The organism is Streptomyces sp. CB02923, assembly GCF_001905005.1.
Taxonomy (GTDB): domain Bacteria; phylum Actinomycetota; class Actinomycetes; order Streptomycetales; family Streptomycetaceae; genus Streptomyces.
Genome location: NZ_LWKZ01000027.1, coordinates 57,672 through 169,544 on the forward strand (window position 1 = coordinate 57,672; position 111,873 = coordinate 169,544).

The following is a 111,873-nucleotide window of genomic DNA, read 5'->3' on the forward strand; positions in this document are numbered from 1 at the left end:
CGCCCTCGCGCGCCGCGTGGGCGGCGATGACGAAGTACTTCTGGGCGGTGGGCTCCAGCCCCACGTCGTGGGACATCCAGCCCGCCAGGACGGCGAGGTTGGCCGCCACCCCCCACAGCCTGCGCTGGAGGTGCTCCGGGTGGCGGTAGGCGAGCATGCCGCCCACCTCGTTGAGCTGGCCCACCACGGCCTTGCGCTGCAGTCCGCCGCCGCGGGCCGCGTCCCAGGCGCGGAAGACCTCGACCGAGCGCTCCAGGGCGTCGATCTCCTGCGACCCCACGGGGGCCGCCTCGTAGCGGTCGAATCCGATCTGATCGAAGGTGTTGTCGGCGAACGGGTCATCGAATCGGGGGGCGTCGGCTGCCAGCGCCGGGTCGGTGTGCAGCCAGTCGTGCATGGCGCTGCTGAGTGCGGAGCCCGCGGCGAGCGCCGCGCCCGCGCCCACCAGGCCGCGTCGGTTGAGCATGAGGTCCATTCCCGTGAATTCCGTGAGGACCGCCGCCGTTCGCTCGGGCGGCCACGGGAGACCGTCCGCGGCCTGTTTCCTCCCCGCGCGCCCGGAACGACCGAACCCGAGGTCCTCGATGGTTACGACACGGCCGAGACGCTCGGTGAACAGGGCGGCGAGCACCTTGGGCACCGGGTCGCGCGGGGTCTCCCCCGTGTCGATCCAGCGCCGGACCCGCGAGGTGTCGGTCGCCAGCTGCGGATGCCCCATGGCGGCCGCCTGCCGGTTGACCAGTCTCGCCAGCTCGCCCTTGGACCAGCCGGCCAGGCCGAAAAGATCCGCGAGACGGGTGTTCGGCTCCCTGTCCACGTCAAGCCCCCAGGTTCCTCGACTGACTTGACAGTAACGGGCCGTCCCGGACGCTTGCGAGCATTCGCCAGGGTTCGCCAGGGTCCGCCAGATGGTCTGCCACCCGCGCCCGCGTGTTCTGTTAGGAGAGCAGCCCCCGGCCCGGTGTCGGTACCGCATTCCCCAGGGTGCGGACACCGGAATCGGGGCCTTCGGGCCCCGTTCGTCGGGCCGGGAGCGGCACTGCAACTCGTCGGCGCACGAAGGGATCTGTCTCACCCATGTACGCAGCATCGTCCGCCGTGAGCGCCCCGAACCGGCCGTACCGCCCGCAGCCTCCGGGAAGCGGACCGTATCTCGACCCTTCCCAGTCTCCGGGGGCGGTCTCCGGCCTCAGCGGCGGCCGCAACCGGCGGGTGCAAGGGGGAGGTGCCCAACCGCTCAGCGGGAGACTCGACTTGTCCGGCCCCCAGGGCGCCCAGCTGCGCGCCGCGGTCGCCTCCGTGCACCGCATCTGTCCCGAGTTCCATCCGGTCCAGGTGCTGCGCCGGAGCGGCAAGTCCGTCCTCCTGGTGGGCACCACCGGCCGCACGACCGCGGTCGCCAAGTGTTTACTGGATCACTCCCCCGCGTGGGCCGAGCGGTTCCGGCACGAAATAGCTGCTTATCGGGCCTTCGTACGCCACCGTCCGCCGGTGCGCGTACCGAGGCTCGTCGCGGCGGATCCCGACAACTGCACCCTGGTCGTCGAGCGGATGCCCGGCCGGGTCGCCTCCCTTCAACGGCATCCGACCGAAGCGCCACCGCGCGCGGACGTCCGGGCCGCGCTCGGCGCGATCTGCCGGGTCAACCTCTGGCGGCCGCCGGCCGGGATGTTCGACGCGCCGCTGGACTACGCGGGCCGCATCGGGCGCTTCCACGACCTCGGCCTGCTGACCGACCGGGACCTGGGCGACCTCCAGAAGCTGCTGCACGGCCTGGCCCACACCCAGGGGCAGTTCTGTCACGGCGACGCGCTGCTGAACAACGTCCTGCTCTCCCCCGCCGGCCCGGTGCTGCTCGACTGGGACCACGCCGGCTGGTACCTGCCGGGCTACGACCTCGCGACGCTGTGGTCGGTGCTCGGTGACGCCCCCGTGGCGCGCCGTCAGATCAGCCAGCTCGCGCAGGCCGCCGGACCGGCCGCGCGGGACGCCTTCCTGGTCAATCTGATGCTGGTGCTGACCCGCGAAATACGGCGTTACGAGACCGCCGTACAGCGCACCATGCGCGAGCCCACGCCGACCGGCACGCCGGGGCCGGGACACCCCGGTGCGCTCGCGGCGGGCGAGGAGCAGCGGCTGCTGCTGCGCCGGCTGCACGACGACTGCCAGATGGCGCGGCGTGCGGTACGGGCGGCGGTCGGCACCCGCTGATCTGCCAAGGGGGGTATGTGAGCGGCACGCCGTACGAGGCGTGCCGCTCACGTGTGTCCGGGGGCCGGAAGACCATGGCGGCACCCCGCTCTCGTACGGGGTTGCGGAAGGCGTGCTGACATACGAAACCCTTGGGGCGCACGGTGATTGACGGATCGTCGGCCAGGCGATAGCTGTAGGAATCACGTTCCGCGCACGGCCGTATGCACACCATCCGCCAGACGCCCCGGCTCGTTCCGGTCGGCCACAGGAGGCTGCGTTGCGAGGATCCGACGAGAAGAGAACCCCCCGTTCCAGAGCGCGCAGGGCCGCCACCGCCGTCGCGGCGGCGGCCTTGCTGCTGCCCCTGGTCTCCGCCGCGCCGTCCGGCACCGCCGGGCAGCCCCGCGCCACGGCGGCGCTGCCCGCCGCCGACGCCCTCCAGCAGGCGTTCGCCGACGCCGCCGCGCGGTACGGCGTCCCGCAGTCCGTACTGCTGGGCGTCGCGTACATGGAGTCGCGCTGGGACGGGCACGACGGCGCGCCCAGCGTGTCCGGCGGCTACGGCCCGATGCACCTGACCGACGCCCGGACGGCACTGGCCGAACGGCCGCACCACGGTGACGGCGACGAGGACCCGCGCGGCGACGACTCCCGTGCCCGCAAGCGGGTCCGCGCGCAGCTTCCGACGGCCACCGAGGTGCCCGCCCGGCTGCGCACCCTGGAGCGGGCGGCGCGGCTGACCGGGCTGCCCGCCGAGCGGCTGCGGCGGGACGCGGCGGCGAACATCCGCGGCGGCGCGGCGCTGCTGGCCGACGCGCAGCGCCGTCTCGGCGTGCGCTCCGCCGACCCGGCCCGGTGGTACGGAGCCGTCGCCCGCTATTCGGGTGCCGACGACGCCCGGACGGCGGCGGGCTTCGCCGACGACGTGTACGACGTCCTGCGGCGGGGCCAGTCCCGTACGACCGGTTCGGGCCAGCGGGTGACGCTGGGCGCCGCGCCGGGGCTGGCGGCGGACCGGGCGCAGCTCGGGCGGCTGGGGCTGCGGTCCGCCGCGGCGCCGGCGGGCGGGTCCCGCCTGGAGTGCCCGCGTACGGTCTCCTGTGTGTCCGTCCCCGCGCCGTACGAGGAGTTCGGCGACGGCGACTACGGCAACCACGACAAGGCGGACCGCCCGCGGGACCAGCGGATCGACGCCATCGTCATCCATGACACCGAGGGGTCGTGGGAGACGACGCTCAAGCTCATCAAGGACCCGACGTATGTGTCCTGGCACTACACGATCCGGTCCGCCGACGGGCTGATCGCCCAGCACGTGCCGACGAAGGACGTCGCCTGGCACGCGGGGAACTGGTACGTCAACGCGCACTCCGTGGGCATCGAGCACGAAGGTTTCCTCGCGGCTCCGGACGCCTGGTACACCGAGGCGATGTACCGGGCCTCGGCGCGGCTGGTGCGCTATCTGGCGCACCGGTACGACCTGCCGCTGGACCGGCAGCACATCATCGGCCACGACAACGTGCCGGGCACGACGCCCGCCACGATCAAGGGCATGCACACCGACCCGGGCCCGTACTGGGACTGGGCGCACTACTTCCGGCTGCTGGGCCAGCCGTTCGTCCCCACGGCGGGCCCCGGGGGCGGCCTGGTCACCGTCCGGCCCGACTACGACCGGCACCGGCCGGTCTACACCGACTGCGTCAAGCCCGGCCAGCCGTGCGCGCCGCACGGCTCGACCGCGGTGCGGCTGTACACGGAGCCGAGCGAGAGCGCGCCGCTGGTCAAGGACATCGGGCTGCGGCCGGACGGCAGCCCCTCGACGACCGGCGTGAACGACACCGGCGCCCGCGCCACCACCGGCCAGCGGTACGCGGTCGCCGAGCGCCGGGGCGAGTGGACCGCCATCTGGTACCTCGGCCAGAAGGCGTGGTTCCACAACCCGGCGGAGCGGCCCACCGCCGTCGACGCGAAGGGGCTGGTGATCACGCCGAAGGCGGGCCGGGCGGACATCCCCGTCTACGGCCGGGCGTATCCGGAGCAGGCGGCCTATCCGGCGGGCGTGCCCGTACAGGCCGTCACCCCGCTTCCGTACAAGCTGCTGTCCGGCCAGCGCTACACGGTCGGCAACCGGGTCCACGGCGAGTACTTCTACGCCCCGACGTACGACCTCTCCCGGCACGCGGTCGTACGCGGCAAGGACGTCTACTACGAGATCCAGGTGGGGCACCGGGTGGGCTACGTACGGGCGGCGGACGTCGACGTACGGCCTTCGGGCAAGTAGCGCGCGGGCGGCGCCGTGCCCGGTGGACGGCCGGGTACGGCGCTCGGCCGGTGCGCGCTCCCGGCCGGGCCGCCCTCAGGACAGGGCGGTGTACTTCGCGAAGGCTTCCCGGCAGTCGGGGACGAAGTCCCACTGCCGCATGGCCTCCCGGAGGGCGGGCGCGGGCAGCCAGGTGTGCCAGGCGATCTCCGCCGGGTCCGGTACCACGTCGTCCTCGATGACGGCTTCGTGCACGCCGAGCCAGTACGGGCTGATCGCTCCACGGCACAGGAACCTGACGGCGGGCCGGACCGCGGCTCGTACGCCGAGTTCTTCCGCCAGTTCCCGGGCGGCGGCGTCCTCGTACGATTCCCCCGCGTTCACCGCGCCGCCGATCAGCCAGTTGTATCGGCCCGGGAACCGCGAGACGTCCGCCGGCCGCCGGTGGACCAGTATCCGGCCCGCCCGGTCATGGCAGACGACGGTCGCCACCCGGTGGAGCCACCCTTCGCGGATGGCCTGCCCTCGGTCGACGACGCCCACCACCCGGTCCCGCTCGTCCACCCGGTCCACCGGCTCGCCCGTCGCGTCCGCGCTGCCGGGAGCCCGGTACGCGGGAGCGTGCACGCGCGGCTCAGCCCTGATGGAACATCTCCGCGGGCAGCGGCTTCAGGAGGGCGTACAGGTCGTCGGTGATCGGCCGGTCCCAGCTGGCGATGGTGACCAGCACGCCGTCGCTGCGGTCGAACTGCGCGCAGGAGATCCGGCCCTCCGAGCACTTGACGCGCTTGACGATCAGCAGGTTGTCGTCGTGCATGACCGGGGTGTCCTCGGTCTCGACGACGGTGACCGGCTCGTCGTTGCCGAGCGCCGCGAGCAGCTGCGCCACCTCGAACGGCACCTGGTCGTCGGCCAGGTCACGCGCCGGGGAGCCCTCCGGGAGGTTGCCGATGATCATCGCGGGGCCGCGGCCGCCGAACAGGTCGTAGCGCAGGAAGACCCCCTGGCAGCTGCCGTCGGGAGCGGGCAGCAGCCCCGCTCCGAGATTGCCGGGCCAGTCCCCGGGGTCCATGGCGAGGACGTCGAAGTCAGGCCCGGCGGGCGTGGCTGCGCTGCGGCGGCGGAGGAAGGACATACCGCCATCGTACGTGGCCGCCGACGGCCCGCGGGCCCGGCGTCAACGCAGCGGCGGCCCGTCCGGCACGGTGGCGGCGGCGGACGTCTCCAGCAGCCGCGGCAGGCCCGCGTAGTCCGTGCCCATCTTGCGGCAGACGCTGGACAGCAGGCGGGTCACGACCGTCTCCGGGGTGGCCAGCTCCTCGGCGATACGGCTGGTGGCCCAGCCCAGCGCGAGCCGTTCGGCGGCCGCCCTCTCCTGGGCGGTGAGTACCTCGGTACCGGTGCTGTGGAGCTGGAGCGGGCGCAGTCCGGCCGCGGACAGCTCGTCGCGGGCGCGTTCCGCGAGGCCGTCGGCTCCGCAGTGGACCGCGCCCTCCAGCCCGCGGTAGAGGCGTTCGGCGGCGTCCTGGGGCAGTCCGGCACGGCGCAGCGCCGCTCCGTGGTCGACCAGGGCCTCGGCCAGCGCGTATCCGGCGGGTGAGTGCTCCAGCTCCCGTACGGCTTCGGCGAGCAGCTTGAGGGCCCGGCCGCCGCCGATCACGGTGGCGGCGCAGTGCAGGGCCTCGCCGACCGCCGTCGCGGTGCCGAACCTGCGGGCCCGCCGTACGCCTTCCTCGGCCAGCTCGACGGCGCGCGGGCTGTCGGTGAGCGCCGTGGCACGGGCGAGGTGCAGCTGCCAGGGGCACCAGGCGGGGTTGCGCATACCGCGGGCCTCCAGCCGCCTGCCGACCGCCTTGAGGTGGTGTTCGGCGTGCCGGTGCAGTCCGCGGGCCAGCAGCAGTTCGCTGTAGACGGTGCGGGAGTCGGGATAGACGACGGCGTTGGGCACGACATCGCCGTAGCTGAAGTGGTCGGCGAGCTCCTGGGCGTCCTGGACGCGGCCGCGGGCGAGCAGGATCTCGACGAGGATGCCGATGGCGTACCACTGGGCGGGCACCGCGCCGCCGACGCGCTCGGCGATCCGCAGTCCCTCGCGGACCAGGGTCTCGGCCTCGGCCAGCGCGCCGCGGCGGTAGCGGATGTAGCCGAGCAGGGCGTGGCCGAAGGCGAGGTGGGCGCCGCGCCAGCCCTTGCGTTCGCACTCGGCCATGCCCCGGGTGAACAGTTCCTCGGCGCGGCCGGGCTGGTCGCAGTACATGAACGTCATGGCGACGGCGACCGGGACCTCGAACCCGCGGTTGTCCTCGGTCCAGCTCAGCCCGCCGACCAGGGCCGCCTCGGCGTAGCGCAGGGCGGTGGCGGCGGGTTCGCCGAGCACCACGCAGTCCCAGGCGCGCAGGCCGAGGATGTAGCGCTCGGCGAGGCCGTCGCCGGTGAGGTCGTCGGCGAGCTGGGTCAGCCTGCGGGAACGGGCCGCGGAGTCCGGCTCGTCGGCGCGGAAGGCGCTCCAGACGAAGTTCTCGGCCTGCATCCGCAGCCGGGTGTCGGGGAGGCTGGTGCGGCGGGCCTCGTCGGCGGCGAGCGCCGCGGCCTCGGCGACCTTGTCGGTGTGGGCGAGTGCCTGGGCGAGCCGGTAGATGATGGCTTCGCGCAGCTCGGGGTCGACGTCCGGTTCCTCCAGTGCCTCGCGCAGGTAGTTGACGGTGACCTCGGGAGCGGAGAGGAAGGTGGCGGCGCCCACTTCGAACAGGACGGCGGCGCGGTTCTCGGGCGAGGGCGGCTCCCGCAGGGCGCGGGCCAGGAAGCGGCGGGCGGCGTCGGGGGCGCCGGCCCGTACGTACTCGCGGGCGGCCTGGCGCAGCCGGAGGACGACCCAGTCGTCCCCCTGGCAGGGCACCTCCAGCAGGTGCCGCGCGGCGACCGTCGGGCCCAGTCCGGCTTCCACGACCGCTTCGGCGGCCATGTTGTGCATGCCGACGCGCAGCGCGGCCGGGATCGCCCGGTGGACGGCGGTGGCGATCAGCGGGTGGGCGAACTGCAGGACGCCGTCCGGGGCCTCGTCCCGGGCCAGGATGCGCGCCTCGCGCAGCTGGGCGACGGCCTCCACCGCCGATCCGGAGTCCAGCGCGGCGACGCCGGCGGTGATGTCGGACGTGGCCGAGGTGCCCAGTACGGCGACGGCCCAGGCGAGCCGGACGGCGGCGCCGCCGAGCCGGTCCAGCCGGTCGGTCAGGCCCTTCCCCTTGACCGCCGAGGCGAGTTCGCGCAGGGCGGGCAGGTCGGCCCGGACGCCCTTGAGGCCGCGTTCGCGGAGTCCGGCGGCGAGTTCCACCGCTTCGAAGGGGTTGCCGTCGGTGACCGCCCAGCATTCGGTGCAGAACTTGTCCTCGGCCGTCTCGCCGACCGCGTCGCGGATGATGTGGGCGACCGCGTCGCAGGTGAGCGGGGTGAGGACGAAGGGGCGGGTGGCGTGGCGTTCGGCGAGTTTGCGGAAGGGGGCCGCGTCGCGCGGCAGTTCCTCGGGCCGGTAGGCGACCACCACGAGCATGGGCAGGTTCTCGGCCCGTGGCGCGAACGCGGTGAGCCAGCTCAGGGACTCCTGGTCGGCCCAGTGCGCGTCGTCCAGGACCAGCACGGTGGGCGCCTGCTGCACGGCCAGGCGGGTCACCAGCCAGTCGAGGCCGTCGCGGACGCCGGTCGGGTCGGGCACGCTGGTTCCCGCGTCGGCCACGAGGCCGATGGCCGGGGCGACGATGTCGTACCAGCTGCCCAGGACGGTGCGGGAGGCGGACTCGTCGTACATGGCCAGGACGGGCTGCACGAGCTGGCGTACGACGTGGAAGGCCATGCCGTGTTCCTGCTCGCCGCCGCGCGCGGAGAGCACGGTGCAGCCGTGGGCCGCGGCGCGGGCGCGGACCTCGGCGAGCAGCGCGGTCTTGCCCATTCCGGCCGGTGCGGCGAAGGAGAGCAGGCCGCCGCGCTGAACGGTGGCGGGCCCGCCACCAGGCCCGCAGAGCCGGTCCAACGCCGATTCCAGGGCTTCGAGTTCGGCGTTCCGTTCGAGCAGGGCACGCCGTGCGTTGCGCACCTGCTCCCATCCGTTGGCCATGGCTGAATCCGTTCGCCGCGTTGGGTGCTCCCGCCCGCCGCGAGTGCGGGCCCGTCCGGCCGCACTCTGCCTGCGATAGCGCAGAGCGTACGCCCATATGGACCCGCGGTAACCAGGACGAGTGACATGCTGCGCACCGGCGGCAGGGCCGTGCTATAAACGCCCGCGCGTAGCCGTTCCGGCCTGTGTGCGACACCTGTAAGCAGCCACTCTTACGGGTGAAACGGTTGTGCGCGGGGGCAGTTGCGCCGCCCGGTGCGCGGTTCAGCCGGGTACCGGCGCGAGCGCCCCCTCGGTGCGCAGCCGGGCCAGGAGGTTGCGGGCGGCCCGCTCCCCGGAACACACACTGCTGTTGGTGGTGGAGTGGCCCAGGATGTCGCCGCCGGCGAGCTGGACGCGGCCGCGTGCGTCGAATCCGGCCGCGAAGCGGGCGATGGCGCGGTAGTCCCCCGGCCGCCGGCCGATCAGGCACGGCGAGACGCGCCAGATGTGCGTCATGGTGGTGTGACGTTCCAGCTCGGGCAGGACGCCCAGCCGCCGGACACCCGCCAGGACGTGGTCCACCACCTTGTCGTCCCCCAGGTCCCAGTTGCGGTCCGACCACGCGCCGCGCAGGTGCGTCATGACCAGCCCGGTCCCGGGCGGTACGCGCTGCGGGGAGAGGTTGTGCTCCAGCACGAACGCGCAGAGGTCCGGGTGTTCGACGCGGGACGCCTGCACCAGCATCGCCCGCTCCGCCGTCGGGCGGTCCAGCCCGAAGGCGACGTGGATGCTGCGGGCGTACGGCGCGTCGTCCAGGAACTCACGCTGGTCGGCCGTGAGTTGCCCGTACAGCTGGGGTACCTGCGGCGGTGGTACGGCCAGGACGCAAGCGGCGGCGGTCTCCAGGTGCTCCGCCTCGCCCGGCCGGTGCCAGGTGACCGCCACCTCGTCCCCGCGGTCCTCGACCGAGGTGACCCGGGCCCGGTATTCGACGGTGAGCTGCCGGGCCAGCCCCTTGGGCAGGAAGCCGACGCCTTCCTTGGAGGTGAAGAAGCCGCCGCCGCACAGGATGACGTCGATGAAGACGAACGGCATCGCGGCGGAGACCGCTTCCGGCTCGCCCAGGCACAGACCCGATACGAGCGGGTCGAGCAGGTACTCCAGCGTCTCGGGCCGCAGCCCGCGGCGGGTGGCGTACTGGGCGACGGACTCGAAGTCGGCCGCGGCCATCGGGGACATGTCGTGCGGGGTCAGCCTGGGCCGTACCCGGCGGTAGTCGCGCAGCAGCCTGGCGACGTCGCCGAGCGGGAAGCTGGTCAGCAGTCCGCCGGTGGCGAGCTGCCGGCGGGAGCCGAGGCGGACGCGGTCGACGCGGCCGCCGCGGACCAGGCCGAACAGGTCGCCGCCCGGCACGACCTCGTCGGCCAGCCCGGCCGCGGCGATCAGGCGTATCAGTTCGCGGTAGCTGTGGATGAGGATGGTCGCCGCCCGGTTGACGGCGAATCCGGAGACGTCGACGGTGGCCATCCGGCCGCCGACCGCTTCCGGTCCGGCGCTCTCCAGGACGACGGTCTCGCATCCGGCCTGCTGGAGCCGGAAGGCCGCGGACAGGCCGGCGATGCCGCCGCCCACCACGACGACACGGGGCTTTGCACTCACAGCGGTTCACCCTTCCTGCCGGTGCCCGGCCGCGCCCGCCGGGGCGTCGGCACGGGTACCGGAACGTTGTGACAAGGCCGAAAGGTCCGAGGGGGCCGCCGGGGTCGGGCCGGCCCCCGTGGACCGCGGAGCCGGGGGGGCGTCCCCCGGGCCTCACACCGCGGGGCTCAGCTGGTCCCACCACCATGCGACCGGGCGCAGCGGCAGCGGTTCGAGACTCCCATCACTGGGCGAGTCCGCCCAGACGCCGAACGCGGGCGCCGGATCGGGGGCGGCGCTCGGGTCGGACCGGTAACGCGGGGACACGGCGCTGTAGTCCAGGTTGCCCCGGATGAAATGGTCCAGCTGTCCGAGGTAGCAGTGCACCTCGGAAGTGGCCCGTGCGGCGGTCTGGTCCCGCAGGGTGACGTAGAGGCACATCAGGCGGTCGTGCAGCGCGGCCGCCCTGATCATGGCTTCCTGGGGCGGCACGCGCAGTTCGTGCTCCAGGACGCCGACGAGGTTGGACTCCAGGGACTGCTCCTTGACCTCGCGGTGGTACGAGTAGACGTCGTTGGCGAAGGTCACCAGCGCCGAAGCGATCTGCGTCAGGGCTCGTATTCGCGGTACCTCGGCCACCTCGTTGGGCAGCGAGGTGCCCTCCGCCATCTCGATGACGGCGATGGACGCCCGGGTGCCGCGGTCCCGGGGCCCGATGACGAGGTACTCCTCCAGGCTCGGTACGGTCCCCGCGGCACGCTGGCCCATGCCGACGCACGCGGCGAGAAACCATTCGGCAACGCCGTCGACCCACCGTCGTACGACCGTGCCGGAGGCATGGCGCCGGTAGCGGTGCGAGACCTCGCCGAAGGCCGCGGTGTAGGGATCGGCCTCCGGGCCGTCGGTGGTCTCGGGGTGGTCGGCTCCGTGGATCACCTGGACGGCCATCGGGAGGAAACGTTCCGGGTTCCGGCTGAAGATCCCGCCGTCCAGGTAGACGTCGTCCAGCAGCAGGCCCAGGCAGGACCAGTCGGCCCCGATCTGCAGCGGGCCGGTGTCGCCGTCGGGCGCGATCCGGCACGCCCACTCGGCGGTGCGGTTGGCCAGGACCTGTGCGTGGTGGAAGTCGTTGTCGCAGAACCCGAATTGCGCCATCCAGTCCACCACCCGCTGTTCGATGCCGGCGGTCTCGTGGTGCGGCGCCGCCGGTATGGGGCAGAACAGCCGGGGGACGACGACGGCGGAGTGCGTCGCCGTCACGTCCGGGTCGCGGTCCGGACCGGTATCCGCTGCCGGGGCCGTGGCCGACCGGGCGGCGGGAAGCCCGTGTCGGGGGGCGTCGTAGCCTGTTGCCTGCATGGTTCTCTCTCCATGTTCACGGTGCTTGAGACGGCACTGCCGGCGCTGCGCCGTCCGGCCTGCTGCGGAGCTCGCAGACCATGGGCAGCGGGCCCGGGCTCAGCACGGCCGCCGGGACCGGTCGTACGGTCCTGGCGGACGGCGGGCGCAGGCGCCAGCGCGCGGCGATGGCGGCAAGGGCGAGCACGGCTTCGGTCATCGCGAAGTGGTCGCCGATGCACTTGCGGTTGCCGGCGGCGAACGGGAGCATCGCACCGCTCGGAACGCTCCCTGCGCGTTCCGGCAACCATCGGTCGGGGTCGAACCGTTGGGGGTCGGGGAAGGCCACCGGGTCCTGGTGCAGCACGTACGCGCTGTACAGGACGGTGCTTCCCGGTGCCAGCCGGTGGCCGGCCAGTGTGGTCTCGGTGGTGGTGACGCGGGTGAGGGCCCAGCCGGGCGGATACATGCGCAGGGCTTCGGTGACCACGCGCCGGGCGCGGCCGAGCCGGGGCAGGTCCGCGGGTACCGGCGGGCGGCCGGCGAGCACGGCGTCCAGTTCGGCGTGCAGCCGGCGCTCCTCCTCGGGGTGGGCCGCCAGGAGGTGGAAGGTCCAGGCGAGCGCCAGCGCGGTGGTCTCGATCCCGGCCACCAGGAAGGTCATCAGCTGGTCGTGGGCCTCTTGGTCGGTGAGCGGTTCCTTGGCGTGGGGTGCCTCCTGATGTGCGGGCGGGGCGGTGGGGCGGTCCGGTCCGCGGCCGGTCGCGCAGGCGTCCGGTGCGGGCTCGTCGTCGGTGGCCTCCAGGAGTGTGGCCAGCAGGTCGTCGTGTCCGGCGGTGCTGGCGCGGCGTTCGGCGATGATGCCGTCGATGATGTGGTGCAGCCGGGACAGGGCACGGTCGAAGCGGCGGTTGCCGCGGGTCGGCAGCTTGTAGAAGGGGCCGAGCGGGACGACCGCGCGCAGCAGGACACCGCGCATGACGGTCGCCAGGCACCCGCGTACCTCGGCCGCGACGCCCGGGGCGAGGGAGGTGGACATCAGGACGCCGGTGGTCACCCGGGCCGAGAGGTCCAGCATCGCGTCGGTGACGTCCAGGGTCCGGCCGGGCCGCCACTGCCCGACGGCGGCGCCGATCTCGTCGCTCATCACCGTGGCGTAGTCGGCGATCCGGGAGGGCCGGAAGCAGGGCTGGGCCAGCCGGCGCTGCCGTCGGTGCACGTTCTGGGGGCAGGTGACCAGGCCGTTGCCGAGCACCATGCGCATCGTGTCGTACAGCGGCCCGCCCTTGTCGTACGTACGCGGGTCCATGAGGATCTGCTGCACCAGGGCCGGGTCGCAGGCCAGCCACACGCGCTGCGGTCCGAGGCGGATCGCGACCAGGTCGCCGTGGGCGGGCAGGGCGGCGAGGAACGCGAGCGGGCGCCGCCACAGCGCGAGGGCGTGCCCCAGCAGCGGTATGCCGCCGGGCGCCGTCGCGACGGTCCAGGCGTCCGGTGCGGCGGCCGCGGGGCCGTGCGGTGCGCGTACGCCCGTCTCTCCACGTATTCCCATCGGGGACCACCTCGTTGGGCCGGTGTTCCGGGCTGCCGCGGAGCGGGGCCCGGGACGGAAGGGGACAGGTAGGTGTGACGCACCATTACCTACCCGGGCGGCCCTGCCGGTCCCATGGACATACCTTCTTGAGGGGGCGCGTCGGAGTGGGGGTCAGCTCACCGGAGCGGCATACGCTGAAACGGTACGGCGCGCGCCGGAGCCGCTCCGACGTCGGAAGTAACGTTTCGCTGCCGAGGTGGGCGCCATGGGGCGCACAACCGTTCGCGCGGGCGCGGCGGTGCGCCGGGGCCGTCTGCCCAAACGCGCCGTCCGGGGCCGTGGTGACGGGCCACGGTGTTCGGTGGTATAGGGCCCCGCTCCGGCGGGCGGCGGCCGGACCTGGCGCGCGCCCCGCCGCACCGGCGGTCCGGAAGCGAATCATCCACCTTTCCGATCACCTCCTCTTCGTACCCTCTACGTCTTCTTGAGTTCATTAGGACCGGGTACCCGTCCCTTACTGTCGGGCCCTTTCGTTCCGCATGTATGCCTGACACTCCTGTGGAACAGCCGGTACGACGACTCGGCCGCCGCTTCTTCAAGCCCGTTGGCATCTCCGACTCCCCCGCGACCGACCGGCCGAAGGCCGAGGCGGAATGCGAAAGGGAATACTTCCGCCCGGAACTCTCCGCCGATCTGCTGGACCGTCTCGGCGCGGAACTCGACCGGATCAAGGCCACTTTGTGGTCGCAGCACAGCGAAGCCGAGTACGGCACCGGGCCCCGGCGGTGCTGAGGGCGGCCCGCGCCGCCTGACAGTCCGGGCCCCGACGCCGCCGCCCAGCCCGCAGGGAAGTTGCCGTGTACGATCCCCCCACCCTCCACCTGCTGATGCCGTCCACCGCCGACGGGTACCGGATCCCCGCTCAAGTCACCTCCGAGCCCGATCTGACGGCCGCCTTCGGCCTCGCCGACGGCCCGCTCTTCCGCGACCAGCCGGCCCACGAGAGCCTGGCCGACGCCTACGACGCGTACGCCGCGGCACCGATGGTCGTCCCGGACGACCTCGACGCCGAACTGGCGCAGCTGCTGGACACCACCGAACAGCCCGTCGTGGCCGACGAGATGCCCGTGTCCGAGCGGCACAGCCACCGCAAGCCGACCTTCCTGCACACCGCCCGCGGCGGCGGGGAGGGCCGCACCCGGTCGTGGCGGCGCACCCTGAGCCTGGTCACCGTCGCCCTGACGTCGGTGATCGTGATGGCGGTCGCCCTGCTCGCCGCGGTGGCGTCCTACCCGCCGCTGCGGGCCCTGGCCGGTGAGGCCACGTCGCCGCGCATCGCGCAGCTGTGGCCGCTGCTGGTCTACGGGCCGTGGATGGCCGCCATCCTGTCCATCCTGCGGGCCCGCACCCACCGGCGCCGCACCGCCCACTCGTGGTGCGTCGTGATCTTCTTCGCGGCCGTGGCCACGGTGCTGTGCATCGCCAAGGCCCCCACCACCCCGGCGGGGATCACCGTGGCGGGGCTGCCGCCGGTCACCGTGCTGCTCTGCTTCCACCAGCTCATCCGCCAGCTCGATCCCGGGCCCACGGCGGCGCCCTCCACCCGGCACGCTTACACCAGCCGCGGCTCCCACCGCCACCGCTCCGCCCGCTGAGACCCGGCAGCCGTCCGTGGTCCCGGTGGCTCCCGCCAGGGGGTGCCGGGCGCGGCGGTCATCGGCTTTTGTTTTGCCGGTCCTTGTTCTTTCACCGCGCCGCAGCTCCGCGGAAATGACGGGAGGAAATACCGCGCTGTTTGTGGTGGCGTTGCCGAATTTCCGTGTCCGGCGGTCGGCTGATCCTTCGATCGGCCTGCCGACCGGGCACGTTCGGACTTCTCCCGGAAGTCCGGCGGTATTCGGGGCGGCGCCATCGGGGCATCCGGGCCGACGCCGGCCGCCTACGCCCCCCATGCGCCCGGCTGTCCGGAGGAAACTCCGCAGCAGAAACGTTGTTTGACCCAAGCGAGCGTATCCGGGAATTCCGTTATTCGTTGGTTCAGGCGTGAACCCGTGCGTCAGTGCCCGACGAAGGAGTGTGCAGCGATGGCCGTGAGTTGGGCGAAGAGGATCGCTGTCACGGAACCCGCCCCGAAACCCGTCCGCTACGCCCGTTATCTGGCGCCGCACTGGCAGGGTCTGCTCCGGGTGGACAGCGAGAACGGGATCGGCATCGTGCCGGCCGTCGCGTTCTTCGGTGTGCTCGCCTCGGTCCTTTTCGGCGCGGGCGGCGCGGGGGTGGCGCTGCTGGTCGACGTGGCCATGGACCGCGACCACATGGCGCGCGCCTGGGTGGCGTTCGACCTCGTGATGGCCGTGGCACTCTCCTTCTCGTACTGGCTCGTGGGCCGGTACGGCCTGCGGTTCTACGACACCGACCCCGCCACCAACGACCTGTGGCGGCTGATCACCGTCGCCAACACCGCCTGGCGGTCGCTGCCCCGGGCGCACCGTACGGCCCAGAGGCCGCGGCTGCGTGCCGTGAACACCGCCGCCCGCATCCTGCTGGCCGACCCCGCGGACACCCGTACGCACCAGATGCTGCACGCGCACGCGGACGTCCTGCGGCACCTGGCCACCACGGTTCTCGCGGACACCCAGCAGGAGCAGCCGCCGGAGCTGCCCACCGCGTACGCGTCGCGCACCGCCGATCCGCTTCCCCTCGCCGAGCCCGGCGCCGCGCAGGCGACCTCGCTGGAGCGGGCCCCCTCCATCCCCGGCCAGCAGTGAGTCCGGCGCTCCGGCCGCGCCGCGCGGGTGCCGGACGCCTTTCCTGCGTGCTGTTCCGGTCGTTGCTGGTGCGCGCAGCCGGAACGGCGGAGTGCGGCCGCCGGGGATCCGGCCTCGTGGGCGGTGCGTACCCGGACCGGGGCCGGGACCTGACCTTGGCCGGGTCTGGTGGCCGTACCGTCGCGCCCCGGGGAGCGGGCTCCTAGGGTGGGACGCCGGAACCGGAACTCTTTCCGTCCGCTCCCCAGGAGGTTCCCGTGAGCGTCAGCGCCAAGGGCACGTACCTGATCAAGAACGTGAGCAGCGGCCTGTACCTGACCGTCAAGGGTCACACCAAACAGTCCCCCGCGGGCATCGTCCAGGAGCGGCTGCACGACTGGCCGCAGCGGGCCGCCCAGGCGTGGCGGCTGGAGTCCGCGCCGGGCGGCGAACTCACCTTCCGGCTGCAGAATCAGCACAGCGGCGGGTACCTCCAGGTCCGCAGGTGTGCGAAGGACCAGGGCGCTCCCCTGGTCCAGGAACACCTGGAGGAGAACACCCCGGCGTACCGGAGCCAGACGTGGCAGTTCGTCGAGGAGGACCCGTACCGGATCTCCAACCTGCACAGCGGCCTGTGGATGAACGTGCGCGACGGCTCCGCCGCCGCCGGTACGGTCGTCGACCAGTCGACGGAGAACACCGGCGCCTACCGCCCCGCCGAGCAGTGGACCTTCGAGCCGGTCGAGGCGCGCGGCGGTGACCCGGTCTTCGACGCGCTGTCCGGGCTGCTGGTGGAGCCGGGCGGCGGCATCATCTCGACCGTCACGCACGTCTTCAAGGCGTCGCTGGAGGCCGCCGGGGGTGTCTTCGGCACCGTCGCCAAGTACGTGCCGGGCGACACCACTCCGTTCGTACGGTTCGACGGCTTCCGCGGCGACGAGGTCATCCGGTTCTCCTCGCGCAACCGCGTCGAGGCGGGGCCGCGGAAGATCAGTACGCAGTTCCCGCACCTGCCCAAGGAGTTCCACGGCGGCTTCGACTTCGTCACCCGGGCGCCGCGGCACAGCGACCGGACCTGGCTCGGGGTCAAGGGTGACCTGACGGTCGCCTTCTCGGACAAGGACAACGACGGCATCGACCGGACCGAGGAGTACTTCCCGTCCCGGGAGCTGGAGCCGTACGGCAAGGTGCTGGAGGCGACGCCCGCGCGGCCCGACGACTCGCAGTACCTGCTGTTCTGCGAGCAGGCCACGGTGCTGATCGACGGCCGGTTCCGGGCGCCGGACCTGCGCGAGGTGCAGCCGATGCCGATGGGCCAGCTGCCCAAGGGCTGGCAGAGCCCGGACGCGGTCGCCTCCGCCACCGTGGGCGACGAGGTGCACTTCTTCGCCACCAAGGGCGGCGAGTACACCGTCTTCACCCTGCGCGACCTCATCCAGGGGCCCGCGCCGGTCCTGAACGCCTATCCGTTCCTGCTGGGGCTGTGGGCGTAGCGGCAGCACCGCGCGCGGCCGGGTGGCCGGCTGTCTCCGTCCGGTCACCCGGCACTGCCCGCAGTCGTCGTGCCGCGGGCGGGCCGCGGTAACTGCGCGACGGCGGCTGTGCCCAGCCGGCCCGACGCGCCCGGTCCCGCGCCCGCGGACCGTCAGGTGAGGTCGAACTCGCCCTCGCGGGCGCCGAGGACGAATCCGCGCCACTCGGCCGGTGTGAAGACCAGCGCGGGCACTTCCGGAGTACGCCGGTTGCGCATCGCGATCCAGCCCTCGACGAAGGCGACCTGGACGTCGCCCATCCCCTGGCTGCTCGACTGCCACGCGGCGCCGGCCAGGTCCGGCTCCGGCCTCGTCCCGTCCGCGAGCCGCTGTTCGATGATGCCCTCGGCCACGTCGCTGCTCCTCCCGGTTAGGCGTCGCGGTCAGCCTAGTCACCGCGTCCGGTGTCGGACAGGGTGCGCCTCAGGTGGCGGGCGGTTCGTCGCCCACGAGCCACATCGAGAAGAACTGGGAGCCGCCGCCGTAGGCGTGCCCCAGTGCCCGGCGCGCGCCGGGGACCTGGTGTTCTCCCGCCTGCCCCCGCACCTGGAGGGCCGCCTCGGCGAAGCGGATCATGCCGGAGGCGCCGATGGGATTGGCGGAGAGCACCCCTCCGGAAGGGTTGACGGGCAGGTCGCCGTCGAGTTCCGTCACGCCGGATTCGGTGAGCTTCCAGCCCTCGCCCGGCGCGGCGAAGCCCAGGTTCTCCAGCCACATCGGCTCGTACCAGCTGAAGGGCACGTACATCTCCACCGCGTCGATCTCCCGGCGCGGGTCCGTGATCCCGGCCCGCCGGTACACCGCCGCGGCGCAGTCCCGGCCCGCCTGCGGGGAGACGAAGTCCTTGCCCGCGAAGAGCGTCGGTTCGCTGCGCATCGCCCCGCCGTGCACCCAGGCGGCGGGCCGGGGCGCCCGGCGCGCGCCCGCGCGGCCGGTCAGGACCATCGCGCAGGCGCCGTCGGAGGACGGGCAGGTCTCGGAGTAGCGGACCGGGTCCCAGAGCATCGGGGACGCCTGGACCTTCTCCAGGGTGATGTCGTGCTCGTGGAGGTGGGCGTACGGGTTCTTCAGCGCGTTGCGGCGGTCCTTGTACGCGACCAGGGAGCCGACCGCGGCGGGCGCGCCCGTACGCCGCATGTACGCGCGGACGTGCGGGGCGAAGAAGCCGCCCGCACCGGCCAGCAGCGGCTGCTGGAAGGGGACCGGGAGCGACAGTCCCCACATCGCGTTGGACTCGGACTGCTTCTCGAAGGCCAGGGTCAGGACGGTGCGGTGCACGCGGGCGGCCACGAGGTCGGCCGCGACCAGGGCGGTGGAGCCGCCGACGGAGCCCGCGGTGTGCACCCGCAGCATGGGTTTGCCGACCGCGCCGAGCGCGTCGGCGAGGTACAGCTCGGGCATCATCACGCCCTCGAAGAAGTCGGGGGCCTTGCCGATGACGACGGCGTCGATGTCCTGCCAGGTCAGCTCGGCGTCATCGAGGGCCCGCAGCGCGGCCTCGCGGACGAGCCCGGCCAGCGAGACGTCGCGGCGGGCGGCGACGTGCCGGGTCTGGCCGATGCCGACGACGGCGACGGGTTCCTTGGCCACCGCGGCTTCTCGGGACACCGCGGTCCCGGGCACTCCGGCCTTGCTCATCGCGGCTCTCCTTCGAGTACGGCGACCAGGTTCTGCTGGAGGCAGGGCCCTGAAGTGGCGTGGGCCAGCGCCCGCGTCGACTCGCCGCGCCGGACGCGGAGCGCGGCCTCGCCGATCCGGATCAGGCCGGTGGCCATCATGGGGTTCGCGGCGAGCGCGCCGCCGGACGGGGTGACGCGCACCCCGTCGTCGAGCCGCAGCGCCTTGCGGAGCACGACTTCCTGCGAGGTGAAGGGCGCGTGCAGTTCGGCGGTGTCCACGGGCCGTTCGAAGGCTCCGGCGCGCTCGGCGGCCAGCCGGGCGGACGGCGAGTCGGTGAGGTCCCGTACGCCGAGTGCGTGGGCTTCGATGCGGTGGTCCATGCCGCGGATCCAGGCGGGCCGGTCGCACAGCCGCCGCGCGGTGTCGCCCGCGGCGAGGACCACGGCGGCGGCGCCGTCGGTGACGGGAGGGCAGTCGCCGGTACGGAGCGGCCGGACGACGTACGGGCCGTGCGGCGCGGAGTCGCCGGGCCGGGCGTGCGGGCCGGCCGCCGCGTCGGCGCGGCTGCGCGCCGCGATCCCGGCCAGTGCCGCTTCGTCCGTGTCGCCCGCGTCGATGAGGGCCTGGGCCTGGAGTGCGGCCAGGGAGACGGAGTCGGGCCACAGGGGCGCCAAGTAGTACGGGTCGAGCTGGCGGGTGAGGACGTCGCGGACGTCGCCGGACGAGGACGTGCCGTACGCGTACACGAGCGCGGTCTCGGCGTCGCCGGTCAGCAGCTTGACCCAGGCCTCGTACAGCGCCCAGGCGCCGTCCGTCTCGACGTGCGACTCGGCGATGGGCGGCCAGGCGCCGACGCTGTCCAGCGCCATGGTGAAGGAGAAGGCCCGCCCGGCCAGGTAGTCCGACGACCCCGAGCAGGTGAAGTCGATCTCCCCGGCTCGCAGGCCCGCCTGGCCCAGGGCGTCCTGGAGCACCGGGAGCAGCAGTTCGGCTTCGGAGACCCCGGCGGTGTCGCGGGTGTCATCGCTCCGGGCGAAGGCGACGACCGCGATCTCACGCGCCGGCGCGGCCGGTCCGGGGGTCGCGGCCGGTCCGGGGGCCGCAGCTGGTTCCGTGGTCCCGGCCGGTCCGGGGGTCGCGGGCATCAGACCAGCTCCTTGTAGCTGTCGTAACCGGCGTCGGGTTCGCCGGTGGGCCGGTAGTGGTCCGGGAAGCGGCCGTCGTCGCGCCACACCGGCTCCACCCGCAGGCCCATGCGCACCTCGTCGTACGGGATGCCGCCGATGCGCGCGTGCAGGGCCAGGTCCGCGCCGTCCAGGGCGATGTGCGCGTACACGTACGGGACCTTGATGTCGAGGTTCTTCGCCTTGATGTTGACGATGCAGAAGGTGGTGACCGTCCCCCTGGGGCCCACCTCGACCTGGTCGCGGGTGGCCACGCCGCAGGTGGGGCAGGCGCCGCGGGGCGGTACGTAGACCTTCAGGCAGGACGGGCAGCGTTCGCCGACGGTGCGGCGCTCGGCGAGGGCGGCGAGGTAGCGGGACTGGGCGCGGCCGGGTGAGTGCGTGTAGTCGAGGCGGGCGGGGGTGGTGATGCCGGTGACGGGGTCGCTGAACTCGCCGCTGTGCGGCGCGGCCTCCCCCGTCGCACCGCCCTCGTACGGCTCGCCCTCGTACGGCTCGAAGCACGCGATGTCGGTGATGGCCCCGGTGCGCTCCGCCGCCCACCGGACGCGTACCCGCATTCCGGTGCGCACGGCCTCCGGCCCGGGGGCGTCCAGGGCGTGCAGCAGCGCGGTGTCCGCGCCGTCGAGGCGGACCAGCGCCCAGGCGAACGGCGTGGCCAGGGGCTGGTGGGGGCGGGGGGCCGGGTTCCAGGCCCAGGTGGTGACGGTGCCGGTGCTGCCGACCTCGACGAGGTCGCGCAGCTCCGCCGCGGTGACCGGGTCGTACTCGGCGGGCGGTACCAGCACCCGTCCTTCCACGGTCCGGACGCCGAGCACGACGCGCTCGCGCAGCCCGGTGAGGAAAGCGCTCTGTACGGGCCCGAGGGACCGGGTGAAGGGGAACTCCACCACGAGCGGCGCCGTGAGCGCTTCGGGGACGTCGGCGGTGCGGGAGGTCTGGGACATACGGGCTCCTCGCTTCCGTACGGGGTCGGGCGCGCCGGACGTACGGGGTCAGGCGCGCCGGAAGACGGGCGGGCGCTTCTCCGCGAAGGCCCGGGAGCCCTCTTTCGCGTCGGCGGTGCCGAAGACGGGCCAGCCGCGTTCCAGCTCCGCTTTCAGCCCCTCCTCCTCGGTCATGGAGGCGGTCTCGTAGACGGACGCCTTGACCGCTTCGACGGCGAGCGGGCCGCACGCGTTGATCTGCGCGGCGATCTCCAGCGCCTTGCCGAGCGCCTCGCCGTCCGGCACCACGTGCCCGATCAGCCCGATGCCCGCGGCCTCCCCGGCGGTGTACGGGCGGCCGGTGAGCAGCATCTCCAGGGCGTGGGTGCGCGGGATCTGGCGGGCGAGGCGGACGGTGGAGCCGCCGATGGGGAACAGTCCGCGCCGTACCTCGAAGAGGCCGAACGTGGCGCTCCGCCCGGCCACCCGGATGTCGGTGCCCTGGAGAATCTCCGTGCCGCCGGCGACGCAGGGGCCTTCGACGGCGGCGATGACGGGCTTGCGCGGGCGGTGGTGGCGCAGCATCGCCTTCCAGTGCAGGTCGGGGTCGGCCTGCAGGCGCTCGCGGTACTGCTCGCCGTCCATGCCCCGGCCTGCCAGCGCCTTGAGGTCCATGCCGGCGCAGAAGGCGCCGCCCGCGCCGGTGAGCACGACCGAGCGCACGGTGTCGTCCTCGTCGGCCGCGGTCCAGCCGTCGTACAGGCCCACCAGCATCGGCAGCGAGAGCGCGTTCTTCGCCTCCGGCCGGTCGAGTGTGAGCACCAGGGTCGCGCCGTCGCGTGTCACGGTCAGATGTTCGGTCCCGCCCATGCGTCCTCCTGTCCGTACGGCCGCGGGCCGTGCCCACCGCCGCCCGTGGGCCGCCCGTGGGCCACCCGTCCGCCCGGGAACGTAGAACAGGTTGCAGTAGCCGGGTGACTACTTCAAGGGTTTTCTGACAGTCAGTCAGTTTCCGTTGCCGCGCCCCTTCCCCCGTCCGTCGCGCGGCGCTCTAATGACCGCCAGACCGACGCCGCCGCCCGTTCTGGAGGAGACGTGGAATACAACCTCGCCGATCTGTTCGAGTCGGTCGTCGACACGGTTCCCGGACGCGAGGCGCTGGTGTTCCTCGACCATCCGGGCACGGGCGCGGAGCGCCGCCTGACGTACGCCGAGCTGGACCGCGCCGCCAACCGGCTCGCCCACCACCTGCGCGACCACGGCGTCACCCCGGGCTCCCACGTCGGCCTGCACCTCTACAACGGCGTCGAGTACCTCCAGACCCTCTACGCCTGCCTGAAGATCCGCGCCGTACCGGTCAACGTCAACTACCGCTACGTCGAGGACGAACTGGCCTACCTCTACCGGGACGCCGACCTCGTCGCCCTCGTCTTCGACGCGGAGTTCACCGGCCGGGTCGCCGCCGCCCTGCCGCGCGCGGACCGGCTGCGCCACCTCGTACGGGTGGGGGAACCGCCCGCGGACGCCCCGGAGCCCCGCATCGCGCCGGTGCCGTTCCCGGACGCCGAGGCGTCCGGCTCACCCGGCCGGGACTTCGCCCCGCGCTCCGGCGGCGACCGGCTCGTCATCTACACCGGCGGCACCACCGGGATGCCGAAGGGCGTGCTGTGGCGGCACGAGGACATCTTCTTCTCCGGCATGGGCGGCGGCGCGCCGACCGGCGACCCCGTACGACGCCCCGAAGAGCTGGCCGCCCGCGTCTTCGCCGGCGGGGAAGGGCTCGTCTTCTTCCCCACGCCGCCGCTGATGCACGGCACCTCCACCCTCACCGCCTTCATCGCCTTCCACTTCGGCCAGAAGGTGGTCCTGCACCGCAAGTTCGTGCCGGAGGAGGTGCTGCGCACCATCGAACGCGAGAAGGTGACCAGCGTCTCGCTGGTCGGCGACGCGATGCTGCGCCCGCTCGCGGACGCGCTGGCGGGCCCGCTCAAGGGCACGGACTGCTCCTCCCTGTTCAGCGTCAGCAGCTCCGGGGCGATCCTCTCGGAGACCGTACGGGCCCAGTTCGCCGCGCTCGTGCCGGGCGCGCTGCTCCTCAACAACTTCGGCTCCTCCGAGTCGGGCTTCAACGGCACCGCCACCGAGGACGCGGGACCGGACCGGGGCTTCCGGTTACGCGTCAACGCGCACACGGCGGTGGTCGACCCGGCCTCCCCCGCGCACGCACGGGTGGCGGCGGGCGAGGTGGGGCGGCTCGCGCTGCGCGGGCACGTACCGCTCGGCTACTACAACGACCCGCGCAAGACCGCCGAGACGTTCTTCGAGGCGGACGGCGAGCGGTGGGTGCTGCTCGGCGACATGGCGACCGTCGACGAGACGGGCATCGTCACCGTCCTCGGCCGGGGCTCGCAGTGCATCAACTCCGGAGGCGAGAAGGTGTACCCGGAGGAGGTCGAGCAGGCGCTGAAGGCGCACCCGGACGTGTACGACGCGCTGGTGGCCGGGGTTGCGGACGAGCGTTGGGGCAGCCGGGTCGCCGCGGTCGTCCAGCTCCGCGACGGGGCCGCGCCGCTGGGGCTGAAGGCGGTGCAGGAGCACTGCCGTACGCGGCTGGCCGGATACAAGATCCCGCGTTCGGTCGTCTTCGCCGAGCACATCCAGCGCTCCCCGAGCGGCAAGGCGGACTACCGGTGGGCGAAGGCGGTGGCTTCCGGCGCCGGTACGCCCTGAGGCACGGACCCCGCGGTTTCCCCCGGGTTCCGGTGGGCGCGGGCTCCGTGGAACACGGCTCCCGCGTGGCGCGGGCCGGGCTCCGGCCGCCGCCCCGACGGCGGCCGGAGCCCTTGACCGGCTGGTTCAGGCGCTACGGCGGTGGCGGCGCGGCCCACACACCCGGAAACCGGTGTGCGCCGCGCCGGGCCGGGGTATGACGGAGAGATTCTTCGGCATGCGGGTTCTCCTGATTGGGAAGAAGGGGACATCCGCACGGTTGCCCGGCCCCCGCGCAAGGTCGACAACCGGTCCGCTCCCTTCACCCGCTTGGCACACGCCGCGCCGCCCGAACAGAGCAAGCCGGGGCCCGCGCGAAGGGTGGGAAGGGGCCCGGCGGCGGTTCTAACCTGAAGCATGGACTTCGACGGCGTGGAGCTCGGTGACGCCCCCTCCGGGACGCACGGTATCCGGGTACGGCTCGACCCCGCGGAGCGCGATCCCCGCTCCGCCACGGCCTCCCTCTGCGCGGCGGGTCCCGTGGTGCCCGTCCTGCTTCCGGGCGGGGTGTCGGCCTGGCTGGTGACCGGCCATCAGGCCGGGCGGACGGTGCTGGCCGACAGCCGCTTCGTCAAGGACATCGGCGCCTGGCGCGCCTGGCGCAGCGGGGAGGTTCCGCGCTCCTGGCCGCTGGCGCCGCTGCTGACCGTCGCCAACATGACCACCGCGACGGCGGGCGACCACACCCGGCTCCGCGCGCCGCTGGCCCGCGCGTTCACCGCGCGCCGCGTGGAGCAGCTCGCGCCGCGCGTCGGGGAGCTGGCCGGAGAGCTGCTGGACGGCCTCGCCGCGGTACGGCCCGGGGAACCCGTCGAGCTGCGGGCCCGCTACGCCCTTCCGCTGCCGATACAGGTCATCTGCGAGCTGTTCGGCGTGCCCGACAGCCGACGCGCCCGGCTGCGGTCGCTGTGCGGGGCCCTGTTCGGCCCCCCGTCGGGCCCGTCCGAGGCGCTGACCGTGCACCGTGAGCTGCGCGCCGTGCTCGCCGGTCTCCTCGACGCGAAGCGGGACCGGCCCGGGGACGACCTGACGAGTGCGCTCGTGGCCCCCGGCAGCCACACGCTCAGCGGGGCCGAACTCGTCGACACGCTGCTGCTGATGATCGTGGCCGGTCATGAGACCACCGTGAACCTGCTGGTCAACGCCGTACACGCGCTGCTGACCCACCCCGGCCAGCTCGCCCTCGCCCGCAGCGGGCAGGTGCCCTGGAGCGCGGTGGTCGAAGAGGCGCTGCGCTGGGACCCGCCGGTCGCCCACTTCCCGTTCCGCTACGCGCTGTGCGACGTGGACGTGGCCGGCCGGACCATCCGCGCGGGCGATCCGGTGATGCTCTCGTACACCGCGTTCGGCCGCGATCCGCAGCAGCACGGGCCCGATGCCGGGCGCTTCGACATCACCCGCTCCCCCAACCGCCATCTCACCTTCGGGCACGGCATCCACCACTGCCTCGGCGCGCCGCTGGCCCGGCTGGAAGCGGGCGTCGCCCTGCCCGCGCTCTTCGAGCGCTTCCCTGGCCTTCGCCTGCACGATCCGGAACAGCCGCCCGCCCGCCGACCGTCCCTGGTCTTCAACGGCTTCGGCGAACTGCCGGTCCTCCTGGCACCGCCCGGCGGCCCGCCGGGGCCGCCCCGCCCGCGCGACGGATCATGACGCCGGGGCCCGGTCCGCGCTGCCGCACACGGACCGTACGGACCGGGCCAGCGCCACGGTGTGCAGGACGTCCAGGTGCCGCTCGTGGCGTACGTGCACGGTGGCGCCTGCCAGGGAGCGGAGGCAGCCCGGCGACGTCCGTGCCGCTCCGGACGCGGCGATGGCCCGTACCAGCGCGTCGTTGACGCGGTTGATCTCCTTGCGCACCTCACCGAGGTCCGGCCGCCCGGCCGGGACCTGCGCGGGGTCAGCGGCCCACCGGCGGTGCAGGCCGCGCTGCACGGCCTTGTTCGCCTCGATCTGGTCCCGGAAGATCCGCGACGTCCACCGCGGGTCGGTGCCCAGCTCAACCGCCCGCCGCGCGACCGCGTCCAGCACCTGCCGCTCGCGCGCCGGGTCGTCGACAGGGCTGCCGGTTCCCCACTTCGCGGCGGCCACCAGGTCGGCGGTGGCGAGGCGTTGGGCGGACAGGACGGCGAGCGGGCGCAGCGCTTCCGCCTTCGGGGGCGCGGGGGCGGGTACCGGTACGGGTGCGGGTGCGGCCTGTGCCGTCGCGGGTGCCGGTAGGGCGGTGAGGAGGACGGCGGCGACCGCGGCCGTGGCCGCGGTCAGCAGGCGGCGCAGGGGAGTTCGCGCGTTCGGTGACATCATCAGCCCTCCGGCCGGTCGCTGGTCGTCGCCGCTGGCCGTCGCCGCTGTCGTCGCCGGACGGCCCGTACCTCTGTGCGGTACGGCGCACCCTGCGCGCACCGCTGCCCGCCCGGCCACGTTACGGCCCGGCGGGCAGCGGCGGCGGTGACGCCTGGGATAGGGGGGGCACTTGACGCGGAACGGTGGGGCCGGAGCGGCGCGGTGCGATGTGGCCCGGCCCGTGCGGTTCCGCTCCGGTCGGTTCCGCTCCAGTCGGTTCCGCTCCGGTCTGTCGCGCTCCGGTCAGTCGCGGTCCGACACGCCGGTGACGCCCACGTTGGCGTTCTTGGCGAGGCCGTCGACCGGGAACAGGAACCCGCTCTTCGAGGGCATTTCGACAGCGGGGCGGGGGCCCTGCCCGTCGCCCGTGTCGGCGTGGGCCACGGCGGGCAGCACCGCGCCGGACAGGGCCGCAGCGGCGAGGAGGCCGGACGCCGCGCGCAGGGTCGTACGAAGTGATGTACGCATGATGTTCCTTTCGAGGGTTGCGCGGTCAGCGCACCACGGAGAAAGGACACCGTCGCGGCATTGGGCCGACCGTGGGCGAGCCCGGACTCCCCCGTGCGGCGGCGTGCGGCGGCCCGTGCCCGGCTCGCACCGGCCCTCAGGGCCCGGGAACGACGAACGTCCGGACCGCGTCGAGGAACTCCAGAGGACGCTCCTCGTGGACGAGATGGCCCGCCCCCTCCACCGTGACCAGACGGCAGTCCGGGATGCGCTCGGCCATGTCCTGGAGCTGTTGCTGCGGGATGTGGCTGGTGGGGCCACCGGCTATCACCAGGGTCGGTGCGGTGATCTTCGCCAGACCGTCCCACCACGCGGGGTCCGGCGCGTTGCGCTGCGCCACCACGGCCACCTTGGCCTGCCAGTCGAACACCGGCGGACCCGGCGGCGGACTCGGGACCTCCTGCGGCGGGGACGCCGGGAGAGGCGGGGCGGCCTCCTCCAGGACCAGCCGTTCCACCAGCTCCGGCCGGTCGGCGGCCAGCAGCAGCGCGGCGAGCGCGCCGAGGGAGTGGCCGATGAGCGTCACGGGACCCAGCCGCAGCTCCCGCAGGAACCCGGCCACGTCGTCGCGCCACTGCTCGAAGCCGTACTCCCCCGGCCAGTCGCTGTGCCCGTGCCCCCGCAGATCCAGCGCGTACACCCGGTGGGTGGTGGCGAGCTGGCCGACCACGCCGCGCCAGTCCTCGCCGTCCTCGCCGAGGCAGTGCAGCAGCACCGCCGGGGGCGCGTCCGCGTCGCCCCAGCACCGGTACGCCAGACGGACACCACCGACCTGCACTTTCCGAACATCGCCCATGTGCTCGAAGCTACCCATGAGGGACTTCGCCACGCCTCTTGACGCGTTCGCCGCCCGCTGATTACTTGGAGCGCACTCGGCTACCGAATGATCGGTAGGGACATGGAACGGTGACGGACATGCCGGATGCGCGCAGCAGGGGCGGGGAGACGGGCCCGGTCGCGGGAGCGGAAGAGGACGGCCCGGCCACGGCTCCGGCCGCGCCTGCCGCCCCGGACGCGGCCTGGGCCGGAGCCGTGGCCCCGGACACGGCCGACACGGTCGACGCGGTGCGGCGGATGTCCGCCGAGGAGCTGCGGGCCCGGCAACTGGAGCGGCTGCGCGCCTCGTTGCGGCACGCGTACGAGAACGTGCCGTTCTACCGGCACTCCTTCGACCGGGCCGGAGTGCACCCCGAGGACTGCCGTTCGCTCGCGGACCTGGCCCGCTTCCCCTTCACCGTGAAGGACGACCTGCGGGCCAACTACCCCTTCGGCATGTTCGCCGTGCCGCAGGACGCGGTCCGGCGCATCCACGCCTCCAGCGGTACGACGGGCCGCCCGACGGTCGTCGGCTACACCGAGCGCGACCTGTCCGTCTGGGCCGGCGTCGTCGCCCGCTCGATCCACGCGGCGGGCGGGCGGCCGGGCCACAAGGTGCACATCGCGTACGGATACGGCCTGTTCACCGGCGGTCTCGGCGCGCACTACGGCGCCGAACGGCTCGGCTGTACGGTCGTCCCGGCCTCCGGGGGCATGACCGCCCGGCAGGTGCAGATCATCCGGGATTTCCGGCCCGAGATCATCATGGTCACGCCGTCCTACATGCTCACCCTCCTCGACGAGTTCGAACGGCAGGGCATCGATCCGCGGACCACCTCCCTGAAGACCGGGATATTCGGCGCGGAGCCGTGGACGGAGGAGATGCGCCGCGAGATCGAGGAGCGCTTCGCGATCGACGCGGTCGACATATACGGCCTCTCGGAGGTCATGGGCCCCGGTGTCGCGCAGGAGTGCGTGGAGACCAAGGACGGGCTGCACATCTGGGAGGACCACTTCTATCCGGAGGTGGTCGACCCGCTCACCGGCGCCCCGCTGCCGGACGGTGAGCCCGGGGAACTGGTCTTCACCTCGCTGACCAAGGAGGCCATGCCGGTGGTCCGCTACCGCACCCGGGATCTGACCCGGCTGCTGCCCGGCACCGCCTGCCCCGCCTTCCGCCGGATGGAGAAGATCACCGGACGCTGCGACGACATGATCATCCTGCGGGGCGTGAACCTCTTCCCGGCCCAGGTCGAGGAGATCGTGCTGCGCACCCCGGGGGTCGCGCCGCACTTCCAGCTGCGGCTGACCCGGGAAGGCCGGATGGACCACCTGACCGTACGGGCGGAAGCGCGGCCGGACGCGACCCCGGAGGAGCGGACGGCCGCCGTCGGCCACATCGCCCGTGGCGTCAAGGACGGCATCGGCGTCTCGGTCGCCGTCGACATCGTCGACCCCGAAACGCTGGAACGCTCCCTGGGCAAACTCAAGCGCATCGTCGACGCCCGCGACTGACCGGAGGGCGGCGGCCTCCGCGCCCGAGCGCAAAGGCCGCCTCCTCCCCCTGCCTTCCCTGCCGCGTCCTGGGCCCTACATGGGGCTCGGCGTTATCAGCGCATACGGAGCGCCGAACGGATCGGTCAGCATGGCCACCCTGCCCACACCCTCGATGTCCGTCGGCGGGATGACGAGTGTCGCGCCGCGCTCGGTGGACGCGGCCGTCGTCGCGTCGCAGTCCGCCACGCCGAAGTACGGGTGCCACTCCGACGTCGAGCCCGCCGCGAGGTGGTCGGGGGACAGCTGCACGATCCCGGCGTGGCCGGAGTCGCCTGCCGGGTCGGTGCCGGCGGGCGAGGCGACCGTATAGATCATGTTCTCGCCCATGTCGTTGTCGACCGTCTCCCAGCCGAGAACCGTGCGGTAGAAGTCCTTCGCGGCGGCCACGTCGGTCGTGTACAGCTCGGTCCAGCACAGGGCGTTCGTGGAGCCGGCCACCTCCAGTCCCTGGTTGTCGCGGGGCTGCCAGACCGCGAACTCGGCGCCGGCCGGGTCGGTGAACCCGGCCAGCCGTCCGGCGGTGAAGACGTCGCACGGGCCGAAGCGGAGCGTGCCGCCTGCCTGCTCCACCGTTTTGGCCAGGGCGTCCACGTCCGGGCTGTGGAAGTGGACGGTCCAGGACGCGCCGGCGCCCTCCTCGGTGAGCGGTCCGATCCCGGCGACGGTCTTCCCGTCGAGCTGGAAGAAGCCGTACCCGCCGGCGTCGGGACCGGCAGACCGGAAGGTCCAGCCGAAGACGCCGCCGTAGAACGCGGCGGCCGCTTCGGTGTCGGGCACCCCGAGGTCCAGCCAGTTCGGCGCACCCGGGACGTACTGGGTCGTGAGCATGTTGATCTCCTCCGGCGTGCTGTCGTCGCGACGCGGGCGGCCGCCGAGCGAGCACGAACGCCCTCGTCACCGGGGAGCACGCGTGGTCTTTTCGGTGTCTTCTCCCCGGCACTTTCAGCATGGCAGGGGGGTCTGACAATCGCCCTCCGCCGACGCCCGGGGAGCGGGCGTTCACGCCCCGCCGGAGCCGAAGCGGTCCCGCAGTTCACGCTTGAGGATCTTGCCGCTGGCGTTGCGCGGCAACTCCTCGACGAACAGCACCCGCTTGGGCACCTGGAACCCCGCCAGCCGCTCCCGCGCGACCGCGATCAGCTCGGCCTCGTCCGGCGTCCCGGCTCCCGCGCGCGGGACGACCACGGCGGTCACCGCCTCGATCCACCGCTCGTCCGGCAGCCCGACCACCGCCACCTCGGCGACCGCCGGATGCGCGTACAGCGCGTCCTCGACCTGCCGCGAAGCCACCAGCACGCCCCCGGAGTTGATGACGTCCTTGACCCGGTCGACGACGGTGAAGTAGCCCGCCGTGTCCCGCACCGCCAGGTCCCCGGAGCGGAACCAGCCGTCCCGGAACGCCGCCGCGGTCTCCGCCGGCTTGTCCCAGTAGCCCGAGCACAGCTGGGGCGAGCGGTAGACGATCTCCCCCGGCGTGCCGTCGGGCACCTCGGCGCCCCGCTCGTCCACCACCCGGGCCTCCACGAAGAGCACCGGCCGCCCGCACGAGTCCATCCGGCCGTCGTGCTCGTCCGGCCCCAGCACGGTGGCCAGCGGCCCGATCTCGCTCTGCCCGAAGCAGTTGTAGAAGGCGAGGCCGGGCAGCCGGGCACGCAGCCGTTCCAGTACGGGCACGGGCATGACGGAGGCGCCGTAGTACGCCTTGCGGAGCCCGCCCAGGTCACGGGAGGCGAACCCGGGGTGCCGGGTGAGGCCGATCCACACGGTGGGCGGGGCGAAGAGGCTGTCGGCCCGCCCCGACTCCACCAGATCGAAGATGCGGTACGGGTCCGGGGCGTCGAGGACGGTGTTCTCCGCCCCCACGGCGAGATAGGGCATCAGGAACACGTGGAGCTGCGCCGAGTGGTAGAGCGGCAGGCAGTGCACGGGCCGGTCGGACGCCTTGAGGTCCAGCGCGGCAATCGCGGAGGCGTAGGCGTGCACCAGCGCGCCGTGCGTCATCATCGCACCCTTGGGCAGCCCGGTCGTACCGGACGTGTAGAGGAGCTGCACCAGGTCGTCGGAGGCCGAGCCGTACGGGCCGTCCCCACCGCCCGTCAGCACGATCGTCGTTCCCTCGGGCGGCCCCTCCTGCGCGCGTTCCAGCAGTGATCCGGTGGCGTCGCGCAGGGCCATGGTGCGGACGCCGGGCGGCAGCCGGTGCTCCAGCGCGGGGTCGGTGAGGACGAGGGAGCTGCCGGACTGCTCGATGATGTAGCGCAGTTCGGCGCCGGTGAGGTGGTGGTTGACGGGTACGTGCACCAGCCCGGCGCGGGCGCAGGCCAGGAAGCCGATCACGTACGCGTCGGAGTTGTGCCCGTACGCCGCGACCCGGTCGCCGCTCCGCGCTCCGGCGTCCAGCAGGGCGGCGGCGACGGTGGTCACCGCGTCGTCCAGTTCGCGGTAGGTCCAGGACCGGTCGCCGTGACGTACCGCCGTACGGTCGGGCGTCCGGCGCGCGCTGCGCCGCAGGACTCCGTCGACCGTGTTCGTGCGCACTCCCGTCATGGCGTGATCCTGTGCCCCGGCCCCGGGCAGGTCAAGGGCGCACGGCGGGGCGGACGGGTCGTTCCGGGCCGAAGGCCGGGCGGTACGGCTTTGTGGCGGTCGCTCCTCCGCTCACCCCGGACCCCGCCGGCCCGTCCAGTACGGGTCGCGGAGCCGCCGCTTGTAGAGCTTGCCGTTGGGGTCGCGGGGCATGACCGCGATGAACTCGACCGACCTGGGGCGCTTGTAGCCCGCCAGCCGCTCCGCGCAGTGGGCCAGGATCGCTTCGGCGAGCGCCGGTGCGGCCGGGTATCCGTCGGCGGGCTCGACGACGGCCTTGACCTGCTCGCCCCACTCGTCGTGCGGGATGCCGAAGGCCGCCGCGTCGGCGACGGCGGGGTGGGCGAGCAGGGCGGCCTCGATCTCGGCGGGGTAGATGTTGACCCCGCCCGAGATGATCATGTCGATCTTGCGGTCGCGGAGGAAGAGATAGCCGTCCTCGTCCAGGTGGCCGAGGTCGCCGACGGTGAAGAAGTCGCCGATGCGGTTCTTCCGGGTCTTGCCCTCGTCCTTGTGGTAGCGGAAGCCGCCGGTGGTCATCTTCAGGTAGACGGTGCCCAGTTCGCCGGGCGGCAGCCGGTTGCCGTCGTCGTCGAAGACCGCCAGTTCGCTGATCGGCCAGGCCCTGCCGACCGTCCCCGGCTTCTTGAGCCAGTCCTCGGCCGTCGCGAAGGCACCGCCGCCCTCGCTCGCCGCGTAGTACTCCTCCACGCAGCTCCCCCACCAGTCGATCATCGCCCGTTTCACGTGGTCGGGGCAGGGCGCCGCGCCGTGGATCGCGTGCCGCATCGACGACACGTCGTAGCGCGCCCGTACCTCCTCCGGGAGGGCGAGCAGGCGGTGGAACTGGGTCGGCACCATGTGCGTGTGGGTGCAGCGGTACGTGTCGATCAGGCGCAGCATCTCCGCGGGCGTCCACTTGTCCATCAGGACGACCTGGTGCCCGATGTGCAGGGCCGCGCCCGCGAATTGCAGTACGGCCGTGTGGTAGAGCGGTGAGCACACCAGGTGCACGTTGCCGTCGAAGGGCCGGATGCCGAAGATGCCGAGGAAGCCGCCGAGCGGGGTCTCCTCGGGCGGTTTCCCGGAGAGCGGGCGGCGGATGCCGCGGGGGCGGCCGGTGGTGCCGGAGGTGTAGTTCATGACCCAGCCGAGCGTGCGGTTCTCCGGCGCGGTCTCCGGGCGGCCGTCCAGGAGCGCGGAGTACGGCCGGAAGCCGGGCACCTCGCCGACGGCGTAGCGGTGTTCCGGTGGCAGTCCCGCCTCGTCGGCGGCGGCGCGGGCCGCGTCGGCGAACCGTTCGTGCGCGATCAGCGCCTTCGCCTCCGAGTCGCCGACGATCCAGGCGATCTCCGGGCCGACCAGGTGGTGGTTGACCGGTACGAGGTAGAAGCCCGCCTGCGCGGCGGCGAGATAGGCCGTGAAGAGTTCCACGCCGTTGGGCAGCACCACCGCGAAGGCGTCGCCGCGCTCCAGGCCCGCGGCGCGCAGGCCGTGCACCAGGCGGTTGCAGGCGGCGTGCAGCCGGGCGGCGGTCCACTCCTCGCCGTCCGGGGCGATCAGGACCGTACGCCCCGGATCGGCGGCGGCCTGCGCCCAGAAGCCGTTCGGGGATGGTGACGCCATGGATGCCGACATGCGTGTCCTCCTCGGCCGGGGAACCGGTGTCTCAGCCGCGCCCGGCGATGCGGTTGATACGGTCGATGGCCCGCTCGAAGCCGCGGGTGAGGTCGTCGAAGACCGCCTGCACACTGCGTTCCGAGTTCATCTGCCCGACGATCTGACCGACCGGTGTGCCCAGCAGCGGCTCGATCTCGTACTTCTGGATACGGGAGACGGCGTCGGCGACCAGCAGTCCCTGGAGCGGCATGGGCAGCGGCCCCGGGCCGGCCGGGTCGTCCCAGGCGTCCGTCCACGCGGTACGGAGCTGACGGGCGGGTTTGCCGGTCAGGGCACGGGAGCGGACGGTGTCGCCGGGGCCCGCGGCGAGCAGCTTCTCGGTGAGGCGGCGGGAGTGCAGCCCGGCCTCCTCGGTGGTCAGCCACACGGAGCCGAGCCAGACGCCCTGCGCTCCGAGGGCCAGCCCGGCGGCGATCTGCTCGCCCGTGCCGATGCCGCCGGCCGCGAGCACGGGCAGCGGGTCCACGGCGCGGACGACTTCGGGGGTGAGCACCATGGTGGCGATCTCGCCGGTGTGGCCGCCGGCCTCGTAGCCCTGGGCGACGACGATGTCGATACCGGCGTCCTTGTGGTGCCGCGCGTGCCGGGGGCTGCCCGCGAGGGCGGCGACGAGGATGCCGTGCGCGTGGGCGCGTTCGACGACGTCGGCGGGCGGCGGGCCGAGCGCGTTGGCCAGCAGCCTGACCGGGTATGCGAAGGCGACGTCGAGCTGCGCGCGGGCCACCTGTTCCAGCCAGCCGGTGATGCGCCAGCCCGACGCCTCGCCCGCGGGCAGTTCGGGCACCCGGTGCTCGGCGAGGGTCTCCTCGACGAAGCGGCGGTGTCCGGCCGGGATCATCGCCTCGATGTCCGCCTCCGTGACGCCTTCCACCTTCTTGGCGGGCATCACGACGTCGAGGCCGTACGGCTTGCCGTCGGTGTGCCGTTCGATCCAGTCCAGGTCGCGGGCCAGTTCCCCGGCCGCCGCGTAGCGGACCGCGCCGAGCACGCCGAAGCCCCCGGCCCGGGTGATCGCGGCGGCCACCGCGGGGAACGGGGTGAACCCGAAGACGGCGTGCTCGACTCCCAGCCGGTTGCTCAGCTCCGTCTGCATGGCCGCAGGATGCCGCAGGGCGCCGTACGAGGGAAGAGCGTTTCTGATGCTGCGTCAGAAATAGGGCCGGGGTACGTGTCCGCGGCAGCACCGGAGAGGCGTGGCGCCGCCGCCCCGGTCAGCGCATCAGCGGAAGGAAGACCGTGTCGACGATCTCTTCGAGGACACGGTCGGGCGCCGGGGCGAAGGTCACGAGGATTTCGTGGCGCAGCAGGTCGAAGGGGAGGGACTTGATGCGTTCGGTGAGGAGTTCCGGCTTGATCTCACCGCGCTCGACGGCGCGGTCGTAGAGCACGTCGAGAGCTTCCTTGCGGCCCGTCACCAGGGGGTCGCGCAGGTCGCCGGGGCTGGTGCCGGTCTCCCGGTGGCAGCCGGCCAGGTGCACGTTCATGACGGTGACGAGCTGGACACGGGTGGCGTTGATCTCCCGCATGAGGGTGAGCACGTCCTCCCGCAGGCTTCCCGTGTCGGGAGTGTCGAGGCGGTGCTCCCTCAGGACGTGGACGATGGCCGCCCGGATGAGCGCGTCGCGGTCGGACCAGCGGCGGTAGAGCACGGGAGGGCTGGTGCCCGCGCGCCGGACGACGGCGTCCATGGTGAACCGGGCGTAGCCGTGGTCCGTGAGTTCTTCCCAGGCCGCATCGAGGAGAGCTTTCTCCAGTGCCGCCCCGCGGCGCCGCTCGGCCATCCGAACCTCCCTTGAATAGATTTGCCTATCTTATTTTAGCGCCCTACCCTGACGGCCGTAAGATAGACAGCTATATCTTAGGAGGCCGCTCATGAGCGCTCCCCGGAAGACCGGACCCGCACCCGCCGCGACGGACCCCGAACGGATGGATCCCGCCGTGTGGCGCACGGCGGCCGCCGTCATCGTGGGCGCCCTCGCCGTCGTCTTCGACACCACCATCCTCAGCGTCGCCCTCCACGACCTGGTGCGGGACCTCGACGCCCCGCTGTCCACGATCCAGTGGGTGAGCACCGGCTACCTGCTGGCCGTGTTCGTCACCATCCCGCTCGCCGGGTGGGCCCAGTCCCGCCTGGGCGGCAGACGTCTGTGGCTCGCGTCCCTGGGCGTGTTCCTGCTCGGCTCGGTCCTGAGCGCGCTGGCGTGGGACGCGGCCGGCCTCATCGCCTTCCGCGTCGTCCAGGGCATCGGCGGCGGCATCATGATGCCGCTCACGGCCACGCTGATCATGCAGGCCGCCAAGGGCCGCGCCCTCGGCAAGGTCATGGCCGTCATCACCGTGCCCACCGCGCTCGGCCCGGTCCTCGGCCCGGTCCTGGGCGGGCTCATCCTCCATCTGGCCGACTGGCGCTGGCTGTTCCTCGTCAACATCCCCTTCTGCGCCGTCGGGGGCTGGCTCGCCTGGCGCAACCTGCCCGACGACCGGCCCGCACCGGACAGCCCGCGCACCCGTCTGGACGTCGTCGGGCTGCTCCTGCTCTCCCCCGGCGTCGCCGCCGTCATCTACGGCCTCTCCCGGGCCGGGGGCGGCGCGGGCTTCGCCGCCCCCGACGCCCTCGTCCCGCTGACCGGCGGACTCGCCCTGGTCGGCGGCTTCACCGTCCGGGCACTGAACCGCGCCGACGGCGCCCTGATCGACCTGCGGCTCTTCCGCCACCGCGCGCTGGCCTCCGCTTCCGCCCTCGTCTTCCTGGCAGGCATCACCCTGTACGGGGCGATGATGACGCTGCCGCTGTACTTCCAGCAGGTCCGCGGCGAGGACGCCCTCGGCGCCGGACTGCTGCTCATCCCGCAAGGCATCGGCGTGCTCCTCGCCCGCACCGTGGCAGGCAGGTACACCGACCGCGTCGGCCCCCGCCGGGTGGCGCTGGCCGGATTCGCCCTCGTCGCGGCGGCCACCGTGCCGTTCGCCCGCGTCACCGCCGACACCGGCGAGATCCTGCTCATGGCGGCCCTGCTCGTCCGCGGCGTCGGCATGGGCGCCGCCATGATCGCGGCCACCGGCGCCGCCTACGCCGGCCTGGAGCACCGGGAGATCCCCGACGCCAGCATCATCACCCGCGTCGCCCAGCAGCTCGGCGGCTCGGCGGGCATCGCCGTCCTCGCCGTCGTCCTCCAGCACACCGCCGCCGACGCCCGCACTCCGGGCGCCCTGGCCGACGGCTTCGGCGTCACCTTCTGGTGGTCGGTGGCCTTCACCGCCGCCGCCGTCCCGCTGTGCCTTCTCCTGCCCGGCCGCCCCGCGCCCGCGGCCCCCGCCGACGGAGCGGAAGCCGGGGCCGACTCCGAGGACGCCGTCGGGGTTTAGCTTCCGCCCCAGGGGTGCCGGCCGTCAGCCCTCCTCAAGAACGGCCATGGCGGCGTTGTGGCCCGGGATTCCGCTCACTCCGCCGCCCCTGACCGCGCCCGCGCCGCACAGCAGCACGTTGGCATGGGCGGTCCGCACGCCCCACCTGGCCGCCGCACTGTCCCCGTCGCCCTCTTCTCCGTACGGAAACGCCAGCTCGCGGTGGAAGATGTTGCCGCCCGGCAGCCCCACGTCGCGTTCCAGGTCGAGCGGGCTGCGGGCCTCGATGCACGGGCGGCCGTCCGCGTCGGTGGCGAGGCAGTCGGTGAGCGGTTCGGCCAGTACGGCGTCGAGCTGGGCGAGGGTCGCCGCGAGCAGCCGTTCACGGGTGGTGTCGTGGTCCTCGGTGAAGAGGCGGGCCGGGGCGTGCAGGCCGAAGAGGGTCAGGGTCTGATAGCCCTGGCGTACCAGGTCGGAGCCGAGGATGGAGGGGTCCGTCAGGGAGTGGCAGTAGAGCTCCGAGGGCGGCGCGGCGGGGAGTTCACCGGCTGCCGCCTGCCGGTAGGCGGTCTCCAGCTGCTCGTAGCCCTCGGCGACGTGGAAGGTCCCGGAGAACGCCAGGCGCGGGTCGACGTCCGGGTCGCGCAGCCGGGGCAGCCGGGTGAGCAGCATGTTGACCTTGAGCTGGGCGCCCTCGGCGGGCTCCGGGGGCTGCTCGCCGAGGAGTCCGGCGAGGGTGTGCGGGGCGGCGTTGACCAGGACGTGGCGCGCGCCGACCGTACCGTGCGCGCCGGTCACCTCGGCCGTGCCGCCGTCGGTGGCGATGCCGGTCACCGGGCAGTCGGTGACGATTTCGGCGCCGGCCTTGCGGGCGGCGTCGGCGAGCGCGTCGGTCAGCGCGCCCATGCCGCCGATCGGCACGTCCCAGGCCCCCGTGCCGCCGCCGATGACGTGGTAGAGGAAGCAGCGGTTCTGCGCCAGCGCCGGATCGTGGGCGTGCGCGAACGTGCCGATCAGCCCGTCCGTGAGCACCACGCCCCGTACCAGGTCGTCGGCGAACGCCGCCTCGACCGTCTCGCCGAGCGGCCGCTCGAACAGCGCCTCCCAGGCCGCTTCGTCGCCGATGCGGGCGCGCAGCCCGGCACGCGTCGGCAGCGGTTCGGTGAGCGTGGGGAAGACGCTTTCCGCGACCCGCCCGGTCATGCCGTAGAACCGCTGCCAGGCCGCGTACTCCCGGTCCGAGCCGGTGATCCGGGCGAACGAGGCGCGGGTGGCGGCCTCGTCGGTGCCGACGTACAGGCCGGTGGGACGGCCGCCACGCACCGCGGGCGTGTAGGAGGAGACCGAGCGTCCGCGGACCGCGAAGCGCAGGCCGAGATCGTTCACGATCTTCGGCGGGAGCAGGCTGACGAGGTACGAGTAGCGCGACAGCCGCGCCTCCACGCCCCGGAAGGCGCGGGTGGAGACGGCCGCGCCACCGGTGTGGCCGAGCCGTTCCAGAACCAGCACCCGGCGCCCGGCACCGGCGAGATAGGCGGCGGCGACCAGACCGTTGTGCCCGCCACCGACGATGACCACGTCGTACGAAGTCCGTTCCACCATGCCTCTTGGTAGCACGCGGTGATCGCCGCCGCCAGGTACGGACGGCTGAATTCCGCGGGCTCCGCAGCGCGGCGCCTTGCCCGCCCACTCCTACCTTCCTAACGTCCGACGATGCGTTGTATCGGCCTGCTCCGTCCACCCGTGAGGTGCCCTGTGCGTGTTCCGTCGGTACCGCGTCCCCCGAGACGCACCCTGACCGGTCCGAGCGCCGCCGCCCTGTGCGCGGCGGGTGTCCTGTCCGCGGCCGCCGCCTTCCCGGCGGCGGCCACCCCCACCGCACCGGGCCCGGCCGGGCCCACGGGCGGCGCGCGCTCCGCGGCGGCCTACCCGAACCTCACCCCGAAACCCCCGATGGGCTGGAACAACTGGTCGTACTACATGTGCGACATCGACGAGAAGGTGGTCCTCGGCAACGCGCGGGCCCTGGTGAGGTCCGGTCTCGCGGCCAAGGGCTACGACACGGTCACCGTCGACGACTGCTGGATGCTCAAGCAGCGCGACGCCCGGGGCAACCTCGTCCCGGACCCGGCCAGGTTCCCGCGCGGCATGGCCCACGTGGGCCGCGAACTGCACCGGATGGGACTGAAGTTCGGCATCTACGAGGACGTCGGCAATCTGACCTGCGAGAAGTACCCGGGCAGCCTCGGCCACTACCAGCAGGACGCCGACCTCTTCGCGAAGTGGAAGGTCGACTACCTCAAGATGGACGGGTGCAACCTGCCCACCGCGCCCGGCAAAACCAAGGAGCGGACCTACCACGACGCCTACCGCGCGGTCAGCCAGGCCCTGCGCAGAACCGGCCGCGACATCGTCTTCTCGGTGTCGGCACCCGCCTACTTCCAGTACGGAGGGGACCGGGTCTGGCACCAGGTCATCCGCTGGTCGTCGCAGGTCGGCAACCTGTGGCGGGAGGGCCGCGACATCGCGGTGGAGAAGCACGGCGGCGCCAAGAAGTGGGCGTCGATCACATACAACTACGCGTACAACGCCAAGCTGGCGCACCTCCAGCGGCCCGGCCGCTGGAACGACCCCGACTTCCTGCTCGCCGGTGACTCCGGCCTGTCGAACCGGCAGATCCAGAGCCAGATGTCGCTGTGGGCCGTGATGGCCGCACCGCTGATCTCCAGCACGGACCTGACGAAGATCTCACCGGCCGAACTGAAGGTCCTCGGCAACCGGGACATCATCGCCGTGGACCAGGACCCGAAGGGCGTCCAGGGGCGCGTGGTCCAGCAGGGCCCGGGGTACGACGTGCTGTCCAAGCCGCTGCAGAACGGCGACCGGGCGGTCGCGCTGTTCAACGCGGGCGACTCGGCACGGACGCTGTCCACGACGGCGAAGACGGCCGGGCTGCCGAAGGCCGGTGCGTACGAGCTGCGCGACCTGGTCACCAAGCGCACCTCCCGGACCGCGGGGAAGATCTCCGTACGGGTGCCGGCGCACGCGACGGTGCTCTACCGGGTGCACCCGGTGCGCTGAGCGAGGCCGGGCCGGGCGGACTGAGCGGACGATGCACCGAGCGGACGCCGGGCCGGGTGCGCATGGGGGATGTTCAGCCCCCGGAGCCTGGTCACAGGCTTTCAGCCCCGGCCCGGCGTGCGCCGCTGCCGCAGCTCGGCGACGCGGCGGTACAGCGCCACCGCCTCGGCGGAGCGGCCGAGCTGCTCCAGGCACTGCGCCTCGTCGCTGCGGCTGGCGAGGGCGTCGGGGTGGTCGGCGCCCAGCACCCGTTCGCGGGCCGCGGCGACCTGCCGGTAGACGGACAGGGCGTCGGGCCAGCGGCCCAGCCACCCCAGGGCAACGGCGATCTCCCGGCGGCTCACGAGCGTGTCGGGGTGGTCGGCGCCCAGCACCTGTTCGCGGACCGCGGCCACCGAACGGGCTTCGGCCAGGGCCTCTTCCCAGCGCCCGAGACGGCCGAGGTTGACGCCGAGGCCGTGCCGGGCGCGCAGCGTCTCGGGGTCGGCGGGGCCCTGCGCGGCCGTACGGGCGCCGACGAGGTCCCGGTACAGCTCCAGCGCCTCGACGCTGCGTCCGAGCCGCCCCAGGCTGATGCCGACCTCGTAGCGGGCGGCGAGGGTGTCGGGGTGGCCGGGCCCCAGGGCCTGCGCCCGGTCGGCGGCCACCTCCCGGTAGGTCTGCAACGCCTCCGCCCACCGTCCCAACTGTCCCATCAGGTACGCCACTTCGTAACGCGTCACGAGGGTGTCCGGATGCTGCGCCCCCAGCACCCGGGCGCGGGCCGACGCCACGTCGCGCGCCATCCGGTACGCGTCCTCCAGCCGGCCGAGGCGGCTGAGGTTGAAGGCGAGGTTGTGGCGGCAGCGCAGCGCGTCGGGGTGCGCGGGGCCCATCGTGCGCTCCCGGGCCGCGAGGACGGACACGTACACCTGGTGCGCTTCGAAATGCCGGCCGAGGCGGCCCAGCGCGTACGCCGTCTCCTGGCGGGCGGCCAGGGTGTCCACGTGATCGGGGCCCAGACTCCGCTCGCGTCCGGCGGCGACCCGCTCGTACTCGCGCAGCGCGTCGGCGGGCCGACCGGACCGGCTGAGGGTGAAGGCCACCTCGAACCGGCTGGCCAGGGTGTCGGGGTGGTCGGGGCCGAGCGCGTGCTCCCGCTCGGCGGCGACCGCGCGGTGCACCTCCCCCGCCTCCGCCCAGCGGCCGAGCCGCCCCAGGCTGAGCCCGGCGTTGTGGCGGGCGGCCAGCGCGGCGAGGTGTTCGGGCGAGGGCGCGGGGCGCTCGGGGACGTACGGCGCCGGGGTGTCGCGGCTGAGCGGCGGCAGACCGCGCGTCCACGCGCCGGTGAGCCCGGTGGCCCCTTCGGAGCCGGATGCCCGCTCCGCGCGGGGACCGGCCGGGGACCCGCCGCGCATTCCCTGCGTCCAGGACGGCAGGCGGTACGCGGCGCGGGTCGGCGTCCGCCCGCCCGGCCGCGCGGGAAGCGTCGCCCCCACCGTGGGGTACTCCGGCGGCCTGCGGGCCGAGACGAGTCGTTTCACCAGTTCCGCGGCGTCCCGGGGCCGGTCCTCCGGGTCCTTCGCGAGCAGGTCCAGGACGATCCGCTCGTACGCCTCCGGCAGGTCGGGCCGGTGCCCGCGGGGCGGCTCCGGCGCGGTGTCACGGTGCCCGACGAGCACCGCCCAGGCGTCGTCGAGATCGAACGGCGGCACCCCCGTCGCCAGCTCGTACAGCACACACCCCAGCGAATACAGATCACTGCGGTGATCGACCGTCCCGGCGCCGATCTGCTCGGGCGACATGTAGTGCGGCGTGCCCATCGCTATGCCGGTCCCGGTCAGCCGGGCGGTGAATCCGATGTCGTGCCCCAGCCGGGCGATGCCGAAATCGCAGATCTTCACCGTCCCGTCGGCGATCCGCACGATGTTCGCGGGCTTGAGGTCGCGGTGCACGATGGACTGCTCGTGGGTGTACGCGAGGGCCGCGGCGACCTGCTCGGCGATGTCGGCGAAGTCCGGTACGGGCAGCGGGTCGTGCCGGTTGTCCTCCAGCAACTGGCTCAGATTCCGGCCGTCGAGCAGTTCCATCACGAGGAAGAGAATCCCGTCGTCCTCGCCGAAGTCGTGCACGACCGTGATGCCACGGTGCTGGAGGGCCGCCGCCACCCGCGCCTCGCGCCGGAAGCGCTCCCGCAGCACCCGCATGAACGACGGGTCGTGCTGCGGCCCGAGCGGCTTGAGGCACTTGACGGCGACCTGCCGCCCCAGCGACTCGTCGCGCGCCCGCCACACCTCCCCCATGCCGCCGCGCCCGATCAGGTCGAGCAACCGGTAACGCCCCTGGACCAGCCTGCTCTCCGCCATCGCCCGCCCGCGCCCCCGTCCCCACCGCGATCAGCGCCGCGGTTCCCCCTGAGTGCCCCGCCCGCCCAGTATGGCGGCGCGACGGCGCGGCTTGTAGGGCGCTGAAGGGGGGTCGCGGGGGCGGGTTCGTCCGGGCGCTAACACCGTACCCGCGGCATCCCCAGACCGATCCACGCGATGATTTCGCGCTGGATCTCGTTGTTGCCGCCGCCGAACGTGAAGATGACCGCGGAGCGGTAGCCGCGTTCCAGTTCGCCGTGCAGGACCGCGCCGGCCGAGCCGTCCTTCAGGGGGCCGGCCGCGGCCACGACCTCCATCAGCCAGGCGTACGCGTCGCGGCGGGCCTCCGAGCCGTAGACCTTGACCGCGGAGGCGTCCTGCGGGGTGAGCGTGCCGCGCTGGAGGGCGTCCACCATCTGCCAGTTCAGCAGCTTCATGGCGTCCAGCCTGGTGTGTGTACGGGCCAGCCGGCCGCGTACCCAGCCGAGATCGATGACGCGGCGCCCGTCGGCCAGCTTGGTTCCGGCGGCCCAGCGCTGCACGTCGTGCAGGGCGCGGACGGCCATCGTGCCGTGTGCCGCGAGGGTGACGCGTTCGTGGTTGAGCTGGTTGGTGATGATGCGCCAGCCCTGGTTCTCCTCGCCGACGCGGCGGGTGAGGGGGACGCGGATGTTCTCGTAATGGCTGACGGTGGTGTCGTGCGAGGCGAGGGTGTTGATGCGGGTGCAGGAGTAGCCGGGGTCCGAGGTGGGCACGAGGAGCAGGCTGATGCCCTTGTGCGGCGGTACGCCGTCCTCCGCGGGGGCGGTGCGCACGGCGAGCCAGACCCAGTCGGCCGTGTCCCCGTTGGTGGTCCAGATCTTCTGCCCGTTGACGAGGTAGGCGTCACCGTCGCGTACGGCCCGGGTCCGCAGCGACGCGAGGTCCGTACCGGCGTCGGGTTCGCTGTACCCGATCGCGAAGTCGATCTCCCCGGCGAGAATCCTGGGCAGGAAGTACGCCTTCTGCTCGTCGGTGCCGTACCGCATGATCGTCGGGCCGACGGTGTTCAGCGCCATCAGCGGCAGCGGCACGCCCGCCTGCGCGGCCTCGTCGAAGAAGATGAACTGCTCCATCGGCGTCATGCCCCGGCCGCCGTACTCCTCGGGCCAGCCGACGCCGAGCCGGCCGTCCGCGCCCAGTTGGCGGATGGTGGCACGGTAGAAACGCTTCTGCGCGGTGGGGGCGGGGGTGGTGGGGGTCGAGGTGGTGGGGGCCGGGGTGGTGGGGTGTGCTTCGGGGGTGTTCGGCGGGTCTTCCGGTGCGTCTGGTGCGCCTGACGTGTCTGGTGCGTCCGGTGCGCCGTCGGGGGCATGGAAACGTGTGTACGCCCCGTCCGGGACCAACGCGGCGAAGTACTCCCGTAGTTCCGACCGCAGCCGCTGCTGTTCCGGGGTGTATTCGAGGTGCACGGCCCCTCCTGGTCTGACCGGCCCGCGCACGCCGTGACGCATGCGCGCCCCGACGCGCGGCGGGCGCGGCGGCAGCGTTTCTGACGGACCATCGGGTAACGGGTCGTGGGCACAGTAGAACGTGTTCCACTGATACGGAAGGGTGCGGGCGGCGGGGCGTGCGGCACCCGGCCGCCGCCCACAGGAACCGGGACGCGATCTTCTGCGGTGTGACACGGACCGTGACGAGTTCGGGGAGCACGGCCGCCGAGTCCGGGTGATGTTCGGCGTACGGCACACCGCTGTACTTGACGGCCAGCTCGTCCAGCCGCTCCCGGCTTCCCGCGCTCTCGAAGCGCGCGGTGCCGCGGATGACGGCGTAGGCGTACGGCTCGTCCCTCGGATTGACGGCGATACTCAGCCGCGGGTCGCGCCGCAGATTGCGGGCCTTGACCTTGTCGGTCCCCGTCACGAAGAACAGGTCCCCGCCCTCCCGGCCGACCCAGACGACGGACTGGTGCGGGCTTCCGTCGAGCCGGAGGGTCGCCACCGTGACGAAGACCGGGGAATCGAGCACTTGTTGCAACTTCGCGGACAGGTCGACCGTGTGCATGACGTGGCTCCTGGGGTGGCAGGGAGGGTCGGGGTCGAGAGGGGGTCGGGAGGGGATCACCGGCGGGTCGGCGACCGGGACGCCGCCCCCCGACCGATCTGTCACAACTATGTGGCAGTTAACAGCACAACCGCAAGACCTCCGAGACACACCGTTGGCCGATCTCCCACGGCCCTGCGTATGCTCCGGGCACGATGAGAGCTGACGCGGCACGCAACCTGGACGCGGTCCTGCAGACCGGCGCGCGCCTGCTGGCGCGCGACCCCGGTACGAGCATCGCCGCCATCGCCACCGCGGCGGGCGTCGACCGGCGCACCGTCTACCGCCGTTTCGACAGCCGCGAGGCACTGATGGCCGCGGTGTACGTGGCCAAACTTGACGCCTGCGACGAGGTCTTCGCCCAGGCCCGGCTGACCGAGGCGCCGGTGCCGATGGCGCTGCACCGGTACGCGGAGGGCACCATCACCGTCAGCAGGCGGTGGCCCGTCGACCTGCGCCGGGTGTCCGACGAGACGGCCGCCGCCCGCCTGCGTCACCTTCTCGAACGTCTCGACGCCTTCATCGCCCGCGCGGCCCACGAGGGCGTGCTGCGCCCCGGGCTGCCGGACCGGTGGGCCCGCTCGCTCCTCGTCGAGCTCACCAACGTCGCCTCCCACGAAATGCCCGAACTCAGTCCGGGCCAAGGGGCCGACCTGGTCACCCAGTCCCTGCTGCGGGGCATCGGCACCGCGTCAGCGGCTGCGGCGGGAGGCGCAGGGCCGATGGGGGACGCAGGACCGGCAGGAGGCGCGGGGCCGGCGGGAGGAGCAGAGCCCGCGGGAGGCGCAGGACCGGCGGCCGGGTGAGCGGACCGAGAGCCGGGCCCCGCCGCTCACTCCGCCGCCTCCGCCAGGCGCCGCAGCAGCGGTTCGATCTCGGCGAGTCGGCGGACCTCGTCGGGACGCAGCGAGGCGAGGCGCTTGGAGAGCACCTCGGCCTCGCCGCGTGCGACGTCGGCGAGCGCGGTCGCGCCACGTTCGGTGGCCAGGACGCGACTGGCCCGCCCGTCCGTGGGGTCGGGTTCGCGGTGGAGCAGCCCGGCGGACTCCAGCCCCAATACGGCCGCGGTGGCGGTCGGCTGGGAGCAGGGGACCCAGGCCGCGATCTCGCCGATCCGGGAGGGGCCACGCTGCGTCAGCATGGCCAGGACGGCGAGTTGGGTCGGCTGGATGCCGCCCGCCGCTGCGGCCCTGCGCAGGCTGCGCGTCAGCCGGTGCAGGGAGATCACCAGTTGGAGTGCCGCATCGTCACCGATTGTCATCGCTCGCCCATCGCGCCGCCCGGTTCGGGTCAGGAAAGCGTAAGGCGGGGCTGGTACATGTCCAACCACAGGGCCAGGTCCAGCGTCTTTTCGAGGCCCTTCCGGGACGCCTGGGTGATCTGGGGCGCGGCGTGGTCGGCCGCCCGCTTGAGCCAGTTGCGGTCGACGATCTCGAAGACCGGGTGCGAGGAGCGGGCCAGCAGATCCTTGGCGTGCTGCTGGAGCGCGACCGCGTACTTGGGGTCCTGGGTCGACGGGTACGGGCTCTTGACCCGGTCGTACACGGACTTCGGCAGCACGTCGGCGGTCGCCTCGCGCAGCAGGCTCTTCTCACGTCCGTCGAAGGACTTCAGCGCCCACGGCGTGTTGTACACGTACTCGACCAGTCGGTGGTCGCAGAACGGCACCCGCACCTCCAGGCCGACGGCCATGCTCGCGCGGTCCTTGCGGTCGAGCAGGATGCGCACGAACCGGGTCAGGTGCAGGTAGCAGATCTTGCGCATCCGGTACTCGAAGTCGCTCTCCCCGTCGAGGCGCTGTACGTCCTTGATCGCGGTCCGGTAGCCGTCCTGCACGTAGGAGCGCAGGTCGAGGGAGTCGGCGAGCGCGGGGGTGAGGATGTCGCCGTCGTCGCCGAAGTGCTCGGCGACGCGGACGAGCCAGGGGAACGTGTCGGCCTCGCGGGCCTTCTCGTCGAAGAACTGCTTGTAGCCGCCGAACACCTCGTCGGCCGACTCCCCGGAGAGGGCGACGGTCGAGTGCTGCCGGATCTCCTTGAAGAGGAGGTAGAGCGAGGTGTCCATGTCGCCGAAGCCCACGGGAATGTCACGCGCCCGGATGACTTTCGCGCGCACCTCCAGGTCGGCCAGGGAGGCCGAGTCCAGGACGATGTCCTGGTGGTCGGTGCCGGAGAGGCGGGCCACGTCGTGGACGTACGGCGTGTCGGGCGTGGCCCGCAGCGAGTCGGCCACGAAGTGCTCGGTCTGGCCGGTGAAGTCGACCGCGAAACTGCGTACGGTCTCCCCCACCTCGCCCAGCTGCCGGGCCGCCAGAGCGGTCATCGCGGAGGAGTCGAGGCCGCCGGAGAGCAGGGTGCACCGCGGGACGTCGGCTATCAGCTGACGGCGGACGATGTCGTCGAGCAGCGTACGGACCTGGGCGACCGAGGTGTCCCGGTCGTCCTGGTGGGCGCGGGTCTCCAGCGACCAGTACACGTGTTTGCGCAGGCCGCCGCGGTCGACGGTGACCACCGTGCCGGGTTCGACCTCGTACATGCCCTCCCACACGCCGTGGCCGGGCGTCTTGACGAAGGCGAAGATTTCACGGAGCCCGCCGAGGCCGACGGTGCGCTCGGCGAGCGGGTTGGCGAGGATCGCCTTGGGCTCGGAGCCGAACAGCACGCCGTCGGGCGTCTCATAGTAGTAGAACGGCTTGATGCCCATCCGGTCGCGGATCATGACCAGCCGCTGGCGCTGCTCGTCCCATACGGCGAACGCGTACATGCCGTTGAGCCGCTCGGCGACCGCCTCGCCCCACTCGATGTACCCGCGCAGCACGACCTCGGTGTCGGACTCCGTGCCGAACCGGTGCCCGCGGGAGGTGAGTTCCTCGCGCAGCTCACGGAAGTTGTACGCCTCGCCCGAGTAGACGATGGCCACCGGGCTGCCGTCCGCCCGCTGCGCGGTCATCGGCTGCCGTCCGCCCGGCAGGTCGATGATCGCGAGACGACGGTGGCCGAGGGCGGCCGGACCCTGCACCCATGTACCGCGGTCGTCGGGCCCGCGACAGGACATCGTCTCCGTCATCGCGTCGACGGCCTCCTGCTCGGCGCGCAGGTCACGATCGAAGGAAATCCAGCCGGTGATGCCACACATGCCATGTCCTCCTGTGTCCGGCCCGCGGGGTGGTCCGGCCGGCACCGGTACGCCGTACGCGGGCACGGCGAAGCCCCGGCGGTCCGGCACCCTCACGGGTCAGTTGTATCGAACACCTATATAACGAGGGTGTTCCCAGGGGCACCGCACCGTCAACCTGGCCGTAACACACGGCAAGCGGCCCAACGCACCGCGTCGCAGCTGGGTTTGAGCGCGTGGCGACAGCTCTGATCTGCGGATTCGGCGAGTGAGCGGAAGCGGGCAGGGCACAGCCGGATGGCCCGCCGCATACGACAACCTGGGGAAGGCTTTACCTGGGACAGCCGCCACAGCCGCCACGGCCGCCACACCCGGTCAGCGGACCAGCGGACCAGCCAGCCGATCAGCCAGGCAGGCAGCCAGGCAGGCAGCCAGCCAGGCAGCCAGGCAGGCAGCCGCCGCAACTTCCCGCCCCGAACCGGCCTCAAACGATGTGAAACGGCCGTCCGGCAGCCTCCCGGCCACCTGAAAACAACGACGCTCCCGGCAGCTGCGTCCTCTGCCTCCCCTATCCCCCTACCCCTATGCCTCCCCTGCCCCTCCGTCCCCTCCGCGCCCTCAATCTCCTCGCAGCTACCTGCGGGTGATGTGCGGCGTTACCTTCGGATGATGTGCAGCGCGCTGCCCATCCGGCGGAAGAGGCCGCGTCGGCGCCGGGGCAGGGTGATGTCGCCGGCGGCCCGCCAGTCGGCCGCCTGTGCCACCATCGCGGTCAGGCTCCGGTAGAAGGCCGACGACCGGTCGGCTCCGTCCAGGTCGGCCCACGTCAGTACGTGCGAGAGGACGCCGTCGTACTCGTGGTACGGGCGCGCCCGCATGTGGTCGGTGAGCTTGGTCCGTATCGCTCGCTGCCGCTCGGGCGGCAGCCCGGACGTGGGCAGTTCGTCCAGCAGCCGCTGCACGTTGCCGACGACCAGGTCCACGAAGGCGTCGCGGCGGCGCGCGTCCACCCGGCCCAGGCGGGCGTTCTGGTGGTCCTCCTCGCGCCCGGGTGTCTCGTTCTTCACGCGGTCGTCCTCGGCGGCGGACAGCTGCGGCACCCGGAAGTTCAGCATCCGGGAGTCGTACGCCTGGTTGACCGCGACGTGTGTCAGCTCGTGGACCATCACCGCGAGGTGGTCGCTGCGCCACATGCCCGGTGTGTAGGCGTAGGAGATCGCGTAGCGCCCCTGGCCGAGGTCGCGCGTGTTGCCGCCGCCCGCGCCCGCCGTCCGTTCGAATTCGGCCCGGTTGACGTGGCCGAGCAGCTCCCCCAGCAGCCGCTGGACGTACGGGTCGCGGGTCTCTCGGGAGTAGTCGTGCAGCAGTTGCCGGTCCTGTGCCGTCGAGTCGTCCGCCACGATGCCCTCCGCTCGGTGTGACCTGGGGTGTGGTGGCCGGCGGCACCCTGCGTACGGTGCCGCCTGCCACCGCGCCGGTGGCTTGCCGCGGTGACGCGTACTTGCGCGCCAGTCTGCTGAGTCCCGGCCGCCGCGCGGTATACGTAAACCCGCCTCACCACCCGCCCCCGCCCACGCGCCTGCCCCAGGCCTCAACCACTCCCGGCTCCCTGCCGGGATGCAGCCTTGCGGCAGGGAGCCGGGGGCGGCCAGACCCCGTCAGCCCCGGTCAGACTCCCGCGCTGCCGTCGATGCGCTCCCGTATGAGGTCGGCGTGACCGCAGTGGCGGGCATACTCGGCGATCATGTGGTTGCAGATCCAGCGCAGGCTGACCCGGCTGCCCCTGAACCGGCCGATGCCGATGTCCTCCAGCGCGTGAGCGGCGGAGTTCTTACGGGCGCGCTCCATCTCCTCCTGCCACAGGAGACGGGACTTGGCGAAGGTGGCGTCCTCGGAGAGCGCGAACCCGCGGTCGGCGGGCTGGACGTCGACGCTGGTGCTGAAGACGGTCGGGACGTCCTCCCCGGTCAGAACCCTGCGGAACCAGTGCCGCTCGACCTCCGCCATGTGCTGGACCAGGCCGAGGAGGGTGAGCGACGAAGGCTCGGCCGACGCCTCGCGCAGCTGCCCCTCCGACAGGCCTGCGCACTTCTGGGCGAGGGTGGTGCGGTAGAAGTCGAGCCAGCCCTCCAAGGTGGCCCGCTCATCGGCGTCCATGGGAGGGAAGATGCGTTCAGGTGTGCTCATGTCCGTCATCGTGGCACGAGGGTCTGACAATGGAACCGAGCCGCCACTTCCCGCTCCGCACCCCACACCCAACCGGAGCTCGCCTCTTCCCATGACCTCGAAAAATACGTTGCCCTTGCCGCCCTTCACGTCTTGGGTGTCCCCATCGGCCGACGAAAGGGCAGGGCGGAATCCATGGAGCAGTCACAGCAGCTGGAGCAGCGTTTTCTGGGCGGGACGGGGCTGCGCGTCAGCGAACTGTGCCTGGGGACCATGACGTTCGGCAGCAGCGCGGACGAGGTGACGTCGCACCGCATGCTGGACGCGTTCACGGAGGCGGGCGGCACCTTCATCGACACGGCCGACATCTACGGGCAGGGCGTGTCCGAGGAGGTGGTGGGCCGCTGGCTCAAGGCCCGCGGCAACCGCGACGAACTCGTCGTCGCCACCAAGGTGTTCGGCTCGATGGGCGAGGGCGGCGGGAACGCGTCGGGCCTGAGCCGCAAGCACCTCCTGACGGCCGTCGAAGGCAGCCTGCGCCGCCTCGGCACGGACTACATCGACCTGTACCAGACGCACATGTGGGACGTGGAGACTCCGATCGAGGAGACCCTGTCGACGCTGGACACGCTCGTACGGGACGGCAAGGTGCGCTATCTGGGAGCGAGCAGCGTGACACCGTCGCAGCTGCAGAAGGCGCTCGACGTGGCACGGTTCCACCGCTGGGAGCCGTTCGTCTGCCTCCAGCCGCTCTACAACCTCCTGTCGCGGGAACTGGAATGGGAGCTGCTGCCGTTGAGCGAGGCGGAGGGCGTCGGGGTCATCCCGTGGAGCCCGCTGCAGGGCGGCTGGCTCTCGGGCAAGTACCGGCGCGGCATGACGGCCGCCCCGGCGGGCTCGCGCGAGGCGGCCTTCCAGGAGCAGCAGGGCCGTGAGAGCTGGCGGGACCGGGACACCGAGGAGACGTGGCAGGTCGTGGACGCGGTGCTCGCGGTCGCCGACGAGGCCGGGCGGACCCCGGCCCAGGTGGCGCTGCGCTGGCTGCTCCAACGCCCGGGCGTGACCGCACCGATCGTCGGGGCGCGCACCCTGGACCAGCTCACGGACAACCTGGGCGCCTGCGGCTGGGAACTGACACCGGAGCAGGAAGCACGCCTCACGGCAGCAAGCGAGCGCCCGCTCCCCCACCCGTACGACGTCCTGGCCCGCCCCAGGGACCGCTCGCGCCCCTCCCGCCGGGTCTAGCGCCGCGGTGGAGGGGCCTGAATCACGGCAGGCAGAGGGGCTCTGGCATCACGTCAGGGCCCTGGCGCCCACGTCATGAGGCCGTCGCCCCCTGCCACGTCATGAGGCCGTCGCCCCCTGTGGCCCGTCGCCCGCGGCGATTGCCCGCAGCGCCGTGAGGTGACGCTCGTACACGGTCCGTCCCTCGGCGGTCAGTGCGAGCCAGGTACGGGGGCGGCGGCCGGCCCGGCCCTTGCTCACAGCCACCCAGCCCGCCGCCTCCAGCATCGCGGCCTGCTTGGAGAGGGCGGAGTCGGAAACCTCGATCAGGTCGCGCACCACGGCGAACTCCGCCCGTTCCACCGGCGCCAGCGCCGCCACCACGGACAGCCGTACGGGAGAGTTGAGCAGCGGTACGAGGGCGTGCCGGGGGTGGCTGCCGCGTGGCCCGCCCGGGGACTGTCCGGCCGTCACGACGAACGTCGCCTTTCGAGCACGGCGCCTACGGCGAGCGGCAGCGCACAAGCCGGCGCGGCCACCGCCGCGTACACCCGGCTGTCCGGAAATGCCAGGTTCCCGAGCAGGAGCGCGGCGGTGTAGGCCGCTCCCCAGCAGCCCATCAGTACACCGTGCCGGGCCCCGAACCCGCGAGGCACGATCCGCTGCCGGGCGGCGTACACCGATAGCCCCGTCGCGAGGGCAACGTTGGTCAGCGTGAGCACCGACGCGGCGGCGACGCCGTGCCACAGGAGCGCTACGGGAACGAGCACCAGCTGCCCGGCCGCGTACCCCCAGAGATAACGCGCGTACCAACCACTTCGTGCCCGCGCTGCCCTCTCCACCGCTTCGGCCCGGTCCAATGCGCCCATGTCACCGCTGATTCCGTGCACCATGCCCCCTCGTAACGCCCGGCACCCCCGGGCTTGCGCTGTCCCCCGGACGTACCGCTGCCCCTCGGACTTGCCGCTACGTCTCGGACTTGCCGCTGCGCCAAGCACTTTCCAAAACGGCAAGTAAGGGGCCTGAGAGCACTGTCGCTCCCCACCTGCCGGGAAATCCAGCCGCTTTTCAGCCGTTCTCCGTTGACGGCAGGGGCAGTTCGGTCCACACGGTCTTGCCGTCACGGGTGTGGCGGGCGCCCCAGCGGTCCGTGAGCTGGGCCACCAGGAGGAGGCCACGGCCACCCTCGTCCGTGCTGTGTGCGCGTCTGAGGTGCGGGGCGGTGCTGCTGGGGTCGGAGACCTCGCAGATCAGCGAACGGTCGCGGATGAGCCGCAGGGTGATCGGTGTACCGCCGTACCGGTAGGCGTTGGTGACCAGTTCGCTCACCACCAGTTCGGCGGTGAACGCCAGTTCCTCCAGGCCCCACGCGGTCAGCTTGGCAGCCGTCAGCTCCCGCGCCTCCGCCGCGGCGGTCGGTTCGGCGGGCAGGTCCCATGAGGCGACGCTCTCCGGCGGCAGGGCGCGCGTACGGGCGAGGAGCAGCGCGACGTCGTCCCGCGGGTGGACGGGCAACAGCGCGTCGACCGCCGCCTGGCACCTGTCCTCCAGGCCGAGGGCGGGCTGCTCCAGCGCTCCGCGCAGCAGCCCCAGCCCCTCGTCGAGGTCCCGGACGCGTACCTCCAGCAGCCCGTCGGTGTAGAGGGCCAGCAGGCTGCCTTCGGCGAGTTCGAGTTCGACGGACTCGAACGGCAGGCCGCCCAGCCCGAGCGGCGGCCCCGCGGGCAGGTCAGGCAGGGTCATCCGGCCGTCCGGGCCCACCACAGCGGGCGGTACATGGCCCGCGCGGGCGACGTTGCAGCGGCGGGAGACCGGGTCGTACACCGCGTACAGGCAGGTCGCCCCGATGACCTGCGGGCTCTGCGGGCCGCCGTTGGCCGACTCCTGCTCCTCGGCGAGGCGGTGGACGAGGTCGTCCAGGTGGGAGAGCACTTCGTCGGGGGCGAGATCGAGGTTGGCCAGCGTGTGCACCGCCGTACGCAGCCGGCCCATGGTGGCGGCGGCGTGCAGCCCGTGGCCGACGACGTCGCCGACGACCAGGGCGACGCGGGCGCTGGAGACCGGGATGACGTCGAACCAGTCGCCCCCGACACCCGCCGCGGGGTCGGCGGGGAGGTAGCGGTGGGCGACCTCGACGGCCAGTTGTTCGGGCAGTTCGCGTGGCAGCAGGCTGCGTTGCAGGGTCAGTGCTCCGTAGTGCTCCTGGGTGTAGCGGCGGGCGTTGTCGATGCAGATGGCGGCGCGGGAGACGAACTCCTGGGCCAGTACGAGATCGTCCTGCTCGAATGCCTGGGGCCGTTCCGCCCGCCACAGGCTCACCAGGCCCAGCACCAGGCCGCGGGCGGCCAGCGGCACCACGATCAGCGAGTGGGCGCCCAGGCTCAGGGCCCGCTCCGAACGTTCCGGGTCCTGGATGTACCAGCCGGGGCTGTTGGCCAGGTCCGGTTCGAGGATCGGCTGCTGCGCGGTGAGGCACCGGGCCTGCGGCGTGCCCGGGGCGAAGCGGAACACCTCGCCCACCGGGTACATCACGTCCAGTCCCTCCGCCACGACGGACCGCACGGCCGTACGGTGCACCGGAACGTACGTCCCCCGGGTGGGGTCCTGGCCGCGGGTGACCGGCTCCAGCAGGTCCACGGAGACCGCGTCGGCGAGGTCGGGTACCGCGACCTCGGCGAGTTCCCGGGCGGTCTGGCCGATGTCCAGCGTGGTCCCGATGCGCGCACTCGCCCGGTTGAGCACCGCGAGGCGGTGCTGGGCCCGGTGCCGGTCGGTGACGTCTTCCACCATTTGGGTGACGCCGAGCACCGCGCCGGAGGAATCCCGCATCCGGAACGCGGACACGGACACCACCCGTTCGTGGCCGGGGTCGGCCCGCAGGCGGCACGACTGCTCGGTGAAGATCAGCGGCTCGCCCGTCTCCAGCACCCTGCGCAGCCGCTCCTCGATGGTGGCCACGTCCGGGCCGATCAGGAAGTCCTCCATCCGCAGGCCCCGGTGAGCCGCGGCCGGACGCCGGCTGATGCCCGCGATGGCCCGGTTGATGCGGAGGATGCTCAGGTCGGGGGCGTGCACGGCCAGGCCGATCGGGGAACGCCGGAACAGGCCGTCCAGGACCGAGCGGTCGATCTCCCACTGGGCGACCTCCGCCGCGGGCGCGGCGACGACGAACCACTCGTACCGGGAGTCGCCCCGGGTGACGGGGCGGACCCGCAGACCCAGCTCGACGCGCTGCCCACCGCGGTGCAGGGCCGGCACGATCCCGGACCAGCCCGCGTCGCGCCGTGCCGCCTCGACGGCCTGCGCGGCGGCGGCCCGGCCGTCGTCGTGGAGCAGGAACGCGTCCGCCCGCCGCCCGATCGCCTCCCGCGCCGGATGGCCGAGCAGCGTCTCGGCACGCTCGCTCCAGCCCACGACGGTGCCCTCGTCGTCGAGCACCACCGAGGCGGCCCGGCTCAGCGCAAACGGGTCCTCCGGCCGCTCGGTGAACTCCGGCACCGGTGCGTCCATCGCTTCGCCCCTTCGACTCGCCGACCGGGCCCTGCGCCGTCATCCCCGCGGCGACTCCCCAGGGTGACCCCGAGATCTGGATTGAGCAGCTGAGCCCAGTATCGTTTCGGGCCGCCTGCCCCGCGCCCCGGGCGGGGAGCGGGTGGCTCGGCCGAGTGGGTGGGTGGAAGGTGGAGGGGGTGGTTTCGAGGTGGTTCAGGATGGTTGTTCTGTAGTGGGTGGGTTCGGAGGGCTTAGGAGGGCGGGCGGAGGGGCGCCAGCTCCGCTTGTCCGTGCGGGGCTGGCGACCGTCCGGCCGTCGGGCGCGTGCACGCCCACACCACCAGCCCGAGGCAGCTGAACGCGGCGCCCAGTGCGCATACGGCGCCCCAGCCGGCCACCGTGTAGAGGGATGTTGCGGCGAGGGCTCCGGTGGCGCTGCCGATCGAGTAGAAGACCATGTATCCGCCGATCAGCCGACTGCCCGCGTCCGGGTGGAGCGCGTAGATCAGGGCCTGGTTGGTGACATGGACCGCCTGCACGGCGAGGTCGAGAAGGAACACCCCGGCAATCAGGGCCCAGAGCGAACTGCGGGTGAAAGCCAAGGGCAGCCACGAGGCGGCGAGCAGGGACAGGGCGATGCCGGTGGTCCGCCGGGCGAGTCCGCGGTCGTTCAGGCGGCCCGCCACGGTCGCGGCCAGGGCACCGGCGACACCGATCAGCCCCAGTGCCCCGATCGCGCTGTGGGGCAGGAAGTACGGGGCCTCGCTAAGCGGCAGCGCGACGCTGCTCCACAGGGTGCTGAAGGCGGCGAAGATCAACAGGCCGAACAGGGCCCGGAGCCGCAGCAGTCGTTCCCGTGCGAACAGGGTGACCGTGGAGCGCAGGAGCTGCCCGTAGCGCAGGGTTGCCGACGGGGCACCGCCGTGGCGCGGCAGCACTCCGTACAGGATCAGGGCGAGCAGCGCGGTGAGCACCGCGGAGGCGAGGTAGACGGAGCGCCAGCCCGCGAGATCCGCCATGAGGCCGGAGGCGGTGCGGGCGAGCAGGATTCCGATGACCACACCGCTGGTGACCAGGCCGACGACCCGTCCGCGCCCGGCGGGAGGGGCCAGCGATGCCGCGAAGGCCACCAGCGTCTGCGTGACGACGGCGAGGAGCCCCGTCGCGGCCATGCCCGTGAGCAGGATCGCCGCCGTACGGGCGGCGGCGACCACGGACAGCACCACCACCAGAAGCAGCAGCTGGGCCACGATGAGCCGTCTGCGGTCGGCCACGTCACCCAGGGGCACGAGGAAGAAGAGGCCCAGCCCGTATCCGACGTGCGTGAGCGTGACGACGCTGCCGACGAGCGCCGGGCTCATGGCGAGGTCGTGACCCATCGTCACCAGGAGCGGCTGGGAGAAGTAGACGTTGGCCACCGCGGCCCCGCAGGCGACGGCGAACAGGATGACGACGCCACGCGAGAGGACGGGCACGGGGTTTTCCCCGCTTCGGGTCACGGTCCGTCGGGTCAGAGGTTTACCGGGTTTACCGGGTTTACCGGCCTCACTGCCCTCACCGGCTTCACGGGCCTCGCCGTTGACGGTCATCGGCGCCCGTCCGCCCTTCCGCTGCTCCGCCACTCCACCCACCCCAGTCTAGTTTCATCTTGCTACCACTATCTCCGGCGAAGATAGCCGCCGCGGTAGCATGTTGCAACCGTCATGGGTGAAGTGGAGAGTGAGGCACGCATGGTGACGAGGAAGCGCTTCGACGACAGCGACTGTCCCGTCGCCCGGTCGGTGGACGCGATCGGCGACTGGTGGTCCCTGCTGATCGTGCGGGACGCCTTCGACGGCAGCCGGCGCTTCGGGGAGTTCCAGCGCAGCCTCGGCGTGGCGAAGAACATCCTCACCGCGCGGCTGCGCACCCTGGTCGCCGGAGGTGTCCTCGAATCCGTCCCCGCCTCGGACGGCAGTGCCTACCGCGAGTACGTACTGACCCCGAAGGGGCAGGCGCTCTTCCCCGTCATCGTGGCACTGCGGCAGTGGGGCGAACAGAACTTCTTCGCCCCCGACGAACCACACTCACAGTTGGTGGACCGCCGGCAGGGACTCGGCCTCCGCACACTGGAAGTGCTGTCCGCGGACGGGCGGCGGCTGAGCCCCGACGACACCACGGTCCACAAGGTCCCCACTCAGTGAAAGGCGTCCGCCCAGCTACATTGGCCCCAGCGGCCCCGGTGGCCCCGGTGAACTCAGCGATCTGAGCCGGGCCCGGTGCGGATGCGGACTGACGCTCGACGTGCGACGGTCACGCGGCGGGCAGCGCCGCCCCGGCACCCATGGTCCCGGCGGCCTCCGCAGGGAGTACGGAACCGCCCTGGCCCGCCATCTCGGAGAGCACGGAGTCGTCCTCGACCCGGGCGCCCGGCAGCCGGTGCCGGGCCGCGATCAGTGCGGTGTCGACGTCGCGGGTACCGGTGGACACGCACAAGGTGTAGACGACGTCGTCCATCCGCTGCCGGACCTCCGGGCTCCCGTCCGCCGCGTTCAGTACGCGCAGCGTCTCGTACTGCTCGACCAGGTCACGCAGCACAGCAGGGTGAGCCAGCAACATCAGGGGCCTCCTCGTTTGCCACCGTCCGTGAACAACTGCGCTCCGTGTACCCGGCCGACTCCCCCGTACGCCCCTCACTTTCCCCGCGGCACGAACACCTCACGGAGCCCCCGCGCGCCCCCCCCACCGCCCCAGCCCAATACACCGCCCCTCCCCCTCCTCACCCGGCGAACTCGGGCTGCGCCAGCCCCCGTCCGGCGTCCGGCACCACCAGGAGCGAGCCGCCGAGCGGCGCCGTGCCCGGTCCGCCGCGCGCCGTGGTGACGTAGAGATCGGTGAGCGCGGCGCCGCCGAACGCGCAGGCCGTGGGGAGTCCGACGGGCATCCGTACGACCCGCTCCAGCACGCCGTCGGCGCTGTAGTGCCGCACCTGCGCCCCCTTGAACATCGCCACCCACACCCCGCCCTCGGCGTCCACCGCCAGCCCGTCCGGGTAGCCCGCCGTGTGCGCCGGCTCCTCGATCTCCACGAAGGAGCGCCGATCGGCCACCAGGCCCTCGTCGGTGACGTCGAAGACGTCGACGCGCCGGGTGGGCGTGTCGATGTAGTACATCCGCCGGCCGTCCGGGCTCCACCCGGTGCCGTTGCTCACCGTGACGTCCGACAGGACACGGGTGGCGCGGCCGTCCGGCGCGATCCGGGTCAGCGTGCCGCGGCCCGGCGCCTCGTCGTACGCCATGGTGCCCGCCCACAAGGATCCGTCGGGCGCCACGGCGGCGTCGTTGCCCCGGCGTCCGGCCACGGGTTCGCGGCACAGCCACGCGAAGGCGCCCTCCGCGTCGTACGCGCCCACGCCGTCCCGCAGGTTGACCACCAGCCCGCCACCGGCGCGCGGCTTGGCCGCGCCGACGTGCTGCTCGGTGGCCAGGACGGTACGGCGGCCGGTGGCCGGGTCGAGGGTGTGGACACGGGCGGAGAGGATGTCCACCCAGATCAGCCGCCCGGCACGAGCGTCCCACGTGGGCCCCTCACCGAGCCGGGCCGGCGCGTCGACAGCCACCTCCCAGGCCCTGGTCACGGCCGCCCCCGGTGGCCGAGCCGCGTGGACGGGTCCCCGTCCGCCGGAACGCGTTCGACCGCCGCGGGCGCCGTCCGTACGGCGTGAGTGCTGGTCACCTTGGCAACGTAGATGACGTCGGCCCCTACGAGCAGCGCGACGCGCGCGGTCTCCTCGCGCGTCTCGGCGACCTCACGGACGTCGTACATTCTCAGTGGGTCAGTGGGTCAGTGCAGGGCGTTTGCTCTGTGCATCCGCGCCGGGGCGAAGGCGTCCACCGTTCCCGCGCCCTGACCAGGGGCACTGTCCCAGCCTTGGATCCGGGCGGCGAGATGTCTGAGCCGCGTGTCTCCGGGCGGCACGTCGATGTGGAAATGGGACTCCTTCGTCGGTCTCAGTCCACCGCCCCAGGCGACCACCCCCTGGCAGTCGGCAAGTATGTCCTTGACGATGGTCTTCTCCCGCTCGTCCATGCCCGTGCCGGGCTGGGCTCCGAGGGGGTAGAAGTGGGGGCGGATCGCGAGCGCGGTACCGGAAAGATGGTTGGACTCGAATGCACTCCGGATATCACGCTCAGTCGTGTGCCCGGCAAGGTCGCCCGGCCGTAACATGTCGACCTCGTAGGCGAAGCGTCGGGCGATGTACAGCAGTACGGTCGCCACTTCTCCCTCGGCGAGCCGTACCACGACGCCTTCGGCGCCCTCGACACGCTGCTCGGATGCTTCGCGCAGAACGGGCCAGCCGTTCGCCGACCTGGTGCCGTTCCACTGTTGTGGGGAAGCGGGCTCGGCCACCGCGGCACCGGCGGCACCGGTCCCTGCGGCCCAGAGGCCGGCACCGGCCACGAGACCGACACTCAGCCCGAGCGCGCGGCGACGGCTGATGGTCGCTGGAGGTATGTGACTCACGATGTTCCTTTGTTCAGCGGTTTCGGATGCAATTACGGATGGAAGTGCCGCCTCGGCGCTCAACTTCGGTGTTCGGCCTCGGCGTTCGGCCTCGGCATTCGACCTCGGCGCTCGCCCCAGACGTTCGGCCTCGGCGTTCAACAGCTCCCGGACCGGGCCTTCCGGGCCTTCCGGGCCTTCCGTCGAGATGCGGTCATGTGCCGCACAAACGCCCCGGCCCCGGCGATGAGGCAGCCCCCGCTCAGCGCGAGCAGCACAGTCACCGTGGGGGCGACCCACGCGGGGACCAGGTCGATGACGCCATCGCCGGTGTCATGGATCTGGCGGATGGGGAAGAAGGAAACGACCTCCCCGATGTCCGCGAACACAGCGGCAGCGCCATACATGTTGACGAGCCAGGCGGTACTCATGAGAAGAATCGCGGACTCGATCAGTGCCCCATGCGCATGGGGCACCAGGAAAACCCTCCGGGTGAGCGGGATGCAGATGACTTTGGCCATCAGGACACCCGCCGCGAGGACGGTGATGATCAGGGCAACGGCAAGGATGAGAGGTCTCTTTCCGGCTAGTGGGCGCTGCGCAGGTTGCGCCGCTGGTTGGCCAGATAGTCGGGCCGGTTGCGAACCGCTGCCTTGACATGGCTGGCCAGGACCTCGGCGAATCCGTTGCAGAATTCGTCCAGCTTCTGCTTCGGGAGGGCGCCGGGGCCGGTGGAGAACACGCCGGCGAACTGTTTGATCAGGAACGTCCGTCCTGCCGCGATCGGTTCCTGTTCCGTCGTCAGCATCTCGCGGGCCAGGGCCGCGGCCCGTGGGACGGACCCGCCGAAGCGCTTCATGTAGTAGTCCTTGAACCGGTCGACGCCACCGCTTCCGGCGTAGTGGGCGCGTACCGCTTCGGCGATCGTCTGCCCGCCCCGAACCCGCTGGGCGAGAAGGTAGCCGTCGGCATCCTCGACGAGATCATTGAACGAGAAGGATGTAGGAATGCCGATCTTTCCGAGCCTTTCCTTGCAGTAGGTGTAGCCGGAGGAGGTGGTATCACTGTCACGACGCCACTCGCCGTAGAAGGTGAACAGGTCGCCACCCCAACCGCCGACGTCGCCCAGGTTGACGGTTCCGCTTTCGGATGGCTGTGCCTTGACGAAGTGAGTGTTGCATGTGGCCATCAGATGCTCTGCGCCGAGATTGTAGCCGGTGAAGGGGTCCTTGAAATCAGTCCGGATACCGACATGATTTTCCTCCGCATAATTGATGAACCCCCTGTCCGGGCTGCCTATCAGGACCCACCACTGCACGCCTCCGTATGCCTTGTGGCGGATGTATTCCATGACGAGCTGATTAGGATTGCCCTTGCCGTACTTCACTGCCAGGTCGTACAGACCTTGTATGTAGTTGATGAAGTCGTCGGCGGGGGAGGTCTGCCCGTTGACCTTGTTCTGGCCGAGATCCGTTCCGATACGGTAGGCGTCCCTGTCGAGATCGTAGGTACCGCCGTCCGGGTTGGGCAGCTTGCTCAGTTCCTTGATCTGCGTGAAGGACCAGTTCGCCGGCATGGGAAAGCCGAGATTGCCGGAGAAACCCCAGGACATTCCGGAGACGAACGAGAAACGGGCATAGGTCTCCTTGGTGACCTGCGCACACACGTTTCTCGACCCGTAGACACCGTGAACGTACCGCTTTCCTCTGCTCCCGAGGCCTGCGGCGACGCCTCTGAAGTAGTCGATGACATGGGACATGTCTGCGTCGGTGGCATCGTAGTCCACGGCGAAATATATGATGGTGCCCCGGTTGAAACCGTAATGGACGGCTCGATCGTGAGCGAGCTGACCGTTCGCGAATCCCTTGCTCCAGGTGAAGTCGACGAGGCGCCGGTTGTTGTCCTGAAAGATCGGGAAGACGCGAAGGTCCGCTGCGAAGATGTTATCCAGCTCGCCCGGCTTTATTTCTTTCTGAAAATCCGGATCGGGCTGGTAGATGTATCGCCCCAGGTATCTGAAACCCTCGCCGTACAGCTTTTTGGCCAACTGCTTGGTGATCACGAAACGCGTGTCGCACGCGATGACGGGACGATCGGAGTCCCCGGGGGATACGAGCAACTGGGCCCACGTCGCAAAGTCCCCCATTCCGTTGACCTGCAGCTGTGAAAACTTCTGGAACGTCGATACGAAGCTCTTCAGATTGGAGTCGAACGAAGACCTGAAGGAGGTGGTCCAGTTCTGCTCCACCCATTCGCCTGAGCTGGTCTGCCCGGACATGACGACCGGCTGATTGAATACACATGCGGCAGAGAAGAGCTGGACGAAGATTCCCGAAGATCCTTCAGAGACCGTGTGCTGCCGCAGAGCGGATTTGGTGCCGTCGCCGAAGTTGCCGGTGGCCTGGCTTTCGGGGATGCCGACCTCGATTTGCAGGGCCTTCATCAATGCTTGCTGGACGTCCCGGGAATAGTGACCGTCGGCAGGCCCGATGGAGGAGGTGCTCTTCGTCCAGTACCGGCCGTTGAGCCACTGCTGTATGCCCCGGACTTCTTCCGACCCGCTGGCCAGCATGACATAGGCGTCCATGTTGAGGATGGCCTTGAAGACCTTGGGCTGTACGACGCCGTCCTCGGAAAGCCCCATGTTGGACTTCATCTTGTTGACCGCTCCCCCAGCGGCCATATCATAATATTCGATTGACATTTCCCCACCCCAGTATCCTTTGCAGAATAAACCGTGGCGAAGGATCTTGACTATGTTCGCGTTCTCTTTCCAGCCGAAGCCGATATTTCCGAGAGCGGCGAGCTTGGCAATGGTTCCGGAGCCGAAGTTCGCGGCCACAGGGCTGATGCCGAGTTCATGCTGAAGGCTCATGATGAGGCTGTACATGGTTCCCCAGCCGGTCCGGCCGTCCTCGGGGCACTTCACGTAGCCCTGGACGCTTCCGTAAGTGGCGTTCACTCATTTCTGGGCGTCGAGGACCTTCTCGTCTGCCATGCGACTTCCTTTTCAGCGATGGAGATGCCGGGAAACGTGGACGTAAAATCCCACACGAATGCGAAGATCACCTTAGCCTCACCGTAAGGGTGCGAGTCAAGGGTGAAGTCCGAAACCGAATTCGACATGGCGTGAAAATCACCTTGGGAGGCGGCGCGTTACGGAATCCGGGATTCAGATGAGGATTCCGTTCCTCCCTTACGCCGGCACGGGGCACTCACCCCATGAGCGTCACCCGCAACGACCTGAGCGGCACGGTGCACGGAAACGCCGCCATCCAGGCCAACAGCGTCAGCCTCGGCGGCGAGCGTGCCGTGCGGCGGCGCATCTGGATGGCGCCGCAGCCGACCCGGGTGCCGGTGGAACACATCGCCGTCGTCGAGCAGTTGAGGACCTACTGGGGGGCTGCCGTTGCCGGGCGGGCCCGGACGTCGACGTGGTGAGTGCCGGCGACTTCGGCAAGACAACTCTGGCCGACGGATCTGCCCGGATCGCGATGCCCGCGTCCGCGACCTGCTCTGGGACGAAGCCCGCCGCCACCCCAAACCAAGGCCGCACCCTCCTCGCCCACCAAACCGACACCGAACTAGGCTTCACCTTCCGCACCCACAACCACGCCCGGCACCCCACCGACCACGAAGGACTCGCTCTCCCCAAAACAGAGCCGGAACAAGGCCGCACAACGCCGCAAGTTCAGCCGCCGATGACCACACCGCCCCACGCCTCGCACGAGCGGAGCAGCCCGTCGATGCTTGAACGTATGCCGGATATGCCGGAATCCCTGAAAGTAAGCAAAAACCACCACCCAGCCTGACAAAGCCGCTGGCCGCGGCCTGTGGTCCCCGCGGGTGCGGGGGTGTTCCCCTGGGCACTGCCGCGCAGCTCGCCGATCCCGAGGTGGTCCCCGCGGGTGCGGGGGTGTTCCCGGCAATGCCAACGGCCCGATCCGCTACCGCAGGTGGTCCCCGCGGGTGCGGGGGTGTTCCCCGCTCCTGATCAGCCCGAAAGGAAGTAGCCGTGTGGTCCCCGCGGGTGCGGGGGTGTTCCCCGGCCGGCGTAGGTCTGGGTGGGGGTGTCGTCGTGGTCCCCGCGGGTGCGGGGGTGTTCCCCTGCCCGATGGCCTGACCCATGGCGCCCATCGGTGGTCCCCGCGGGTGCGGGGGTGTTCCCGCAACGGGATCCCTGTCGGCCATCTTCGTCACGTGGTCCCCGCGGGTGCGGGGGTGTTCCCCAGTTCGCCTCCGGTCAGTTCGGCGACGGAGGGTGGTCCCCGCGGGTGCGGGGGTGTTCCTGCAGTGGGCATAGTTTCTCCTCGTGGTGCCGGGTGGTCCCCGCGGGTGCGGGGGTGTCCCCGACCTTCACAGGCAGCGGACACGGCTTCACCGAGTGGTCCCCGCAGGTGCGGGGGTGTTCCTCTGTTCGCCCGGGGTGCGGCGCTGGACCTGTCGTGGTCCCCGCGGGTGCGGGGGTGTTCCCAGGGCGGCTCGGCGCCGGTACTGGTCGGCGATGCGGTCCCCGCGCGTGCGGGGAGCCGCGCTTGAACAACCCGCACCCCCGCTTCGGTCATCTGTCAGGCAACCGCACCGCTGCATACACAGCCCACGCCCCTCGCCCTCCAGAGCCTTGCGGCGTTGTCAGTGCCTCTGCTTATGCTGTGGTCGTCACGCTCAGTAATCCAATTAGTGGCTGACGGGGCGTCGGAAAGTCAGCATTCGGCATCAGCACCTACCGAGATCGCCGGAAACCGTCAGGCTCAACTCGCCCCCTCGCCCCCTCCGACCTGCAATATTTCAGCTCATTGCCGATTCCTTCGAGCAGCCGAGGAGACCCCGTGAAAATGCTCATCAACGTCCCCGAGACCGTCGTCGACGACGCGCTTCGTGGTATCGCTGTTGCCCATCCTGAGCTGGTCGTGGATGTCGGGAGTCGGGTGGTCGTGCGGCGGGATGCGCCGGTTGCCGGGAAGGTGGGGCTGGTGTCCGGCGGGGGGAGTGGGCATGAGCCGTTGCACTGTGGGTTTGTCGGGGTGGGGATGCTGGATGCGGCCTGTCCCGGGGAGGTGTTCACCTCGCCCGTGCCTGATCAGATGGTGCGGGCCGCCGCGGCCGTGGACAGTGGTGCGGGCGTGCTGTTCCTGGTGAAGAACTACACCGGTGACGTGCTGAACTTCCAGATGGCCGCCGAACTGGCGGAGGACGAAGGGGTGCGGGTCGAGAGCGTTCTGGTGAACGACGACGTGGCGGTGACGGACTCGCTGCACACGGCCGGGCGCCGGGGTACCGGTGCCACGCTGTTCGTGGAGAAGATCGCGGGGGCGGCGGCGGAGGAGGGTGCGTCGCTGGACCGGGTGGCGGAGCTGGCGCGCCGGGTCGTGGAGTCCTCGCGCAGCTTCGGGGTGGCGCTCGGTGCGTGCACCACCCCGGCCAAGGGCAGCCCGATGTTCGACCTGCCCGCCGGTGAGCTGGAGCTGGGTGTGGGCATCCACGGCGAGCCGGGGCGCGAGCGGCGGCCGATGATGACCGCGCGCGAGATCGCGGACTACGCGGTGGACGCGGTACTGGCCGACCTGAACCCCCGGCAGCCGGTGCTGGTCCTGGTCAACGGCATGGGTGGCACGCCGCTGCTGGAGCTGTACGGGTTCGGCGCCGAGGTGCACCGGGTGCTGGGCGAGCGGGGTGTGCCGGTCGCTCGTACGCTGGTCGGCAACTACGTCACCTCGCTCGACATGGCCGGCTGCTCGGTGACGCTGTGCCAGGCGGACGAGGAGCTGCTGCGGCTGTGGGACGCGCCGGTGCAGACGCCGGGGCTGCGGTGGGGGCGCTGACAAGGCGCCTGGGTCCGGCGCCGGACCCAGGCGCCGGACCCAGGCGCCGGCGGGGCGGAATGGAGGGGCAGGTACGGAGGGGCAGGATGCGGCGAGGGCCGGGAGATGTTCGCGGTCGGGCGCGGATTCGCGTGGACACTGGTGGAGGCGTAGACACTGGTGGTGACGTACACATTGGTGGAGGCGTTCACCCGCGCGGGTGAGTCTGCGCTGTGACGTCGCACGCGCACGTACGACCAGAGGAGCAGTTCGTGTCCGAAACGGCACTGGATGCCGGGTTCTTTCTGCGCTGGATGACGGTGGCCGCCGCCTCCGTCGACCGGGAAGCGGCCCGCCTCACCGACCTGGATTCCGCCATCGGCGACGCCGACCACGGCAGCAACCTGCAACGTGGCTTCGCGGCGGTCGTCAAAGTACTCGAAGCCGAGCCGCCGCAGACGCCCGGCGCCGTGCTGACTACGGCGGGACGGCAGTTGATCTCCACGGTGGGCGGTGCGTCGGGGCCGCTGTACGGGACGCTGCTGCGGCGTACCGGCAAGGCGCTCGGCGAGGCCGCCAGCGTCACCGCCGACGAGCTGCGGGCGGCGCTGCGCAGCGGGGTGGACGCGGTGGCCCAGCTGGGCGGTTCCGCTCCCGGTGACGCGACGATGCTCGACGCGCTGGATCCCGCCGTCGAGGCGCTGGCCGCGTCCTTCGCGGCCGCAGCCGAGGCGGCCGGGCAGGGGGCGGAGGCCACCGTGCCGCTCCAGGCCCGCAAGGGCCGGGCGAGCTATCTCGGTGAGCGCAGCATCGGTCATCAGGACCCGGGGGCGACCTCGTCCGCCCTGCTGATCGCGGCTCTGGCGGAGGCGGCGGACCAGGAGGAGGCGAAGTGAGCGGCGCGGACTCCCCCTACGTGGGCATCGTGCTGGTGTCGCACAGCGGCCCGGTGGCCGAGTCGGTGGCACGGCTCGCCGTCGGCCTGGCGGGCGGCGGCGCCGAGGCGCCCGTCGCACCGGCGGGCGGCACCCCGGACGGCGGCCTCGGAACCAGTGCGGAACTGATCACGGAAGCGGCGCGGACGGTGGACCGGGGTGCGGGTGTCGCGGTCCTCGTGGACCTCGGGAGCGCCGTACTGACCGTCAAGGCGCTGCTGGCCGAAGGTGACGAACTGCCCGAGAACACGCGGCTGGTGGACGCGCCGTTCGTCGAGGGCGCGGTGGCCGCCGTGGTCACCGCCTCCACGGGGGCCGACCTGGACGCGGTCGAGGCGGCTGCCGGGGAGGCGTACGCGTACCGGAAGGATTGAGGTGAGGGGTGAGGGGGCGGGAGGGCAGGGCTGAGGGGGTGGGTGGGCTGAGGCCGGTACCCACCCCTCCGATGCCTCCTCAGTGGAGTGACGGCAGCAGCAGTGCCGCTACGAGGGCGGTGCCCGCCAGCAGGAAGGCGACGTAGTCGCCGATGTGGCCGGAGTGCAGACGGCGCACGGGTGTGGCCCAGTGGGCGTGCTGGGCCACACCCCGCGGGCGGCGCACGGCCCACCAGGCGAGGAGGCAGGCCAGGGTGGCGGACAACAGGCCGAGGCCCACTCCCGCCACGGACCAGTGCGGTCCGGGCGTCGGTACGGGCGCGGCCGGGGGCGTGTGCAGGACGGCGGCCGCGTAACCCGCCCGGTCGAGGAAGGCGTCCGCGGCCCGGCCAACCGCCTCGTGCAGGCCCGGTACGAGGCCCACGGCCAGCGCGCCGGCCAGCAGCGCGACCGGTACCGCCAGCATGGTGTCCGGGATGCGGCTCAGCGTGCCGACGGTCTCGGGCTCCTCGCCTTTGCCGCTGGTCTCAGGTTCCTCATCCATGCCACCGGTCTCGGGCTTCTTGCCCTCTCCGCTGGTCTCAGGCTCCTCGTCCATGCCGCCGGTCTCGGGCTTCTCGTCCTCGCCGCCGGTCTCGGGCTTCTCGTCCTCGCGGGTGTCCGCCGGGCCGTCGGCGGCGAGGGGCCGTACGCCCAGCCCCAGGAAGACCCGGGCCACGGCGCGCAGCACCGCTCCCCCGGTGACCGCCGACACCAGCACGAACACGGCCGCCGGCCAGCCGCCCGCCGCCTCCTCGGTGACGGCCTTGCCGAGCCCCGTACCGAAGGGCGGCAGTCCGGCCAGGGCCAGCCCGCCGACGGCGCAGACCACGCCGACCAGGGGCAGTTCGCGGCCGCGGCCGTGCAGTTCGCGTTCGTCGACGCTGCGGAAGCGGTCGAGGAGGATGCCCATGGCGGCGAACAGTGCGGCCTTGACGCCCGCGTGGCCGAGCACGTACAGAGCCGTACCGCTCACGCCTTCCGGTGTCATGACGGCGAGTCCGATCAGGAACAGGCCGGAGTGCGCGACGGTGGAGAAGGCCAGCAGCCGTTTGAGGTGGCGCTGCTGCCAGCACATGAGCGCGCCGGTGACGGCGGTCAGTGTGCCGAGGGTGAGCAGCATCCGGTGCGCGTCGGCCGTCGGGATGCCGCCGGGGCCCGCGAACACCGTCCAGTACACGCGTGCCGTGCCGTACACGCCCAGTTCGACCATGACGCCGGACAGCAGCATGCACACCGGGGTGGGGGCGACGGCGTGCGCGTCCGGGAGCCAGAAGTGGAAGGGGACCACGGCGGCCTTGACCAGCAGGCCGGTCAGGACGAGGACGAAGGCGGTCAGGACGAGCACGTCCGGTCCGCCGGAGAGCACGTCCGGTCCGCCGGAGGCGATGTCCGGTCCGCCGGAGGGGCCGCCCGTGGCCCCTCCCGGGTGGGCCGCCAGTCGGCTGCCGATCTGGGCGAAGCCGAGTTCGCCGGTACGTCCGTACAGCAGGCCGACGCCGAGCAGCGTGGCGTAGCCGCCGAGGGAGTTGACGACGCCGAAGGTGAGCGCGCCCTGGACGGCGCGCTTGTCCTCGACGCGGTAGCCGGTGAGCGCGTACGCGACGACGCCCATCAGCTCGAAGAAGACGAACGCGTTGAAGAGGTCGCCGGTGAGCGCGAAGCCGCACATGCCCGCCTGGAAGATCAGTACGAGGGCGGGGAAGGTGCCCGCCTGGCGGTGCGGCGGCTCGTCGAAGTACCGCCAGGAGTAGGCGAGGACGGCGACGACGAGCAGCGAGGTGACGGCGGCCAGGCCGACCCCGATCCGGTCGCCGACCAGGACGATGCCGACGCCCGCGCCGCCGTGCGGGTGCCAGCCGCCCAGCCATTCGACGGCGCGTGCGCCCGGCTCGCCCGCGGGCGTGCCGCGCAGCAGGACGGAGCAGGCGAGTACGGCCGTGCCCGCGGCGAAGACGGTGCCCGCGGTCTCGGCGGCCCGGCGCGGCATCCGGCGGCCCGCCGCCACCAGGAACGCGGCGCCGAGCAGCGGGGTGGCCACGATCAGCGGGAGGGTGGCGGCGGGGGTCGGGACCGTGGCCGCGGCGGTGAGGAGCGCGCCGGTCGAGGTCACCCGCGCAGCTCCGAGAGCTCGTCCGGGTTGACGGTGCCGTGCCGTTTGCCGACCTGGACGACGAGGGCCAGCAGCAGCGCGGTGACCGTCGCGCCGACCACCACGTCGGTGAGCGTCAGGGCCTGGACGACGGGGTCGACGACCGGGCGCGCGCCGGGCGCCAGGTCGGCGAAGACCGGCGCGGTGCCGCCGTCCCGGTAGCCGATGGCGAGCAGCAGGACGTACGTGGACGCCTGGCAGACGGCGAGGCAGCCGACCGCGTGGATGAGGTTGCGGCTGGTGGCCAGCCCGTAACAGCCGATCAGGAAGATCCAGCCGGCGACGAGATACGGCAGCACGCTCATGTCGGCCTCTCCTCGGACGAGGGTGGGGATGGGGGTGGGGTGAGGACAGGGGTGGGGATGGGGGTGAGGACGGGGACGAAGGGGCGTCGTGGCGGGGGCTCGCGGTGTCGGCCGCCGGCTCGGCCGCGTCCGCGATCTCGACCGCCTGGTCGAGGAAGGAGGCGAGCAGGACGACCACGCCGCTGGCGACCTCCACCCCGATGGCGGCGTTGAGCAGCGGGACCGTGCCGCCGGAGGCGAGGGTGTTCAAGGTGCCGTACGGGAGGAAGTTGGTGAGGTAGGCGGTTCCGGCGATCAGGCCGGCGGCGCCCAGCAGGAGGTAGGCGGCCTCGCCCGCCGCGTCCGCCGTGGCGTAGAGGCCGACCGGCCTGATCCGCTCCAGCGCGTGGTAGTCCACGGCGATGTAGAGCAGGTGCAGGGCCGTCGCGACGACCACCCCGCCCTGGAAACCGCCGCCGGGGCTGAGCTGGCCGTGGGCGACGACGTACAGGCCGATGAGCAGGGTCACCGGGAGCGCGACGAGCGCGTACCGGCGTACGGGCGGGGCGACGCGCGCCGGTTCGGGGCGTACCCGGTGTTCGTCGCGCGTCTGGCGGAGCAGGACGACGGTGCCGAGCGCGGCGCAGAAGAGGATCGATTCCTCGCCCAGGGTGTCGAACGCCCGCTGGTCGAAGTTGACCGCGGCGATGACGTTGGAGGTGTGCCGGGCGAGGGCCGCCTCGACGGCCCGGACGCCGTACGGGTGCCGGTCGCCGCCGAACTCCGGCAGGTCCAGGCTCGCGGCGAACAGCAGGGCGGCCAGACTCAGACCGCCGAGCACCAGCACCCACATCCGGACGCGTCTGCTCATCGCCGCTCCCCTCGGCCCGATTCTCCGGCTGCGTCGGAGCGGCCGTCCGGAGCGCTTTCCGTGCCGCTCGAAGGGCCCGAACTCCCGGTTCCCGAACCCCCGGTTCCCGAACTCCCCGTTGCGGGACGGCCGCCGCCTTCCCGGCCCTTGCGCCGCACCTTCCGTACGGAGAGCAGCAGCATCAGCGGAGTGAGGACGGAGCCGACCGCGAGCTGGGAGAGGGCGACGTCCGGGGCCTGGAGGACGGCGAAGAGGAGGGCGAGGGCGAGGCCGAGGAGCGCCATCACGGTCGACTGCCGGACCGGGTCACGGGCCAGTACGGTGGCGGTCGCGGCCGCCGCGACCAGCGCCAGGGCCAGTACGGTCAAGGCGTCATCCATCGGCCGCGCCGGTCTTCTCCCCGGTGTGCCGCGCGGACAGCGCACGCGTGGACACGACGTTCCCGCCGACCAGCAACACCCCGATGACCAGGAGTTTCACCATCGCCCTGCCCGGTCCCGCGGCAACGCAGAGCGGCAGCACCACCAGCGGTACGGAGAGCGCGGCGAGCGGCGTCATGGCGCGGTCGAGGGCGCGTGCGATCCGGTCGCGCGCCGGGCGTTCGGCCAGTTCGTCGGCGAGCAGCCGGGCGTAGACGAGCGTCCCCGCCGGGCCGAGGACGGCGAGGACCAGGCCCAGGTCGACGTACGAGGGCCGTGCGTAGCCCTGGGCGAGCAGCAGCATGACCAGGCAGCCGACGAGCGTCGCGAGGTTCTGCGCCATGATCCGCCGCCGTACGGGTCCGCGCGCCGCGCCCCACACGGTGGGGGCGAAGCCGACGAGGAGCAGGAGCGCGGCGGCGAGCAGCCAGCCGTTCACCGCGGCCCGCTTTCGTCCGGACCGGTGTGGGACGCCCCGGCGGCGGTGGCCGCCGCTCTGCGGGCGGCGCGGGCGGCGCACGCGCCGAGCAGGGCGGCTGCTGCACCGACGAGGCATTCCAGCAGGTCCGGGCTGCTGACCAGGACCAGCCACAGCGCGGCCAGCACGGCCCACCAGACGGCCAGTTCGACAGCCGCGGCCGCCGCCCCGGAGGGCCTCCCGGCACCGGGCATGCGCTCACCTCCGGCCTCGCCCGTACCCGGCCGTCAGGCTCTCATGCGGCACGCCACCGACGGACAAACCGCGCCGAACGGACCTTCCGGTACACGTCAGCCCCGCAGCACCCCGGCCGCCCCGGCCGCCCCGGCCACTCCGGCCACTCCGACCGCTCCGACCGCTCCGACCGCCCCGGCAGTCGCCATCACCTCGCCCGCCGCCACCTCGGGATCGTCCCCGGCGGCGGCCAGCACCACGTCCAGCAGCCCCGGGAAGCGCGCCTCCAGGTCTTCCCGCCGGAGGTGCATCACGAGGCGGCGGCCCTCCCGCCGCTGATGGAGCACGCCGCTCTCGCGCAGCACGCGCCAGTGGTGGCTGGCGGTCGACTTGGACACTTCGGGCAGCAGCTCGCCGCAGGAGCGCTCGGCGCCATGGGCGAGCCGGTGCACGATGCGCAGCCGGATCGGGTGCGCGAACGCCTCCAGGACGTCCGCGATGCGCAGTTCGGCGCGGTCGGGGTGACTCAGTACGGCCATGCACCGAGCGTACGCGGACGGACCGGCACCCGGCCCGGCTCCCGTCTCCTTGCCCACCGCCCTTGCCCGTTCACCACCCATGCCCATTTCCCCCTCACCCTTGCCTGCCCCCGCCCTCGTTGCCGCATTGCCACATTGCTACTGTTCTAGAACATACGAACTGACGAACTGACACGAAGGGGCCCCATGACCGTCTACGAAGACAACCACTCCCTCGGCAAGCAGTTCCACGCGGCGCTCGCCACCGCCGACTGGGACGCGATCCGCCTCCTCCTGCACGAGGACGTGGTCTGGGATCTGCCCGGCGACAACACGATCTCCGGCGCGGCGCGCGGGGCGGACGCCGTCGTCGAACGCGCCCGGAAGATCGCCGGGTACGGCCTGAACTTCGCCCTGCTCCACATCCTCGTCAGCCCCCGCAACATGGCGCTGTCCCTGCACAACACCGCGCAGCGCGGCGACCTGATCCTGGACGAGCACCTGTCCACGGTGTGCACCGTGCGCGACGGCAGGATCGCGGCCATCGAGACCTATCTGTCCGACGTGGACGGCATGAACGCCTTCTTCGTCTGAGGGAGGACCAGCGCCGACGGGTGATGCAGTGAGATCTCGACGGGCACCAGCCGGGTGGCCGTCGCCAGGGGCTCGCCCGTACCGGTGTTGCGGGCGAAGCGCGGGTGCGCGCCGCCGCTGATCTGGAGGCGGATCCGGTGCCCGGCCGCGAAGCTGTGGGCGGCCGGGCTCATCTCCACCGTCACGGGCTCCGGGCCGGAAGCAGGCACCGCACCGGAGACATGTACCGGGCCGGGAGCCTGTGCCGGACCGGGGCCGGGCGCGGAGGGATCGGCCGCAGAGGGCCCGGCCGCAGCCGGGTCCAGTCTCCGTATCCCGTCGCAGACGTTGACCGACCGGCCCCGCTCGTCGACGTCGCAGAGCCGGGCGAAGACGTCGGCGTACCCGGTGTCCGTACTGATCCGCAGGTCCACGGCGACCGTGCCGAGGACGTCGACGGGTTCCGTGAGCGGCGGGGTGGTGAAGGTCAGCACGTCGTCCCGGGCCTCCAGGGCGGCGTTGTCGCGGGGCCCGGCCGTGGCGCCGAGCAGCGGCCCGCCGACCGAGGGCGTCGGGTCGGCGGGGTCGTAGCGGAAGGTCAGCGGCGGCGCGGCCACGGGCGCCTGGGGGCTCAGCGCGCCGCCGCCGTCGAGGTACCAGCGGTGTTCCGTGGCGGCCGGAGGCCAGTCGGGAAGGTCGCGCCACTCCTGGCGGCCCCCGACGTGTACGCGTGCCCGCGTCCCGCGCAGGCCGGACGGGTCGTCGTACAGGTGGGCCCGCAGCCAGGCGAGGCTTTCGGCGAAGACCTCCGGCCAGCCCTGCTGCATCGCGGAGTTGTGGGTCCAGGGGCCGATGAGCAGGGTGGTGTCGCGGCCGGCGCGGCGCAGCCGGCCGTACTGCCGGAGTGTCTGGCCGAGGCACACGTCGTGCCAGCCGGTGATCAGGCAGGTCGGTACGGCCGACCGGGTGGCCGTGGCGCCCGCGTCCGCGCCCTGCCAGTGGGGGTCGTCCGGGTCGGGGTGGGCCATCGCCTCTTCCAGGAAGGGCACCCGGCCGCCGAAGCCGGGCACGTACGTCTCGCCGAGCGGCAGGGTCCGGGTGATCTTCCGGAGGTGGCGTTGCAGGCGCAGCGCGGCCCGCGCGAAGGCCAGGGGGCCCCCGTCGTAGTGCAGTCGTCCGAGGGCGGAGACCAGGGCGTTCTCCAGGGCGAACGGGCCCGAGGGGTAGAAGAAGCCGTGCATGTCGTGCACGCCGACCTGGACCACCATCGCGCGCAGTTCCGGGGGCGGATCGGCGGCGAGGGCCCACTGCGCGTAGCCGAGGGCGCTGGGCCCGATCGTGCCGAGGACGCCGGTGAACCAGGGCTGCCGCCGCAGCCATTCGACGGCCGCCTGGCCGTCGGCGGCCTCGTGCTGCCACAGGGCGTACTCACCGCCGGATCCTCCGGTGCCGCGGCTGCTCTGCAGCACGACGTGGAAGCCCTGTTCGGCGAAGAGCATGCCGAACATCGGGGCCCACGGGACGCCGCGCCCGTACGGGGAGCGGACCAGCAGTGTGGGGAAGTCGCCGTCGGCGAGGGGGAAGTAGTGGTCGGTCAGCAGCGGGCTGCCGTCGGCGGCGGGCACCACGAGCCCGGGTTCGCGGGCGGCGTCGTGGAGCTTGGCGGGCATGCCGCGCAGGGTGCGCCGCACGGCTCGGGCCGACAGGGGCGGCTTCTTCGCGGTGGGGTGGTGCGTCGCCGTCGTCATGGTGCCTCGATTCCTGGTGCGGACCGATCCATTTTCCGTACTACGTACGAGAATAGCGGATGATTGGATGGCGGCGGACAGCGGAGAGAGGTTGTTGTGACCCGTACAGGTACAACCGGCCGGGCCGCCGGGGTGGACCCGGAGGCCCTCTGGACACCGGCCGAACGGTCGCGGCGCGGGCGCCCCCCGGCGCACAGCCGTGCCGAGATCACCACCGCGGCCGTCGCCCTCGCCGACGCCGAAGGGCTCGACGCCGTCACGATGCGGGCGGTCGCGGCCCGGATCGGGGCCGGCACCATGTCGCTCTACAGCTACGTCCCCACCAAGGAGACGCTGCTGGAGCTGATGATCGACCAGGTCAGCGGCGGCCACCGGCTGCCCGCCGGGCCGTCCGGCGACTGGCGCGCCGACCTGCGGCACCTCTTCCGCGAACAACGCGCGCTCATGCGGCGCCACCCGTGGCTGCCCGCGGCGCTCCCCGCCCGGCAGACGTTCGGCCCGAACACCCTCGCCGTCCTGGAGTACGCGCTCACCGTCCTCGCGCCTACGGACCTGGACGCCCAGGCCGGACTGGAAATCTTCAGCCTGCTCTCCGGCTTCGTGGCGAGCCACGTCACCCACGAACTCGCCCAGGAGGAGGCGACCGGCGGCACCGGCCGCGCCTTCCACGACGCGCAGGCCCGCTACCTGCGCTCCGCCGCCGTCACGGACGCCCACCCGAAGGTCGCCGAGGCGCTGACGGCGCCGGGCGGGGCCCCCTCCCCCGACGCGACCTTCGACCGGCTCCTCAACCGCATGCTCGACGGGCTGACGGCGGCCGGGTGACCGCGCCCGGCGCCCGGGTGACCCCACCCGGCTGCCGGACGAGCACCAGGACAGCCGCGGCACCGAGGAACGCCACCGCCGCGCCGACCGTGAACGCGGCGCGCATCCCGGTGGCGAAGGCGTGGTCCGCCGCGGCGCGGAAGGCCTGCCGTACGGGTTCCGGTACGGATGCCGTGGCGCCTCGTACGTCGCCGGTGGCGACTTCGGCGGCGAGGCGGTCCAGCTGCCGCCGGACGCCGCCGGGAAAACGGTCCGCCCGTGCGGACAGTTCGTGGTGCACCACGGCCGCCAGTACCGCGCCGATCCCGCCGAAACCGGCCGTCATTCCCACGATACGCATCGTGGAATTGATACCCGACGCCATACCGGAACGGGACGCGGGCACCAGGCCGATGGCGATATTGCTCATTTCCCCGTTGATGAGCCCGGCCCCCAGCCCGCCCACGGCTCCCCCGACGGCATACTCCCACCCGTCGCTGATCGCACCGCCGTTCAACGGCACACAGGCGAGCAGCACCGCGCCCGCGGCGACCAGGAATTGCCCGCCGGCCAGCAGCAGGCGCGACGAAAGGCGACGCGCCAGCCGGGCGCCCAGCGGGCCCGCGGCGAACAGGGGGACGGCGAAAGGCAGCACGGCCAGTCCGGCCTGTAGCGGGCTGTATCCCGCCACTCCCTGGAAATACAGAGGCATGTAGAGAAAAAGCCCCCAGAAGGATATGGACAGCACCAGCGGCACCAGGCTCACACCGGCGAAAACGCGGTCCGCGAAGAGCCGTACGTCGATCAGTGGGCGGGGCTGCCGCAGTTCCAGAAGGACGAATCCGGTGAGCAGCACGGCGGCGGCCGCGAAGCCGACTACGACGGCCGGCGCCGTCCAGCCGGACTGCGGCGCCGTGACCAGGGAGTGCACGAACAGCAGGACGGCGCTGGTGAAGACGGCCAGTCCCGCCACGTCCAAACGCGCGGCGGCGGGGTCTCGCGACTCGCGCGTCCCCCGGAAACCCAGGGCCAGCATCGCGACGCCGCACGGCACATTGAGCAGAAAGGCCCACCGCCAGCCGCCGGCCGCGACGGCCAGTCCGCCGATGAACGGTCCGAGGGCGGCACCGAGCCCGGAGGCCACCCCGAACACCGCGAACGCGCGGGTGCGGCGCGCCCCGGTGAATTCACCGGCCAGCAGCGCCAGTGACGAACTGAACATACCCGCCGCGCCGACCCCTTGGGTGATTCTTCCGATATTCAGCCAGAGCATCTCCGGCGCCGTGCCCGCGAGCAGCGAACCGGCGGTGAACAGGGAGAGCCCGGCCAGGAAGACCCGTCGGCGGCCCAGCAGGTCGGCCAGGGCACCGCCGGCCATCAGCAGCGCGGCGAATGCCATGGTGTATCCGTTGACCACCCATTGCTGGTCGCTGAAATCCACCGGGAAATCCCGCTGGATGTCCCGGAGGGCGACCGCCACGACGGTGTAGTCGAGGGGCAGCAGAAAGGTGGTCACACTGCTGACCCAGAGCGTGCGGGTGGCGTAATTCAGGCGCGGAGGAGGTGTTTTCACGCCCTCGACCCTTCCAGCGGCGGATACGCCGCGCTGGCAGCTATCAGACATGATCGGCACGGCGCTACGATGCCCCGGCGGAACGGCCCCCCGGGCTTCCGCAGTCAGCCGAAGCGCTCCTCCGCGGAAAGGCGGGCCGGCCTCATGACGGCACACTCCACCGACAGCGCACCCGACGTGCCCCAGGGTCCGTGGCGCGGCCCGGGGGTCGTGGTCCTGACGGGCATTCAGGCGGCCGGGAAGTCCACCGTGGCGCAGGCGCTCGCCGAGCGGCTGACGCGGTCGGTGCACCTGCGCGGGGACACGTTCCGGCGCATGGTCGTGCGGGGCCGGGCGGAGATGACGCCGGACGCGGGCGAGGCGGCCCTCGCGCAGCTGCGGCTGCGGCACCGGCTGACCGCCGCCTGCGCCGACCAGTACGCGCAGGCCGGATTCACCGTGATCGCGCAGGACATCCTGCTCGGCGAGCACCTGACCGAGATGGCCGAGCACATCAGGACCCGCCCGCTGGCGGTGGTCGTCCTGGCCCCGGACCCGTCGGCGGTCGAGCGGCGGGAGGCGGGCCGCCCCAAGACGGCGTACGGGCCCGGCTGGAGCGTGCGCGACCTCGACTCGGCGCTGCGCGAGGACACCCCGCCGATCGGGCTGTGGCTGGACACCTCGGAGCAGACCGCCGAGCAGACCGTGGACGAGATCCTCGCCCGCGCCTGGACGGAGGGCGCCATCGCCTGAGCCGCCCTCCGCGGCCCGCCGGTGTGGTGCGGTGGGTCAGTACCCCTTCGGCGGCCGGGTCGGATCGGCCTGCTGCACCCGCTCCGCGAAGTTCGAACCGGACTCGTCGACGCCGTACCGGTCGCGGACGTACCCGATGGTGGCGCTCATGCAGGCGACCACGTCGTACGGCGTCCGGGCGGTGTCGCACAGGTGGTACGCGGCGAAGGTCGGCGGTATGCACTGGGTGGCGCCGCGTGAGCAGTTGCGGGGGTGACCGTCGGTCATGACCGGGCCCCACGCGTTGCCGTCGGTGGTGTTCACGCGCCAGCGCGGGTGGTTGTACGAGGACTCCCGCCGCGCGATCGTGACCAGTGCGGGCACGCCGTACCGGGGGTCCATGCCGGTCAGTTCGCAGGCCAGCCGGGCGTAGTCGGCCATGGCCTCCTTGCCCGACGCGTCGTCGGGGTCGTGGTACTCCACCTCGGTAAGGTCCATCGGCCCCACTCCCCTCCGGCACCGCGCCCACCGCCGGGAACTCCGCGTCCCGCGCCGCTGCCGGGCCTGCCGTCATGGTGCCCGTACGGGAGACGCCCGAACCGGCGTCCGGGCCCGGCCGCAGCCGCTCCCGTGGCCCACGGGGCCGCAGCGGTCGCCGGTACGGGTGACCGCCCGGAACTCGTTCGGCTGGGATGCCGACGAGGCTCCGCCAACCGGGTGAAGTGCGCGGACGACGGCTCTTCGAGGTCACTAAGGTGCCCGCCATGACCACATCCCAGACCACTACCGGCAACATTCCGCACAGCCAGCTGGGCACGCTCATGATGATCGGTTGGAGCGGCGCGCACCCCGAGGACGGTCACGACGTACCCTTCCTGCTCGCCTACTCCCTCGGAGACGGCAAGGACGGCCCGGAGGCCGGGTCGGAGGCCATGGGCACCATGCTCAGCCAGGCCGGGCTGCTGGTCGGCGGCGAGCTCCAGGACGCCTCCCGCACCCCCGGCCTCCCGCTGACGCTGATCGTCCAGGCCGGCCGGGCGGTACTGACGATGCCGATCTTCAGTGCGCAGTGCCCGGTGCCGCCGGAGTGGCTGGCGGCGGCCGACCACCGGGGCCAGGTCTACGGCATGTTCGCCACCCGGCCGTGGCCGCAGGCGACGCCGGGCGGTCCGGTCAGCGAGGACATGCTGCGGGCCTTCGCGGGCGACGAGGGCGTGATCAAGAGCAGTGCGCACTGCCTGATCCCGGTGCGCAGTCTCCAGGGCTCCTCGTCGTAGCACTCCCCCGGGCCCGGCTCCCCCGGGGTCGGCCGCGCGGCACCCCGGATGCGGATCCGACCGGAAACGGTGACCCTGGAGGGGTGGGGGCGTCAGTGGCGAGGAGGACGACTCATGTCCGTGATGGACAAGCTCAAGCAGATGCTGAAGGGTCACGAGGACCAGGCCGGCAAGGGCGTCGACAAGGCAGGCGACTTCGTCGACGACAAGACCCAGGGCAAGTACAGCGGCCAGGTCGACACGGCCCAGGACAAGCTCAAAGGCCAGTTCGGCAACGATCAGGGCCAGGACCAGCCGCCACAGTCCTGATCGCGTACCGTCCCGGGCCGGGCGCCGCCTGTCAGGGCGCCCGGCCCGGGACGCACGCATGTCGCGCGCCGGATGCTCGTCAAGAGTTAGCGCAACTCTTCACCCGTTCGAGGGACACGACCTTGGCTGATCGATTCTCCTCGTACGCGTCCCGCTACGGTTTTTCCGCACCCCGGCCCCCGGTGCCAACAGCCAGCTGCCGCTCCGCGCGGCCTGCGCACTGGTGGGGGGCGACATGGCGGAACGCACCGCCGACGCGGCACTGATCACCTACTCGGTCGGCGACCAGTTCATCATCGCGCTCAAGGGTGAGCTCGACCTCGCTCTGGCTCTGACGCTGCAACCCACCCTGGGCGAGGCACTGCCACCCCGCCCCGGAACCGTCGTCGTCAATCTGGGCCAGGTCACCTTCATGGACTGCAGCGGCCTGGCCCTGCTGTGCCGGCTCCGCGAGCGGGTGGCCGGCCGCGGGGGCACCCTGGTGCTGCTCGGACCGCGCCCCGTGGTCCGGCGGCTGCTGCGCCTGGCGCCGCTCGACGAGCGCTTCGTCGTGATCGACCGGCTCCTGCCCGCCCGCACCCTCAACTGAGCGCCGGACGGGCGCCCCGGCCCGCGGGATCGGCCTCCTCGGCCTCCTCCGCCGCCGGTTCAGGAGGGGCACAGGTTGCGGCGGGCCTCGTGCGCGCCCAGGGCGTCCAGGGCACGGCGCAGCGAGGTGTCCTGCTGGGCGTCGTAGATCCGGAAGGGGTCGCGCACGGGACGGCCGACGGCTTCGGCGAGCCGGTGTGCGTCGTAGGGCGTGCCGGTGCGGGCGGTGTCGCGGGTGCCGTGTCCGGTCAGGTTGGAGTTGAAGATCCCGGCGGCCGAGCGGGGCAGGAAGTCCTCGTAGACGATGGGGCGGGCGGTCAGCCATCCGCGTTCGAGCAGTCCGGCCAGGTCGGCGGGCGGGCGCTGCCCGTCGCGCGGGCGCGCGGCTGCCGGGGCGTACGTGAAGTAGCCCAGCCCCTCGGCGGCGAGCCGGTGTTCCGAACGGGGGAAACCGGCCTCCCAGAGGGCGCGGGCCACGTCCTGCCGGGTGGCCGGGCCGCCGGTCCCCTGCTCGGCGAGCCGCCGGTCCGTTTCCGCGGTGAGCGCGTCGTGGCGGGCGCGTCCGGTGCGGCTCAGCGCGATGCCGCGCGCCTCGACCTCGCCGAAGCGGACCCGGAGTGCGCCGGTGGTGACACTGCCGTCCGGTGCGCGGAAGGCGCGGGGTTCGTCCAGCGCGCGGAAGGAGGTCTGGCGCAGCAGAACGCCGGGCCCGTCCCAGCGGGGCGGCCCCTGGATTTCGTCGATCATGGCGATACCGCGGTCCGCCATCCGCCGGTAGAGCGCGTCGATGTCCAGCACGCGGGGCGTGAGGTGGTTGATGTGGGTGCTGGTGACGCCGCCGATGTCGGCGGCGACGGCGGAGACCCGGGCGAGTTCGCGGTACCAGGCGCGGTCCACCGGCTCGGGGGACAGTTCGAAGGCGGCGACCGCCAGCGTGAGGAAGCGTTCCGCCTGTTCCGGTACGAGGCCGTGCCCGCGTTCGGCGCGCCCGGCGAGCGTGAGCAGTTCGGGCGGGAAGAGCGTACGGCGGTCCAGGAAGGTCTCCAGCCGGGCCTGGAGCGCGGCGTCGAAGAACCGGCGGTCGGCGGTGGTGAGCATCGAGGTGAAGACGCGGAAGGGGTTGCGGTCGAGCTCCTCCGGCTCGACGGGCCGGAAGGCGGTGGAGATGACCGGTACCGCGCTCGTGGTGGCGTCCCGCAGATCGTAGAAGCCCACCGGATGCATCCCCAGAGCGGCGAACACCTGTGCGGCCTGGCGCAGTTCGCGCGGGGTGCCGACGCGGATGGCACCGTGCCGCTCGGCGGCCACCCGCTCGATGCCGCCGAGCCGCCCGGCGTCCGGGTCCCGGCGCGCGACCTCGCCGTTCACCTCCTCCGTCACCTCCAGGAGGGTGGTGTACGCGGGGACTTCGGTGCCGTACATGCCGGACAGCCGGCGGGCGAAGGCGGCGCGCAGCCGCCAGGTGGGAATCATGCGGTCCTCCGAAGCGTTGCGGGGCGTCAGATGATGTGTACCTCCGGACGGACACCGCCGGGCCGCGCTCTTCCGCCGTTCCCGTCCTCCCCCGCGCCGTCCGGCCGGGCGTCGAACCGGGTGGCCGCCAGCGGGCCGACGTCGAGGAACGGCTCCCGGTCCAGGTAGAGATCGCGGACCAGCTCCCCCACGGCGGGCGCCTGGAGGAAGCCGTGGCCGGAGAACCCGGTGGCGTACAGGAAGCGGGGTACGTCCGCGGCCTCGCCGATGAGGGCGTTGTTGTCGGGGGTGGTCTCGTAGAGTCCGGCCCAGCCGCGGCGGACCGGCATCGCGGCCAGGGCGGGCGCCCGGCGGCCGACGGCCTCGCGGAAGGGTTCCAGCCACTCCCGGCTGAACTCCCGTCCGAAGCCCGGCTTCTGGCGCGGGTCCGACATGCCCAGCAGCAGCCCGCCCGCGCCGTCGTTGTGGAAGTAGGCGGTGGAGTCGAAGTCGAGGGTGAAGGGGACGCGGGGCGGCGGGATGTCCAGCGGTCCGGTGAAGGCGATCTGCCGGCGCAGCGGGGTGACGGGCAGCCGTACCCCGGCCATCGCGCCGACCTCGGCGGACCAGGCGCCCGCGCAGCAGATGACCGTGCCGGTGCGTACGGTGCCGCGCGGTGTCCGTACCGCGTCGAGGGCGCCGCCGCCGGTGTCGATCGCGGTGACCGGGCAGTGCGTACGGACGGTCGCGCCGTACCGGACGGCCGCGCGCAGATAGCCGGTCACCGCCGCCTCCGGGAGCGCGTAGCCGTCGGTGGGGCAGTGGGCGGCGGCGACGATGCTGTCCGGGTCGAGGTAAGGGCACAGCCGGGCGGCCTCGGCCGGGCCGAGGATCCGGCTGGGGACGCCCAGGGCGTTCTGCGCCGCCACGCCCTCTTCGAACAGGGCGCGTTCGGTGTCGTCGCCGAGCAGGAAGAGGTAGCCCACGCTCTCGAATCCGATGTCGGCGCCGGGGCGCTCGCCGAACGCCCGCCACGCCTCCAGGCTGCGCCGGCCGAGGCGGATGTTGAGCGGGTCGGAGAACTGGGCGCGTACGCCGCCGATGGGTTTGCCCGACGAACCGGCGGCGGGCCGGTCGCGTTCCAGCAGCAGGACGCCGCCCACCCCGGCCTCCGCCAGGTGGAAGGCGATGCTCGCCCCCATGACGCCGCCGCCGATGATCACGACGTCGGCGTGTTCGGGGAGAGGGGCGGAGGCGGGGGCCGTGCCGTGGTCCGTGGCGGTACTGGGATCCGTGGCCATGCTGCAATCCATCCGGGACGCCTTTCCGTCGGCTCGCTCGGCGGGTTCGGTGCGCTGCGGGGCTCCGCCGGTCCGCGCGGACGGGCCGCCGGGTACCGCGACGCGTGGTGCAGTTGGTCTAGATGGTGACGGCCGCGGCCCGCCGCGTCCATGCGGCGTCCGTCCTGGCACGGCGTTCAGGACTCCGGACTGGCCCGCTCCGCCCGCGGTCACTGGCGCAGGTCGTCCACCAGCGTCGGTGACGGGCAGGGGATCTCGCCGAAGTCCTCGTCGTCGCCCGCCACGGTGAGGCGGTTGATGACGTTCTCCAGGGCGGGGGGCAGGGTGGGCGCGAGGCCGCTGTGCCACTGGACGAGCAGGGCGTGCCGGGCGGCGTCCGGCAGCAGGCGGCCGGCGTCGAAGGCGGCGGGCGGCGGCGGTTCCTCGTCGGGGTCGTGGGCGGCCTGCGTACGCCAGTAGGCGGCGTCCCGGAACTCGCCGTACCGCCGGTGGGAGAGGTAGAGGCAGTAGGCGGCGGTACGGCTGCCGCCCCCGGCGCCGAACCGCCACCAGAAGTCCGCGGCCTCGGCACGCCCGGTGATGTGCAGCAGACAGGCGAAGACCAGCGCGCCCTCGGGGTCGATCCCGTGGTCGTCGACCAGCCGGGCCAGGCTGTCCGCCGCTGCCGCGGCGTTGACCACCAGGGCGCAGGCCAGGTCGAGTTCGTGGGTGGCCTCGTCGTGGGCGCTCGGGTAGGAGGTGGGCGCCGGAGCGTCCGGGAGCGGTCCGGCCGGGTACGCGGCCGCCGTGTCCTCGCAGGTGTCGCCGGTGAGCCGGGCGCGGGCCGCCGCGGTGTCGTAGGAGCCGTAGGACTCGGCAAGTACGCCGGCGGCTGCGGCCAGCAGGGACTCGATGGTGTCCCGGCCGGTCCGATGGGTGTGCGGCATGGGTCACTTACCCTTCGTGGGGCCCGGTTCGATGCCCAGCGCGGCGGCGAGCCGGCGCTTGCCCCGGCTCGCGTGGGAGCGGACGGTGGCCTCGTCGACGCCCAGCAGGGCGGCTATCTGGCTGTCGGAGTACCCGACGACATGGCGGAGCACGATCACGTCGCACTGCCGCTCGGGCAGCCTCGCAATCGCGTCGTACAGGCCCAACTGGCTCTCCAGGAGGGCGAACTGCTGCTGGCACTCGCGCAGCAGGGCGCGGGTGACGACGGCGAAGGCGGCGCTCTGCGTCAGGGCCGTGGCGCGCCGGTGCCGGCAGAGCCAGTCCACCACGGACTCCTTGAGGACGGCCCAGGCGTAGGAGTCCACCGAGGACTGTTTGAGCGCGTACGGCCAGCACAGCCGTAATCGCTGGTAGGCGGTGCCGGTCACCTCCAGGGCGGCGTCCTCGCTGCCGGTGTGCAGATAGGCGTAGGCCAGCCATTTGCGGTAGTGCGTCTCGTGGAACGCCTCGAAGGCGAGGGCCAGCCGCCGGCCGGCCAGCCGCAGCGGGTCACCGGCCGGGCACGGCGGCCGGTCGCGGGTCACGGCCGCTCCCGCCGGCCTCGGTGCCCGGCGCCGGGTCCGCGGGCCGGGGCGCACGGCGGCAGGGGGCTGTCCCGGTACGTGCTCACGTGAAGTCCTCGTTCCGTTCACCGCGGTCCGGGAGGCCGGCGGGCCCCGGCATCAGCGGGAGGGCGGCGGCCCTCTCTTCCAATGAAGCGGAAAAGGCGCCCGTTTGTGGCACCGGTCCCGAAGAAATCCCACCGGGGGCGATGATGTGATTACTTGGGGCGGGGCGTGGGGCGCCCGGACCACGGCGCGCGCCGGTGCATGACCGCACACGCGGCGGGTAGTGCTCCCGCGGCAGCCCGGCAGCCCGGCAGCCCGGCAGCCCGGCAGCCGTACAGGGGAGGCGGTCCGCGATGAGCGAGCAGCACGGCGAACCGGTGGTGGACCTGCAACTCGACCGGGCCCACGCGGCGCGGATCTACGACTATTTCCTCGGCGGCCGGACCAACTTCCTCGCCGACCGCGCCGCCGCGGCCGACGTGCTGAAGGTCTTTCCGTCGGCGGCGGTCGCCGCGCGGGTCAACCGCGAGTTCATGCACCGTACGACCCGTGTGCTGGCGCGGGCGGGCCTGCGCCAGTTCCTGGACGTCGGCACCGGCATCCCCACCTCGCCCAACCTCCACGAGATCGCCCAGGGCATCGCGCCGGACGCCCGCGTGGTCTACACGGACAACGACCCGATCGTGCTGGCCCACGCCGCGGCCCTGCTGCTCAGCACGCCCCAGGGGCGTACCGCCTACCTTGCGGCGGACGTCACCGACCCGGACGGCGTCGTCACCGCGCCGCGGGTGCGCGAGACCCTGGATCTCGGCCGCCCGGTCGCGCTGAGCCTGATCGCCCTGATGCACTTCGTGCCGGACGACGGGCAGGACCGGGCACACCGGATCGTCGAGCGCCTGAAGGCGGCGCTGCCCAGCGGCAGCACGCTGGCCATGACCCACGCCACCGCCGACTTCGCACCGGAGGCGATGGCCAGGATCTCGGACATCTACGCGGCGGCGGGCACGTCCGTGACGTACCGCACCGAAGCCGGGTTCGCCCGTTTCTTCGACGGCTGGGAGCTGCTGGAGCCCGGCATCACCCTGGCGCACCACTGGCGGCCGAACGATCCGGGTGAGGCGACGCAGGTCACGGATGCCGTGGCCGCCTCCTACGCCGCCGTGGCGCGCCGGCCCTGACGCGGGCGGCCGCGCCGTCCGACGGCGGGCCCGTCGTGCTACTTGCCGCGGACCTGCTGGAAGGCGAACGCGGGCGGCGGCCGCAGACCGTGGATGTGCGGCAGGTGGGAGACGAGTTCCGTGGTCGTGACGGCGGTCGTCGCGGTGGTCTTGCCGAGGACTTGGGAAATGCCGGCGGCGTGCGCGGCGGTCGGTGCCGTGGTGGCGACCGAGCCCGCGAGGAGGGCCGCTGCGGCCATCTTCTTGATCATGCCGTGCACAACGAGCGCCCCGGCGCACGGGTCACCCCGCCGCCCGCACCGGTGTGCGTACGGCGGGGCCCGGCGGACGCCCGCCCTGGTCAGGTGCTGTCGTCGCCCTTGTCCTTGAGGGAGTCCCGCACCCCCTGGACGTTGTCCTTGGCCTCGTCCATCGCGCCCTTGGCCTTGCCCTTGGCCTGGTCGGTGCGGCCCTCGCTCTTCATCCGGTCGTTGCCGGTGGCCTTGCCCGCCATCTCCTTGGCCTTGCCCTTGGCCTTGTCCATGGCGCTCTTGTCGTCGCCCATGCCCTGCTCCCTGAGTCCGGTGGGTGGGACAGCACCACGCTGCCGCAGCCGGGCACCGGCCGCATCCGGAGGCGGCTACCGGTAGCGCGGGCCGCGTCCCGGCGCCGCCCGTACGGGGGTTGGCCCTTCCCGGCCTGCCGGGCGCGGTCGCCGCACCGGCTCCATTGACCTCTCCGGCGGCCGGGGCCAAGGTGTTCCCCCGCAGTCCGGACCTTCCTCGACTCCAAGGACGCTCCCATGCGAAGACGCAGCTTCGTCGGCGGGCTCGCGGGCACGGCCGCGGGCCTCGGCCTGGCCGGTCCCGCGGCCGCCGCCCCCGCTCCCGCGCCCGGCTGGTCGGCCGTCCCGGTGCCCGACGCGCGGCCGGGCGCCCGGCTGTACGGCGTGGCGGCGGCCGGGCCCGGTGACGCCTGGGCCGTCGGCGTGGAAGGGCTGGGCGGCAGCGGCGAGGGAACCGCCGTCGCGCTCCGCTGGGACGGCGCCGCCTGGTCGCGTACGGATCTGGGGCAGCTCGCCTCCGCGGGCGCCCTGACGGCGGTCACGGCAGCCGACGCCCGTACCGCCTGGGCGGTCGGCGCGAACGGTCTGCTGCTGTCCTGGGACGGCACGGCCTGGCGGCAGGCGCCGTACCCGGGGCAGGGCGGGGCCGGCACCACGGTCACCGACGTCGCGGTCGCCCCCGACGGCCGGGCGTGGGCCTCCGGGCGGCACGACGGCCACGCCGGGCTGCTGTACGGGGACGGCCGCCGGTGGCGCTGGTGTGCCCCGCTCCCGGACCCGGCGGCCCCCACCCCCGGGCACGTCCATGTGACGCCCGGCGGCGAGATCTGGGTGTACGGCGATGTCATCGCGCGCTGGGACGGCGCCTGGACCGTGCTCCCGCACACCACCGGCATCCGCGCGACCGTCTCCGGGCTGCTCCCGGTGGCCCACGACGACATCTGGCTGACCGGTTTCGGCTACGGGGTGGGCGGCCCGCCCGGCAAGCCGCCGGGCGTCGTCCTCGAACACTGGGACGGCGCCGGGTGGTCGCCGGTGAAGGCCCCGTACTCCGTCGGCCTGCTCAGTTCGGTCGGCGGGGACGGGCGGGGCCGCCCCGGACGGATCACCGGCTGGGACTTCTGGGACCAGAAGCGCTCCCACTACCTGCGGTGGGACGGCGCTGCCTGGGTCAGCGAGCGCGGCCCCGCGATGCCCGAGACGGCGCTGATGACTGACCTGACGCGAATCCCGGGCACGGACGGCTGCTGGGCCGTCGGCACCACGTCCTTTTACCCGGGCACCACGGCCCGGATGCACATCGAGCGCTTCGGGTGAGGCTGCGGGCGGGCGGGACGGGCGGCGGGCCCGAGGTTCACCCGTTCGCCCGTTCCGGATCGCCGCCCGCGCGTGCGGCTCTTAGCGTCCGTACGGCGGAGCGTACCCGCCTGCGTCCCCGCGGCCGAAGGAGTTCGACATGCGCCGGCTCATCGCCGTACCGACCGCACTGCTCGCCCTCACCGTCGCCGCGTGCGGCGGCAGCGGACCGGACGACACCGGGGCGTCGCCCGCCGTCTCCGGCTCCGCGCCGGGCGCGAGCCCCACGAAGAGCCTCAAGGGCGGCCCGGGGGACGGCGGCAGCGCGAGCCCGGACGGCTCCGGGTCCGCCGTCCCGGGCCAGCCGCTGGACTGCGGCGCGCTGCCCGACGCCATGGGCGAGGGCCTGACCGCGCAGCTCTTCTCCGGGCCCGGCGCCGGGCCGACCGCGGGCTGCGAGGAGGCCCGGGGCGTGATGGCCGAGTTCTTCCGCAAGGCGGACGCGGACCAGCCGTCGCTGACGGTGCGGGGCTGGGAGTGCCAGTACGAGAGCGGGCCCACCGGCACCTGGCTGAGCAGCTGCCGCAAGGACGGCGGCCGGCAGCAGATGCACACCGAGGAGGCGGGCCGTCCGGCGCCGCCGGACGCCCCCGGGCAGTCCCCGATGCCGGAAGGGCCGGAGCTGCCCGGCGGGGGCGAGGAGTCGCAGACCTCCATCCGCTTCCCGTGGATCACTGCCTGACGGCGGCCGGCCGCCGTCAGGCCTGCTCGATGCCCGCGAACCAGGCCGGCCCTTCGTCCGAGGCCATCTTGATCCGCGCCACCGCGAACTCCTCCAGCTCCGGCAGGGCGTCCAGCGCGAACCAGCCCACCTCCAGCGACTCGTCGTCGTTGACGACGGCCTCGCCGCCGACGGCGCGGCAGCGCAGCGAGGTGTCCATGAACTGGCACACGTCGCCGTTCGGGTAGCGGACCCGCTGCAGCGCCTCGACGAGGATCACCCGCTCCGGGACCACGTGCACCGCCGTCTCCTCGAAGACCTCGCGCACCGCGGTCTCGGCCGGCTGCTCCCCCGGCTCCGGGATGCCGCCGATGATGGACCACATGCCGCTGTCCGCTCTGCGGCCGAGCAGGACCCGGCCGCGGTCGTCGAAGACCACGGCGCTCACGCCTGGCAGCCACAGGAGCTGGTGGCCGATGCCGGTCCGGAGGTCACGGATGAAGTCGGGTGTCGCCATACCCCGCACCCTAACGAGCACGGGGTGCCGGGGACGTAACGACCACGGGGAGCCGGGGACGTCGCGCACACCCGGCCGAACGCGCATTCGAGCGCGAGGGTCAGGCCCCGCCCGCCCGCTTCCGGTCCGTCCCGCACCTGCCGCGGATGCAGCGCACGGCGTTCTCGGCGTCGTCCACGGTGACCGTGAAGCTGCGGCCGTCGCCGAGCCGGAGCACCACCGCCTCACCGCGCCGTACGACCACGGCCGTGCCCTGCTCGGGGTGCCAGCGGTAGCCCCAGCCGCCCCAGTGGCGCGGAGTGACCCGGGGCGCGAAGTCCGCGCCGACGACGTTTTCGAGAGGGATACGGCGGCGGGGCAGGCCCATGTGGCCGCACCGCACCTCCAGGCAGTCCCGGTCGACCCGTACCGCCACATGGACGAAGGCGAGGGTGCCGAAGAGCATCAGCAGACCGGCCAGGACGCAGCCGATCACCGACATCAGCAGCGGTGCCAGACCGGACGTCCAGGCACTGTCGACGGCCAGCTCGATGCCCAGCGCCATGCAGGCCGCGCCGATGCCCGCCAGGAGCCACTGCACACGGTTGGTGGCGCGCCCCTGCCACTCCTCGGGGACATCCGCGGGGTCGAGGTGACTGCCGGAGTCCCCGCCGTCGCCGACAGGGCCGCCGTGCTCGCCGGGGGCTGCTGCCCCCTCGTGGGGGTGGTCCCTCATGAGACGCAGCGTACGCGCCTTTGCCCGTCCTGGCAGCGTGTCGCGCGCCCGCCGGGACGTCAGTGGCGGGCGGGTTCCCCGGCCCGTGCGGCGCCGGACAGGAGTCGTCCCTCGTCATAGGCCAGAGTGGCTTCGGGGAGGCTTCCGGGCCGGCCGCTCAGGAGGACGGTGACACTGCCTGTGGGACCGGCCGAGGGGGCCGGGTCCGCACCGATGCGGCGCAGCGCCTGCGCGGCGACCGCCTCGGCCGAGCCGAGCAGGACGAGCGCGGGGGCGCCGGGCTGCTGGAGGGCGGCGCGGATGCGCTCGGCGACCAGCTCGTAGTGGGTGCAGCCGAGGACGACGGTCCGTACGTCGCCGGGGGTGTTCGCGGCGGCGGCCGCGACGGCGGCGTCGATCGCGGCGTCGTCGGCGGCCTCGACGGCGTCGGCGAGTCCCGGGCAGGCCACCCCGGTGACCTCCACCCCGGCGGCGAACCGCTCGATCAGGTCCCGCTGGTAGGGGCTGCCCGTGGTGGCCGGGGTGGCCCAGATGGCGACGGGGCCGCCGGTGGCCGCCGCCGGCTTGATGGCCGGCACGGTCCCGATGACCGGCAGCGCGGGCTCCAGTTCGGCCCGCAGGACGGGCAGGGCGTGCACGGAGGCGGTGTTGCAGGCGACGATCAGGGCGTCCGGGCGGTACGCCGCGGCGGCCCGCGCGACGGCGAGCGCGTGCGCCGCGACGTCGTGCGGCGGGCGGGGGCCCCAGGGCATGCCGTCCGGGTCGGAGGAGAGCACCAGGTCGGCGTCGGGCCGCAGCCGCCGTACCGCGGCGGCCGCCGCGAGCAGGCCGGTACCGGAATCCATGAGCGCGATCTTCACCCGGACACTTTACGCCGGGCCGCACCGCACGTGTCATACCGGTGGCGCCGTCCGCGGCGCCCGCGGTGCCGCCCGGCGGGTTCCGGCCACGGCGGACGCCGGTGCGGCAGACTGCGGGCGTGGGAGCGATGGAGTGGATCGGTGCCGGGTCGCTGGCGGCCTGGGTGTGGCTGGCGCTGGCGCAGGGCTTCTTCTGGCGTACGGACGTACGGCTGCCCGCGCGCGCCGACCCGGAGCGCTGGCCGCCGGTCGCCGTCGTCGTCCCGGCGCGTGACGAGGCCGGGGTGCTGCCGGTGAGCCTGCCGTCCCTGCTGGCGCAGAAGTACCCGGGGCGGGCCGAGGTGGTGCTCGTCGACGACGGCAGTACGGACGGGACGGGCGACCTGGCCGGGGAACTGGCCGCCGGCCGGGGCGGGCTGCCGCTGACGGTCACCGCCCCGGGAGAGCCGGAGCCGGGCTGGACGGGCAAGCTGTGGGCGGTACGGCACGGCATGGCACTCGTCCGGGAGCGCGGCGACGCGGAGTACGTGCTGCTGACGGACGCCGACATCGCGCACGCCCCGGACAGCCTGCGCGAACTGGTGGCCGCGGCGCGCTCGGCGGACCTGGACCTGGTGTCGCAGATGGCACGGCTGCGGGTGGTGTCCGCGTGGGAGCGGCTGATCGTCCCGGCCTTCGTGTACTTCTTCGCGCAGCTGTATCCCTTCCGGTGGGTCAACCGGCCGGGGGCGCGTACCGCCGCTGCGGCGGGCGGCTGTGTGCTGCTGCGGTGTGCGGCGGCCGAGCGGGCCGGGGTGCCCGACAGCATCCGGCACGCGGTGATCGACGACGTGACGCTGGCCAGGGCCGTGCGGCGGGCGGGCGGCAGGATCTGGCTGGGACTGGGCGATCTGGTGGAGAGCGTGCGCCCGTACGCGGGGCTGGGCACGCTGTGGCGGATGGTGTCGCGCAGCGCGTACGCGCAGCTGCGGCACAGCCCGCTGCTCCTGGCGGGGACGGTGGCCGGGCTCGCGCTGGTCTACCTGGCGCCGCCCGTCGCACTGGCCGCCGGTCTCGCGGCGGGCAGCGCGACGGCGGCGGCGCTGGGCGGCACGGCGTGGGCCCTGATGGCCGCGACGTACCTGCCGATGCTGCGCTACTACCGGCAGCCGCTCTGGCTCGCGCCGCTGCTGCCCTGCACCGCTCTGCTGTACCTGCTGATGACGGTCGACTCCGCCGTCCAGCACTACCGGGGGCGCGGGGCCGCCTGGAAAGGCCGGACGTACGGGGCGCCGGGAGCGTCCTGAACGGCGCTCACTTGCTGGCCGGGGACCAGTTCAGTCCCCAGCCGTATGCCTCGTCGACGGTGCGCTGCGGGCTGACGCCCGGCGCGGGCACCAGGTAGTGGGCCTCGCGCTGCACGACCAGTTCGCTGCCGGTGTTGGTGATCAGGGCGAGGGCGCAGACGGTGGACGGGACGGTGCACGCGTCGAGCGTGAAATCGACGGGGGCGCCGTACTGCGGCTGGAGCGTGACCGTGGCGTGCAGCCCCTCGAAGCTCTTCGCGCCCGCGTAGACGGTCACGAAGACCAGGATGCGCCGGATGCGGTCCTGGTGGTCCAGAGCGATCGTCAGGTTCTCGCCCGTCGCGGCGGCTCCGGTGCGGTCGTCCTGGTCGAGCTGGATGTACGGCGGGGCGTGCAGTGTGCCGAAGTTGCCGCCGATGGGGTGGACCACGCCCGCGCTGCCGTCGGTGAGTTCGTACAGCGCGCACAGGTCGAGGTCCAGGTCGCCGGACTGCGGCAGCAGCGCTCCGCGGGCGCCGAGGGCCTCCATGGTCTTGCGGCCCAGCTTCTTGCCCAGGCGTGCGGCCGGTTTGCCGGCCTGCTGCCAGTTCAGGTTGACCCGCATCGTGCCTGAGGTGCCGCCCTGCTTCGTCAAGGAGACGACGGGCGCTTCCTTCGTGAGGGTGACCTTCGACAGGCTCACGGGCGGGGCGGGGGCGGGCGGCGGCGCGGGCGCCCCTGACGGGGGCGGAATTGACGCCGCCGGTTGTCCGGTGGGCGGGGCGGGGTATCCGGTGGGCGGAGCGGCGTATCCGGTGGGCGGGGCGGGCGGGCCGGGTGTCGGGGCCGCGGCCGGGGGCTCCTCCTCGACGCTGATGCCGAAGTCGGTGGCCAGCCCGGCCAGCCCGGTGTCGTACCCCTGTCCGACCGCCCGGAACTTCCAGGCGCCTTGCCTGCGGTAGAGCTCTCCGAGGACGAAGGCGGTCTCGGCGGTGGCGTCCCGGCTGTCGAAGCGGGCCAGTTCGGCGCCGCCGCCCGCGTCGAGCACCCGGACGCACAGCCCTGCCACCCGGCCGAAGGCGCCTCCGTCGGCCGAGGCGGCGAGCACCACCTTGTCCACGGCGGGCTCCAGCCGGGCCAGGTCGACGGTCAGACTGTCGGTCACCGCGTCCCCCGCGGGCCGCTTGCCTTCGTGGCGGACGGCGCCGGAGGCGTGCGCGGGCTGGTTGTAAAAGACGAAGTCCGCGTCGTCGCGGACCTTTCCCCGCGTGGTCAGCAGCAGGGCGGAGGCGTCCACGTCCGGGGTGCCGGGTCCGGTGCGCCATCCCAGTTCCAGCCGTACCGACGTGGCCGGTACCGCGACGTTGCTTCCCTTGGGCATCGACATCGTGGCGCCCCTCCCTCATCTCGCTCGCCGGGCTCCGGTGCGGTGCCCCTCTTTCACGGTGGCAGGTTCCAACCTACTTGCCGAAAAATGTCCGCCGTTCATCTGATGTGGACACGGCCTTTACACGATCCCTACGGGCAATCGCGACCGTTTTTGCCAAGTTCGCTCACATTGGGGATCTGGGACTGCACACGACACGTGAAACAACCCTCTTTTCAGGCTCCCCAACCGGCACATCGTGGGCTTAACTTAAGAGGTATGACCTCCCCCCGCTCTACCTACGGCGGCGGCTACTACGCTTCGCCGTCCTTCCCGGACACCCCGATCTACGACTCCCTCGTCGCCGAGCGCGGCACGCCGCAGATTGCCCCGATCCGCGTCGAGTTGCCCTACGACTCGGGCTCGTCGTACCTGCCGGCCCTGCCGTCGGCGCTGCCCGCGCTGCCCGCCGCGCCGTCCCAGCCGTACTCCGGCCAGGGATATCCGGGCGCCGCGGCCCAGCCGGTCTCCCCGCTGCAGAGCGCCCCGGCGCCGTACATCCCGCAGCAGGCGGGCCCCCGCGGCTACCCCGCCCAGCAGCAACAGCCCCAGCGCCCCGCCGGGAACGGCGGCACGGGCTACGACGCGATGCGCCCGGCCGGACCGGTCGCCCCGCGCCCCGCGCCGTCCCCGTACGACGATCCGTACGGCCGCCAGTACCCCCGCGGGTACTGACCTGGGCGATGCGTACGCGGGCGGGGAACCGGTCCTGCACCACCGGGCGGCACCGGTCGCCGGGCCACCGTGGGGGCCTGGCAGGATGAGGGTGTGCTGAACCCTTTCCTCCAGGCCATCCACAGGTATCCGGTCAAATCCGTGGCGGGGTCGGGCCCCGGCGAGGCGGTCGTGGAACCGTGGGGGCTCGCCGGGGACCGCCGCTGGATGCTCGTCGACGGCGAGCGCCGGTTCGTCACCCAGCGCGCCCGGCCCCGGCTGGCCGCGGCCGGCGCCGCGGAACTCCCCGGCGGCGCCCTGCGGCTGACGGCGCCGGACATGCCGCCGCTGACCGTCGGGGTACCGGAGCCCGGGGCGACGGTCACGGTCGAGGTGTGGGGGGACAAGGTCGAGGCGGTGCCCGCGTCCGGCGCCGCCGCCGAGTGGTTCGGCGCCTACCTGGGCGTACCCGTGCAGCTGGTGCATCTGGACGAGCCGGCCCGGCGGCGTCCCACCGACCCGGCCTACGCGCGGCCGGGCGAGACCGTCAGCTTCGCCGACGGCTTTCCGCTCCTCCTCACCACGACCTCCTCCCTCGACGCCCTCAACTCGCTCGTCGCCCGGGGCGACCACGCCGGTGAGGGCCCCCTGCCGATGGACCGCTTCCGGCCGAACGTCGTGGTGGACGGCACCGCGCCCTGGGACGAGGACGCGTGGCAGCGGATACGTATCGGCGAGGTCGCGTTCCGCGTGGTGAAACCGTGCGGCCGGTGCGTGATGACCACCACCGACCAGCGGACCGGCCGGCGCGGCAAGGAGCCGCTGCGCACCCTGGCCCGCCACCGCCGCATCGGTGACCAGCTCCTCTTCGGCCAGAACCTGATCCCGGAGGGCACCGGCACGCTCCGCGTCGGCGACCCCTTCGAGGTGCTCGCCCGGCGCCCCCGCGGCTGAGACGCGGCCGCCCGGACGACCGGACCGCGTACGGCGCACGCCTGACGCCCCGTCGGCACCGGCCCACGCGCCGGGACGCGGACCTCCGGACCGCATTGCGGGCGCGTGTCCGGCTGCCTACAGTGAGCGCACGGCGATACCGACAACGGGAGCCGTGGGGAGTGTCTAGGTGCCGATGCCGACCTGGGAACCGCCCGGAGACCATCTCATTCCGGTGCAGCACATGCGTCCCGGGGATCACGCCTTTGTGAGTTACGACGACGACGAGGTGCGGTGGGAGGTCATGACCGCCTTCGTACGGCTCGGACTCGCCCAGGGCGAGAAGGTCATGCTCTTCCCCGACCCGTGGCTCCCGGAGGCCGAGGTGCTGGCCCGGCTCGACTTCACCGGCCCCGGCACCATGACGGCCCGCGAGCGGGGGCAGCTGGTGCTGAGCAGTATGCGGGTGCTGATCCGCCCGGACCGCCGGTTCACACCCGAGCGGCAGATCGGGCGGCTGCACTCGGAGACGGCGCGGGCCGCCGCCGAGGGCTTCACCGGCCTGCGGGCCTTCATCGACATGCGGTGGGTGCCCGACCTGAACGCCGACGTACGGGTGATGATGCACCGTGAGACGCACGCGGACGCCCTGTTCGAAGGCCACCGGTACAGCGAGATCTGCGCTTACGACCGCCGCTGGTTCGGCCCCGAGGTGCTGCACGCGATGGACCGGGCACACCCCCGCAGCCTCCTGGAACGGCTCGGCACCCTGCGGTCGGTGCGCGGCGGTGACGGCAGCGTGCACTTCATCGGTGACGCGGACACCCCCGCCCGTCGTCCCTTCGTCTCCGCGCTGGAACTGGCACTGTCCGGCAGCACCGGCACCCGTCGGCTCACCGTCGACCTGACGCGATTACACCTGCTGTCGGTGGGCTGCGCGACCGCGCTGATCGTGCTGGCCGCCCGGGCCGCGGGCCATGACCTCGTCGAGGTCCGCTGCGACCGCGTACACGCCCGTACGCTGCACCGGCTCGGCGCGGGCGCGGTGCCCCGGCTGGTGACGACGGAGGTGATACGACCGTGCTGACCCCGGACCCGGCCACGTCCGAGAACGGGCCGCTCGACACCCGGACCGCCACCTGCCTGCTGCGGCGCCGCTTCACCGCGCGGGTGCTGCCGCAGCTGCGGCTGCTGGTGGAGGAGTGCGCCGTCCGCGAGGGCCTGGCGGAACCGCGGCGCGGGGAGTTCGTCCTGGCCGTGGACGAGATCGCGGGCAATGCCGTGGAACACGCGGGCGGCTCCGGGCGGCTGCTGCTGCGCCGCATCGGTGACGAACTGGAGTGCCGTATCAGCGACTCGGGTCCCGGCTTCAGCGAAGCGGTGATTCCCGAACTGCTGCCGGGGCTCGACGGAGCGCACCAGGGGCGCGGGCTGTGGCTCGCGCGTCTGGTGGCGGACCGGTTCGCGGTCCGGGCGGGGGACGCGGAGGCGCCCGGCTCCCGGGGAGCCGAGGTCACCCTGGCGGTACGGGTGCAGTGACGCGCGGCCGCCTCACTGCGGCCGCTCCTCGGGTGCCCGCAGCCACTCCTGTGCCCGGTCGCGCACGATCTGCTCACCGCGCTGTTCGGCGGCGTCGTCGTGTGCGTACTCCAGCTGGTCCACCACGGCGACCACCCCGTCGATGCGCCCCGCCATCCGCAGCGCCATCGGCACCTCGCTGCTGCGCTCCAGCCGCCCCGACAGCGTGACCACGCCCGCCCGTACGGACACGCCGAGCGTGCCGGGCTCAAGGCCGAGGGTGCGCACGAGGACCTCGGTGATCAGCTCCTCGCGGATCTCCTCGTCCGGGCGCAGGAAGACCTTCAGCAGGTCGCTGCGGGTCACCAGCCCGCACAGCCGGCCCTCCGCGTCGACGACCGGCAGCCGGTCCAGCTTCCCGGTCACCATCAGCCGGGCGGCCTCGGCGACGGTCTGGTGGGGGCCGATCGTCACCGGCGGCGAGGTCATCAGCTCGCCCGCCTGCAGGCTGCGCTTCCTGGCGCGGGCCGCACGGGCCCTGCCGGTCAGCCGTCGGCGGTTGTACCAGCGGTTCTGCAGCACGTCGTGTGCGGCCTGGCGGAACATCAGGTCCGTCTCGGAGATGACGCCCACGACCTTGCCGTCGCCGTCGACGACGGGGAGCCCCGTCTTGCGGTGCTTGCTCAGCAGGTTGATGACTTCCCTGAACGACGTCGTGTAACGGGCCTTGACGACCTCGGTGTTCATGAGCCGGCCGACCTGTCGGTGATCCATCGTGGACCCTCCCTCATGCCGGGATACAGTCTCGGCCGCCGCCGGGGGCGGCTGAAGGCCGCACACGTGGCGATACGGTTCACGCCCCGCAGGTGAGGGAGTGCCGTGCGGGCCCCGCACCGTACGCGGCCCGGCTCCCCGGTCTCCGCGGGTCGCGGGCGGCGCCGCCGGTGATTTCGCCCTCCGTTCGTCCCGTACGCGCATGACGCGCGCCGGACGAGGTACTTGCGACACGGAGAGGGGGCACGACGTGGTACGAGTCATCGCGGGACTGTGGCGCTGGCGGCGCAACCCGCTGCGCCGGACGACCGACCTCCTGGAGGCCTGGGTGGCGCTGGCCACCGCCCTGCTGATCGCGCTGGGCGGCGGCTTCGCGGGGTGGGCCGCGGGCAGATCCGCCCACGACGCGCTGCTGCGGTCCGTACGGACGCAGGCGCAGGAGCGGCACCAGGTGTGGGCGACGCCGGACCGGACCGCTCCGCGCACTCCCGCGGCCCTCGACCCCGAGGGCTCCGCGGGCCGTGACACGCACCGCCGGGTGGACGCCCGATGGACCGCGCCGGACGGCAGCGAGCACCGCGGCCCGGTCGCCGCGGCAGGTGCCGTGCGGCCGGGCGAGCGGTTCCGGATCTGGACCGACGGGCAGGGCCGGGTCGTGCCGCGGCCGATGGACGCGAGCACGGCCAGGGCGCATGCGGCGCTCGCGGGGCTCGGCGCGGCGGCTGCCGCGGCGGCGGTGGCCGAAGGCGGCCGGCAGCTGGTGACACGCCGGATGCTGGCCTGCCGGTACCGGCGCTGGGAGCGGGAGTGGGAGCGCGCCGGCCAGGACTGGGGGCGGGCCGGAGCGGGCAGCTGAACGGCCGCGGCAGGCTGCGGAAAGGGCTGCGGCGCGGGCGCGGGGAAGACCGCCGGAGCCGCGTACCGCGGGGTTGCCGGTGTCGTCGGCGAACTCCCGCACATACAGGCTGACCATGTCATCCGGTGCCTGCCGGGCGCGCTACGGTGGAGCCGCCAGCCTCCCGGCTGGGGTCCCGGGCACACGTACGCGGACATACGCGGACGTACAACTGCCGGGCCGGTAACAGCCGCACGAGGTGGGGGCACGACAGCGCCATGGCACAGGGCTCGGTCCAGGTGACGCATACGGGCACATCGCGGTGGCGGCGCCGCACGGGCGAGTACAGCTCGCTGGCCGCGGCCCTGGACGCCGCCGGGGACGGTGATGTGCTGACCGTGGGCGCCGGTACGTACCGTGAGAACCTCGTGCTGCTGCGCGCGGTGACGCTGCGGGGGCCCGAGGGGGCGCGCGGGTCGGTGCGCATCGCGCCTGCCGACGGCGTCGCGCTGACCGTGCGGGCCTCGGCGACGGTTCAGGACCTCCAGTTGGAGGGGCAGGACTCCACGGCGCCAGCGGTGCTGGTGGAGGACGGCGCTCCGGAGCTGGACGGGCTGCGGGTGGTGACGCGTTCTGCGTCCGGCATCGAGGTGCGCGGCGGCGCGCGCCCGACCGTGCGCCGCTGCACGGTCGACAACCCCGGCGGTGTGGGCATCAGCGTGCTGGACGGCGCGGGCGGGATCTTCGAGGAGTGCGAGGTGGTGGCCGCCGGGCAGTCCGGGATCGCGGTGCGCGGCGGCGCGCACCCGCGGCTGGAGAACTGCCGGGTGCGCCACGCCTCCGGCGCGGGCCTGTCGGTCGAGGGCGAGGGCAGCGGCGTGGAGGCGTTCGGCTGCGAGCTGTACGAGATCAAGGGCGCGGGGGTGCAGGTCGCCTCGCGGGCGAGCGGCCAGCTGACCGACTGCTCGGTGCACCGGACCTCGGCCGACGGCATCACCCTGGACACCGACGCGGTGCTCACGCTCGCCGACTGCGACATCCACGACATCCCGGAGAACGCCGTGGACCTGCGGTCCCGGTCGGTGCTGACGCTGACCCGCAGCACCGTGCGCCGCTTCGGCCGCAACGGGCTGTCGGTGTGGGACCCGGGCACCCGGGTGGACGCCAACCAGTGCGAGATCCACGACAGTACGGGCGACTACCCGGCGGTGTGGGTCAGCGACGGCGCCACCGCCGTACTGGACTCGACGCGGGTGCACGACGTGCCGGACGCGCTGTTCGTGCTGGACCGGGGCTCGCGCGCGGACGTGGTGGACTCCGATCTGTCCCAGGTGCGCAACACGGCGGTGTCGGTGAGCGACGGCGCGACCGTGCAGCTCGACGACTGCCGCATCCGGGAGGCGGCGACCGGCGCCTGGTTCCGGGACCACGGCAGCGGCGGCACGCTCGCCAACTGCACCATCGACGCGTCGCAGACCGGTGTGATCGTGACCAAGGGCGCCGACCCCACCGTCGAGCGCTGCACGGTCAGCTCCCCGGCCGAGGCGGGTTTCTACGTCTCGGCGGAGGGGCGCGGCACGTTCAACGGGTGCCGGGTGACCGGGAGTTCGGGGTACGGCTTCCACATCATCGACGGCTGCCGTACGACGCTGACGCGCTGCCGCACCGAGCGGTGCGCGCGCGGCGGATACGAGTTCGCGGACAGCGGCGCGGCCTTGGGCGAGGGGTACACGGGCGGGCCGACCGTTCAGGACTGCACCAGCGACGAGAGCCGGGCGGCCGGGGAGCCGGCCCCCGCGGCGCGGGCGGCGGCGAGCGTGCCGGTGACGCAGACGGCCGGACTGCTCGGGAGCGTACCGGCGCCGGCCGCACCTCCCGCCCCGCCCGCCCCGGAACCCGCGGAACCCGCCGTGGTGAGCCGGCCCTCCGAGGAGGTGCTCGGCGAACTGGACAAGCTGGTCGGCCTGGAGAGCGTCAAGCGCGAGGTGCGCAGCCTGATCAACATGATCGAGGTGGGGCGGCGCCGGCAGGAGGCCGGGCTCAAGGCCGCCTCCGTCCGCCGCCACCTGGTCTTCACCGGCTCCCCCGGCACCGGCAAGACCACGGTCGCGCGGCTCTACGGCGAGATCCTGGCCGCGCTGGACGTGCTGGAGCGCGGGCACCTGGTGGAGGTGTCGCGGGTGGACCTGGTCGGCGAGCACATCGGCTCCACGGCGATCCGTACGCAGGAGGCGTTCGACCGGGCGCGCGGCGGGGTGCTGTTCATCGACGAGGCGTACGCGCTCTCGCCGGAGGACTCCGGGCGGGACTTCGGGCGCGAGGCGATCGACACGCTGGTGAAGCTGATGGAGGACCACCGCGAGGCGGTGGTGGTGATCGTGGCGGGGTACACCAACGAGATGGAGCGTTTCCTCGCCGTCAACCCGGGGGTGGCGTCCCGCTTCTCACGCACCATCACCTTCGGTGACTACACGCCGGAGGACCTGCTGCGCATCGTCGAGCAGCAGGGCGACGAGCATGAGTACCGGCTGGCCGACGGGGCGGGCGAGGCGCTGCTGAAGTACTTCACCGCGCTCCCCAAGGGCCCTTCGTTCGGCAACGGCCGGACCGCGCGGCAGACGTTCGAGGCGATGGTCGAGCGGCACGCGGGCCGGGTCGCGCTGCTGGCCGACCCGGACACCGACGCCCTCACCCTGCTGTACGCGGAGGACCTGCCCGACCTTCCCTGACGCATCGTCATCTCTTCGGGTCCGGCGGTTTCCCGTCGCGCTGAGGCGGTACGCAGGCACCGAGCCGATCGATCAGTTCGGCGCGGGTCTCCTCGAACAGCGGGTCGGACTGGTAGTCGCCGTGCCCCAGGATCTGGGCGGGCAGCGGGTGCTGGAGGGTCCGCCCGAAGGCGAGCGGGTCGCGCAGCGGGCCGAGGTCGATGGACGGGCCGTCCTCGCACGTCAGCCGTACGGGTCCGCCGATGGGGTCGGTGAGCCGCCAGAGGTTGCGCCAGTCGTCCATCTCCCGGTGCAGGCCGGTCAGCGCCTCCGGCCCGAAGCAGGCGGGGAACCAGCGCCCGTACAGGCGCTCCAGCGGTGACCCATAGGTGAGGAGCGCGACCCGGCTGCGGGTGACCAGGTCCAGCTGCCAGACGGCGGCCGCCGCCAGCACACTGCCCTGGGAGTGGCCGGAGATGACCAGGCGGCCGTCGTTGTTCTCGGTCCAGGTGGCCATCCGCCACGTCAGGTCGGGGACGGCGCGCTCGGCGTAGCAGGGCGGCGCGAAGGGGTGCGCGGCGCGCGGCCAGAACGTGCCGACGTCCCACAGGATGCCGACGGTGCGGCGGGTGGAGCGGTCCCGGTAGGCGCGCCAGCCCATGACGGCGAGCAGCAGGACGCCGACGCCCATCAGCCAGGAGCCCAGCGACTCCGCCGTCGCGGCGGCCGTGTGCACGAGCAGCGGCGCCTGCTCCGTGGCGCGGCCGGGCGCGCGGTCGGTGAGCCAGGCGCCGGCCACGGCGCCGGCGCCCAGCACGAGGGTGACCACGCAGACGGCGCCGATCAGGACCGGCGCGGAGTCGGTGAGCCCGGCCCGCGCGATGGTGCCGGCGATGCGCCGCACGCGGTCCTCGTCGGGCCGCTCCTGCTGGTCGTACAGGCCGGGGATGTCCGGTTCGACCCTGCGGCGTACCAGCATCATCTGGACAGCGGCCAGGACGGCGAAGGCGACGACGACGACCAGGAGCACCGGGAGCACCGACGCCTGCCAGGACAGCAGGACGGGCGGTCCGGCGATCGGGGCGCCCGCCTGGCCGGGGGACGCGCCGCCGTCCAGCCAGTCCCCCAGCCGCTCGGCCGCTCCCCCGGTGAGCACTCCGCCCAGCGCGCACCCCAGCAGGGCCACGGCCGCGCCGTGCAGGCCCTTCAGCGCCGCACGGCCGTCGCCGTGCCCGTGGCGGCGGGCGGCGCTCTGGAGGAAGCCCGCGGTGACGAGGAGGCCGAGGACCAGCAGGCCCTGGAAGACGGCGATGCCGCCGAAGGCGCCGCTGCCGGGCAGCCGGTCGCCGCTGACCCAGCCGGGCCGGGCCCAGGCCGTGTGGACGGCGGACAGGGCGAGCACGCCGAGCGCGCCGAACGGCAGCGCCCTGACCAGGAAGCGGTCGCGGTGTTCGTCCGGTTCGGCCTCGGAGCGCGCGGTGCGGCAGGCGACCCAGACGGTGAGCCCCGTCAGCAGCAGGACCAGGACGAGCAGCGCCCGGCCGGCGGCGGGCAGCGGGCCGGTGCTCCCCGTACGCCGGTCGAAGTCCACCGCGGCCGCGAGCAGCGCGGCGGCGATGGTCAGCAGCCCGGCCGCGGTGTGCGCGGCGCGCAGCCGGGCCACCACCCGGCGGCCGTACCAGAAGCCACGGCGGGTCAGTGCGGGGCGCTGGGCGGGCGGGACGTCACGGGAGGTGCCGGGGCGGCGAGGCGGCGGCGAGGCGGCCTCGTACGCGCTCCACGTACGGCGGGAGAGCCACCACAGGAAGCCGACGAGCAGCAGCGGCAGCGCGGCGGCGATCACGATGCGCCGGCCCGGCCCGCTCCACGCGCCGCCCTGCCCGGGGTTCAGGAAGCCCATCCAGGACTTGCCCGCCGAGCAGGCGGCGCTGCCCGCGCACTGCCAGGCCGTCAGGTCCAGGGCCACTTCGCACGCCGCGGCGACCAGCAGGACGGTGAGGCTGAGCGCGAGGAGGCGGACGAGGATGTCGTACACGCGGTGGCCCTTGTGGCCGGTGGGGGCGGCGGGGCGCATCCAGTGGGCGAGGTTGGCGACCATGAAGGGGAGCAGGATCAGCCACAGGGCGCGGGCTCCGTTGCCGGAGGTGAGGTTGCACCAGCAGTACGCCTCGCGGATCGGTTCGGTGCGGTAGTCGTCGGGGCGCTGTTCGGCGTCGGCGTCGACGGCCCTGCGGTACACGGCGGCGGTGTCGTCGCCGGTGACCAGGACGGTGCGCGGGTCGCCGAGCATCCGCTCGGGCGTCGTGCCGCCGACGCCGTGCACGAGGAGCTCCAGGGCGAGTTGCCGCTCGCCCGGTGGTGCGCCGTCCGGGGCGGTGCCCGGCCCGTTCGGAGTCGCTCGGTGCGTGCTGCTTCCGGTGTCCACTGGTCGTTCCCCCGATGCCGTGCGTGCCGGTCGGCGCCGCACGGTACCCGGCGGCGGCGTCCGCTGTCATGTCATGCTCAACCTGGCGCCCGGGTCCGGGCGCGCGGCCCTCGCGTATCCCGCGCCTGCACTCCTTCCCGCATACGCGGGCGTGCACCCCACCCCTTCGGGGCGGATGCGCCCGGCGCCGCGTGCGAGGATGTGGGCGAAACGGCAGCCGGGCGGCGGAAGGGACAGGCCGGGGTGAGCGACAACCAGAACCTGCTCGCGGAGCAGCGGCGCGCTCTGATCCTCGACGAGGTCAGACGGCGCGGCGGCGTGCGCGTGAACGAACTGACGCGCAGGCTCAACGTCTCGGACATGACGGTCCGGCGGGACCTGGACGCCCTCGCCCGGCAGGGCATGGTGGAGAAGGTGCACGGCGGGGCGGTCCCGGTCAGCGAACCGAGCAGCCACGAGCCGGGCTTCGAGGCCAAGTCGGGGCTGGAGCTGAGCGCCAAGGAGGACATCGCCAAGGCGGCGGCCCGGATGGCGGCGCCCGGCGGAGCCATTGCCCTGGCGGGCGGCACGACCGCGTTCGCGCTGGCCCAGCAGCTGCTGGAGGTACCGGATCTGACGGTCGTCACCAACTCGGTGCGGGTGGCCGACGTGTTCTACAACGCGCAGCGCGCCGCGGCCGGCGGCGGCGCGCCCCGGCCGGGCGCGGCGACGGTGGTGCTCACCGGCGGGGTGCGCACCCCTTCGGACACCCTGGTGGGGCCGGTGGCGGACGCCGCGATCCGCTCCCTCCACTTCGACGTGCTCTTCCTCGGCGTGCACGGCATATCGGTGGAGGCCGGGCTGTCCACGCCCAACCTCGCCGAGGCGGAGACCAACCGCCACTTCGTCCGCTCGGCCCGCCGCGTCGTGGTGGTGGCCGACCACACCAAGTGGGGCACGGTGGGGCTCAGTTCCTTCGCCTCGCTGGAGGACGTGGACGTACTGGTGACCGACCGCGGGCTGTCCGCGCAGGCCCGCGAGGAGATCGCGGAGCTGCCGCCGGAGCTGGTCGTCGCGGGCGAGCCGGGCGACGGCACCGACGTCTGAGGCGCGTACCGCTCAGCCGGACCAGGTGCCGCTCTCCAGGAACCGGTCGAGCGTCGCCGCGTACGGCGCGATGTCCAGGCCCTGCTCCTCCAGCCAGCTGTCGGAGTAGTACTTGTCCAGGTAGCGGTCGCCGGGGTCGCAGAGCAGGGTGACGACGGAGCCGGTGCGGCCCTCGGCGACCATCTCCGCCACGATCTTCAGCGCGCTCCACAGACCGGTGCCCGTCGAGCCGCCCGCCTTGCGGCCGATGGCCTGTTCCAGGGCCCGTACGGCCGCCACGCTCGCCGCGTCCGGGACCTTCATCATCCGGTCGACGGCCCCGGGCACGAAGCTGGGCTCCATGCGCGGCCGCCCGATGCCCTCGATGCGGGAGGCGGTGGCGCAGTCCGTCTTCGCGTCGCCGGTGCGCCAGCCGTCGAAGAAGCAGGAGTTCTCCGGGTCGGGCACGCAGATGCGGGTGTCGTACTGCATGTAGTGCACATAGCGGGCGATGGTCGCGGAGGTGCCGCCGGTGCCGGCCGTGGCGACGATCCAGGCAGGTTCCGGGTACCGCTCCAGCCGCAGCTGCTGGTAGATCGACTCGGCGATGTTGTTGTTGCCCCGCCAGTCCGTCGCCCGTTCGGCGTAGGTGAACTGATCCATGTAGTGCCCGCCCGACTCGGCGGCGAGCTGCGCGGAGACCGCGTAGACGGTCCGCGGGTCGTTCACCAGGTGACAGGTGCCACCGTGGAACTCGATCAGCCGGGTCTTTTCACGGCTGGTCGTGGCGGGCATGACCGCGATGAAGGGCACACCGATCAGGCTCGCGAAGTACGCCTCGGAGACCGCGGTGGAGCCGCTGGAGGACTCGATGACGGGCTTGCCGGGCCGGATCCAGCCGTTGCACAGCCCGTAGAGGAACAGCGAACGGGCCAGCCGGTGCTTGAGGCTGCCGGTGGGGTGGGTCGACTCGTCCTTCAGGTACAGGTCGATGCCCCACTCCTCCGGCAGCGGGAAGCGCAGCAGATGGGTGTCGGCCGTCCGGTTGGCGTCCGCCTGCACCTTGCGGACGGCTTCTTTGAGCCAGGCCCGGTAGTCCGGATCGCTGCGGTCGACGTCCACGGTCGGCATCGGGCAGCCGCCCCCGGGCACCCGGTCCGCGGGGCTGTGTGGTGTCTGTGCGGTGCTCATCGGCGCGCTCCCCGACGTCGTACGGAGCCCGCGCGGGACGCCGGGCCGGTTCCGACTATAGCCACCTGCCACACGCTTCTCACCTGCATAAACAACCCTTTGAGCACCTCCAAGCACCACCTGGGTCCGGGCCGCGGGCGAGCTTTGGCCAAGGGGTACTGGTGCACACGGCACGACGCAGGCAGACTGCGCACCAGGGGGCGGGTGGAGACCGCACGCCCGACGTGCTGAGGAGGTGAACGCCATGGCGGAGCCCGAATTCAACGCCACCGGGGTGCGCATAGAGAGATGGCTGCTCCGGTCGCTCACCCGGGCGGGGCAAGTCGTGATCAAGGACGGCAGGCTGGCCCTGCTGACGAGTTACGGGACCGAGATAGACAGCGCGCCGGTCCAGGCCGTACAGGCGCACAAACCGCTGTTCGCGGCCCGCGACCGGGCCCTCGCCACCCTGAACGGCCACCGGTACTCGCTGACGCTGGGCACCCCGGACCGCTTCCTGGATGCCGTACGCGCGGCACGCTCCGCTCACGCTTGACCGGGGTCCTTCGGGGGACGGTGCGGTTGCGGGAGCGCACTGGTGGGACGACCCTGGACTCGTATAACCGAGGGTTCACCAGCGGTGACACTGTGGTGGATGGCGGCATCGCTGGATCCGATCTTCGCCCCCGTCGTACGAGGGCGCCCGACCTCATCAGGGAGTCGCGGTCGTGATCAGGCAGCCCAGCAGACACTGCACGGTGGAGCTCCAGGCCCTACCGGCACGGATCGGCCAGGTGCGCAGAATCGTGTCGGCGCAGCTCCGGTACTGGCGTCTCGACGCCTTGATAGACCCCGCGGCGCTCGGCGTGACCGAGCTGCTGGCCAACGTGCACCAGCACGCCGCGCCCAGCAAGCAGTGCACCGTGGAACTGCTCGTCCTCCTGGACCAGCTGACGGTGTCGGTGCGTGACCTGGACCCGCGGCTGCCCCGGGTACGGACGGCCGGGACCCTCGACACCGAGGGCCGCGGGCTGTCGCTGATCGCGGCCCTCAGCGAGAGCTGGGGAGTGCGGCCCGACGGCGGCGGCAAGGTCGTCTGGTTCACGCTTCCCGCCCTCACGCACGCACCCGAGGAGACGGGACGCCGTACGCCGGGGGGCCGCTCGTCCTGTGCCCGCGGCGTGGCAGCGCACGCACCGGGCGAACCGCCCCTGTGTGCACCGGTGGACAGCCGCTCCCGGGTGCGGGGTGCCGGGGTCGGTTGAAGGGGTCCGGGTGCCGGGGCCGTCCGCCGCGTAGCGCGCGGGCCTGCAACTGGTGACGTACGCCGTGCGGACGTACGCCATCACCCGGCGGCGCGGAGCAGATTCGGGAGCGCGGTACTGAGCGCCCGCGCTCCCTCGCTCACACCGATCCGCCCTTGGACCCGGCGCCGAACCGCTCGTCCAGGACGGACAGCCTGCGCCAGTACTCGTCCTCGTCGATCTCCCCCGTCGCGAACCGCCGGGCGAGCAGGTCGATGGGCGACGGGTCGCCGCCGGCCACTGCGGGCCCGGCATCCCGGAACCCGCCGAACGGCCGCCGAGGGCCGTGTCCGCGCCACACGGCGCGCCGCAGCACCGTGATCACGCCGAACACGACGGCCGTCCAGAACAGCGGGAAGAGAAGGAACCAGGGGCCGGGGCCACCGTCGGTCCACGGGTGCGCGAGTTCGGACATGACAGGTCAGCTCCTTGTCGGCAGGTGCCGCGCGGGCCCCGTGCCCGGTGGTGCGCACAGGGCCGGCCCGGCTGCGGGGTTCGCCCTTCCGAGCCTGGCGCGCCGGGGGCCGCCGGTCGTCGTACGGCCGACGGCACCGCGCGTACCGCCGGGGAAGTACGCGGGGAGGGAACGGCGCCGCAACCGATCACCGCGAGGCCCGGCCGCCATCTTTGTAACTACTGGTATGTACAGTAGCTCCATGACCACTTCCGAACGGCTCATCGAGAGCACCCGGGAGCTCCTCTGGGAGCGCGGCTTCACCGGCACCAGCCCCAAGGCGATCCTTCAGCACGCAGGCGTCGGCCAGGGCAGCATGTACCACCACTTCTCCGGCAAGTCCGACCTCGCGCTCGCCGCCATCCGCCGCACCGCGGAAGCCATGCGGGCCACCGCCGACACCGCCCTCTCCGGGGACGGCGGCGCGTACGACCGCGTACGGGCCTACCTCCTGCGCGAACGCGACGTCCTGCGCGGCTGCCCGGTCGGCCGGCTGACCATGGACCCGGACGTCATCGCCGATCCGGCGCTGCGGCAGCCCGTCTTCGAGACGCTCGACTGGCTGCGCGGACGGATCGCCGCAATCCTCCGGGAGGGGCGCGAGCGCGGCGAGTTCGACGCGGAGCTGGACCCGGAAGGGACCGCCGCGGCCGTCGTCGCGACCGTGCAGGGCGGCTACGTGCTGGCCCGCGCCGCCGGATCGCCCGCCCCCTTCGACACCGCCGTGCACGGCGTGCTGTCCCTGCTCACGGCCCGCGCCACCGGCCCGGCCGACGCCGTCCGCCCCGCGTGATCCGCCACCACCCCCTCCCCCGCCGCCACTTGGAGCACCCGTGCACGCCCTGCAGTACGCCGCCACCCTCCCCGCCGACTACGACATGGAGATCATCCGCGACCGGGTACGGACCCGGGGCCACCTCCTCGACGCCCACGAAGGGCTCGGGATCAAGGCGTACGGCATACGCGAACGCGGTGTCGACGGTTCGCCCGTCAATCAATACGCGCCGTTCTACCTCTGGGCCGACGCCCTGGCGATGAACCGCTTCCTGCTCGGTGACGGCTTCCGCGGCGTGATCCGCGACTTCGGCCGCCCGGAGGTGCGGCACTGGATGGGCGTCCATCACGAGCGGGGACCGTCCGCCGGAGCGGTGCCCGGCTCCTTCGTCCGCCGTACGCAGGCCCTCGCCGAGGGGACGGATCCGGCCACCGCCGTCGAGGAGGCGATGACCGGCCAGCGGCGGCTGGCCCGTACGGACGGCGTGCACACCACCGCGCTCGCGCTCGACCCCCGGCACTGGGAACTCGTGCACTTCACCCTCTGGGAAGGCACCGCACCCGCGACGGAGGGGGACCGCTTCCGGGTACTGCACCTGTCCGCGCCGGGGGCGAAGCTGCTGCCGACCGGGGCGCAGTGGTGAACGGGACCGCGGAACCGACCGTCCGTACGGTCTCGGGCGACGTCTCCCCCGCCGCGCTGGGCCTCTGCGACGCCCACGACCACCTGTTCCTGCGCAGCCCGCAGCTCCCCGGTCAGGAACTCGACGACACCTCCGCGGCGGCGGCCGAGCTGCGGGCCTTCCGGGAGGCGGGCGGCGGCACGGTCGTCCAGTGGACGCCGTACGGCATGGGGCGGCGCGCCGGTGAACTGCCGCGCCTCGCGGAGGAGTCCGGGGTGCGGATCGTCGCGGCGACCGGGCTGCACCAGGCGGTTCATTACGCGGCCGGGGTGTTGGAGCGGGTGGCGGGGAGGGGTGGCGTGTCCTGGGGTGTGGGGGGTTCGGCGGGTTCGGGGGGCTCCGGGCGGTCGGGGGGTTCGGCCTCAGGTGGCGCGGAGTCGGCCTCAGGTGGCGCGGGTTCGGCCTCAGGTGGCGCGGGTTCGGCGGATCTGGCGGGGCTGTTCGTGGCGGAGCTGACGACGGGGATCGGCAGTTGGGGCGGGGGGTTCGGTGCCGACGGAGCGGACGGGGCCGCCGCGCGGCCGCGGGCCGGGATGATCAAAGTCGCCGGCGGCTTCCACGGCCTGGACGCGCACGCCGCGCACACCATGGCCGCGGCGGCCGAGGCGCACCACGCCACCGGCGCCCCCATCGGCGTCCACTTGGAGCTGGGCACCGGCGCACCGGACGTACTCGACCTGCTGTGCGGAAAGCTGGAGGTGCCGCCGGAACGGGTGATCCTGGGACACCTCAACCGCTCGCCCGACCCGGTCGCCCACCGGACGGCCGCCGCTGCCGGGGCCTACCTGGCCTTCGACGGGCCGTCCCGCGCCCATCACGCCACGGACTGGCGGCTGCCGGACGCACTGGCCGCGCTGGCGGACGCCGGGTACGGCGACCGGCTGCTGCTCGGCGGCGACACGACGACGGCGGCGGGCCGGTCGGTCGACGGCGGCCCCGGCATGCCCCACCTGCTGCGCCGTCTGCGCCCGCGGCTCGAACAGACCCTGGGCGAGGCGCTGGTGCGGCGCATCTTCACGACGAACCCGGCCCGCGCGTTCGCGGTCGCGTGGGAGCCAGTGGCGGGCGGGAGTTGATGCGGCCCGCCCCGGACTCGTTGAACGATGGGGACGTTGGACCGTAGAACCATCGGATCGTTGGACGCTTGAACCATCGGATCGGGCGACAATGGCGGCAGCGTAGCCGTCGGCCTCTGGAGGCAGCGTGCAACACCTGGGCATCCTCGCGCACAGCGCCGAAGGAGCGGCACTGTGCTTCCGGGCCTTCTGCCAGGAAGGAGCCGCCGAACTGGGGGCGTACGACCACCCGGACGTGACGCTGGACTGCGTCAGCATGGCGCGGAGCATGGCCGCCTGGGACGCCGGTGACCACCAGTCGGTCCGGGCGACGCTCGCCGGGAGCGTGGGGCGGCTCGCCCGCGCGGGCGCGGACTTCTTCGTCTGCCCGGACAACACCGCCCACCTGGCGCTCGGGCTGCCCGGCGAGAAGCTGCCGCTGGCCGGGCTGCACATCGCCGAGGTGGTCGCCGAACGCGCCGCCCGGGACGGGCACCGGCGGGTCGGCGTCCTGGGGACCGCGTACACGATGGACGGTTCGCTCTACGGGGACGCGCTGGGCTCCCGGGGCATCGCGGCCGAAGTGCCGGACGAGGACGACCGCCGTACCGTCCACCGGATCATCTTCGACGAGTTGGTGAACGGCGTGTTCACCGGGCCCGCGCGCCGGGAGTACGTACGTGTCATCGGCCGGCTGGCGGCACGCGGCTGCGACGCGGTCGCCCTCGTGTGCACGGAGATTCCGCTCCTGGTGACGCCGGAGGTCTCGCCGCTGCCGACGCTGGACTCGACGCGGCTGCTGGCACGCGCGGCCTTCGAGACCGCCGTCGGCCGGCGGGCGGCGCCGCGGTGGCGAGGCGGCCCGCTCGGGGGCTGACGTGGCGTGGCGGGCCGGTCCGGCCGAGGACTGACGTGGCGATGGCGGGGCGGCCCGGCCGGGGGCTGATGTGGCGTGGCGGTTGGCGCCGCGGCCGTTCAGCCGGGTTCGTCTCCAGCGCTCCGGTCCTCCTCCGCGCCGTTCTCCAGGACCACCAGCGGATCGTCCAGCACCGGCTGCCACGCCAGCTCCGCCGCGCCGACCAGGCTGTTGTGGTCGAGCGTGCACGGCAGGATCGGTACGCCGCCGCTGCGTCCCCACAGGCTGCGCTCGGCGACGACGGCCCGCAGGCGTTCCGGGTCGGCGCCCAGGAGTTCGCGGTGCAGGCCGCCGAGGATGATGCGGTCGGGGTTGAGGATGTTGACGAGTCCGGCGATGCCCAGGCCCAGCCGGTCGATCAGCAGGTCGGCGGCGGCCCGTACGGACGGGTCCTGGTGCTCCTCGCGGAGCAGGTCGGTGGCCTGCCGGAGCAGCGAGCCCTCGGGGCCCGGCTCGCGGCCCGCGGCGCCCAGGAAGGCGAGCGGGTCCGCCTCGACGTCCAGGCAGCCGCGGCTGCCGCAGTGGCAGGGCGCGCCCTCCGGGTTGACGGTCAGGTGGCCGACCTCCAGGGCCAGCCCCGAACTTCCGCTGTGCAGACGGCCGTCCAGGACCAGCGCGCCGCCGACGCCCCGGTGCCCGGAGGCGACGCACAGCAGGTCGCGGGCGCCGCGGCCGGCGCCGTGCCGGTGTTCGGCCAGTGCGGCGAGGTTGACGTCATTGCCCGTGAAGCCGACCGCCTCGGTGACCCCGGGGATGCCGGCCTCGGCGAGGGCATGCCGGAAGAGGCGGCGTACGGGGGCGCCCGAAGGCCAGGCCAGATGCAGCGGGTTGAGTGCCTCGCCGTCGGGTTCGGCGACGGCGGACGGGATGGCGAGCGCCGCGCCGAGGCAGCGCCGCCCGGTCCGTTCCAGCAGGCCGGAGCCGGCTGCCACCGCCTCGGCCAGTACGTGCGCGGGGTCGGCGGGGATCGTGCCGCAGCCGCTGACGGTGGCCACGATGCGCCCGCCGAGGCCGACCAGCGCGACGCGGAAGCCGTCGGCGTGGATCTGTCCGGCGAGCACGACGGGGCCGTTCTCGTCGAGGAACAGCCGGTGCGACGGGCGGCCTTGGGACCCTGCCGAGGAGGTCGGGCGGGAGTCGACGGTGATCAGCCCGAGCGCTTCCAGCTCCGCCGCCACCGCGCCCGCGGTGGCCCGGGTCACGCCGAGTTCCGAGGTCAGGACGGCACGGGTGGGCGCGCGCCCGGTGTGTACGAGCTCCAGTGCGGGCCCGAGGGCGCTGCGGCCCCGCTCCAGCCTGGTTGTCCGAGTGTGGGTCACGGCCCCATTCTCACTTTGTGCCGACGGTAAACAAAATACGGGCCACTCTTCCGGGGAACGCGGCGCGCCGGACACGGCGCCCCGGACACGGCGCGCATCGCGTACGGCCGGGTGCGGGGCGGCGCGTACCGGTGGCGTCCGGGTGCGCCTACCGCACGACACGTACAGGCCCGTACGCGGGAGTCGATATGCGGATGCCGGGTACCCGGCCTGTCGGAAGGGCCCGTACGCGGACCATAATTGGCTACTTGGTCACGGATTCGGCCAGGGCACCCGGCCGGAGCGCGCCGGAGCGCGAGACGCGCACGCCGGAGCTGTCCGGCCACCCCGACACCTGGGGGCTGCATGAACGTCACACCCCGGCTGCGCGGACCCGCGCGGCTGATGTTCGGCAATCCGGTCTCGCTCGTCTACCTGGCGCTGGTGGTCGCGGCGGTGCTCTTCGCCTTGGTGGACATGGTCTTCGTGCGGCATCAGGACGCCTCGTTCGCCGGCATCTGGGCGGTGCTGCTCACCTCGCCCACGGTCTTCCCGCTCTGGCTCGCCGGTGACGCGATGTGGGGTGAGGCCGGCTCGCCGCAGTGGTATTCGGTGCTGACGCTGGTCGTCGCCGCCCTGGTCAACGCGCTGCTGCTCGGGCTGCTCCAGCGTGCGCTGCGCGGGCGGCCGGGCGGGCGCGGGGCCGTTGTCAGTGGTGGCTGGCACACTCAGCGGCATGGAGATTACTGACTTCACCGCGTACCTGGAGCAGGACGGGCAACTCCTCGCGGACGCCGCCGAGCAGGCGGGGGCCGATGCACCGGTGCCGACCTGCCCGGAGTGGCGGGTGCGGGATCTGCTCACCCACACCGGCCGGGTGCACCGCTGGGCGACGGGCCACGTCGAGCACGGCCACCGGCGGCCGGTCCCGCCGCCCGCGGACCCGGAGCTGCCCGACGAGCAGCTCCCCGACTGGCTGCGTGACGGCTGCCGGACGCTGATGCGGGCGCTGCGCTCGGCCCCGGCGGACCTGTCGTGCTGGACCTTCCTGCCCGCGCCGTCCCCGCTGGCCTTCTGGGCGCGGCGCCAGGCCCACGAGACGGCGGTGCACCGCGCCGACGCCGAGGCGGCGCTCGGCGCGGGCATCACCGCCTCCGCGCCCGCCTTCGCCGTCGACGGCATCGACGAGCTGCTCGTCGGCATGCAGGCGCGGGAGCGCAGCACACTGCGTACGGAGGCGCCGAAGACGCTTCTGATACGGGCCACGGGCGCGCCCGGAGCGGCGGATGCAGCCTGGACGGTGCTGCTGTCGGACGCGCCGCCGCGCGCGGAGCGCATACCGGACCCGGCGGCGCCGGGCGGCGCCGTGCCGGACTGTGTGATCGAGGGCCCCTCCCCCGACCTGTACCTCGCACTGTGGAACCGCCGCCCGCTGGACGGCCTCACGATCACCGGCGATACCACTCTGGCCCGGCTGTGGCCGGAGCGCTCGGGCATCTGACGGCCACCGCACGACGCGCCGGTCCGGCCCTCGGGACTGCTGTGCCCTGCCGCCCCGCCCGGGTGCTGCCGCGCCCGGGTGCAGCCGCGCCCGTCACGGCGTCATCCACCGGATGCGTGCGGAGCCCGGCGCCGCACGCGAGTCGCACTGACACAGATCGTCAACTGATCGACTCTCCCGGGACTGGTCGCTGTGCTGATCCTGCATAGGGTTTTCAGGGAGGCGGCAGTGCGGCATTCGCGCACTCCGTCCACTGCCGCGCCGAGTGTTCAGGCGCCTCCACGAGAGAAGGAAGCACACCCATGCGCGCCCTTGTGGTCGATCACGGCGAGGCCGGACCCGTCCGCTTCGCCGATGTCGATGAGCCCGTGCCGTCCAGCGACGAGGCGCTGGTCGAGATACGGCACATCGCTCTCAACTTCGGAGAGCTGAATTACGTGCACCAGTGGCCGGCCGGCGCTGTGCACGGCCACGACGCGGCCGGCGTCGTGGTGCGCGCCGCGTCCGACGGCTCGGGGCCGCCCGAAGGTACGCGCGTCGCACTGGGGATGTCCGCCCACGCGTGGGCGGAGCGGGTGGCGGTCGGGCCCGCCTCGCTCGGCACCGTCCCCGCGGGCGTGGATCTGGCCGACAGCGCCGCGCTGGGGATCGCCGGAGTCACCGCGCTGCGGGTGCTGCGCAAGCGTTCCCTGCTGGCGCGCGACGTCCTGATCACCGGCGCCA

Annotated in this window: 102 protein-coding genes, 5 pseudogenes and 1 CRISPR repeat array (2 of these 108 running past the window's edge); of the genes and pseudogenes, 44 read left to right on the forward strand and 63 right to left on the reverse strand. The window is 72.9% G+C overall.

The features are described from left to right. Positions 1-817, reverse strand: partial view of a DNA-binding protein NsdB gene (locus tag A6A06_RS35065; RefSeq protein WP_073767336.1) — the 5' portion only. It extends 692 nt beyond the left edge of the window; 817 of the gene's 1,509 nt are visible here — the first part of the coding sequence; the start codon lies at positions 815-817; the stop codon falls past the left edge of the window. Between the two features lie 260 nt (positions 818-1,077). Here A6A06_RS35065 and A6A06_RS35070 point away from each other — a divergent pair, with 260 nt between their 5' ends. Both A6A06_RS35070 and A6A06_RS35075 read left to right on the forward strand, forming a co-directional pair. Next, positions 1,078-2,211 carry an aminoglycoside phosphotransferase family protein gene (locus A6A06_RS35070; protein WP_073767338.1) on the forward strand — a complete coding sequence of 378 codons (1,134 nt, stop codon included), beginning with the start codon at positions 1,078-1,080 and terminating at the stop codon, positions 2,209-2,211. 259 nt (positions 2,212-2,470) lie between these two features. After that, entirely contained in the window at positions 2,471-4,471 is a 2,001-nt protein-coding gene (locus A6A06_RS35075) for a peptidoglycan recognition protein family protein (RefSeq protein WP_073767340.1), read from the forward strand. A 75-nt stretch (positions 4,472-4,546) separates the two neighbouring features. Here A6A06_RS35075 and A6A06_RS35080 read toward each other — a convergent pair whose 3' ends face one another. From A6A06_RS35080 to A6A06_RS35105, 6 genes are all read right to left on the reverse strand, one after another. Then, positions 4,547-5,077: an NUDIX hydrolase gene (locus tag A6A06_RS35080; protein WP_073767342.1), complete on the reverse strand. Its 531-nt coding sequence runs from the start codon at positions 5,075-5,077 to the stop codon at positions 4,547-4,549. Positions 5,078-5,084: 7 nt separating this feature from the next. After that, positions 5,085-5,585, reverse strand: coding sequence for a hypothetical protein (locus A6A06_RS35085; RefSeq protein ID WP_073767344.1), 501 nt, complete (start codon positions 5,583-5,585; stop codon positions 5,085-5,087). 42 nt (positions 5,586-5,627) lie between these two features. Then, positions 5,628-8,558, reverse strand: a complete 2,931-nt coding sequence (locus tag A6A06_RS35090) for an ATP-binding protein (protein ID WP_073767346.1) — start codon at positions 8,556-8,558, stop codon at positions 5,628-5,630. Positions 8,559-8,822: 264 nt separating this feature from the next. Continuing rightward, positions 8,823-10,199: a protoporphyrinogen/coproporphyrinogen oxidase gene (locus A6A06_RS35095; RefSeq protein WP_073767348.1), complete on the reverse strand. Its 1,377-nt coding sequence runs from the start codon at positions 10,197-10,199 to the stop codon at positions 8,823-8,825. A 153-nt stretch (positions 10,200-10,352) separates the two neighbouring features. Further along, positions 10,353-11,537 carry a terpene synthase family protein gene (locus A6A06_RS35100; RefSeq protein ID WP_073767350.1) on the reverse strand — a complete coding sequence of 395 codons (1,185 nt, stop codon included), beginning with the start codon at positions 11,535-11,537 and terminating at the stop codon, positions 10,353-10,355. Between the two features lie 16 nt (positions 11,538-11,553). Beyond that, entirely contained in the window at positions 11,554-13,068 is a 1,515-nt protein-coding gene (locus tag A6A06_RS35105) for a cytochrome P450 (RefSeq protein ID WP_073767352.1), read from the reverse strand. 525 nt (positions 13,069-13,593) lie between these two features. Between A6A06_RS35105 and A6A06_RS35110 the strand changes: the two genes are divergently transcribed. The 4 genes from A6A06_RS35110 (at position 13,594) to A6A06_RS35125 (ending at position 17,290) form a co-directional block, all read left to right on the forward strand. Further along, positions 13,594-13,842 carry a hypothetical protein gene (locus A6A06_RS35110; RefSeq protein WP_199931379.1) on the forward strand — a complete coding sequence of 83 codons (249 nt, stop codon included), beginning with the start codon at positions 13,594-13,596 and terminating at the stop codon, positions 13,840-13,842. A 65-nt stretch (positions 13,843-13,907) separates the two neighbouring features. Continuing rightward, positions 13,908-14,705, forward strand: coding sequence for a DUF2637 domain-containing protein (locus A6A06_RS35115; RefSeq protein WP_073767356.1), 798 nt, complete (start codon positions 13,908-13,910; stop codon positions 14,703-14,705). A gap of 429 nt (positions 14,706-15,134) precedes the next feature. After that, positions 15,135-15,818, forward strand: coding sequence for a hypothetical protein (locus A6A06_RS35120; protein WP_073767358.1), 684 nt, complete (start codon positions 15,135-15,137; stop codon positions 15,816-15,818). A gap of 257 nt (positions 15,819-16,075) precedes the next feature. Beyond that, positions 16,076-17,290, forward strand: a complete 1,215-nt coding sequence (locus A6A06_RS35125; protein ID WP_073767360.1) for an RICIN domain-containing protein — start codon at positions 16,076-16,078, stop codon at positions 17,288-17,290. A gap of 152 nt (positions 17,291-17,442) precedes the next feature. Here the strand turns inward: A6A06_RS35125 and A6A06_RS35130 are convergent, their stop codons facing one another. From A6A06_RS35130 to A6A06_RS35150, 5 genes are all read right to left on the reverse strand, one after another. After that, the gene (locus A6A06_RS35130; RefSeq protein WP_073767362.1) at positions 17,443-17,682 is read right to left on the reverse strand and encodes a DUF397 domain-containing protein; all 240 of its coding nucleotides are present in this window, start codon (positions 17,680-17,682) and stop codon (positions 17,443-17,445) included. Between the two features lie 70 nt (positions 17,683-17,752). Beyond that, a complete protein-coding gene (locus tag A6A06_RS35135) occupies positions 17,753-18,919 on the reverse strand; it encodes a thiolase domain-containing protein (protein WP_073768283.1) in 1,167 nt (388 codons plus the stop codon). Between the two features lie 44 nt (positions 18,920-18,963). Then, the gene (locus tag A6A06_RS35140; RefSeq protein WP_079194584.1) at positions 18,964-20,094 is read right to left on the reverse strand and encodes a thiolase domain-containing protein; all 1,131 of its coding nucleotides are present in this window, start codon (positions 20,092-20,094) and stop codon (positions 18,964-18,966) included. Then, positions 20,094-21,080 carry a Zn-ribbon domain-containing OB-fold protein gene (locus tag A6A06_RS35145; protein WP_073767364.1) on the reverse strand — a complete coding sequence of 329 codons (987 nt, stop codon included), beginning with the start codon at positions 21,078-21,080 and terminating at the stop codon, positions 20,094-20,096. Before A6A06_RS35145 ends, A6A06_RS35140 begins: the two co-directional genes overlap by 1 nt. Before the next feature lie 48 nt (positions 21,081-21,128). Then, positions 21,129-21,929, reverse strand: a complete 801-nt coding sequence (locus A6A06_RS35150) for a crotonase/enoyl-CoA hydratase family protein (protein ID WP_073767366.1) — start codon at positions 21,927-21,929, stop codon at positions 21,129-21,131. A gap of 225 nt (positions 21,930-22,154) precedes the next feature. On the opposite strand from A6A06_RS35150, the gene A6A06_RS35155 reads away from it, so the two are divergent. Continuing rightward, a complete protein-coding gene (locus tag A6A06_RS35155) occupies positions 22,155-23,789 on the forward strand; it encodes an acyl-CoA synthetase (RefSeq protein ID WP_073767368.1) in 1,635 nt (544 codons plus the stop codon). A 396-nt stretch (positions 23,790-24,185) separates the two neighbouring features. Then, positions 24,186-25,478 (forward strand): cytochrome P450 family protein, encoded by a 1,293-nt coding sequence (locus A6A06_RS35160; protein WP_073767370.1) that lies wholly within the window; start codon positions 24,186-24,188, stop codon positions 25,476-25,478. Here the strand turns inward: A6A06_RS35160 and A6A06_RS35165 are convergent. The 3 genes from A6A06_RS35165 to A6A06_RS35175 all read right to left on the reverse strand — a co-directional run bounded on the left by A6A06_RS35165 (position 25,473) and on the right by A6A06_RS35175 (position 27,471). After that, a complete protein-coding gene (locus tag A6A06_RS35165) occupies positions 25,473-26,126 on the reverse strand; it encodes a chorismate mutase (RefSeq protein WP_073768285.1) in 654 nt (217 codons plus the stop codon). The two genes, A6A06_RS35160 and A6A06_RS35165, sit on opposite strands and share 6 nt — an antisense overlap. A gap of 285 nt (positions 26,127-26,411) precedes the next feature. Continuing rightward, positions 26,412-26,636: a hypothetical protein gene (locus A6A06_RS35170; protein ID WP_073767372.1), complete on the reverse strand. Its 225-nt coding sequence runs from the start codon at positions 26,634-26,636 to the stop codon at positions 26,412-26,414. Positions 26,637-26,772: 136 nt separating this feature from the next. Next, complete coding sequence (locus A6A06_RS35175; RefSeq protein WP_073768287.1) at positions 26,773-27,471, reverse strand: alpha/beta fold hydrolase; 699 nt, start codon at positions 27,469-27,471, stop codon at positions 26,773-26,775. Positions 27,472-27,749: 278 nt separating this feature from the next. On the opposite strand from A6A06_RS35175, the gene paaK reads away from it, so the two are divergent. After that, positions 27,750-29,006 (forward strand): phenylacetate--CoA ligase PaaK, encoded by a 1,257-nt coding sequence (gene paaK, locus A6A06_RS35180; protein WP_073768288.1) that lies wholly within the window; start codon positions 27,750-27,752, stop codon positions 29,004-29,006. A gap of 75 nt (positions 29,007-29,081) precedes the next feature. Here the strand turns inward: paaK and A6A06_RS35185 are convergent, their stop codons facing one another. The 5 genes from A6A06_RS35185 to A6A06_RS35205 form a co-directional block, all read right to left on the reverse strand. Beyond that, positions 29,082-29,876 (reverse strand): VOC family protein, encoded by a 795-nt coding sequence (locus A6A06_RS35185; protein WP_073767374.1) that lies wholly within the window; start codon positions 29,874-29,876, stop codon positions 29,082-29,084. Between the two features lie 171 nt (positions 29,877-30,047). Then, positions 30,048-31,595, reverse strand: a complete 1,548-nt coding sequence (locus A6A06_RS35190) for an acyl-CoA synthetase (protein WP_073767376.1) — start codon at positions 31,593-31,595, stop codon at positions 30,048-30,050. 111 nt (positions 31,596-31,706) lie between these two features. After that, on the reverse strand, positions 31,707-33,272 hold the full coding sequence (locus tag A6A06_RS35195) for an acyl-CoA synthetase (RefSeq protein WP_242441115.1): 1,566 nt from the start codon (positions 33,270-33,272) through the stop codon (positions 31,707-31,709). 31 nt (positions 33,273-33,303) lie between these two features. Then, on the reverse strand, positions 33,304-34,407 hold the full coding sequence (locus A6A06_RS35200) for an NAD(P)H-dependent flavin oxidoreductase (RefSeq protein ID WP_073767378.1): 1,104 nt from the start codon (positions 34,405-34,407) through the stop codon (positions 33,304-33,306). A 118-nt stretch (positions 34,408-34,525) separates the two neighbouring features. Next, complete coding sequence (locus A6A06_RS35205; RefSeq protein WP_073767380.1) at positions 34,526-35,095, reverse strand: TetR/AcrR family transcriptional regulator; 570 nt, start codon at positions 35,093-35,095, stop codon at positions 34,526-34,528. Positions 35,096-35,186: 91 nt separating this feature from the next. Here A6A06_RS35205 and A6A06_RS35210 point away from each other — a divergent pair, with 91 nt between their 5' ends. Continuing rightward, complete coding sequence (locus tag A6A06_RS35210; RefSeq protein ID WP_073767382.1) at positions 35,187-36,680, forward strand: MDR family MFS transporter; 1,494 nt, start codon at positions 35,187-35,189, stop codon at positions 36,678-36,680. Positions 36,681-36,704: 24 nt separating this feature from the next. Here A6A06_RS35210 and A6A06_RS35215 read toward each other — a convergent pair whose 3' ends face one another. Further along, entirely contained in the window at positions 36,705-38,261 is a 1,557-nt protein-coding gene (locus A6A06_RS35215) for a phytoene desaturase family protein (RefSeq protein ID WP_073767384.1), read from the reverse strand. Between the two features lie 153 nt (positions 38,262-38,414). Between A6A06_RS35215 and A6A06_RS35220 the strand changes: the two genes are divergently transcribed. After that, positions 38,415-39,740: a glycoside hydrolase family 27 protein gene (locus tag A6A06_RS35220; RefSeq protein ID WP_199931380.1), complete on the forward strand. Its 1,326-nt coding sequence runs from the start codon at positions 38,415-38,417 to the stop codon at positions 39,738-39,740. Positions 39,741-39,841: 101 nt separating this feature from the next. Here A6A06_RS35220 and A6A06_RS35225 read toward each other — a convergent pair whose 3' ends face one another. From A6A06_RS35225 to A6A06_RS35235, 3 genes and pseudogenes are all read right to left on the reverse strand, one after another. After that, entirely contained in the window at positions 39,842-42,085 is a 2,244-nt protein-coding gene (locus tag A6A06_RS35225; protein ID WP_073767388.1) for a serine/threonine-protein kinase, read from the reverse strand. Between the two features lie 137 nt (positions 42,086-42,222). After that, positions 42,223-43,314: pseudogene (locus A6A06_RS35230) on the reverse strand (acyl-CoA dehydrogenase family protein); the annotation flags it as partial. Positions 43,315-43,741: 427 nt separating this feature from the next. Next, positions 43,742-44,128, reverse strand: a pseudogene (locus A6A06_RS35235) (PPOX class F420-dependent oxidoreductase); the annotation flags it as partial. 194 nt (positions 44,129-44,322) lie between these two features. On the opposite strand from A6A06_RS35235, the gene A6A06_RS35240 reads away from it, so the two are divergent. After that, positions 44,323-44,973 carry a TetR family transcriptional regulator gene (locus A6A06_RS35240; RefSeq protein WP_079194585.1) on the forward strand — a complete coding sequence of 217 codons (651 nt, stop codon included), beginning with the start codon at positions 44,323-44,325 and terminating at the stop codon, positions 44,971-44,973. Positions 44,974-44,999: 26 nt separating this feature from the next. Here the strand turns inward: A6A06_RS35240 and A6A06_RS35245 are convergent, their stop codons facing one another. From A6A06_RS35245 to A6A06_RS35265, 4 genes are all read right to left on the reverse strand, one after another. Then, positions 45,000-45,428 (reverse strand): MarR family winged helix-turn-helix transcriptional regulator, encoded by a 429-nt coding sequence (locus A6A06_RS35245; protein WP_073767392.1) that lies wholly within the window; start codon positions 45,426-45,428, stop codon positions 45,000-45,002. Between the two features lie 29 nt (positions 45,429-45,457). Continuing rightward, entirely contained in the window at positions 45,458-47,302 is a 1,845-nt protein-coding gene (gene asnB, locus A6A06_RS35250; protein ID WP_073767394.1) for an asparagine synthase (glutamine-hydrolyzing), read from the reverse strand. Positions 47,303-47,937: 635 nt separating this feature from the next. After that, a complete protein-coding gene (locus A6A06_RS35260; protein ID WP_073767398.1) occupies positions 47,938-48,681 on the reverse strand; it encodes a hypothetical protein in 744 nt (247 codons plus the stop codon). A gap of 268 nt (positions 48,682-48,949) precedes the next feature. Continuing rightward, positions 48,950-49,468 carry a DinB family protein gene (locus A6A06_RS35265; protein WP_073767400.1) on the reverse strand — a complete coding sequence of 173 codons (519 nt, stop codon included), beginning with the start codon at positions 49,466-49,468 and terminating at the stop codon, positions 48,950-48,952. Positions 49,469-49,660: 192 nt separating this feature from the next. Between A6A06_RS35265 and A6A06_RS35270 the strand changes: the two genes are divergently transcribed. Next, complete coding sequence (locus tag A6A06_RS35270) at positions 49,661-50,692, forward strand: aldo/keto reductase (RefSeq protein WP_073768292.1); 1,032 nt, start codon at positions 49,661-49,663, stop codon at positions 50,690-50,692. A 99-nt stretch (positions 50,693-50,791) separates the two neighbouring features. Here A6A06_RS35270 and A6A06_RS35275 read toward each other — a convergent pair whose 3' ends face one another. The 4 genes from A6A06_RS35275 to A6A06_RS35290 all read right to left on the reverse strand — a co-directional run bounded on the left by A6A06_RS35275 (position 50,792) and on the right by A6A06_RS35290 (position 55,638). After that, positions 50,792-51,145, reverse strand: a complete 354-nt coding sequence (locus tag A6A06_RS35275) for a winged helix-turn-helix domain-containing protein (protein ID WP_073767402.1) — start codon at positions 51,143-51,145, stop codon at positions 50,792-50,794. Further along, positions 51,142-51,540, reverse strand: coding sequence for a hypothetical protein (locus A6A06_RS35280; protein WP_073767404.1), 399 nt, complete (start codon positions 51,538-51,540; stop codon positions 51,142-51,144). Before A6A06_RS35280 ends, A6A06_RS35275 begins: the two co-directional genes overlap by 4 nt. A gap of 199 nt (positions 51,541-51,739) precedes the next feature. Then, on the reverse strand, positions 51,740-54,181 hold the full coding sequence (locus A6A06_RS35285) for a SpoIIE family protein phosphatase (RefSeq protein ID WP_073767406.1): 2,442 nt from the start codon (positions 54,179-54,181) through the stop codon (positions 51,740-51,742). A gap of 233 nt (positions 54,182-54,414) precedes the next feature. Further along, complete coding sequence (locus A6A06_RS35290; protein WP_073767408.1) at positions 54,415-55,638, reverse strand: MFS transporter; 1,224 nt, start codon at positions 55,636-55,638, stop codon at positions 54,415-54,417. A gap of 255 nt (positions 55,639-55,893) precedes the next feature. On the opposite strand from A6A06_RS35290, the gene A6A06_RS35295 reads away from it, so the two are divergent. Continuing rightward, positions 55,894-56,346: a winged helix-turn-helix transcriptional regulator gene (locus A6A06_RS35295; RefSeq protein ID WP_073767410.1), complete on the forward strand. Its 453-nt coding sequence runs from the start codon at positions 55,894-55,896 to the stop codon at positions 56,344-56,346. 193 nt (positions 56,347-56,539) lie between these two features. Here A6A06_RS35295 and A6A06_RS35300 read toward each other — a convergent pair. The 6 genes and pseudogenes from A6A06_RS35300 to A6A06_RS35325 form a co-directional block, all read right to left on the reverse strand. After that, positions 56,540-56,761, reverse strand: a pseudogene (locus A6A06_RS35300) (DUF5133 domain-containing protein); the annotation flags it as partial. Positions 56,762-56,921: 160 nt separating this feature from the next. Beyond that, complete coding sequence (locus tag A6A06_RS35305) at positions 56,922-57,779, reverse strand: SMP-30/gluconolactonase/LRE family protein (protein ID WP_073767412.1); 858 nt, start codon at positions 57,777-57,779, stop codon at positions 56,922-56,924. A 41-nt stretch (positions 57,780-57,820) separates the two neighbouring features. Next, positions 57,821-57,955 (reverse strand): annotated as a pseudogene (locus A6A06_RS35310) (IclR family transcriptional regulator); the annotation flags it as partial. A gap of 30 nt (positions 57,956-57,985) precedes the next feature. Continuing rightward, positions 57,986-58,666 (reverse strand): hypothetical protein, encoded by a 681-nt coding sequence (locus tag A6A06_RS35315; RefSeq protein WP_242441116.1) that lies wholly within the window; start codon positions 58,664-58,666, stop codon positions 57,986-57,988. A gap of 137 nt (positions 58,667-58,803) precedes the next feature. After that, entirely contained in the window at positions 58,804-59,166 is a 363-nt protein-coding gene (locus tag A6A06_RS35320) for a hypothetical protein (protein ID WP_073767418.1), read from the reverse strand. A gap of 65 nt (positions 59,167-59,231) precedes the next feature. Next, on the reverse strand, positions 59,232-61,520 hold the full coding sequence (locus tag A6A06_RS35325) for a glycoside hydrolase domain-containing protein (RefSeq protein WP_242441117.1): 2,289 nt from the start codon (positions 61,518-61,520) through the stop codon (positions 59,232-59,234). A 347-nt stretch (positions 61,521-61,867) separates the two neighbouring features. Here A6A06_RS35325 and A6A06_RS35330 point away from each other — a divergent pair, with 347 nt between their 5' ends. The 4 genes from A6A06_RS35330 to dhaM all read left to right on the forward strand — a co-directional run bounded on the left by A6A06_RS35330 (position 61,868) and on the right by dhaM (position 65,755). Continuing rightward, positions 61,868-62,086, forward strand: coding sequence for a hypothetical protein (locus tag A6A06_RS35330; RefSeq protein WP_073767420.1), 219 nt, complete (start codon positions 61,868-61,870; stop codon positions 62,084-62,086). Between the two features lie 392 nt (positions 62,087-62,478). Further along, positions 62,479-63,119: a CRISPR direct-repeat array (repeat unit 29 nt; unit sequence GTGGTCCCCGCGGGTGCGGGGGTGTTCCC). A 355-nt stretch (positions 63,120-63,474) separates the two neighbouring features. Continuing rightward, positions 63,475-64,467 carry a dihydroxyacetone kinase subunit DhaK gene (gene dhaK, locus A6A06_RS35335; protein ID WP_073767422.1) on the forward strand — a complete coding sequence of 331 codons (993 nt, stop codon included), beginning with the start codon at positions 63,475-63,477 and terminating at the stop codon, positions 64,465-64,467. A gap of 251 nt (positions 64,468-64,718) precedes the next feature. Continuing rightward, positions 64,719-65,342 carry a dihydroxyacetone kinase subunit DhaL gene (gene dhaL, locus A6A06_RS35340; protein ID WP_242441118.1) on the forward strand — a complete coding sequence of 208 codons (624 nt, stop codon included), beginning with the start codon at positions 64,719-64,721 and terminating at the stop codon, positions 65,340-65,342. Beyond that, positions 65,339-65,755, forward strand: coding sequence for a dihydroxyacetone kinase phosphoryl donor subunit DhaM (gene dhaM, locus A6A06_RS35345; RefSeq protein ID WP_073767424.1), 417 nt, complete (start codon positions 65,339-65,341; stop codon positions 65,753-65,755). Before dhaL ends, dhaM begins: the two co-directional genes overlap by 4 nt. A gap of 79 nt (positions 65,756-65,834) precedes the next feature. Here the strand turns inward: dhaM and A6A06_RS35350 are convergent, their stop codons facing one another. From A6A06_RS35350 to A6A06_RS35380, 7 genes and pseudogenes are all read right to left on the reverse strand, one after another. Then, the gene (locus A6A06_RS35350) at positions 65,835-67,784 is read right to left on the reverse strand and encodes a complex I subunit 5 family protein (RefSeq protein ID WP_242441146.1); all 1,950 of its coding nucleotides are present in this window, start codon (positions 67,782-67,784) and stop codon (positions 65,835-65,837) included. Positions 67,785-67,903: 119 nt separating this feature from the next. After that, entirely contained in the window at positions 67,904-68,251 is a 348-nt protein-coding gene (locus tag A6A06_RS35355; RefSeq protein ID WP_073768296.1) for a sodium:proton antiporter, read from the reverse strand. A 127-nt stretch (positions 68,252-68,378) separates the two neighbouring features. After that, positions 68,379-69,101 (reverse strand): annotated as a pseudogene (locus A6A06_RS41280) (MnhB domain-containing protein); the annotation flags it as partial. Next, on the reverse strand, positions 69,098-69,481 hold the full coding sequence (locus A6A06_RS35365) for a DUF4040 domain-containing protein (RefSeq protein WP_073767426.1): 384 nt from the start codon (positions 69,479-69,481) through the stop codon (positions 69,098-69,100). The pseudogene A6A06_RS41280 and the gene A6A06_RS35365, both read right to left, overlap by 4 nt. Beyond that, positions 69,474-69,959, reverse strand: a complete 486-nt coding sequence (locus A6A06_RS35370; protein ID WP_073767427.1) for an MrpF/PhaF family protein — start codon at positions 69,957-69,959, stop codon at positions 69,474-69,476. Before A6A06_RS35370 ends, A6A06_RS35365 begins: the two co-directional genes overlap by 8 nt. After that, entirely contained in the window at positions 69,956-70,192 is a 237-nt protein-coding gene (locus A6A06_RS35375; protein WP_073767456.1) for a hypothetical protein, read from the reverse strand. Before A6A06_RS35375 ends, A6A06_RS35370 begins: the two co-directional genes overlap by 4 nt. Positions 70,193-70,288: 96 nt before the next feature. Then, the gene (locus tag A6A06_RS35380; protein WP_338015975.1) at positions 70,289-70,711 is read right to left on the reverse strand and encodes an ArsR/SmtB family transcription factor; all 423 of its coding nucleotides are present in this window, start codon (positions 70,709-70,711) and stop codon (positions 70,289-70,291) included. 186 nt (positions 70,712-70,897) lie between these two features. Between A6A06_RS35380 and A6A06_RS35385 the strand changes: the two genes are divergently transcribed. Then, complete coding sequence (locus A6A06_RS35385; protein WP_073767458.1) at positions 70,898-71,284, forward strand: nuclear transport factor 2 family protein; 387 nt, start codon at positions 70,898-70,900, stop codon at positions 71,282-71,284. Here A6A06_RS35385 and A6A06_RS35390 read toward each other — a convergent pair. Next, a complete protein-coding gene (locus A6A06_RS35390; protein WP_073767460.1) occupies positions 71,242-73,011 on the reverse strand; it encodes a CocE/NonD family hydrolase in 1,770 nt (589 codons plus the stop codon). The two genes, A6A06_RS35385 and A6A06_RS35390, sit on opposite strands and share 43 nt — an antisense overlap. Before the next feature lie 96 nt (positions 73,012-73,107). Here A6A06_RS35390 and A6A06_RS35395 point away from each other — a divergent pair, with 96 nt between their 5' ends. Beyond that, a complete protein-coding gene (locus A6A06_RS35395) occupies positions 73,108-73,836 on the forward strand; it encodes a TetR/AcrR family transcriptional regulator (RefSeq protein WP_073767462.1) in 729 nt (242 codons plus the stop codon). Here A6A06_RS35395 and A6A06_RS35400 read toward each other — a convergent pair. Further along, entirely contained in the window at positions 73,799-75,388 is a 1,590-nt protein-coding gene (locus A6A06_RS35400; RefSeq protein WP_199931381.1) for an MFS transporter, read from the reverse strand. The genes A6A06_RS35395 and A6A06_RS35400 overlap by 38 nt on opposite strands. Before the next feature lie 144 nt (positions 75,389-75,532). On the opposite strand from A6A06_RS35400, the gene A6A06_RS35405 reads away from it, so the two are divergent. After that, positions 75,533-76,120 carry an AAA family ATPase gene (locus A6A06_RS35405; protein ID WP_242441119.1) on the forward strand — a complete coding sequence of 196 codons (588 nt, stop codon included), beginning with the start codon at positions 75,533-75,535 and terminating at the stop codon, positions 76,118-76,120. A gap of 36 nt (positions 76,121-76,156) precedes the next feature. On the opposite strand, the gene A6A06_RS35410 is transcribed toward A6A06_RS35405, so the two are convergent. Then, complete coding sequence (locus A6A06_RS35410; RefSeq protein WP_073767466.1) at positions 76,157-76,597, reverse strand: hypothetical protein; 441 nt, start codon at positions 76,595-76,597, stop codon at positions 76,157-76,159. 266 nt (positions 76,598-76,863) lie between these two features. On the opposite strand from A6A06_RS35410, the gene A6A06_RS35415 reads away from it, so the two are divergent. The 3 genes from A6A06_RS35415 to A6A06_RS35425 all read left to right on the forward strand — a co-directional run bounded on the left by A6A06_RS35415 (position 76,864) and on the right by A6A06_RS35425 (position 78,274). Next, complete coding sequence (locus tag A6A06_RS35415) at positions 76,864-77,376, forward strand: DUF5949 family protein (protein WP_073767468.1); 513 nt, start codon at positions 76,864-76,866, stop codon at positions 77,374-77,376. A gap of 114 nt (positions 77,377-77,490) precedes the next feature. Further along, the gene (locus tag A6A06_RS35420; RefSeq protein WP_073767470.1) at positions 77,491-77,685 is read left to right on the forward strand and encodes an antitoxin; all 195 of its coding nucleotides are present in this window, start codon (positions 77,491-77,493) and stop codon (positions 77,683-77,685) included. 235 nt (positions 77,686-77,920) lie between these two features. Then, positions 77,921-78,274, forward strand: coding sequence for an STAS domain-containing protein (locus tag A6A06_RS35425; RefSeq protein ID WP_073767472.1), 354 nt, complete (start codon positions 77,921-77,923; stop codon positions 78,272-78,274). Positions 78,275-78,333: 59 nt separating this feature from the next. Here the strand turns inward: A6A06_RS35425 and hglS are convergent, their stop codons facing one another. The 4 genes from hglS to A6A06_RS35445 form a co-directional block, all read right to left on the reverse strand. Next, the gene (gene hglS / locus A6A06_RS35430) at positions 78,334-79,746 is read right to left on the reverse strand and encodes a 2-oxoadipate dioxygenase/decarboxylase (RefSeq protein ID WP_073767474.1); all 1,413 of its coding nucleotides are present in this window, start codon (positions 79,744-79,746) and stop codon (positions 78,334-78,336) included. A gap of 26 nt (positions 79,747-79,772) precedes the next feature. Continuing rightward, positions 79,773-81,026: an NAD(P)/FAD-dependent oxidoreductase gene (locus A6A06_RS35435; protein WP_199931382.1), complete on the reverse strand. Its 1,254-nt coding sequence runs from the start codon at positions 81,024-81,026 to the stop codon at positions 79,773-79,775. A gap of 209 nt (positions 81,027-81,235) precedes the next feature. After that, on the reverse strand, positions 81,236-81,952 hold the full coding sequence (locus A6A06_RS35440) for a hypothetical protein (protein WP_073767478.1): 717 nt from the start codon (positions 81,950-81,952) through the stop codon (positions 81,236-81,238). A 3-nt stretch (positions 81,953-81,955) separates the two neighbouring features. Then, positions 81,956-82,537, reverse strand: a complete 582-nt coding sequence (locus tag A6A06_RS35445) for an RNA polymerase sigma factor (RefSeq protein ID WP_073767480.1) — start codon at positions 82,535-82,537, stop codon at positions 81,956-81,958. A gap of 377 nt (positions 82,538-82,914) precedes the next feature. Between A6A06_RS35445 and A6A06_RS35450 the strand changes: the two genes are divergently transcribed. After that, the gene (locus tag A6A06_RS35450) at positions 82,915-83,739 is read left to right on the forward strand and encodes an SAM-dependent methyltransferase (RefSeq protein WP_073767482.1); all 825 of its coding nucleotides are present in this window, start codon (positions 82,915-82,917) and stop codon (positions 83,737-83,739) included. Between the two features lie 38 nt (positions 83,740-83,777). On the opposite strand, the gene A6A06_RS35455 is transcribed toward A6A06_RS35450, so the two are convergent. Beyond that, the gene (locus tag A6A06_RS35455; RefSeq protein WP_073767484.1) at positions 83,778-83,990 is read right to left on the reverse strand and encodes a hypothetical protein; all 213 of its coding nucleotides are present in this window, start codon (positions 83,988-83,990) and stop codon (positions 83,778-83,780) included. A gap of 89 nt (positions 83,991-84,079) precedes the next feature. Next, positions 84,080-84,283, reverse strand: coding sequence for a CsbD family protein (locus A6A06_RS35460; protein ID WP_073767486.1), 204 nt, complete (start codon positions 84,281-84,283; stop codon positions 84,080-84,082). 237 nt (positions 84,284-84,520) lie between these two features. On the opposite strand from A6A06_RS35460, the gene A6A06_RS35465 reads away from it, so the two are divergent. Together A6A06_RS35465 and A6A06_RS35470 are read left to right on the forward strand one after the other, a co-directional pair. Then, positions 84,521-85,600, forward strand: a complete 1,080-nt coding sequence (locus tag A6A06_RS35465; protein WP_073767488.1) for a hypothetical protein — start codon at positions 84,521-84,523, stop codon at positions 85,598-85,600. Positions 85,601-85,739: 139 nt separating this feature from the next. Further along, complete coding sequence (locus A6A06_RS35470; RefSeq protein ID WP_073767490.1) at positions 85,740-86,321, forward strand: hypothetical protein; 582 nt, start codon at positions 85,740-85,742, stop codon at positions 86,319-86,321. A 16-nt stretch (positions 86,322-86,337) separates the two neighbouring features. Here A6A06_RS35470 and A6A06_RS35475 read toward each other — a convergent pair whose 3' ends face one another. From A6A06_RS35475 to A6A06_RS35485, 3 genes are all read right to left on the reverse strand, one after another. Then, positions 86,338-86,817 (reverse strand): NUDIX hydrolase, encoded by a 480-nt coding sequence (locus A6A06_RS35475; RefSeq protein ID WP_073767492.1) that lies wholly within the window; start codon positions 86,815-86,817, stop codon positions 86,338-86,340. A 100-nt stretch (positions 86,818-86,917) separates the two neighbouring features. Continuing rightward, positions 86,918-87,532, reverse strand: coding sequence for a hypothetical protein (locus A6A06_RS35480; RefSeq protein WP_073767494.1), 615 nt, complete (start codon positions 87,530-87,532; stop codon positions 86,918-86,920). A 59-nt stretch (positions 87,533-87,591) separates the two neighbouring features. Continuing rightward, positions 87,592-88,392: a glutamate racemase gene (locus A6A06_RS35485; RefSeq protein WP_073767496.1), complete on the reverse strand. Its 801-nt coding sequence runs from the start codon at positions 88,390-88,392 to the stop codon at positions 87,592-87,594. Between the two features lie 128 nt (positions 88,393-88,520). Between A6A06_RS35485 and A6A06_RS35490 the strand changes: the two genes are divergently transcribed. Further along, entirely contained in the window at positions 88,521-89,678 is a 1,158-nt protein-coding gene (locus A6A06_RS35490; RefSeq protein WP_073767498.1) for a glycosyltransferase, read from the forward strand. A gap of 7 nt (positions 89,679-89,685) precedes the next feature. Here the strand turns inward: A6A06_RS35490 and A6A06_RS35495 are convergent, their stop codons facing one another. Beyond that, positions 89,686-91,044, reverse strand: coding sequence for a TerD family protein (locus A6A06_RS35495; protein ID WP_073767500.1), 1,359 nt, complete (start codon positions 91,042-91,044; stop codon positions 89,686-89,688). 258 nt (positions 91,045-91,302) lie between these two features. Here A6A06_RS35495 and A6A06_RS35500 point away from each other — a divergent pair, with 258 nt between their 5' ends. The 4 genes from A6A06_RS35500 to A6A06_RS35515 all read left to right on the forward strand — a co-directional run bounded on the left by A6A06_RS35500 (position 91,303) and on the right by A6A06_RS35515 (position 94,209). Further along, on the forward strand, positions 91,303-91,758 hold the full coding sequence (locus A6A06_RS35500) for a DUF6643 family protein (protein WP_073767502.1): 456 nt from the start codon (positions 91,303-91,305) through the stop codon (positions 91,756-91,758). Between the two features lie 93 nt (positions 91,759-91,851). Next, positions 91,852-92,691: an MOSC domain-containing protein gene (locus A6A06_RS35505; RefSeq protein WP_073767504.1), complete on the forward strand. Its 840-nt coding sequence runs from the start codon at positions 91,852-91,854 to the stop codon at positions 92,689-92,691. A gap of 247 nt (positions 92,692-92,938) precedes the next feature. Continuing rightward, on the forward strand, positions 92,939-93,757 hold the full coding sequence (locus A6A06_RS35510; RefSeq protein ID WP_242441120.1) for an MEDS domain-containing protein: 819 nt from the start codon (positions 92,939-92,941) through the stop codon (positions 93,755-93,757). Further along, positions 93,751-94,209, forward strand: a complete 459-nt coding sequence (locus A6A06_RS35515; RefSeq protein WP_079194590.1) for an ATP-binding protein — start codon at positions 93,751-93,753, stop codon at positions 94,207-94,209. Before A6A06_RS35510 ends, A6A06_RS35515 begins: the two co-directional genes overlap by 7 nt. 12 nt (positions 94,210-94,221) lie before the next feature. On the opposite strand, the gene A6A06_RS35520 is transcribed toward A6A06_RS35515, so the two are convergent. Next, complete coding sequence (locus tag A6A06_RS35520; RefSeq protein ID WP_073767508.1) at positions 94,222-94,962, reverse strand: CBS domain-containing protein; 741 nt, start codon at positions 94,960-94,962, stop codon at positions 94,222-94,224. A 250-nt stretch (positions 94,963-95,212) separates the two neighbouring features. Here A6A06_RS35520 and A6A06_RS35525 point away from each other — a divergent pair, with 250 nt between their 5' ends. Both A6A06_RS35525 and A6A06_RS35530 read left to right on the forward strand, forming a co-directional pair. Then, a complete protein-coding gene (locus A6A06_RS35525; RefSeq protein ID WP_338015976.1) occupies positions 95,213-95,818 on the forward strand; it encodes an Rv1733c family protein in 606 nt (201 codons plus the stop codon). Positions 95,819-96,075: 257 nt separating this feature from the next. Beyond that, the gene (locus A6A06_RS35530) at positions 96,076-98,526 is read left to right on the forward strand and encodes a right-handed parallel beta-helix repeat-containing protein (protein WP_073767510.1); all 2,451 of its coding nucleotides are present in this window, start codon (positions 96,076-96,078) and stop codon (positions 98,524-98,526) included. Positions 98,527-98,533: 7 nt separating this feature from the next. Here A6A06_RS35530 and A6A06_RS35535 read toward each other — a convergent pair whose 3' ends face one another. Further along, on the reverse strand, positions 98,534-100,930 hold the full coding sequence (locus A6A06_RS35535) for a hypothetical protein (RefSeq protein WP_242441121.1): 2,397 nt from the start codon (positions 100,928-100,930) through the stop codon (positions 98,534-98,536). A 243-nt stretch (positions 100,931-101,173) separates the two neighbouring features. On the opposite strand from A6A06_RS35535, the gene A6A06_RS35540 reads away from it, so the two are divergent. Continuing rightward, entirely contained in the window at positions 101,174-102,016 is an 843-nt protein-coding gene (locus tag A6A06_RS35540; protein WP_073767512.1) for a DeoR/GlpR family DNA-binding transcription regulator, read from the forward strand. 12 nt (positions 102,017-102,028) lie between these two features. Here the strand turns inward: A6A06_RS35540 and A6A06_RS35545 are convergent, their stop codons facing one another. Then, a complete protein-coding gene (locus tag A6A06_RS35545) occupies positions 102,029-103,186 on the reverse strand; it encodes a PLP-dependent cysteine synthase family protein (RefSeq protein ID WP_073767514.1) in 1,158 nt (385 codons plus the stop codon). A 244-nt stretch (positions 103,187-103,430) separates the two neighbouring features. On the opposite strand from A6A06_RS35545, the gene A6A06_RS35550 reads away from it, so the two are divergent. Then, the gene (locus tag A6A06_RS35550) at positions 103,431-103,721 is read left to right on the forward strand and encodes a hypothetical protein (protein WP_073767516.1); all 291 of its coding nucleotides are present in this window, start codon (positions 103,431-103,433) and stop codon (positions 103,719-103,721) included. Between the two features lie 172 nt (positions 103,722-103,893). Further along, positions 103,894-104,430: an ATP-binding protein gene (locus A6A06_RS35555; RefSeq protein ID WP_073767518.1), complete on the forward strand. Its 537-nt coding sequence runs from the start codon at positions 103,894-103,896 to the stop codon at positions 104,428-104,430. Positions 104,431-104,569: 139 nt separating this feature from the next. Here A6A06_RS35555 and A6A06_RS35560 read toward each other — a convergent pair whose 3' ends face one another. Then, complete coding sequence (locus tag A6A06_RS35560; RefSeq protein ID WP_073767520.1) at positions 104,570-104,884, reverse strand: SHOCT domain-containing protein; 315 nt, start codon at positions 104,882-104,884, stop codon at positions 104,570-104,572. A 241-nt stretch (positions 104,885-105,125) separates the two neighbouring features. On the opposite strand from A6A06_RS35560, the gene A6A06_RS35565 reads away from it, so the two are divergent. The 4 genes from A6A06_RS35565 to A6A06_RS35580 all read left to right on the forward strand — a co-directional run bounded on the left by A6A06_RS35565 (position 105,126) and on the right by A6A06_RS35580 (position 108,312). Next, positions 105,126-105,716 carry a TetR/AcrR family transcriptional regulator gene (locus A6A06_RS35565; protein WP_242441122.1) on the forward strand — a complete coding sequence of 197 codons (591 nt, stop codon included), beginning with the start codon at positions 105,126-105,128 and terminating at the stop codon, positions 105,714-105,716. A 40-nt stretch (positions 105,717-105,756) separates the two neighbouring features. Continuing rightward, positions 105,757-106,341: a DUF4865 family protein gene (locus A6A06_RS35570; RefSeq protein WP_073767524.1), complete on the forward strand. Its 585-nt coding sequence runs from the start codon at positions 105,757-105,759 to the stop codon at positions 106,339-106,341. Continuing rightward, on the forward strand, positions 106,338-107,456 hold the full coding sequence (locus A6A06_RS35575; RefSeq protein WP_073768307.1) for an amidohydrolase family protein: 1,119 nt from the start codon (positions 106,338-106,340) through the stop codon (positions 107,454-107,456). Before A6A06_RS35570 ends, A6A06_RS35575 begins: the two co-directional genes overlap by 4 nt. A 127-nt stretch (positions 107,457-107,583) precedes the next feature. Beyond that, the gene (locus tag A6A06_RS35580) at positions 107,584-108,312 is read left to right on the forward strand and encodes an aspartate/glutamate racemase family protein (RefSeq protein WP_073767526.1); all 729 of its coding nucleotides are present in this window, start codon (positions 107,584-107,586) and stop codon (positions 108,310-108,312) included. Positions 108,313-108,410: 98 nt separating this feature from the next. On the opposite strand, the gene A6A06_RS35585 is transcribed toward A6A06_RS35580, so the two are convergent. Then, positions 108,411-109,670, reverse strand: coding sequence for an ROK family protein (locus A6A06_RS35585; protein WP_073767528.1), 1,260 nt, complete (start codon positions 109,668-109,670; stop codon positions 108,411-108,413). Between the two features lie 345 nt (positions 109,671-110,015). Here A6A06_RS35585 and A6A06_RS35590 point away from each other — a divergent pair, with 345 nt between their 5' ends. The 3 genes from A6A06_RS35590 to A6A06_RS35600 all read left to right on the forward strand — a co-directional run. After that, entirely contained in the window at positions 110,016-110,399 is a 384-nt protein-coding gene (locus A6A06_RS35590; RefSeq protein WP_073767530.1) for an SCO4225 family membrane protein, read from the forward strand. After that, positions 110,386-111,150: a maleylpyruvate isomerase family mycothiol-dependent enzyme gene (locus A6A06_RS35595; RefSeq protein ID WP_073767532.1), complete on the forward strand. Its 765-nt coding sequence runs from the start codon at positions 110,386-110,388 to the stop codon at positions 111,148-111,150. Before A6A06_RS35590 ends, A6A06_RS35595 begins: the two co-directional genes overlap by 14 nt. A 302-nt stretch (positions 111,151-111,452) precedes the next feature. Beyond that, on the forward strand, positions 111,453-111,873 hold the 5' portion of the coding sequence (locus A6A06_RS35600; RefSeq protein ID WP_073767534.1) for a zinc-binding dehydrogenase. Its footprint extends 488 nt past the window's final position; the window shows 421 of its 909 coding nt (coding positions 1-421); it begins with the start codon at positions 111,453-111,455; its stop codon lies off the right edge, out of view.

Excerpts from the sequence above, each read along its gene's own strand:
- A6A06_RS35070 (WP_073767338.1), top strand. The coding sequence starts at position 1,078 with ATGTACGCAGCATCGTCCGCCGTGAGCGCCCCGAACCGGCCGTACCGC.
- A6A06_RS35085 (WP_073767344.1), bottom strand. The coding sequence starts at position 5,585 with ATGTCCTTCCTCCGCCGCCGCAGCGCAGCCACGCCCGCCGGGCCTGAC.
- A6A06_RS35090 (WP_073767346.1), bottom strand. The coding sequence starts at position 8,558 with ATGGCCAACGGATGGGAGCAGGTGCGCAACGCACGGCGTGCCCTGCTC.
- A6A06_RS35100 (WP_073767350.1), bottom strand. The coding sequence starts at position 11,537 with ATGCAGGCAACAGGCTACGACGCCCCCCGACACGGGCTTCCCGCCGCC.
- A6A06_RS35105 (WP_073767352.1), bottom strand. The coding sequence starts at position 13,068 with ATGGGAATACGTGGAGAGACGGGCGTACGCGCACCGCACGGCCCCGCG.
- A6A06_RS35110 (WP_199931379.1), top strand. The coding sequence starts at position 13,594 with ATGCCTGACACTCCTGTGGAACAGCCGGTACGACGACTCGGCCGCCGC.
- A6A06_RS35120 (WP_073767358.1), top strand. The coding sequence starts at position 15,135 with ATGGCCGTGAGTTGGGCGAAGAGGATCGCTGTCACGGAACCCGCCCCG.
- A6A06_RS35140 (WP_079194584.1), bottom strand. The coding sequence starts at position 20,094 with ATGCCCGCGACCCCCGGACCGGCCGGGACCACGGAACCAGCTGCGGCC.
- A6A06_RS35145 (WP_073767364.1), bottom strand. The coding sequence starts at position 21,080 with ATGTCCCAGACCTCCCGCACCGCCGACGTCCCCGAAGCGCTCACGGCG.
- A6A06_RS35150 (WP_073767366.1), bottom strand. The coding sequence starts at position 21,929 with ATGGGCGGGACCGAACATCTGACCGTGACACGCGACGGCGCGACCCTG.
- A6A06_RS35160 (WP_073767370.1), top strand. The coding sequence starts at position 24,186 with ATGGACTTCGACGGCGTGGAGCTCGGTGACGCCCCCTCCGGGACGCAC.
- A6A06_RS35165 (WP_073768285.1), bottom strand. The coding sequence starts at position 26,126 with ATGTCACCGAACGCGCGAACTCCCCTGCGCCGCCTGCTGACCGCGGCC.
- A6A06_RS35170 (WP_073767372.1), bottom strand. The coding sequence starts at position 26,636 with ATGCGTACATCACTTCGTACGACCCTGCGCGCGGCGTCCGGCCTCCTC.
- A6A06_RS35175 (WP_073768287.1), bottom strand. The coding sequence starts at position 27,471 with ATGGGCGATGTTCGGAAAGTGCAGGTCGGTGGTGTCCGTCTGGCGTAC.
- paaK (WP_073768288.1), top strand. The coding sequence starts at position 27,750 with ATGTCCGCCGAGGAGCTGCGGGCCCGGCAACTGGAGCGGCTGCGCGCC.
- A6A06_RS35185 (WP_073767374.1), bottom strand. The coding sequence starts at position 29,876 with ATGCTCACGACCCAGTACGTCCCGGGTGCGCCGAACTGGCTGGACCTC.
- A6A06_RS35190 (WP_073767376.1), bottom strand. The coding sequence starts at position 31,595 with ATGACGGGAGTGCGCACGAACACGGTCGACGGAGTCCTGCGGCGCAGC.
- A6A06_RS35195 (WP_242441115.1), bottom strand. The coding sequence starts at position 33,272 with ATGTCGGCATCCATGGCGTCACCATCCCCGAACGGCTTCTGGGCGCAG.
- A6A06_RS35200 (WP_073767378.1), bottom strand. The coding sequence starts at position 34,407 with ATGCAGACGGAGCTGAGCAACCGGCTGGGAGTCGAGCACGCCGTCTTC.
- A6A06_RS35205 (WP_073767380.1), bottom strand. The coding sequence starts at position 35,095 with ATGGCCGAGCGGCGCCGCGGGGCGGCACTGGAGAAAGCTCTCCTCGAT.
- A6A06_RS35210 (WP_073767382.1), top strand. The coding sequence starts at position 35,187 with ATGAGCGCTCCCCGGAAGACCGGACCCGCACCCGCCGCGACGGACCCC.
- A6A06_RS35215 (WP_073767384.1), bottom strand. The coding sequence starts at position 38,261 with ATGGTGGAACGGACTTCGTACGACGTGGTCATCGTCGGTGGCGGGCAC.
- A6A06_RS35225 (WP_073767388.1), bottom strand. The coding sequence starts at position 42,085 with ATGGCGGAGAGCAGGCTGGTCCAGGGGCGTTACCGGTTGCTCGACCTG.
- A6A06_RS35240 (WP_079194585.1), top strand. The coding sequence starts at position 44,323 with ATGAGAGCTGACGCGGCACGCAACCTGGACGCGGTCCTGCAGACCGGC.
- A6A06_RS35245 (WP_073767392.1), bottom strand. The coding sequence starts at position 45,428 with ATGACAATCGGTGACGATGCGGCACTCCAACTGGTGATCTCCCTGCAC.
- asnB (WP_073767394.1), bottom strand. The coding sequence starts at position 47,302 with ATGTGTGGCATCACCGGCTGGATTTCCTTCGATCGTGACCTGCGCGCC.
- A6A06_RS35265 (WP_073767400.1), bottom strand. The coding sequence starts at position 49,468 with ATGAGCACACCTGAACGCATCTTCCCTCCCATGGACGCCGATGAGCGG.
- A6A06_RS35280 (WP_073767404.1), bottom strand. The coding sequence starts at position 51,540 with ATGGGCGCATTGGACCGGGCCGAAGCGGTGGAGAGGGCAGCGCGGGCA.
- A6A06_RS35285 (WP_073767406.1), bottom strand. The coding sequence starts at position 54,181 with ATGGACGCACCGGTGCCGGAGTTCACCGAGCGGCCGGAGGACCCGTTT.
- A6A06_RS35295 (WP_073767410.1), top strand. The coding sequence starts at position 55,894 with ATGGTGACGAGGAAGCGCTTCGACGACAGCGACTGTCCCGTCGCCCGG.
- A6A06_RS35320 (WP_073767418.1), bottom strand. The coding sequence starts at position 59,166 with ATGGCCAAAGTCATCTGCATCCCGCTCACCCGGAGGGTTTTCCTGGTG.
- A6A06_RS35325 (WP_242441117.1), bottom strand. The coding sequence starts at position 61,520 with ATGAGCCTTCAGCATGAACTCGGCATCAGCCCTGTGGCCGCGAACTTC.
- A6A06_RS35330 (WP_073767420.1), top strand. The coding sequence starts at position 61,868 with ATGAGCGTCACCCGCAACGACCTGAGCGGCACGGTGCACGGAAACGCC.
- A6A06_RS35350 (WP_242441146.1), bottom strand. The coding sequence starts at position 67,784 with ATGCCGCGCCGGGCCGCCGAGACCGCGGGCACCGTCTTCGCCGCGGGC.
- A6A06_RS35355 (WP_073768296.1), bottom strand. The coding sequence starts at position 68,251 with ATGAGCGTGCTGCCGTATCTCGTCGCCGGCTGGATCTTCCTGATCGGC.
- A6A06_RS35365 (WP_073767426.1), bottom strand. The coding sequence starts at position 69,481 with ATGGATGACGCCTTGACCGTACTGGCCCTGGCGCTGGTCGCGGCGGCC.
- A6A06_RS35375 (WP_073767456.1), bottom strand. The coding sequence starts at position 70,192 with ATGCCCGGTGCCGGGAGGCCCTCCGGGGCGGCGGCCGCGGCTGTCGAA.
- A6A06_RS35380 (WP_338015975.1), bottom strand. The coding sequence starts at position 70,711 with ATGGCCGTACTGAGTCACCCCGACCGCGCCGAACTGCGCATCGCGGAC.
- A6A06_RS35385 (WP_073767458.1), top strand. The coding sequence starts at position 70,898 with ATGACCGTCTACGAAGACAACCACTCCCTCGGCAAGCAGTTCCACGCG.
- A6A06_RS35390 (WP_073767460.1), bottom strand. The coding sequence starts at position 73,011 with ATGACGACGGCGACGCACCACCCCACCGCGAAGAAGCCGCCCCTGTCG.
- A6A06_RS35405 (WP_242441119.1), top strand. The coding sequence starts at position 75,533 with ATGACGGCACACTCCACCGACAGCGCACCCGACGTGCCCCAGGGTCCG.
- A6A06_RS35410 (WP_073767466.1), bottom strand. The coding sequence starts at position 76,597 with ATGGACCTTACCGAGGTGGAGTACCACGACCCCGACGACGCGTCGGGC.
- A6A06_RS35415 (WP_073767468.1), top strand. The coding sequence starts at position 76,864 with ATGACCACATCCCAGACCACTACCGGCAACATTCCGCACAGCCAGCTG.
- A6A06_RS35420 (WP_073767470.1), top strand. The coding sequence starts at position 77,491 with ATGTCCGTGATGGACAAGCTCAAGCAGATGCTGAAGGGTCACGAGGAC.
- A6A06_RS35425 (WP_073767472.1), top strand. The coding sequence starts at position 77,921 with ATGGCGGAACGCACCGCCGACGCGGCACTGATCACCTACTCGGTCGGC.
- hglS (WP_073767474.1), bottom strand. The coding sequence starts at position 79,746 with ATGATTCCCACCTGGCGGCTGCGCGCCGCCTTCGCCCGCCGGCTGTCC.
- A6A06_RS35435 (WP_199931382.1), bottom strand. The coding sequence starts at position 81,026 with ATGGCCACGGATCCCAGTACCGCCACGGACCACGGCACGGCCCCCGCC.
- A6A06_RS35440 (WP_073767478.1), bottom strand. The coding sequence starts at position 81,952 with ATGCCGCACACCCATCGGACCGGCCGGGACACCATCGAGTCCCTGCTG.
- A6A06_RS35450 (WP_073767482.1), top strand. The coding sequence starts at position 82,915 with ATGAGCGAGCAGCACGGCGAACCGGTGGTGGACCTGCAACTCGACCGG.
- A6A06_RS35455 (WP_073767484.1), bottom strand. The coding sequence starts at position 83,990 with ATGATCAAGAAGATGGCCGCAGCGGCCCTCCTCGCGGGCTCGGTCGCC.
- A6A06_RS35460 (WP_073767486.1), bottom strand. The coding sequence starts at position 84,283 with ATGGGCGACGACAAGAGCGCCATGGACAAGGCCAAGGGCAAGGCCAAG.
- A6A06_RS35465 (WP_073767488.1), top strand. The coding sequence starts at position 84,521 with ATGCGAAGACGCAGCTTCGTCGGCGGGCTCGCGGGCACGGCCGCGGGC.
- A6A06_RS35470 (WP_073767490.1), top strand. The coding sequence starts at position 85,740 with ATGCGCCGGCTCATCGCCGTACCGACCGCACTGCTCGCCCTCACCGTC.
- A6A06_RS35475 (WP_073767492.1), bottom strand. The coding sequence starts at position 86,817 with ATGGCGACACCCGACTTCATCCGTGACCTCCGGACCGGCATCGGCCAC.
- A6A06_RS35480 (WP_073767494.1), bottom strand. The coding sequence starts at position 87,532 with ATGAGGGACCACCCCCACGAGGGGGCAGCAGCCCCCGGCGAGCACGGC.
- A6A06_RS35490 (WP_073767498.1), top strand. The coding sequence starts at position 88,521 with ATGGAGTGGATCGGTGCCGGGTCGCTGGCGGCCTGGGTGTGGCTGGCG.
- A6A06_RS35495 (WP_073767500.1), bottom strand. The coding sequence starts at position 91,044 with ATGTCGATGCCCAAGGGAAGCAACGTCGCGGTACCGGCCACGTCGGTA.
- A6A06_RS35500 (WP_073767502.1), top strand. The coding sequence starts at position 91,303 with ATGACCTCCCCCCGCTCTACCTACGGCGGCGGCTACTACGCTTCGCCG.
- A6A06_RS35520 (WP_073767508.1), bottom strand. The coding sequence starts at position 94,962 with ATGGATCACCGACAGGTCGGCCGGCTCATGAACACCGAGGTCGTCAAG.
- A6A06_RS35530 (WP_073767510.1), top strand. The coding sequence starts at position 96,076 with ATGGCACAGGGCTCGGTCCAGGTGACGCATACGGGCACATCGCGGTGG.
- A6A06_RS35545 (WP_073767514.1), bottom strand. The coding sequence starts at position 103,186 with ATGAGCACCGCACAGACACCACACAGCCCCGCGGACCGGGTGCCCGGG.
- A6A06_RS35550 (WP_073767516.1), top strand. The coding sequence starts at position 103,431 with ATGGCGGAGCCCGAATTCAACGCCACCGGGGTGCGCATAGAGAGATGG.
- A6A06_RS35560 (WP_073767520.1), bottom strand. The coding sequence starts at position 104,884 with ATGTCCGAACTCGCGCACCCGTGGACCGACGGTGGCCCCGGCCCCTGG.
- A6A06_RS35565 (WP_242441122.1), top strand. The coding sequence starts at position 105,126 with ATGACCACTTCCGAACGGCTCATCGAGAGCACCCGGGAGCTCCTCTGG.
- A6A06_RS35590 (WP_073767530.1), top strand. The coding sequence starts at position 110,016 with ATGAACGTCACACCCCGGCTGCGCGGACCCGCGCGGCTGATGTTCGGC.
- A6A06_RS35595 (WP_073767532.1), top strand. The coding sequence starts at position 110,386 with ATGGAGATTACTGACTTCACCGCGTACCTGGAGCAGGACGGGCAACTC.